This window comes from Burkholderia theae, assembly GCF_048565265.1.
Taxonomy (GTDB): domain Bacteria; phylum Pseudomonadota; class Gammaproteobacteria; order Burkholderiales; family Burkholderiaceae; genus Burkholderia; species Burkholderia theae.
Map to the genome: position 1 here is coordinate 849919 of NZ_CP183461.1, position 115343 is coordinate 965261.

The following is a 115343-nucleotide window of genomic DNA, read 5'->3' on the forward strand; positions in this document are numbered from 1 at the left end:
TGCCCGATCCCGCGCTGTTTCGCGTCAGCGCGTCGCGCGTCGGCGCGGCGCTGGCCGGCGACTGGCTGATGATTGCCGCCGCGTTCGCGGTTGCGATCGCATTCCCGCATCCACTCGTGTACGCGCTGGCCGCGATCGTGATCGCGCGCAGCCAGCTCGCGCTCGCGGTGATGATGCACGAAGGCGCGCACGGGTTGCTGGCACGGAACCGGCGCGTCAACGACGCGTTGGGCCAGTTGTTTGCGGCCGGCCCGCTGTGGCTGTCGCTGCGCACGTATCGCGCGGGCCATCTGAAGCATCATCGCGCGCCGATGCAGTCGGACGATCCCGTCGCGCTGCTGTTCGGCGTTCACGACTATCCGGTGACGCGCGGGCGGCTGGCCGGCCGCCTGCTCGCCTACGCGTGCGGGATCGGCTACGTGACGAGCGTCGTGAAGCTCGCGCGCGGCGAGTTTGCGCATGCGTTGCCGAAGGTCGGCAAGTCGCGCGCGTATGCCGCGTGGGAAGTCGCGTCGATGCTGGCCGGCAACGGCGTGCTGTTCGGCGCGCTGGCGCTGGCCGGGCATCCTCTGCTGTACGTCGCGTTGTGGATCGTGCCGTCCGTCACGCTGTTGCCGCTCGCCGGGCAGGTGCGCGCGATCTTCGAGCACGCGGGGCTGCCGGCTGGCGCGGACCAGAGCCGCAACGCGCGCACGATCGTCCGGCGTTCGTGGCAGACGTTCCTGTTCGGCCCGCACGCGATTCATTTCCATATCGAACATCACCTGTTCACGCGGATGCCGTTCCATAACCTGCCGATCGTGCACCGGCAACTCGCGCAGCGGCAGTTGCTGCCCGACGGCAATCTGTACGCGGGATACGGTGCGGTGCTGCGCGACGTGAGCGTGCGCTGAGGTGTCATCCGGCGCCGCATGCCCATCTTCCAGGAGCAAAAAAGTGAGAGTCGATTTCAAGCCGCGGATCCTGCATCGGGCGGTGCTTGCCGTGGCGCTCGCGATGCTGGCGGCCGGCGCGTGCGCCCAGACGGACCCTGCGGCGGCAACGCCCGCGAAGACCGATGCGCCGGCCGTCATCGCGGTCGGTAGCGGGCCGGCCGGCATCGCGTTCGGGCCGGACGGCAAGCGCCTGTACGTCACCAGCAACAGCGACAACACGGTCGCGGTGATCGACGTGGCGGCCGGGCAGCGCATGCGCGATCTGGGCGATCGACCGGCGAAGCCAGCCAAGGATGGGTGTCCTGACAACTTTTGTCGCGGGATGGGGGCGACGGGCATCGCGATCGCTGCCGACGAACGCCATGCGTACGTCAGCTCGATGCGTCCCGATTCGCTGGCGCAGCTCGATCTCGACAGCGGGCGTGTCGATGGCGTCGCGAAGGTGCAGCGTTTTCCGCAGGCCGTCGCGGTGTCGCCGGACGGCACGCGCGCGTATGTGCTCAACGTGGTCGCCAATTCGGTATCCGTCGTCGATCTCGCGACCTTCCGCACGCTCGGCAAGCCGATTGCGCTGAGCGGCGGGAGCGCCGGCAACCAGCCGTTCGGGCGGCCTGCCGCGCTCGCGTTGTCCGCGGACGGCCGGCGCCTGTTCGTCACGAACGGCGTGGCGGGCGGCATCGATGCCTTCGATACGCAGACGCGCGCGCAGGTCGGCACGATCGCCGATTCCGACGCATACGACGTTGCGGTCGAACCGCGTTCCGGCGATCTGGTCGCGCTGTTTCGCGACGGCATCGCAGCCTATGACGCGAACACGTTGCGGCCGCGTCAGGCCGCGCAGTATTGCCGCGCGCTGACGAGCTATCACTTGGCGTTCAGCCCGGACGGCCGCACGGTGGCTTTCACGCTGCCGCAGGAGAACACCGTGCTGGTCGCCGATCGCGCGACGGGCATGCTGCGCGCGGCATATCGCACCGGCGAATGGCCGCTCGCGCTGACGTTCAGTCCGGACGGCAGCCGGCTCGCGGTGCTCAATGCGAGCCAGGACGGCAGCGTGTCGCTGTTCGATGTGCGCGATCCGGGGCGATTGGCCGACTATGTCGCCGCCAACGGCGAGCTGTTCTGCCAACCGGCTGCGCAAGCCGCGTCGCAGTGAACGACAGGAATCGTCCGGCTGGCCCACGCGATGCGCGTACCGGCAGCCGGCGTGAATGGAACGGGTAAGGAGAACAAGATGATCCGGAATGCGAACGGGTTGGGCGTGCGCATCGCGACCTGCGCGGCCGTGGCCGTGCTGCTGAGCGCATGCGGCAATTTTCCGCTGGCGGGCGGGCCGTCGCTCGAATGGGTAGCCGGCACGCCGGGTTCGGAAGGCAATCTCGACGGCACCGGCGCGGCTGCGCGTTTCGCCGGCGCCCTGCGGCTGCATGCCGATCGTGACGGTGGCGTGCTCGTGGTGGACAAGTACGCGTCGACGGTGCGGCATATCGATGCGCAGGGCCGTGTGACGACGCTGGCCGGCCGCAGCGGAGTGCGCGCGTATCAGGACGGCGCGTCGTCCGCCGCGCGCTTCGACCAGCCCGGTGACGCCGTGCGCGCGCCGGACGGCATCGTCTACGTGGCCGACGCCGGCAATTCGCTGGTGCGCGCGATCCGGCCGGATGGCACCGTCGTGACGATCGCGGGCGTGCCGGGCAAGTCGGGCGACGTCGATGGTCCGCGCGGGGTCGGCCAGCTCGATCAACCGGACGCCGTCGCGCTCGACGGACAGGGCCGGCTCTGGACGCTCGAACAGTACTCGGGCCATTTGCGCATCGTCGGCGCCGACGGATCGGTGGCGACGTGGAAGCAGCCCGACGGCGATTGCACGCCGACGCGGATCCGCGCGATCGCGGCGAGCCCGGATGGCGCGATCTGGATCACCGACGGCAAGACGTTCGGCCGTGTGACGCCGACCGGTTATACGCCGCTGCCTTCATGCAAGGCCGCCGACGCATCGGATGTGGCGGCGGCTGCGAGCGACGCAGCGGCGGCTGCCACGCGCGTGCCGCCCGAACCCGGTCCGGTCGCTGCGCTGGCCGGCAGCGTGCCGTTCATCGGCGCGGCGCCGGCGAGCGAGACCGACAAGAACACCGAAGCAAGCGACGCACACGACGATCCCGACTACATCGCACTTGCGTTCGACGGCGCGGGGCAGATGATCGCGGCCAGCGCACGTTCGATCGTGACCGTCGGTGCCGACGGCAAGCCGGGCGCGACCGTGCGCATCGCGCAGCCGACGTTGCGCCGCGGCCGCTCGGACGATCGCGACCTGACGTCGCTGGCGATCGACGGATCGGGCCGCCGGCTGGTGACGACGGGCAGCGGCGAGGTCGTGCTGCAGGCGGCGCCGGACGGTCGCCTGCTCGCGTACGCGGGGGTGAGCAATCGCAGCGATGCGCTGCTGGTGACCGACACGGCCGACACGAAGGTCGTGCCGTTGCCGGGATCGGTCGACGACGACTTCGCGGTTGCCGCCGACGGCACGATCTACTACGTCGACCGGCTCGACGACGCGATCTACCGGATCGCGCCGGACGGCAAGGGCGAGCTGTGGGCAGGCGCGCCGGACGACAAGGGGCGCAGCGACGGGCCGCGCTTGAGCGCACGCTTCCGCTATCCGTCGGGGCTCGCGCTGGATGCGTCGGGCAACCTGTATGTCGCGGATAGCGGCAATGCGCTGATCCGGCGCATCGATCCGCAGGGCAACGTGCAGACGGTGAGCGGCAAGGTCAGCGACGAGACGCGGGTCGACGGCCCGTTCGCGCAGGCGACGTTCTGGCGGCCGCGCTACCTGCGTTTCGATCGCGATGGCCGACTGTACGTGCTCGACGACAGTCCGTATGTGGCGGGCCACGGCGCGAGCATCCGCCGGCTCGATTTCTCGACGGGAACGGTTGCGACGGTGGCGCGCGAGGCGCAGCAGTACAAGATTCCGCGCGAAGACGTCGAGCGTTTCGTCGCGAGCCGACGGCGGCCGGGCAGCTATGAAGATCTGGCGATCGGCCCGCAAGGACAGCTCTACGTGTTGAGCCGCGACGTGATCTGGCAGATCGATCCCGCGACCGGCGCCCACCGGATCCATTTCCTGCCCGGGCCGTGGCCGGCCGCCGAGCACGCGTACTACGGCGCGCTTGCGAAGGCGAAGTCGCGCGACGAGGAGGACCGGCTGACGAACAACCTGATCAGTTGCGACTGGACGTGGTGCATGCCCGACCGGATCGCGGCCGATGCAAGCGGCAACGTGTACGTGAGCGACAGCGGGAACCATACCGTGTTGCGGATCGACGCGAAGGGCGATGCGGCGGTGATCGTCGGGCAACTCGGGTCGCGCGGCAATCGTCCCGGCGCGTTGCCGGGGTCGCTGAATCGTCCGTCGGGAATGGTCGTCACGCCGCATGGCGATCTGTTCGTCGAAGTGGGGGAGGCGGGGATCGTGCGGTTGCGGGCGCCGGGAGCCGCGGTGGGGCAGGTGCCGGTTGCGACGGCGACGTCCGACGGGGCCGTGGCGGCGAATGCGCGTCAGCCGTGATGGACAGGGTGATTGTGGTTTGTTTGCAGGCGCGTCGGTCGTAGTGATTCGCCAGTGCAGGGCACGAGCCGAACGAAAAGGGGCTTGGCATGGCTGCCGAGCCTCTTTTTGCATCCTGCTAGGCGATGAGCCTTGAGTCATCAGGCGAGTCAGGAAGGATGCCGGATGCTTGCGAATTCGACGCGCAGAAAGCAGACGCAAAAAAGCCTCCGCGCGGGAGGCTTCAATTGCATCTATCAAAAAGATAGATGGTAGGGTGGGAGGGACTCGAACCCTCGACTCTCTGATTAAAAGTCAGATACTCTAACCAACTGAGTTACCACCCCACGTGCTCAAGCACTTCTCGAGATCCGCTGCGCTAACAACTAAGCCAACGACCCGAAGAGCAAAAGATTATAGCGGCGGATTGTTAGTGCGTCAACAATCCGCCACGATAATTATTTGATCGTTTCGAGCTTGCCCTGTGCCGTCTGCGCCGCGTTCGACCCCGCGTACTGCGAGACAACCTGCTCGAACGTCTTCTTTGCGGCCGCCTTCTGGCCTTGTTCGAGCTGGTTCGTACCGATCGCCACGAGGGCGTCTGCCGCACGCGGGTGCTGCGGGAACTTGCTGACGATCCCTTGCCACGTCGCGGTCGAACCACGGTAGTCGCGCAGCGCGTATTGCGCGTTGCCGAGCCAGTACTGCGCGGTCGGCTGGTAGGGGCTCTGCGGATACTTCGCGATGAAGCTGCGGAACGAAGCCGCCGCCGCCTTGAAGTTGCCGTTGCGGAACTGCTGCTGCGCCGCGCTGAGCGCATCCGTCTCACCCGGCTGCACGGTGCCTTCGACGCCGTCGATCGTCGCCTGCTGCGGCTCGAACTTCTTGAGCCGCGTGTCGAGATCCTGGTAGTACTCCTTCTGCTGCCGCTCGAGCGTCGTCAGCCGGTTCGTCAGGTCCTCGTTTTCGCCGCGCAGCGTCGCGACCTGCTGGTTCAGCTGGTCGAGACGGCTGGTTTGGTCGAGGATCGTACGCTGGGCGGCCGACAGTTGGCTTGCCAGGTTGTCGGTCTTGCTGCGCAGGTCGAGCACGGCGCGGCGCGCTTCGTTGTCGTCGAACACGCCGGCGTGCGCCGGCGCGGCCGACCACGCCGCGCCCGCGACGCAGATTGCTGCGGCGACGCGCAGCCAGGATACACGGTGCGTCATACGGCGATTCTTCCGTTACTTACTGTTGGTAGACGAGGTCGGCGCGACGGTTCTGCGCCCACGATGCTTCGTCGTGACCCGTTGCCTGCGGCTTTTCCTTGCCGAGGCTCACGGCTTCCATTTGCGAATCGGACACGCCGAGCAGGGCCATCGCACGACGGACGGCTTCCGCACGCTTCTGGCCCAGCGCGAGGTTGTACTCGCTCGTGCCGCGTTCGTCGGTGTTGCCCTGGATCAGCACATGGCGCTGCGGGTGGCTCTTCAGGTACTGAGCGTGTTGCTGCATCAGCGACTGGTAGTCGTCCTTCACCGAATAGCTGTCGAAGTCGAAGTAGATGCTGCGCTTCGCGAGCGGGCTGTTCGGATCGTTCAGCGGATCGACGTTCACTTGCGCGACGTTGTCGGCGCTCGGCTGCGTGCTTACCGCACCCGCGTTGTTTGCCTTGTCGTCGAGCTTCACGCCCGACTTGCACGCTGCGAGCGCGCTGATCATCATCACGGCCAGGGCCAGACGAGCTTTATTCGACATCATGGTTACTCTCCTTGTGGTCATTGCATGAAGGGCCCCCACGACGGCTCACGAACGGAGCCGCCCTGGACGGACAGGATTTGCGGCGGCGCGCTGCCGTCGGAGGGCACTGCTGCCAGAACGTTGCGACCACCCGACTGGGTAGCGTACAGAAGGTACTGGCCGTTTGCCGCGAAGCTCGGCGATTCGTCGTGATTCGTGTTCGTGATGGCGTTCGCCGCGCCGGTTTGCAGATCCTGCACATACAGCTTGAAGCCCCCGCCCGTGCGGGAGATGTAGGCAAGCTGCTTGCCGTCCGGGCTCACGCGCGGACTCGTGTTGTAGCTGCCGGTGAAGGTCACGCGCTGCGCGGCACCGGCGCTTTCGCCCTGTGCGGGCATCCGGTAGATTTGCGGCGCACCGCCGCGATCGCTCGTGAAGTAGATCCAGCGGCCGTCCGGCGAGTAGTACGGCTCGGTGTCGATCGAGCTGCTCTGCGTGAGACGGCGCAGGCCGCCGCCGTTCGCATTGACCGTATAGATTTGCGTATTGCCCGTGAGCGACAGCGCGACGGCGAGCGTGTTGCTGTCCGGCGACCATGCCGGCGCGCTGTTGTTGCCCTTCTGGTCGGAGACGATGTAGCGGCGGCCGGTCGGCAGGTCGTGGATGTAGACGATCGGCTTCTTGCGCTCGAACGACACGTACGCGACCTTCGTGCCGCTCGGCGACCACGCCGGCGAGATGATCGGCTCGGCGCTCGTCAATGCGCTAATCGCATTTTGTCCGTCGGAATCGGAGACCTGCAGCTTGTACTTGTTGCCGATCTTGACCACGTACGACAGGCGCGTGGCGAACACGCCACGCGTGCCAAGCAGCTTCTGGTAGATATAGTCGGCGATCTGATGGCCGACCTTGCGCAGCGATCCGTCGTTTGCGGCCGTCAGCGACAGGCCGCCGAGGCTTTGCTGCTTCACGGTGTCGTACAGGATGAAGTTGACCTTGTACTGACCGCTCGCTTCGCGGTTCACGCTGCCGGCAACGAACGCATTCGCGCCCTTGGCCTTCCATGCGCCGAGATCGACCGAGGCGGTCTCGGGCACGGGCGTGCTGCCCGCGTCGATGTTGGTGAATTTGCCGCTGCGGGCGAGGTCGGCGCGGACGATCGACGTGACCTGCTGCGGCAGGCCTGCCTCATTCGCGAAATTCGCGGTGGCAATGGGGAACTGGGTCGACCCGACGCCGGTGATCAGCACGTTGACCTGGGCGTTAGCGGCGCTGCCCGCCGTAATCAGACACGAGGCCACGAGTGCCCTGAAACCTAGCTTTGTCATCAAACTCATGCTTCTTGCTTCCCGTATGGCTTGGATCGCTGCGCAACCGCAGAGAGACAGTAAAAATACCCGATTCGTTCCCGTCTGACCGCGACGCACGGAGTGTAAGCGTATTTCCTTTCACTCCGCCGCCTTGAAGGTAATCGTAATGTCAGACGGGGTACGACCGTTAGAATCGGGCGGCAACGGGACCGACGCGTGGATCGCACTGACCACGGCTTGATCCCACCCCGAATTCCCGCTGGAGCGGGAGACCGATGCGCTCAATACGTCACCGGTCGGCGTGCACCGAATCTTGACGACGGTGGTCAGGCCTGTACGCTCGCCGGCCCAGACGATGTTCGGCTTGACGCGGCGGCGCACCTTGTCAGCATAGCCGGGCGTGGCGGCATTGCCGCCGGAGCCCGTGCCGGTGCCGCTCTTCGCGAGGCCTTCGCCGCCGCCTTCGCCGGCGCCGGACAGGCCCTGCATCTGCGCGAGGCGTGCGCTGCGTTCGCGGTCGAGCTTGGCGTTTGCCGCCGCGTTAGCCTTCGCTTCGGCCTTCGCCTTTGCCTGGGCTTCCGCCTTCGCCTTCGCGGCCGCGTCGGACTTGGCCTTCGCCGCCTGCTGCGCCTCGAGCTGTGCCTGCTTCTGCTGCTCGGCGAGCTGCTGTTGCTTGAGCTTGTCGGCCTGCTTCTGCCTGTCGCGTTCCGCGGCCTTCTGCGCGGCGAGCGTGGCAGCCTGCTGCGCCGCGAGCTGCGCGCGCCGGGCGTCGTCTTCCTGCTGCGCCTTCAGTTGCTGCGCGCGGCGCTGCTGCTCGAGTAGCGCTTCGCGCGCGGCCGCTTCCTGCTGCCGCTTCTTCTGCTGCAGCGCGATGTCGGCCTGCTCGTCGCGCACCGGGGGAGGGGGCGGCGCGACCTTCGCGGGCGGCGTCACGACGGGCCGCGGCGCGGCGACGTCGGGCACCTCGGTCCACAGCTCGGCTTCGGCGCCGGCCGGCGTGCTGTTCTGCCACTGCACGCCGTGATAGAGGAACAGCGCGAGCAGCACGTGCATCAGCGCGGCGAGCGCGAACGCGCGCCACGTGCCGCGCTCGCGGGGAGGCTGAGGCGGGTAGCCGGTGCCGCGCGTGGATTGCTGCGGGTTCATTGCGATTTGACGAGGAGACCGACGCGCTTGACGCCGCGCGCCTTCAGATCCGACATCACGGTCATCACTGCATCGTACTGCACGGTCTTGTCGGCCGCGATCACGACCGGCTGGTCCGGATGATCGGCCTGCCGGGCCGAGATGAAGCCGTCGAGCTCGGCTTTCGTCATCGTGTCTTCCTGGGTCGCGCCCGAGTCGCCCTTGTACTTGACGCTCATCGTGCGGTCGGCCTTGATGTTGACGACGACGGGCGGGGTCTGCTCCTGCGGCGCGGCATTGCCGACGGTCGGCAGATTGATGATCGACGGGGCGACGAGCGGTGCGGTGACCATGAAGATCACGAGCAGCACCAGCATCACGTCGATGTACGGCACGACGTTGATGTCGGCCATTGCACGGCGCGAGCGGCCGCCGCGCATGCTGGATCGGATGGGGCTTCCTGCCATGGCGCGCTCCTTACTGGGCCTGACGCTGCAGGATGTTCGAGAACTCTTCGATGAAGGTCTCGAAGCGGATCGCGAGGCGGTCGATGTCGTGCGCGTAGCGGTTGTACGCGACCACGGCCGGAATCGCGGCGAACAGGCCGATCGCGGTGGCGACGAGCGCCTCGGCGATGCCCGGTGCGACGTTCGCGAGCGTGGCCTGCTGCACGTTCGCGAGGCCGCGGAACGAGTTCATGATCCCCCAGACCGTGCCGAACAGACCGATGTACGGGCTGACCGAGCCGACCGATGCGAGGAACGCGAGGTTCGCTTCGAGCACGTCCATTTCACGCTGGAACGACGCGCGCATCGCGCGGCGCGCACCGTCGAGCACGAGGCCCGGATCGCTGATGCGCTTTTCCTTCCCCTTCAGGAATTCGCGCATCCCCGATTCGAAGATCCGCTCGAGCGCGCCGATCGTGTGGCGGTTGTTGGCCGCGCTCTGGTACAGCGCCTGCAGGTCGCCGCCCGACCAGAAATCCTTCTCGAAGCGTTCGGTCTGCGCGCGCGCGCGGCGGATCGCAAACCACTTGCGGAAGATGAAGGTCCACGACATCAGCGACAGCAGCAGCAGCAGCCCCATCACGGCCTGGGCCAGCACGCTCGCGTTGAGGACGAGGGAAATGATCGACAGGTCTTGAGAAGTGTTCATAGAGGTTTGAGTAACGTCCCTTCGGGGCGCCCGGTATGCGTGTGGCGCGGCGCGCCGGCCATGCCTGGCGCCGAACCTTGCTTAGTATCGAATCAGGAAGGCAAGTTCATAGGCTTTGTCTAAACGGCGCTCATGCGAGCTTCGTTGACAATACAGTCTGCCCGGCCTCGATGACGGGCCCACGGTGCAGTGCGTCGAGCACGACCGGCGGGATGGCCGCGGGCCGGATGCCGGTACGGTCGACGCAGCCGAGGCGGATGTGTCCGGCCACGAGCAGCGTATCGCCACACCAGGCTTCCTGCCTGAATTCCACCGATGCGCGGCCGATGCGTCCGGGCCGGCTCGTGATCGCCAGCGTGTCGTCGAGTCGCGCCGGCGCGCGGTAGTCGAGCGACGTGCTGCGGACGATGAAGATCGCGTCGGTATCGTCGGCGAGCCGGCGCTGGTCGATGCCGCATGCGCGCAACCACTCGGTGCGGGCACGTTCGAAGAACTTCAGGTAGTTGGCATAGAAGACGATGCCGCCTGCATCGGTATCCTCGTAGTACACGCGCACCGGCCAGGTAAAGCCGGAAGGCGCTTCCGGGGGGCGGGTAGGCTGAGTCATGGCGCGCATTCTACCGGAAGGCGGGAACCGGATTCGTAACGGTTTCGTAACGGAATGTAGTACGACGTAGCACACCGCGGGCCGGCCGGAGGCGGCCCGCGGTGTGCCCGGTGTGTCAGCCGCGATGGATCGTGAGGCCGGCCGGCGCCTGGGCGACCGGCATCATCTCGATCGTGTTGATGTTCACGTGCGCCGGGCGCGTCGCGATCCAGTAGATCGTGTCGGCGATGTCCTCGGCCGTGAGCGGCTGGACGTTCTGGTAGACGTTCGCGGCCTTCGTGTCGTCGCCGCGGAAGCGGACGTTGGAGAACTCCGTGCCGCCGCACAGGCCCGGCTCGATGTCGGTGACGCGCAACGGCGTGCCGAACAGGTCGGCGCGCAGGTTCAGGCTGAATTGTCGGACGAAAGCCTTGGTCGCGCCGTATACGTTCCCGCCCGGATACGGATAGGTACCGGCAACCGAACCGAGATTGAAGATGTGGCCGCGGCCGCGCGCGATCATGCCGGGCAGCAGCGCGTGCGTGACCGTGACGAGGCCCGTGCAGTTCGTGTCGATCATCGTGTGCCATTCGTCGAGGCTGGCCTTCTGGGCCGGCTCGACGCCGAGCGCGAGGCCGGCGTTGTTGACGAGCACGTCGAGCGCCGCGAATTCGGCGGGAAGGGCGGCCGGCACGGCTTCGACGGCCGCGCGGTCGCGCACGTCGAGCTCGAGCGGCAGAAGGGAATCGCCGAGTTCGGCGGCGAGCGCATCGAGACGATCCTTGCGACGCGCGGTGGCGACGACGCGGTGGCCTCCGTTGACGAAGGCACGGGCGATGGCGGCGCCGAAGCCGGCGGACGCGCCTGTGACGAACACGATCATTGCTGCTCCTGGTCGGTGACAAAGTAGCGGGTGGTATCCCGCAAGCCTACTGAGATTGCCGCACCGCGGCAAGGCGCCAAAGCGTTTCGGCACGGGCGCGTAGAGTCTGGCCCCAATTGCTTGGGGCGCACTGCCGTGCGGTTGCCTATTCATGACGCATCCAATACACTAACGCGCTCATCACCCCTGCGTGACTGGCGATAGAACCCTTCGGGTTCAAGGTGGAGCATCCCACCGTGAAGCGCGGGGCGCCGTTTTTGCCGTTCGCCTGGGCAGCCGTTGTGCGCCGTTGCGTGCATCGCCGGTGGCTGTCCTGCCTCGCGTCATACGGATTCTTCCGCCACGTCGAGCTGGTCCCGCCAGCAACGCACCGTACTCGGCCACTCCGGTCAACCTGTACACACTTAACGGAAACCGTATGTTTGACAGAGCCCAAAGCACCATCGCGAACGTCGATCCCGAAGTCTTCGCAGCGATCGAACAGGAAAACCGCCGCCAGGAAGATCACATCGAGCTGATCGCGTCGGAAAACTACACGAGCCCGGCCGTGATGGCCGCGCAGGGCTCGCAGCTCACGAACAAGTACGCGGAAGGTTATCCGGGCAAGCGCTATTACGGCGGTTGCGAGTATGTCGACGTGGTCGAGCAACTGGCGATCGAGCGCGTGAAGCAGCTGTTCGGCGCGGAAGCCGCGAACGTGCAGCCGAACTCGGGTTCGCAGGCGAACCAGGGCGTGTTCTTCGCGATGCTCAAGCCGGGCGACACGATCATGGGCATGAGCCTCGCGCACGGCGGTCACCTGACGCACGGCTCGCCGGTGAACATGTCGGGCAAGTGGTTCAACGTGGTGAGCTACGGCCTGAACGAGAACGAAGACATCGACTACGAAGCGGCCGAGAAGCTCGCGCAGGAACATAAGCCGAAGCTGATCGTCGCGGGCGCATCGGCGTTCTCGCTGAAGATCGATTTCGAGCGTCTGGCGAAGATCGCGAAGTCGGTGGGCGCCTACCTGATGGTCGACATGGCGCACTACGCGGGTCTGATCGCGGCGGGCGTGTATCCGAACCCGGTGCCGCACGCGGATTTCGTGACGACGACGACGCACAAGAGCCTGCGCGGCCCGCGCGGCGGCGTGATCCTGATGAAGGCCGAGTACGAGAAGCCGATCAACTCGGCGATCTTCCCGGGCATCCAGGGCGGCCCGCTGATGCACGTGATCGCGGCGAAGGCGGTGGCATTCAAGGAAGCGCTGTCGCCGGAGTTCAAGGCCTATCAGGAGAAGGTGGTCGAGAACGCGCGCGTGCTGGCTGAAACGCTGGTGAAGCGCGGGCTGCGGATCGTGTCGGGCCGCACGGAAAGCCACGTGATGCTGGTGGACCTGCGCGCGAAGAACATCACGGGCAAGGCAGCGGAAGCGGCGCTGGGCGCGGCGCACATCACGGTGAACAAGAACGCGATCCCGAACGATCCGGAAAAGCCGTTCGTGACGAGCGGCGTGCGCCTGGGTTCGCCGGCGATGACGACGCGCGGCTTCGGTCCGGCCGAAGCGGAGAAGGTGGGCAACCTGATCGCCGACGTGCTGGAGAACCCGGAAGATGCAGCGACGATCGAGCGCGTGCGCGCGCAGGTCGCCGAGCTGACCCAGCGTTTCCCGGTCTATCGCTGATCGATGCGCTGCCCGTTCTGCCGGCATGACGACACGCAGGTCGTAGACTCGCGCGTGTCCGAAGATGGCGCCGCGATTCGCCGGCGCCGTCGCTGCTCGGCTTGCGACAAGCGCTTTACGACGTACGAGCGGGTTGAGCTGTCCCTGCCGTTCGTCGTGAAGAAGGACGGCAGCCGCACGGAATTCGACCGTCGCAAGATCGTCGCCAGCATGCAACTCGCGCTGCGCAAGCGGCCGGTTGCTGCCGACGCGATCGACGCGGCGGTCGCCCGCATCGAATATCAACTGCTCGCGACAGGCGAGCGCGAAGTGCGTAGCGAGAAGCTCGGCGAACTCGTGATGAACGAGTTGCGCGGCCTCGATACGATCGCCTATGTCCGCTTCGCATCGGTATATCGCCGGTTCGAGGACGTTTCCGAATTTGCCGACGTGATCGAAGAGTTCCGTCGCGCCTCTCCCGCCAAGACCCCGCGTAAGCGCTGACGCGCTGCGTCCGTTCATCGTCTTCTCCATTGGTTCAGTTCGCGTCGATTGTGTCGGCCGCGATCGCATGTCGCCAGTCGGCCGTTCGGCAAATGGCGTGCGTCCGCACGCGTCGCTACAGTCGTCGCATCACCTTGACGGAAGACGACTGCGATGGGACTTCACTGTCACCCCTTGAAAAACGTGGTGCGACGCTCGTGCGGGTTCACGCTCGTCGAGCTGATGGTCGCCATCTCGCTGGCGGCCGGGCTCGCGCTCCATGCGGCGCCCGCGTTCGACCAGTGGCGCATGCGTGAACGCGTGGACGCGCGCTCGCGCGCGTTGCTCGGGGCGCTGTCGTTTGCGCGGTCCGAGGCGACGCGTCTCGGCGTGCGCGTCACGCTGTGCCGGGCCGGGAGCGACGGCGCCTGTCTGCGTGCCGGCGAGCGGTGCGATCCGGCCGAATGGTCGTGCGACTGGATCGTCAGCGGGCAGTTCGACGGGCAGTCGCGCGTTCTGCGGCGCTATCCGCGCGATGCCGAAGTGGCCGTCGCGGGCGCGGCGCACGATCTGGCGTTCGCGCCGCCGGTCGGTCAGGCGGTCGGCGGAATCCGGCGCTTCGAATTGCGTCCGCGACGCGGCCCGTCCGGGGTCGACGACGCGCGCGTATCGCGTTGCGTGCGGATCGCGGCAGGCGGCCGGGCGCGTGTCGCCGCCGGCCGTTGCGACGCGGCGTGATCGCCATGCGCAACGCCATGCACGGCACGTCGCTGATCGAGGCGATGCTGGCCATCGCGCTGCTCGCGACGGTGATGCTGGCGGTGGCCGGCAGCCAGCTCGCGATGGCGCGTGCGCAGCGGTCGACGATCTGGCGCGAGCGCGCGCTGTGGCTGGCCGATGCGCGCATTGAGCTATCGCACGCAGCAGCGGGAGGCGACGCCGGTCTCGCGGCGCTGGCGGCTGCGTCGTTGCCCGGCGGCGCGATGACGCTCGATGAAGGCTCCGACGGTGTCCGTTACGCGGTGGTCAGCTGGCGTGGCGGCAATACGGCGGAGTCGCTGCGATGCGAAACCGCTGGCGTGTCGGCGCAGCCGCCGTCGTGTGTCCGGATTCCGTTTCGGGAGGCCGCCGCCAATGCAGGTTGATCGCCGCATGCGTGCCCATACGCTGCTCGAAGTGCTGATCGCGATGACCGTCGGTCTCCTCGTGCTCGCTGCGGCCGGTGCGCTGTACCACGCGCAACGCGTTGCGCAGCGGCGTGCGGAAGACGGGTTCCGGATGCGCGATGCGGCCGGCACCGCGCTGATGCTGATCGGTCAGCAGATCCAGATGGCGGGATTCAGGCCGCTCGATGCCGAAGGGGCGTCGTCGTTGCCGCCGGTGTTCGGTTGCTCGATGGCGCGCGTGCGGGGCGTCGGCGAGCAGGTGCGGTGCGAGCCCGGGCGCGCTTCGTCGGACGGGGTGCTGATCCGGTATGTCGGCGATGTCGTATCGACATGGCCGACCGTGAGCGGCCAGGTGTCGGACTGCCTCGGGCAGGGTGTCGGCGAGTCCGGCGAACGGTCGCCGGTCGAGAACCGCTTCGATGCGCATGTCAGCCCGTCGACGGGCGAACCCGAACTGTATTGCGAAGGAAGCGGCCGCCCGGGGACGTCACAGCCCGTCGTGTCGGGAATCGATCAGTTGCGCGTGCGCTATTTGCGACGCGGCGGCATGCCGTTCGTCGATGCCGATGCGATGCGTGTCGACGACTGGCGCGACGTCGTGGCCGTGCATGTCTGCGTGCGTGCGCGCGGCGAGCCGATGCGCGCGCCGGTGCGCCACGTCGACTGCGACGGTCGTACTGTCGTTGCACCGGACAACCGCGCACGTTTGACGCTCGATCGCATCGTCGCGTTGAGGAATTCCGCGATTGCATTCAACGACACGTCGAGCGACGCAACGCACGCACGTGAGGTGTTGCGATGAGCGGGGCAGGACGTCACGAGCGGGAGACATCGCGATGCGTTGCGGCAGGCAACACGCATCGACGCATCGCGGCGCACGGCGACGAACTTCGGCATGCTGCCGGCGCGGGAACCCCGACTACGCGGCGGTGCGGGCCACGCATACGCTTGCGGTCAGCCGGTCGCGATTGGCGTCGCGACGCGGGACTTGCATTGCCGGCAGTGATCGCGGTCAGTGCGGCCGTCGCGGCGCTGACGGGCACGTGGTTCGAATCCGCGCTGACGGAAGCGCGCCGCACGCGTGCGTTGTCGGATCGGCTGATCGCATTCCATGCGGCCGATGCCGCACTTGCGGCGTGCACCGCGCGCTTGCTGCGCGGCTCGGCGCAGTACATGCACGAACGCGAATCGCACGCGGAGCCCGACGCGTGGCGGCGTATGCCGGCGCTGGCAACCGACGAAGCGTTCGTGCCGTTTGCCAGATGGCCGATGGCCGCGCAGCCGCCGCGATGCCTGATCGAGGCATGGCGCGGGGCAGGACCGACCGGTGGCCGCGCTTACCTCATCACCGCGCGTGGCGTCGGCGCGCATGCGTCGAGCGCCGTCTGGCTGCAGCATCAGGTCGCGATACGCGACGGGCGCATCGTCGCGCTACGCTGGCGTCGTGTCGCAGCGGGGCTTCGATGAGCGGCCGCACGTTCGTGTACCGATCGGCGGGATTCACGCTGATCGAGCTGATGATCGTGCTCGCGATCGTCGCGGTGCTGGCCGGCTGGGGCATCCCGTCGTATCGCGAGCATGTCGTGCGCGTTCATCGCGCGTCGGCGGTGTCCGCGCTGTACCGGGCGGTCCACTATCTCGAAACGCTGGATGGCGCGCCGCCTGCGGCATTGCCGGACGTGCTCGCGCAGGCGCCGCCGGACGGGCAGGCCGTCTATCGATTGACGCTCGGGCAGCCGGGCGGCGGCGACTTGCCGGTGAGCTATGAGCTGGAAGCAAGCCCGCTCGACACGGGCCCGATGCACGACGACGCCTGCGGCGCATTCACGCTGCGCTCGGACGGAACGAAGGGCAATGTACGGAGCGATGGCGCGGACGAACAGCGCGCTGCTTGCTGGGGTGTGCGTTGAATTCGCAAGAAAGGCGCGCAACGGCGCATGGTCGTGCGCGCGTGTCGCCGGGTGTCAGTCGTCGTGCGCGTCGAGTCCGCGCTCGTCGCGGGACTGCTTCCAGATCCGGTAGACCTCCCATGCGGCGAAGCCGAGCGTGCCCCACTTCAGCGCGGGGCCCGCGCTCGCGCGCAGCAGCGAGCGAACGGGTTTCGCCAGCACGAGCGACGCGAGCGAACTCAGCATCGGATACTGGTTGACGAGGTTGCCGAGGCTCGCGTTCAGGTTTTTCGCGGACTGGCCGAACTTGTTGCTGGACAGGCCGGGGACGAACACCTTGAGCCAGCTGAAGCGCGTGACGGCCTGGCGCATTTCGCCGGCAGCCTCCGCGAGTTCGAGCCGCTCGACTTCGGATCGCAGGATCAGCAATTCCTTGCGGAGCGCGCGGTGCTGCGATGCGCTCCAGTTCGATCGCGACGAATGGGAGCGGGGTGAATTGCCCGTAACGTTCTGGCTCATGGCGCGTCGGCGAAGTAGGTGGGAGGGGTGAGCGCGACTGCGTTCACGGCTTGCCGCGGAACAGTTCGCGGTCTTTGTCGAGTTCGGCGAGCGTCGCCTCGAACACGGTCGGCGCATCGCGCAGGCTCGAGCGCGCCTTCAGCGCGCACGCGATACCGCCCGCCGCATACAGCGCGGTGATCGCCGCGAGCGACTGCCAGCGATAGGTGTCCCAGAACGCGATCGCGACGAGCACGGTCAGGCTGATAAGCGCCATCGTCGCGAGCATCATCGCGGCGAGCCCGAGGAACAGCACGCCCATCAGGCGCTCCTTCTCCTCGGCGAGCTCGATGCCCACCAGTTCGAGGCGCGTCTGCAGAAGTCCGATCACGGAGCCGACGAGGCGGCGCAGCGGTCCTTGGCCGGACGGCTGCGAAGTAGTGTCTGTCGTCATGGATGAGATGCTTGCGCGTGCAGTGAGCAGCTAGGACAAAGCCGGCCGGCGGCACCCGCCGGGCGGCTTCGACGCCCGTGGCCCGCGCGACGCGGCCCACGGGACGGAACGGCGCAGAGCGCGTTACTTGCGGTTGATCAGCAGACCGACCAGCACGCCGACGCCGGCGGCGACGCCGATCGACGTCCACGGATGCTCGTGCACATAGTCGTCGGTCGCGCGAGCGGCCTTCTTGCCTTTCTCGACCACGACGACCTGGACGTCGGCTGCCTTGTCCTTGGCCTGCTTCAGGCGCGACATGGCCTTCTCGCGCAGTTCGGCTGCACGGTCGCCGGTGCTGCTGGCGGCTTGCTTGAGCAGGTCTTCGGCGTCCGCGAGAACGGTTTTGATATCCGACATCAGTTTCTCCTTGTTGATTTCCGACATTGCAACTCCCATCGTGCTGTCATGCTGCAGGTTCACATCGTAGCGAAACGACTGCCTGCTGGCGAGCCGGGAAGACGCACGGCGGCAGCGCAAGACTGCATGGTAAACGACTTGTAATCATGAACAGAGCGGCAAACGGGGTGAAAAGTTTCCTCCGCGGCCGGTCGTCGTGCAGCAGCACCGGGTAAAAATGACAAAAAAGTATGAATATCAAACGGAATAATCGTTCGCACGGCCCATTGCTTCCCGTAAGCTGACAGACTGTCCCGCGCCAACCCGGCGCGCGATTTCAACCAGCATCGTTCGAGGAGGGAACATCATGAGTCTGCGTCTTGGCGACATCGCACCGGATTTCGAGCAGGAATCGAGCCTGGGCCCCATCAAGTTTCACGAGTGGCTCGGCGACGGCTGGGGCGTCCTGTTCTCCCATCCGGCCGACTACACGCCGGTGTGCACGACTGAACTCGGCCTGACCTCGAAGCTGAAGGGCGAATTCGAGAAACGCAACGTGAAGGTGATCGCGCTGTCGGTCGACGGCGTCGAATCGCACAAGGGCTGGATCAACGACATCAACGAAACGCAGTCGACGGTCGTCGGCTTCCCGATCATCGCCGATGCGGACCGCAAGGTTTCGCAGCTGTACGACATGATCCACCCGAACGCGAACGAGACGCTGACGGTGCGCTCGCTGTTCGTGATCGACCCGAACAAGAAGGTGCGTCTCACCATCACCTATCCGGCCAGCACGGGGCGCAACTTCGACGAAGTGCTGCGCGTGATCGACTCGCTGCAACTGACCGACAACTACAAGGTCGCGACGCCCGGCAACTGGAAGGATGGCGACGACGTCGTGATCGTGCCGTCGCTGCAGGATCCGGAAGAGCTGAAGAAGCGTTTCCCGAAGGGCTTCAACGCGGTGCGTCCGTATCTGCGCCTGACGCCGCAGCCGAACAAGTAAGCATCGGCGGCGTGTGAACGCGGTACCGGGCCGACGGCCCGGATCGCGAATCGGATGGAAAAACGGCCCGCCCGGCAGTCATGCCGGGCGGGCCGTTTCCTTGTGCGCGTACGCGGCAGCGCTACTGCGCGCGCCGCATCCGGACGATCAGAAGAATGCCTGGATACCCGTCTGCGCGCGGCCGAGGATCAGCGCGTGGATGTCGTGCGTGCCTTCGTACGTGTTGACCACTTCGAGGTTCACGAGGTGGCGCGCGACGCCGAATTCGTCCGAGATGCCGTTGCCGCCGAGCATGTCGCGCGCGAGCCGCGCGATGTCGAGCGACTTGCCGCACGAATTGCGCTTCATGATCGACGTGATCTCGACCGCCGCCGTGCCCTCATCCTTCATCCGGCCGAGACGCAGCACGCCTTGCAGGCCGAGCGTGATTTCGGTCTGCATGTCGGCGAGCTTCTTCTGGATCAACTGGTTCGCGGCGAGCGGCCGGCCGAACTGCTGGCGGTCGAGCACGTACTGGCGCGCGGTGTGCCAGCAGGACTCGGCGGCACCGAGCGCGCCCCACGCGATCCCGTAGCGGGCCGAGTTCAGGCACGTGAACGGGCCGCGCAGGCCGCTCACGTGCGGCATCAGGTTCTCTTCGGGCACGAACACCTCGTCGAGGACGATCTCGCCGGTGATCGACGCGCGCAGCCCGACCTTGCCGTGGATCGCCGGCGCCGACAGGCCCTTCCAGCCCTTCTCGAGAATGAAGCCGCGGATCGCGTCCTTGCCGTTCTCTTCCAGTTTCGCCCACACGACGAACACGTCGGCGATCGGCGAGTTCGTGATCCACATCTTCGTGCCGGACAACGCGTAGCCGCCGGGCACCTTCTTCGCGCGCGTGACCATGCTGCCCGGATCGGAGCCGTGGTTCGGCTCGGTCAGCCCGAAGCAGCCGATCCATTCGCCGGTCGCGAGCTTCGGCAGGTATTTCTGCTTCTGCGCGTCCGAGCCGAATTCGTGGATCGGCACCATCACGAGCGACGACTGCACGGACATCATCGACCGATAGCCCGAATCGACGCGCTCGACTTCGCGCGCGATCAGCCCGTAGCTCACGTAATTGAGGCCGGGGCCGCCGTATTGCTCTGGAATCGTCGGGCCGAGCAGGCCGATTTCGCCCATCTCGCGGAAGATCGCTGCGTCGGTGCGTTCGTGGCGGAACGCTTCGGTGACGCGCGGCGCGAGCTTGTCCTGCGCGTAGGCCTGCGCGGCATCGCGCACCATCCGCTCTTCCTCGGTCAGCTGCTGGTCGAGCAACAGCGGATCGTCCCAATGAAAAGTTGCAGCGCTCATCGTGTCATCTCCTGTGGGCCCTGCGGGTTTGGGGGCGGGCCTCGTGCCTAAAGTTCGCTTGACTGAAGTTCCGCTGTGCGGAACAATGTTTTGCAAATCGAACCCAGTGTAGCATCAGATGACACTTTCAACCATCGACGAAACCACGATCGACGAACGCAAGTTCGTCGTCGCGCTCGCGCGCGGACTCGACCTGCTGCGCGCATTCCGGCCCGGCGAGGCGATGCTCGGCAATCGCGATTTCGCGGAGCGCACGGGGCTGCCGAAGGCGACGGTGAACCGGCTCGCCTATACGCTGACCGTGCTCGGTTACCTGCGCTACGACGAGACACTCGGAAAGTATGCGCTTGACGCCGGCGTGCTGTCGCTCGGCTACGCGCTGCTGTCGGGCTCGGGGACGATCGACCTCGCGCGGCCGCACATGCAGGCGCTCGCGCGCGAGATCGGCGCGGCGGTGTCGCTCGGCTGCCGCGACGGGCTCGACATGATCTATCTGGAGACGATCCGCAGCGAGACCGCGCTGACGCTCGGGCTCGCGCCCGGCTCGCGGCTGTCGATGCTGACGAGCTCGATGGGGCGCGCGTACCTGGCCGTGCAGCCGGAGGACGTGCGCCGCGCGCTCTATGCGGAACTGCATCGCGCGGCCGGCGGCGCGGCCGATGCCGATGCGCTCGTCGCCGCCGCGCAGCAGGCGGTGGCCGAGTTCTCGGCGGGTGGTTGCTGCTATTCGTTCCGCGCGTGGCACATGGACGTGAACGCGGCGGCCGTGCCGTTTCGCGAGCCGCGCGAGGGGCGCTGGCTGATCCTGAGCTGCAGCGGCCCCGCGTCGTCGATGGACGAAGTCGCGTTCCGCTCGCAGGTCGGGCCGAAGCTGAAGGCGCTCGCGCAGCGGCTCGGGCAGACGGTGTGAGCCCGGCGGCGCTCGGTAACCGGTCGGTTGCCGGTGTCGGCGGGAACGGGCGAGGGCGGCGCTGCCTTCAGGCCAGACCGGCTGTTCCCCGCCTCCAATAACGAACCGGCCGGCGTCGACAACCCCGTCGCGCCGGCCGGATTCTGCAAGCAATACTCTCCGATTCAGGCATCCGGCGCGCCGCTTCCCGCGCGCGCCTGTCACTTCCCTCCGTTCAGGCCGTCACGACCTTCGCGAACACGGGCCCCTGCATGAACCGCACGTCGTGCTGGCGCAGCAGCTCGCACTGCATCTCGTCGACGACGCCGTCGAAGATCAGCGGAATCCGCACGCGCTGCGCATACGCGACCAGCGCCTTGACCATCCCGTCGCGCAACGCGATGCCCGCATCCATCTTGATGTAGTCGGGTCGCGCCATGTCCGATTCGACCGCGAGGATGCGGCCCGGATCGGGCAGCTTGTCTGCGACCTTGAAGCCGTGATGCTGGTAGCTGCGCGTCAGGTAGCCGAGGAAGGTCTTGTGCGCGACCGCGACCGCCGGCAGCTCGATCACGATCCGCTCGGTCGGCAGCCCGAAACGCTGCAGCACCGACGAGAAATGCTTGCCGTGGTCGTACTTCACGCTCTTGAGCAGCCGTTCGTGCACGCGCAGGAACAGCAGCCCGTGGCGCTGCGCGCCGAAGAAGTTGATCGCGTGCAGCGAGCGCGACAGGCGGTCGATCGCGACGAGCGTCTGGTCGTCGACGGCCGAGTCGACCGGATCGTGCGGCGCACCCGTGACGAGCGTGACGGCCTGGAAGCCGAGTTCGTCGCCGTAGCGCTCGATCGTATCGGCGAACGACGTCGATTGCGGCGCGCCGGGCATCGTCACGTCGTAGATCGGTTCGTAGGCGCTGCCGAACGTGCGCTCGGGCAGATTCGCGCCCGCGGTGCCGCCTTCGGCGAGCGCGAGGTGATCCCGCAGATACGGCAGTTGCCCGGCACGGGCGACCAGCTCGGGAATGGTGGGCGGAATCATCGGCGTAAGAAGGAAAACGGCGGCCGAACGGGCCGCCTCGTATCTCGATATTAGCAGCGCGCGCCCCGCGCGGCTTGGCGTTTCGCTCATAAGGTTATCCCGTCTTGAAGCCGATACCTCGGGTTTACGTTGATTTCACTATTCGTAATTGGTTTTACTATTCGTAAATCCAGGATTTGTCGCCGATCAAGAAATGCGGCATTCGGGCGCTGCGGAACGGCGCCGTTCGCGAATCAACAGGAAGCAAGGAGCGAGACGTGGCGGTTGACAGGAAATGCGCGCCGGACGGCGGGCCGGCGCACCGGCAGATGACGGACAGGATGACGGGTGCGCCGGTGTGCGCGCGGCGGCGTTGAGGAGCGGATGGCGACCATGAGCATCGATTACCAGACGCTGAAGTTCGAGTACCGCCCGCGCGGGCATGACGCGGCCGTCCACCCGGTGATCGTCGTCGGTGCGGGCCCGGTGGGCCTGTCGGCCGCGATCGACCTCGCGCAGCAGGGCGTGCCCGTCGTGCTGCTCGACGACGACGACACGCTGTCGACCGGCTCGCGCGCGATCTGCTTCGCGAAGCGCACGCTCGAGATCTTCGACCGGCTCGGCTGCGGCGAGCGCTTCGTCGACAAGGGCGTGAGCTGGCACGTCGGCAAGGTGTTCCTGCAGGACGAACAGTTGTATGCATTCGACCTGCTGCCCGAGGAAGGGCACGCGCGCCCCGCGTTCATCAATCTGCAGCAGTACTACGTCGAAGGTTATCTGGCCGATCGTGCGTTCGAGCTGCCGAACATCGACATCCGCTGGAAGCACAAGGTGACGGGCGTCGAGCAAGCGGCCGAGCACGCGGTGCTGACGATCGAGACGCCGGAAGGCGTCGCGACGCTGCGCGCGCAGTACGTGATCGCGGCCGACGGCTCGCGCAGCCCGATGCGCACGATGATGGGCCTCGAAAGCCACGGCCGCACGTTCAAGGATCGCTTCCTGATCGCCGACGTGAAGATGAAGGCGGAGTTTCCGACCGAGCGCTGGTTCTGGTTCGATCCGCCGTTCCACCGCAACCAGTCGGTGCTGCTGCACCGCCAGCCCGACAACGTGTGGCGCATCGACTTCCAGCTCGGCTGGGACGCGGATCCGGTCGCGGAGAAGCAGCCGGAGCGCGTGATCCCGCGCGTGCGTGCGCTGCTCGGGCCGGACGTCGAGTTCGAGCTCGAATGGGTGAGCGTCTATACGTTCCGCTGCCAGCGGATGGACACGTTCCGTCACGGCCGCGTGCTGTTCGCGGGCGATTCCGCGCATGGCGTGTCGCCGTTCGGCGCGCGCGGCGCGAACAGCGGCGTGCAGGACGCGGACAACCTCGGATGGAAGCTGAAGCTCGTGCTCGACGGCCGTTCGGCCGACCGCCTGCTCGATACGTATGCCAGCGAGCGCGAGTTCGCGGCCGACGAGAACATCCGCAACTCGACGCGCTCGACCGACTTCATCACGCCGAAGAGCCCGGTGTCGCGCGTGTTCCGCGACGCGACGCTGAAGCTCGCGCGCGACTGCGAATTCGCGCGCAAGCTCGTGAACAGCGGCCGCCTGTCGGTGCCGGCGGTGCTCGCCGATTCGCCGCTGAACACGCCGGACCGTGACGGCGACGTATTCGCGGGCGCGATGCGGCCGGGCGCGGCGGCGGCCGATGCGCCGGTGCGCGCGCAGGGTGCGTCGGGCTGGTTGCTGCAGCACTTGAGCGGCGGTTTCACGGGCGTGCTGTTCGGGTTGCCGGGCGATGCGGCCGCGTTCGCGCAGGCCGTCGACGGCCTCGCGCTGCCGGTCCGGCCCGTGCTCGTCGTGCCGGCCGGGCACGCGCAGCCGGTGGCCGGCGTCGACGTCGTGGAGGACGTCGACGGTTTCGCCGCGCAACGCTATGACGCGAAGCCCGGCACGTTCTACCTGCTGCGTCCCGACCAGCATGTCTGCGCACGGACGCGCACGCTCGACCGCCAGGCGATCGCCGACGCACTGGCGCGCGCGACCTGCGCACGCTGAACACGATAACGACACCGGAGACCCCGTCATGCCCCCACTCGATACCCGTCCGCGCCTGGCCGATCCGGACGCGTTCTACGAAGCGCTGATCGACATGCATCGCGACCTGTCCGACAGCGATAGCCAGCTCGTCAACGCGAAGCTGATCCTGCTGCTCGCGAACCAGATCGGCGATGCCGACGTGCTGCGCGAAGCGATGGCGCTCGCGCGGCAGGGCGTGACGCCGCCCGCGCATCCGGCCGCCGAGGTGGCGCAATGAGCGCGGCGCCGGCCGACGCGCGCGTGCTCGAAGTCGAGCGCGTGATCGACGAGACCCATCGCCCGGGTTTTCACTGGATGCTGCTGGTGCTGTGCGGGCTGTGCCTCGTGATCGACGGTTTCGATGCGCAGGCGATGGGTTACGTCGCGCCGAGCGTGATCGCCGAATGGGGTGTGCCGAAGCAGGCGCTCGGCCCGGTGTTCAGCGCGAGCCTGTTCGGGATGCTGCTCGGCGCGCTCGGGCTGTCCGTGCTGGCCGACCGGATCGGGCGGCGCCCGGTGCTGATCGGCTCGACGCTGTTCTTCGCGGTGACGATGCTCGCGACGCCGTTCGCGGGCTCGATTCCGGTGCTGATGGCGCTGCGCTTCGTCACGGGCCTCGGCCTCGGCTGCATCATGCCGAACGCGATGGCGCTGGTCGGCGAGTTCAGCCCGGCCGCGCATCGCGTGAAGCGGATGATGATCGTGTCGTGCGGCTTCACGCTCGGCGCGGCGATCGGCGGGTTCATCAGCGCGGCGCTGATCCCGGCGCTCGGCTGGCGTGCGGTGTTCTTCGTCGGCGGCGCGGTGCCGCTCGTGCTCACGATCGCGATGGTCAAGCGCCTGCCCGAGTCGCTGCAGTTCCTGGTGCTGAAAGGGCGCGACGCGCAGGCGCGCGACTGGCTCGCGCGCTTCGCGCCGCAGGCCGGCATCGATGCAAATACGCGGCTCGTCGTGCGCGAGCGCGCCGCGACCGGCGCACCGGTCGCCGAGCTGTTCCGCCACGGCCGCCTGCCGGTCACGCTGCTGCTGTGGGCGATCAGCTTCATGAACCTGATCGATCTGTACTTCCTGTCGAACTGGCTGCCGACCGTGATGCGCGACGCAGGTTATTCGCCGGGCACCGCGGTGATCGTCGGCACGGTGCTGCAGACGGGCGGCGTGATCGGCACGCTGTCGCTCGGCTGGTTCATCGAACGCTACGGCTTCGTGCGCGTGCTGTTCGCGTGCTTTGCGTGCGCGGCCGTGTCGGTGGGGCTGATCGGCTCGGTCGCGCATGCGCTGCCGTGGCTGCTGGTCGTCGTGTTCGCGGGCGGGTTCTGCGTGGTCGGCGGGCAGCCGGCCGTGAATGCGCTCGCGGGCCAGTATTGCCCGACGTCGCTGCGCTCGACGGGCATCGGCTGGAGCCTCGGCATCGGCCGGATCGGCTCGGTGCTCGGCCCGCTCGTCGGCGGGCAACTGATTGCGCTCAACTGGACCAACGGCGCGCTGTTCCATGCGGCGGCGGTGCCCGTGCTGTGCTCGGCGCTGTTCGTCCTTGGCCTGGCGGGCGTAACGCGGCGCAACGGCGTGCAGGCGCCGAACGCCGCCATGAATTGAGGGAGAAAGGAAACGATGACGCTTGACCTGTCGAAACCGGCAACCGCCGGCTACCTGAGCGGTTTCGCGAACGAATTCGCGACCGAGGCACTGCCCGGCGCGCTGCCGCACGGCCGCAACTCGCCGCAGCGCGCGCCGTACGGGCTGTATGCGGAGCAGCTGTCGGGCACCGCGTTTACCGCGCCGCGCGGCCACAACCGCCGCTCGTGGCTGTACCGCATCCGCCCGGCGGCGGTGCACCGTCCGTTTGAACCGTTCGCGGGCCCGCAGCGGCTCGTGTCGGAATTCGGCGACTCGGCCGACGTGCCGCCGACGCCGCCGAACCAGTTGCGCTGGGATCCGTTGCCGATGCCGGTCGAGCCGACCGATTTCGTCGAGGGGCTGGTGACGATGGCCGGCAACGGCTCGGCGGCCGCGATGAACGGCTGCGCGATTCACCTGTACGCGGCGAACCGCTCGATGCAGGACCGCTTCTTCTACAGCGCGGACGGCGAACTGCTGATCGTTCCGCAGCAGGGGCGCCTGTTCATCGCGACCGAATTCGGCCGGCTCGACGTCGAGCCGTTCGAGATCGCGGTGATTCCGCGCGGCGTGCGTTTTTCCGTCGCGCTGCCGGACGGCGACGCGCGCGGCTACATCTGCGAAAACTTCGGCGCGCAGCTGCGCCTGCCGGATCTCGGCCCGATCGGCTCGAACGGTCTCGCGAACCCGCGCGACTTCCTGACGCCGCAGGCCGCATACGAAGACCGCGAAGGCGCGTTCGAGCTGATCGCGAAGCTGAACGGGCGCCTGTGGCGCGCGGACATCGGCCATTCGCCGCTCGACGTCGTTGCGTGGCACGGCAACTACGCGCCGTACAAATACGACCTGCGCCTGTTCAACACGATCGGCTCGATCAGCTTCGACCACCCCGATCCGTCGATCTTTCTGGTGCTGCAGGCGCAAAGCGACACGCCGGGCGTCGACACGATCGACTTCGTGATCTTCCCGCCGCGCTGGCTCGCGGCCGAGGATACGTTCCGCCCGCCTTGGTTCCACCGCAACGTCGCGAGCGAGTTCATGGGGCTCGTGCACGGCGCATACGACGCGAAGGCCGAAGGCTTCGTGCCGGGCGGCGCGAGCCTGCACAACTGCATGTCGGGCCACGGGCCCGACGCGGACACGTTCGAGAAGGCGTCCGCGAGCGACACGACGAAACCGCACAAGGTCGACGCGACGATGGCGTTCATGTTCGAGACCCGCACGCTGATCCGGCCGACGCGTTACGCGCTCGACACCGCGCAGTTGCAGGCGGATTACTTCGAATGCTGGCAAGGCATCAAGAAACACTTCAACCCGGAGCAACGATGAGCGATACCCAAGACTGGCGCGCGACGCTCGACCCGGCCCGCAAGAGCTGGGTCGACACGGCGAACGATCCCGCCTGCGATTTTCCGATCCAGAACCTGCCGTTCGGGATCTTCAGCGATACGAAGCAGGCGGCGCGCCGTGCGGGCGTCGCGCTTGGCGACCAGATCGTCGATCTCGCGGCGCTCGCGCGCGCGGGCCTCGTGACGTTGCCGGCCGGCGCCGACGCGTTCGCCGCGCCGACGCTCAATGCGTTTATCGCGCTCGGCCGCGATGCATGGCGCAGCGTGCGCGTGCAACTGTCGGACCTGTTCTCGCGCGATAACCCGCGGCTGCGCGACGATGCGGCGCTGCGCGCGCAAGTGCTGGTCGCGCAGCGCGACGCGACGCTGCATCTGCCGGTCGAGATTCCCGGCTACACCGATTTCTATTCGTCGAAGGAGCACGCGACCAACGTCGGTTCGATGTTCCGTGATCCGAAGAATGCGCTGCTGCCGAACTGGTCGGAGATGCCGATCGGCTACAACGGCCGCGCATCGTCGGTGGTCGTGAGCGGCACGCCGGTGCGGCGCCCGAACGGGCAACTGAAGCTGCCCGACCAGGAGCGTCCGGTGTTCGGCGCGTGCCGCAAGCTCGACATCGAACTGGAGACGGGCTTCATCGTCGGCCGGGGCAATGCGCTCGGCGAGCCGATCGCGTGCGAGGACGCGGAAGCGCATATCTTCGGGATGGTGCTGCTGAACGACTGGAGCGCGCGCGACATCCAGCAGTGGGAATACGTGCCGCTCGGCCCGTTCAACGCGAAGACCTTCGCGACGACGATCTCGCCGTGGATCGTCACGCTCGACGCGCTCGAACCGTTCCGCACCGTGCAGCCCGAGCAGGCGCCGCAGCCGCTCGCGTATCTGCAGCACGCGGGCAAGCATGCGTTCGACATCGCGCTCGAAGTGACGCTGCGCGCCGAAGGCGACGCCGAAGCCACGTCGATCTGCCGCACCAACTTCAAGCACATGTACTGGACGATGGCGCAGCAGCTTGCGCATCACACGGTCGCGGGCTGCAACACGCGGGTCGGCGACCTGATGGGTTCGGGCACGATCAGCGGGCCGACGAAGGATTCGTTCGGCAGCCTGCTCGAACTGACGTGGAACGGCAAGGAGCCGATCGCGCTGAAGGGCGGCGGCAGCCGCGCGTTCATCGAGGATGGCGATGAACTGACGCTCGCCGGATGGTGTCAGGGCGACGGTTATCGCGTCGGCTTCGGTACGTGCGCCGGCAAGATCCTGCCGGCGCGGAGCGCATAACGCGGCGGACGTCGCGCGCGATACGGAAGGTTCGGACGGCCCGCATTGCGCGGGCCGTCGTCATTTGGCGGGCCGGTATCAGACCGCGCGTTGCAACGCGGCGCGGCGTTCCCACAGCGCGGCCGCGACGAATGCCGCGACGCAGACGACCAGCACACCGACCAGCGCGTTGCTGCCCACTTGCTCCATCAACGCGCCCGCAACGAGCGGGCCGCCGAAGCTCGCGGCGCTCCACGAGGCCGACACGAGCGAGCTCGCGGTGACCAGCGCCGCGCCGCGGAAGCGTTCGCCGCACGCGACGAGCGACAGCGTGTAGATGCTGCCGGCCGCCGCGCCGAGCACGAACAGCAGCGGCCAGCACAGCCACGGATTCGCGATGACGAACGGCAGCAGCGGCAGGCCGGCCAGCACGATCCAGCCCGCGCCGAGGTGCACGTGTTCGCGGCCGAGCTTGTCCGCGAGCCAGCCGATCGGGAACTGCATCGCGGTATCGCCGAACAGCATGATCGACGCGAGCAGCACGGCGGTAGCGCTCGCGACGCCGTGATCCATCGCATAGAGCGGCAGCAGCGACAGCGCGAGCGTATCGAACAGCGCGAAGAACCCGGTGCCGATGATCAGCGCGGGCATGCGCGGCAGCACGGCGAGCCAGTGGTCGTGTTCCGCGTGACGCGCGTCGTCGCCGGCGAGCGGCGCGCGCCGGATCGTCGCGAGCGTCGGCAGCGCGAGCAGAAACAGCGCGCCGCACAGCGCGAAGCGGATGTTCGTCGCGCCCGCGATCTGGCTCACGAGCACCGGGCCCGCCATCTGGAACAGCGTGAAATTGGTTGCGTAGATCGCGACGACGCGGCCGCGCGTCGAATCGTCGGCGAGCTGGTTGACCCACGCCTCGCCGATCGTGAACAGCAGCATCAGCGCGGCGCCGCACAGCACGCGCAGCACGCCCCACAGGATCAGGTTCGACGTGAACTGCATCAGCGCGGTGGCCGCGGCGAGCAGCACGACCGACACGACGATCGCGCGGCGCGAGCCGATGCGACGCGCGAGCGCGGTGACGAACGGGACGATCGCGAGGCCGCCGAGCGCCTGCGCGGCCGTCAGCATGCCGACGACGTTGGTGCCGTGTCCGGCTTCGGTCAGCGCGAGCGCGGTGAGCGGCAGCGTGGCGCCGGTTCCGAGGCCGACGACCGCGACGCTCAGGATCAGCGCGAGGAAATCACGATTGAGAATGGCTTTCATCGGCCGGGATGCTACACCGCGGACCTTGAAAGGTCCATGAAGGCCATCAGTATCGAATGGGGTTGCGCGCGCAACGAATGCGCGCTGTCGCGTTACACGTATTCGGTCGGTACGGTCACCGGACGACGTTCGAGCGACGCCGACCACAGCGTGAGCGCGAGCGCCGCGACGGCCATCGCGACCCCGACCCACGGCAGGTTCACGAGCGACACGCCGGAACCGATCGCCATCCCGCCGAGCCACGCGCCGGTCGCATTGCCGAGGTTGAACGCGCCCTGGTTCAGCGTCGACGCGAGGTTCGGCGCGTCGCTCGCGCGATCGACGATCATGATCTGCAGCGGCGGCACGATCGCGAACGCGAGGATGCCCCACACGAAGATCGTCGCGAGCGCGGCGAACGGCAGGTGCATCGTGCCCGCGAACAGCGCGAGGACGATGCCGATCAGCGCGAGCGTCGCGATCAGCGACGGCATCCGGCGCCAGTCGGCGAGCTTGCCGCCGAGCGTGCCGCCGACCGTCAGGCCGAGGCCGAACAGCAGCAGCACGTAGGTGACCTGGCGCGGCGAGAAGCCGGTCACATCCTCGAGGATCGGCGTGATGTACGTGAACACGCTGAACAGGCTCGCGGACGCGAGCACGCTGATGCCGAGCACCATCAGCACCTGCGGGTGCTTCAGCACGCTGAATTCACGCGTGATGCTGGTGTCGGGCATCGCGAGATTTTTCGGCAGGCAGACCGCGAGCGCGGCGGCCGCGACGATGCCGATGCCGGTGACGGCCCAGAACGTCGCGCGCCAGCCGAACGCCTGGCCGAGCGCGGTGCCGAGCGGCACGCCGAGCACGTTCGCGAGCGTGAGGCCGGTGAACATCAGCGCGATGGCCTGCGCGCGGCGGTTCGGCGCGACGAGGTTGCTCGCGACCACCGAGCCGATCCCGAAGAACGCGCCGTGGCAGAACGCGGTGACGACGCGCGCGGCCATCAGCACCGCATAACCGGGGGCGATCGCGCAGAACAGGTTGCCCGCGATGAACAGCCCGATCAGCCCCATCAGCGCGCGCTTGCGCGGCATCTTCGCGGTGACGATCGCGAGGATCGGCGCGCCGATCGTCACGCCGAGCGCGTAACCCGACACGAGCATCCCGGCGGCCGGAATCGACACGCCGAGATCGCGCGCGACATTGGGCAGCAGCCCCATGATCACGAACTCAGTGGTACCGATTCCAAAAGCGGCGACGGCAAGGGCGAAAAGAGGTAAGGGCATCGCGGTAGGCTCGGGAAAAGCCGCTGCTCGGGCCAGGCGCAGGATGCGCGGGACGGGCGGGCGGTAAGGCGAACGACAGCGCGATTCTACTTCAGTGAAAACCCCTACGCTCGGGGCCAAAACGGTTGTTGCCGGCGTGCGACGGGGCAACGTGCGCGACGCTCACAGTGTGGGATCCGGCAACGGTTTGCGGCGGTGAGTGCGTCGGGGTCGGAACGAGGGCGGCGGCCGGGCCGCGCTTCACGCGATTCGTTCGGGTGATCCGTCGGTGCTGGGGTTCGATGCGTTGGCCGAGTCGGCATCCGGCGCCGGGGCTGCGGGCGACGCAGGCGAGCCGGCGGCGTCGAGCGTGGCCGGATCGTCCCAGCCGTTCTCGAACAGGCACGCTTCGATCGGCATCCGCGCGGCCCAGCGCTCTTCTTCAAGCATCGGCTTTGCGTAGAACGCGTCGACGTGCCCGACGCACAGTACGGCGATCGGCTTCGCGCCGTCGGGCATCCGGAGCAGCGTGCGCAGCGCATCGACGTCGAACAGCGACACCCAGCCCATCCCGAGCCCTTCCGCGCGGGCTGCGAGCCACATGTTCTGGATCGCGCACGCGGCAGACGCGAGATCCATCTCCGGTAGCGTGCGGCGGCCGAACACGTGGCGCTCGCGGCCGTCGGCGAGCGCGACGACCAGCAGCTCGCCGCATTCGCGCACGCCTTCGACCTTCAGCCGCATGAATTCGTCCTGGCGCTCGCCGAGCGCATCGGCGGTTGCGCGGCGTTCGGCGTCGACCAGCGCGTGGATCGCGGTGCGCAGCGCGGGATCGGTGATGCGGATGAAGCGCCACGGCTGCATGAAACCGACGCTCGGCGCATGGTGCGCCGCGCGCAGCAGCCGCGCGAGCACGGCCGGATCGACGGGCGCCGGCGTGAAATGGCGCATGTCGCGCCGTTCGAAGATGGCGCGGTAGACCGCGGCGATGGCGGAGTCGTCGAAACGCATGAGCGGGAGGAGGCGGGGTAACGTCGGCGCAACGATAGCAGACGGCGCGCGGGAATCGTTACATTAGTCGAAACAAAGCGCGAAATTGTTCATGAAAAAGGCCGGTTGCGCAGCAGTGGGCGCAAGCAAACGATTGCGGTGGCGCCGGCAACCGTCAAATGAGCCAATTTCGTCGATTTGTCAGCGAATCGCCGTCACGACGTTCTGCGGCGTGCCCGCATGCCAGGCCTCGATGTTGCGCAGCGTCGTCTGCGCGATCTCCGCCAGCGCCTCGCGCGTGAAGAACGCCTGGTGCGACGTGACGATCACGTTCGGGAACGTCAGCAGCCGTGCGAGCACGTCGTCCTGCAGCGGCTGGTCGGAGTGATCCTCGAAGAAGAGCCCGCTTTCCTCCTCGTACACATCGAGCCCGAGATGACCGAGCTGGCCGCTCTTGAGCGCGTCGATCAGCGCCTGCGCGTCGACGAGGCCGCCACGGCCGGTGTTGATCAGCATCGCGCCGTGCTTCATCCGCGCGAGCGTGCGCTCGTTGATCAGATGGTGCGTCGACGGCAGCAGCGGGCAGTGCAGGCTGACGACGTCGGCGTGGTGCAGCAGCTCGTCGAGTTCGACATAGCGCGCGCCGAACGCGATCAGCTCGTCGTTGTACGGCGGCACCGAATGCGCGAGCACGTGCATCCCGAAGCCCATCATGATCTTCGCGAACACGCTGCCGATGATGCCGGTGCCGATCACGCCGACGGTCTTGCCGTGCAGGTCGAAGCCGAGCAGCCCGTTCAGCGAGAAGTCGCCTTCGCGGGTGCGCGCGACGGCGCGCGGCAGGCGGCGATTGAGCGCGAGGATCAGCGCGACCGCGTGCTCGGCGACCGCATGCGGCGAATAGGCGGGCACGCGCACGACCGTGATGCCGAGCCGCTCGGCCGCCGCCAGGTCGACGTGGTTGAAGCCCGCCGAGCGCAGCGCGATCAGGCGCGTGCCGCCGTCGGCCAGCCGTGCGAGCACGGCCGCGTCGACGGTGTCGTTGACGAACGGGCAGACGACTTCATAACCATGCGCGAGGATCGCGGTTTCCGCGTCGAGGTGCGACGGCTGGAAGTGCAGCCGATAGCCGAACTGCCGGTTGACGGCAGTAAACGAATCGTTGTCGTACTGTCGGCTGCTGAACAGGATCACGCGCACGCTGCACCTCCGATGGCTGTCGCGCGCAGTTTACTGCAGCCCCGTGACGATGTCGGAGCGTTCGGGCCCGCGCGGCGGACGCAGGAAGCTGTAGTCCACCCGCTCGCGGGCCGTCTGCGCGCTGAAATGATCGAGCGCGTGCTCGACGAAGCTGCGCGTGCGGGCCGGTACGTACTGGCGGTTCGGATAGACGAGCGACAACTGCGTGTCGGGATCGCCGATCCGGTAGCCGGCCAGCAGCCGCACGAGCGTGCCGGTGGCGAGCGCGTCGGCGACGCACGGTTCGGGCAGCACCGCGATGCCGGCCCCGGCAACGGCGGCCGCCTGGACGAGCGCGAGCTGGTTGACCGTGCAGGCCGGGCGCACCGTGACGGAATGCGCGACGCCGTCGTGACCGATCAGTTGCCACGCGGGCGCATGCTGGTGCGGCGCGAGCGTGACCCAGTCGTGGCCCGGGAGGTCGTCGGGTACGCGCGGTTCGCCGCGTCGCTCGAGATAGGCCGGCGCCGCGCACGCGACGAACGGGTTCGGCGCGAGCGCATGGCCGATCAGCGTCGGATTGCCGTCGAGCCGGTTGCCCGTGATGATGCCGACGTCGTAGCCCGAATCGAGCACGTCGAGCGGCCCCTCGGCGACGGTCAGCTGCACGCGCAGCTCGGGGTAGCGGTGCCGGAAGCTGCTGACGAGCGGCGTCAGCGCAAGCGGCGACAGCAGGCCCGACGCGACGACGCGCAGCGTGCCGGCCGGTTCGCGCACGGCATGCGCGACGGACGATTCGAGGTGATCGAACTCCTCGAGCAGCGCACGGCAACCGTCGAGGTAGCGTACGCCGGCCTCGGTGAGCGACAGGTTGCGCGTGGTGCGGTGGATCAGCCGTGTGTTCAGGTGGCCCTCGAGCATCGCGATCGAACGCGTGACGAGCGCATTGGACACGCCGAGATGGTGCGCCGCGCGCCGGAAGCTTTGCTGCTCGGCGACGCAGACGAAGACACGCATGGTCTGAATCTGGTTCATGGCTGGCGTATTTCTGGCCCGGTTGATTGATTATGGTTGTGGATTTTCGCCGCGCAGCCTCGAAAGCGCATCGCGCGGCCCCCAGTTCTCCATCGCATCGAAAAAATCGTTTCTCGATTCTGTAGACGATTGTTAAATACAGAAGCGATATCCGTCAACCTGAGAAAATGGGCGGGTTGCGGAAAATCTAAATCGCGAGTACCGGTTAAACGTGGTAGAGCCGCAAGCGCCTGCCTGGAAAACCGGATCGGTATTTGAGTATGTGCCGAAGGTGCGAATATTTCTTATGTTAATCAATCGGTTGTGTGTGATTCGGACAGCCGGGATCGGATAAATGGGGGAATCGTTCCCCAATACATGCAACCGTAATAGATGTTTTTTCCACACGCGAATTTTGCGTATCGTATTCCGCGCGGCGGATTTTTATCCGGCATCCCGTCTATTTTGTTCGATGCGCAAGTCGTGCTGAACCGTCGGCCTCGGCCAATCGCAGCGATACTGCCCGAGAAAATCGCGTGCATGGAACCGTTTCACAGCCGGCCGGCAATCCTTTTCCAATCCGGAATCTCGTCGCGAGATAAGTGTCCTGCCGGCTGGCCCGGTCCGGCGACCGGGCCACCGGCGCGCTGTCCGGCGGCGCGTGCCTCTTGCGCGAGGCCGCGGAACGCGGAATGATCGATCAGTTCGCCATGCCGCGCGGCGAGCATCCGTGCATTTCCTTTCCTCATCCTTTACCCGCCATGTCCATCGATTATTCGCCGATTCCCTGTCCCGTCGTCGTGCCACTCGACGCGATCCTGCCCGAAGAACCGCTGCTGATGATGGGGGCCGGCCCGGTTCCGATCCCGGCCGCCGTCGCGAAGGCGAACACGATCGTGATCAACCACCTCGGCGCGACGATGGCGAAGATCATCGAGCAGGTGAAGGAGATGGCGCGTTACGTGTTCCAGACCCGCACGAAGTGGGTGCTCGGCGTCGCGGGCCCCGGCTCGGCCGCGATGGAAATGGCGATCTCGAACCTCGCATGGCGCGGCACGCGCGTGCTGTCGATCCGCAACGGCTTCTTCAGCGCGCGGATGGCCGAGATGGCCACGCGCGTCGGTGCCGACGTCGTGACGCTCGAAGTGGCCGACCGCGCGGTCGCGAGCCTCGACGAGATCGCGGACGCGATCGCGCGCGAGCGGCCCGAGATCGTCACGATCGTGCAGGGCGAGACGTCGAACACGGTGTGGAACCGCGACCTGCGCGACATCGCGGCGCTCGCGAAGGCGGCCGGCGCGCTGGTCGTCGTCGACGCGGTGTGCACGCTGTCGACGATGCCGCTCGAGATGGACGCGTGGGGCATCGACGCGGTGATCACCGGCGGTCAGAAGGGCTTGTCGTCGATCCCGGGCGTGTCGCTGATCGCGTTCTCCGATGCCGCGTGGGAGCGGATGAAGCATCGCGCCGAACCGAACACGCACTGGTGCCTCGACATGGCGCTCGCGGAGAACTTCTGGCACAACGCGGGATATCACTACACGGCGCCCGTGTCGGGCGTGCTCGCGCTGCACGAGGCGCTGCGGCTCGTCTGCGCGGAGACGCTCGAAAGCCGCTTCGCGCGCCATCTGCGCTGTTCGCTCGCGCTGCAGGCGGGCGTGGAGTCGATGGGGCTCAAGCTCTATGCGCCGAAAGACTGCCGGCTCAATTCGGTGGTCGGGATCGAGACGCCGGAAGGGCTGACGCCCGGCATGGTCTGCGGCCATATCTCGAAGCAGTACCAGGTCGAGATTTCAGGCTCGTTCGGCTTGCCGATCGTGCGGATCGGGCAGATGGGCGAGCAGTGCCGTGAACACAACCTGTTCCGCACGCTGCATGCGTTCGGCCGCACGATGGTCGACCTGAAGGTGCCGGTCGACCTGCCGGCCGGTGTCGCGGCGCTCGAGCAGGAACTGTCGCAACGCGGCGCGTAACGCCGCGGCGGGCCGCGCTCAGCGGCCCTGCATCGCGCGCCGGTACGTATTCGGCGTCGTGCCGTGCGCGTCGCGAAAGCGATGGCTGAAGTGGCCGGCGTTCGCGTAGCCGCAGTCGGCCGCGATCTGCGCGAGCGGCAGCGCCGTCGTGCGCAGCAGCTCGCGCGCCCGTGCGAGCCGCTGCTCGGCAACCCACGCATGCGGCGCGCGGCCGAACGACAGCCGGAACATCCGCGAGAAGTGGTATTCGGACAGCGCGGCGACGTCGGCGAGTTCGCCGAGCGTCAGCGGCTGCGTCAGATACGTGTCGATGTAGTCGCGCACGCGGCGGCGCACGGCCGGCGCGAGCCCGCCGCGAAACGATACGTCGGTGCGCGTCGTGCTCTGCCCGCGCAGCAGCAGGCTCAGCACCTCGTGCGCGGTTTCGTTCACACGCAGCCGCTCGTCGGCATCGTCCCAGCCGTCCAGCGCGAGCGAGCGCAGCAGCGCGGCGACGCGCGCATCCTCGAAATAAGTGCGGTCGGCGAGCTTCAGCTCGCGCGGCTCGCGGTCGAGTTCGCGGATCGCGCGCTGCGTGAAGTGCTCCGGCAGGAAATACAGGTGGATGAAGTGCATCTCGCCGCGCACCCACCAGCGCGATTCATGGTCGCCCGGCAGCGCGCACAGCAGGCTCGGCGCGCCGTAGCGCGGCACGCGCTGGCGCTCGGTCCGGTAGCCGCCGTCGAGGTAGCACGACAGCGTGTGGTGGCCGGGCTGCTCGTAGATCGTCTCGCTTTCGTCGGTGATGCGCGTCCATTCGGCGATCGCGAGATGGTCGCCGAGCCACGCGAAGCGCTCGAGCGTCGCGTTCGCGTCGGCGAGCGTGCGGCAGACCGACTGCAGGCCGAACGGCAGATCGCCGCCGGCCAGGGCGGCGGCGCGGTCGACGGGCGGGGCGGAGAGGGAGAGGCTCATGATGCGACGAGTATAAGCGGGCGCGCGGCAGCGGGTGCGGCGGCCCGCAAAAGACCGCAATTCCGGACAATCGGCGCGCGCCGCGCGGCGGCATAGTCGGGATCCCGTTTCACCCGCTTTTCGGACCGCCACCGCCATGAACCTGTCGCTTTATTTCGTCACCGTGCTGATCTGGGGCACCACCTGGATCGCGATCAAGTGGCAGCTCGGCGCCGTGCCGCCGCCCGTGTCGATCGCGTGGCGCTTCTGGCTCGCGGCCGCCGTGCTGTTCGCGCTGCTGCGCGTGATGCGCCGACCGGTCCGGCCGCCGCGCGAGGCGTGGCGCTTCCTCGTCGCGCAGGGCTTCGCGCTGTTCTGCCTGAACTTCCTGTGCTTCTACTACGCGGAGCAGGTCGTGCCGAGCGGCCTCGTCGCGGTGATCTTCTCGACCGCGCCGCTGTTGAATTCGATCAACGGCCGGCTGTTCATGGGCCGGCCGCTGCGGCCGTCGGCGATCGCCGGCGCGTTGCTCGGCCTGGTCGGCATCGCGTGCCTGTTCTGGCAGCAGATGGCCGGCCATCTCGACGATCACGCGACCTGGATGGGGCTCGCGATCGCGTTCGCCGGCACGATGTGCTTCTCGGCCGGCAACCTGCTGTCGAGCCGGATGCAGTCGATGGGGCTGCATCCGCTTGCGACCAACGGTTGGGCGATGCTGATCGGCGCGGCGATCCTGACCGTCGGCAGCGCGGTGGCCGGAATGCCGTTTACGCTCGACCTGAGCCCGCGTTATCTCGGCGCGCTTGTCTACCTGGCCGTGCCGGGTTCGGTGATCGGCTTTACCGCGTACCTGACGCTCGTCGGCCGGATCGGGCCGGAGCGCGCCGCGTATTGCACGGTGCTGTTCCCGATCGTCGCGCTGGCCGTGTCGACGGTGTTCGAGGGCTACCAGTGGTCGCCGCTCGCGGTGATCGGGCTGCTGCTTGTGGTGGCCGGCAATCTCGTCGCGTTCGACCTGACGCGCCGGTTGTTTCTCCGGACGGCCTGACGGCGGCTGGACGGGTGAGGCGCGGCATGGCGCGACTGGACGAAAGGTTGACTTGGTTGACTTGGTTTCGATTCGGGGCTAGGCTGGCATCTCCGGTTGGGTAAGGAGGCGGAGATGGTCAGGCAGGCTCGTGCACTTGAAAGCGCGGCTGAGATTCTCGATGTCGAGACGGAGGAGGCGTTGCGCAGCGCCGTTGGGGCCGCGACCATGCTCGGGCCCGATCGGGCTCGTGCGCTGCTCAAGCTGTCGGACGAACAACTCGGGCATCTGTTCAAGATCGGTATCGCCCAGGTCATCGATCTGGCGGGCACGATCACGTTCGGCATCGCGGCCGCCGCGACCCGCGACCGACAACCATCCCGCCGTGCGAAGCAACATGCGAAGTCGCTGGCGCGCGCGGATGCCGCAGTCGCCGATTTCGAGCAGCGCGCGCTGGCCGAACGGCGGGCGCTCGTTGCGCAGGGCGCGCTGCTATCGGCCGCGGAGTTCTGGGCAGCGCTCGGCATAACGCGGCAGGCGCTCAGCAAGGCGGTCGCGTCGGGGCGCATCTTCACGGTCGACGTGGGGGCGGTGCAGTATTACCCGGCCTTCTATCTGACGGGAGATATCGATCGCAAGACGCTCGGGAAGGTGACACAACGCCTGGGTGGTTTGCCGGGGTGGAGCAAATGGCAATTCTTCACGACACCCAAGGCGTCCCTTGGCAAAACCACGCCGCTGGAAGCGCTGTCGGCAGGGAAGCCTGCCGAGGTGGAGCGTGCCGCGGCGGCGTTCGCGGAACGCTAGGAGGCGCGGTTGACGTTGAGGCTGCCGAGCGAACATTTCGCGAATGCGACGCTGGTCACGCGGGAGATTGCACCGGCGTCGCTGGTGCGCGTTTCCCGATACGAGACGGGCGAGCCATACTTCGGCAAGTCGGGTGGCAATCGTTTCGACGACCCGCGCAAGCGGCGCCGGTATGGCACCAGCTATTTCGGATTCGACCTGCACTGCGCGTTCGCCGAGACTGTGCTGCACGACGAAGTCGCTGATCTCGCCGCTGGCGGCTTTCCGCTCGTGACGACCGAGCTTGAGCGCTTCGTGCTTTCGTTCACCAGTTCGCCGCTGACGGTGGCCATCTTGCACGGCGTGCCGCTGAAAATCCTCGGCGGCGATGGCGCGCTGTCGACTGTCGTACCGTACGACATCCCACAACAATGGTCGCTCGCTGTGCACGGGCATGATCGTCGGGTCGACGGTTTTCTGTATATGTCACGCCATATCAACACGTCGGAAGCGCTCGTGCTCTTCGATCGTGCAGGACCCAAAGTCAGGCTGGCACAAGCCGTTCCGTTCCGGCGCCACGCCGACGCTGCCCGCGTGCTGCGGGACTTCAACATACTGCCACGTTAAGCCGCGTATCGCCGGCCGCCCGGCGGGCGGCTTCGCGTTGGGGACATTCCGAAGGCGCGCGAGATGCGTCGCGCGCCCGGGCGCCTACGCCGCCGCGCCGCTTCCCTCAACGCGCGCCTGCCGCTGGTACAGCACCATCGACAGCGCGACGCCCGCCGCGGCGGCCGCCGCCGCGAACAGGAACACCTGCGGATAACCGAACGCGCCCGCGATATAGCCGGCGAGCGGGCCCGTGATGCCGAGCGACAGGTCGAGGAACACCGAGTACGCGGACAGCGCCGCGCCACGGCTCGCGGGCGGCACGAGCGCGACCGCCTCGACGCCGAGCGCGGGGAAGATCAGCGCGAAGCCGAAACCCGTCAGCGCGGCGCCGACGAGCGCGACGTGCGGCACGGGCGCGAGCCACAGCAGCACGAGGCCCGCGCATTCGAACGCAAACGACACGATCGCGACGCGGAAGCCGCCGTAAGTTTTGATCGTGTTCGCGAACAGCAGGCGCGCGCCGATGAACAGCGTGCCGAACACGGTCAGCGACAACGCGGCGTTCGGCCAGTGGCGCGCCGCGTAGTACAGCGTGACGAAGGTTGCGATCGAGCCGAAGCCGGCCGAGCCGAGTGCGAGGCCGAGGCCGTGCGGCAGCACGCGCGTGAACACGCTCGCATACGACATCCGTTCGCCATGCACGAGCGGCACGGCGGCGATCAGGCGCGCAAGGTAGAAGCCGGTCGCCGCCAGCGCGATCACGAGCACGCCGATCAGCGCCGGATTCAGCGTATGCGCGATCGCGACGCCGACCGGCGCGCCGAGCGCGAGCGCGCCGTAGGTCGCGATGCCGTTCCACGAGATCACCTTCGCGTTGTGCGTGACGCCGACCCGGCCGATGCCCCACAGAATCGCACCGGTGCCGCACAGGCTCTCGCCGACGCCGAGCACGAGCCGGCTCGCGACCAGCAGCACGAGGCTCGCGACCGGCCAGTGCGCGAGCAGCAGCGCGATGAGCAGCAGCACACCCGACACGCCGCAGCCGATCAACCCGCGCAGCACCGTCTGCTTCGGGCCGAGCGTATCGGCGAAGCGCCCGGCGAGCGGCCGCGATGCGAGCGTCGCGAAATACTGGACGCTGATCGCGCCACCCGCGACGATCGCGGAAAAACCGAGGTCGTCATGGACGAAACCCGGCAGCACCGCGAGCGGCAGGCCGATGGTCAGGTAGCAGATGAACGTGAAGCAGACGACGGACACGATTTGCAGCGTGACCGCGAACCCGCTGCGCGGTGGTGTGGCGGAGTCGGTAGACATGGGGTCGGAACGATTGAGCGAAACGGAGCGTGACGGAACGGAAGACGGCGAAAAGCGGAATCGGGATTTTCCCATGGAACCGGTTTTCACGCAGGTACCATTTAGTTAATCACGACCCGATTTCATCGCTCGCGAACCGGCGAGGGCATGCCGGAGAGGCGCGCGGAGCACCGTGCGAAGGGGCGCCGGGCGGCCCCGGCGCTCATATCGCGGCAGTTATATGGGCCCCATGCGTGATGGGCTATGGGTTGCGGAATTTGATGGTGATAGCGTGCAAACTGTCAGAAAAACGTCGGTCGAGCGCCCCGCGCAGGCCGCTTTGCCCCCCATTTGAAGAATCATAGAGACATGAGTGAGCCGATTCGCTTCTACCATCGTCACGCGATCCGCGAAGTCAGCGGCGCGGACGTCACCCGCACCGTGCTGCAATATCTGCGCGAGGACGCGCATTGCACCGGCACCAAGGAAGGCTGCGCGGAAGGCGACTGCGGCGCGTGCACGGTCGTCGTCGGCGAGCTGACCGACGCCGGCGCGGTCGAGTTCAAGGCCGTCAACGCGTGCATCCAGTTCCTGCCGACGCTCGACGGCAAGGCGCTGCTGACGGTCGAGGACCTGCGCCAGCCGGACGGCGCGCTGCATCCGGTGCAGCAGGCGATGGTCGACTGCCACGGTTCGCAATGCGGGTTCTGCACGCCCGGCTTCGTGATGTCGATGTGGGCGCTGTACGAGAAGCACGGCCACGAAGGCTGCGCGAGCGCCAGCACGTGCGCGAAGGCGAAGGACGTGCCGACGCGCACCGAGATCGCCGATGCGCTGACGGGCAACCTGTGCCGCTGCACCGGTTATCGCCCGATCGTCGACGCGGCGGTGCAGATGTTCGACGCGCCGGCGCCGTCGGCACCGGTCGACACGGCCGCGCTCGCCCGCACGCTCGCATCGCTCAAGCGCGACGACACGTTCGACTACGCCACGATCAACGGCGCGCGCTTCGCGGCGCCGCGCACGCTCGACGCGCTGGCCGCACTGAAGGCCGAGCGGCCCGACGCGCGGATCCTCGCGGGCAGCACTGACATCGGCCTGTGGGTCACGAAGCAGATGCGCCGGCTCGACGACCTGATCTACGTCGGCCAGATCGCCGAACTGCAGCGCCTCGTGGAGCGCGGCGACTGGATCGAGATCGGCGCGGGCGTGACGGTCGAGAAGGCGTATGCGGCGCTGGCCGGCACGTACCCGGAACTGACCGAGATGTGGAAGCGCTTCGCGTCGCTGCCGATCCGCAATGCGGGCACGATCGGCGGCAACGTCGCGAACGGCTCGCCGATCGGCGACTCGATGCCCGGCCTGATCGCGCTCGGCGCGCGGGTCGTGCTGCGCGGCGGCGACACGGTGCGCGAGCTGCCGCTCGAGGCGCTCTACACGGGCTACCAGCAGAAGGACATGGCGCCGCACGAATTCGTCGTCGGCCTGAAGGTGCCGACCCGCACCGGTGCGCGCGAGAAGCTGCAGTTCCGCACGTACAAGCTGTCGAAGCGCTTCGACTCCGACATTTCGGCCGTGTGCGCGGCGTTCGCATTCATCGCGGACGGCGATACGGTGCGCGAACCGCGCATCGCGTTCGGCGGGATGGCCGCGACGCCGAAGCGCGCGACGCACACCGAAGCCGTGCTCGACGGCGCGGTGTGGCACGAAGCCACCGCGCAGGCCGCGATGCAGGCGCTCGAGCGCGACTACCAGCCGCTGTCCGACATGCGCGCGACGAGCACGTACCGCCTCGATACCGCGAAGAACCTGATGTATCGATTCTGGCTGGAGACGCGCCCGCACGACCCGCTGCCGCCGCAAGCCCTGAATGTGCGTGAAGTGGCCGCCGAAGCCGGCGCCGACGCGGCGCGCGTCTGAAGACGGAGAACACCGAAAATGAACCAGCAAGCAGAACCGTTCCTGAGTACCCTCGACCCGCAAGCCGACGCCGCGCAGGTGCACGTATCGCGCGCTCACGAATCCGCGCACCTGCACGTGAGCGGGCGCGCCACCTACACCGACGACATTCCGGTCGTTGCCGGCACGCTGCACGCGGCGCTCGGATTGTCCGCGAAGCCGCACGCGAGGATCGTGTCGATGAACTTCGACGCGGTGCGCGCGACGCCGGGCGTGGTCGCCGTGTTCACGGCCGACGATATCCCGGGCGTCAACGATTGCGGCCCGATCATTCACGACGACCCGGTGCTCGCCAAGGGCATCGTGCAGTTCGTCGGCCAGCCGATGTTCATCGTGGTCGCGACGTCGCATGAAACCGCGCGGCTCGCCGCGCGCCGCGCGCAGGTCGACTACGAGGAGCTGCCCGCGATCCTGACCGCGCAGGAGGCACGCAAGGCCGAGACCTACGTGATCCCGCCGCTGAAGCTCGCGCGCGGCGATGCGGCCGCACGGCTCGCCGCCGCGCCGCACCGCGAGTCGGGCGAGATGCTGCTCGGCGGCCAGGAGCAGTTCTACCTGGAAGGGCAGATTGCCTACGCGGTGCCGAAGGACGACGACGGGATGCACGTGTATTGCTCGACGCAGCACCCGAGCGAAATGCAGCACCTCGTCGCGCACGTGCTCGGCGTCGCGTCGCACAACGTGCTGGTCGAGTGCCGCCGGATGGGCGGCGGGTTCGGCGGCAAGGAATCGCAGTCGGGCCTGTTCGCGTGCTGCGCGGCGCTCGCCGCGTGGAAGCTGCTGTGCCCGGTGAAGCTGCGCCCGGACCGCGACGACGACATGATGATCACCGGCAAGCGGCACGACTTCCATTACCGCTTCGACGTCGGTTACGACGACGACGGCCGTCTCGATGGCGTGGCGCTCGACATGACGTCGCGCTGCGGCTTCTCGGCCGACCTGTCGGGCCCGGTGATGACGCGCGCGGTGTGCCACTTCGACAACGCGTACTGGCTGGGCGACGTCGACATCGCCGGCTACTGCGGCAAGACCAACACGCAGTCGAACACCGCGTTCCGCGGCTTCGGCGGCCCGCAGGGCGCGTTCGCGATCGAGTACATCCTCGACGACGTCGCGCGTTCGCTCGACCTCGATCCGCTCGACGTCCGCTACGCGAACCTGTACGGCAAGACCGAACGCAACGTGACGCCGTACGGGCAGACGGTCGAGGACAACGTGCTGCAGGAGCTGCTCGGCGAACTCGAGGCGACGAGCGACTACCGCGCGCGGCGCGCGGGCGTGCGCGAATTCAACGCGCGCAACACGGTGCTGAAGAAGGGCATCGCGATCACGCCGGTGAAGTTCGGGATCGCGTTCAACGTCACGCACTTCAACCAGGCCGGCGCGCTGGTGCACATCTACACCGACGGCTCGGTGCTCGTGAACCACGGCGGCACGGAGATGGGGCAGGGGCTCAACACCAAGGTCGCGCAGGTCGTCGCGCACGAGCTCGGCATCCGCTTCGGCCGGATCCGCGTGACCGCGACCGACACGAGCAAGGTCGCCAACACGTCCGCGACGGCTGCGTCGACGGGCTCGGACCTGAACGGCAAGGCCGCGCAGGATGCGGCGCGCCAGTTGCGCGAGCGGCTCGCGGTGTTCGCGGCGAAGCAGTTCGGCGAAGGCAAGGTCGATGCGGCCGACGTGAAGTTCGGCAACGACTTCGTGTGGGTCGGCGGCAACGGCGTGCCGTTCGGCGAAGTGATCGCGAAGGCGTACCTCGCACGGGTGCAGTTGTGGTCCGACGGTTTCTACGCGACGCCGAAGCTGTACTGGGATCAGTCAAAGCTGCAGGGCCGGCCGTTCTACTACTACTCGTACGGCGCGGCCGTGTCGGAAGTCGTGATCGACACGCTGACGGGCGAGATGCGCACGCTGCGCGTCGATGCGCTGCACGACGTGGGCGCGTCGCTGAACCCGGCGCTTGACGTCGGCCAGGTCGAAGGCGCGTTCATCCAGGGGATGGGCTGGCTCACGACCGAGGAGCTGTGGTGGAACAAGGGCGGCAAGCTGATGACGCATGCGCCGTCCACGTACAAGATCCCGACCGTGAACGACACGCCGCCCGAATTCAACGTGAAGCTGTTCCAGAACCGCAACGTCGAGGACAGCATCCACCGTTCGAAGGCCGTCGGCGAACCGCCGCTGCTGCTGCCGTTCTCGGTGTTCTTCGCGGTGCGCGACGCGATCGCGGCGGTCGGCGATTACCAGGTGAACCCGCCGCTCGACGCGCCGGCCACCGGCGAGTCGATCCTGCGCGCGGTGAGTGCGGTGCGTGCCGCCCGCGCGGTTGGTTCGGTTCAGGCAGGCTGACATGAACGGGCCCGCACGCTCGCTTCGCGCCGCGCCGAACCCGACGTTCGCGCAGGGCACCGGCCAGCGCAACCGCGCGACCGGCGCGCCGGCACCGATGCACATTGTGCTGTTCGGTGCTGGGCACGTCGGTCACGCGCTCGTCACGCTGCTCGGCGCGCTGCCGTGCGTCGTGCAGTGGGTCGACACGCGCGACGAGCTGTTCCCGGACGAATGTCCGCCGAACGTGCAGCCGGAGCCGACCGACACGCCGGAGGCCGTCGTCGACGCGGCGCCGCCCGGTGCGTACTTCCTCGTGATGACGCACAACCACGCGCTCGATTTCTCGCTCGCCGCGCAGATCATGCGGCGGCGCGACTACGCGTACTTCGGGATGATCGGCTCGCGCACCAAGCGCGTGAAGTTCGAGCGCCGGCTCGCCGCGCGCGGCGTCGATCCGGCGCGGCTCGTGGAGATGGTGTGCCCGATCGGCGTTGCGGGCATCGTCGACAAGGCGCCGGGCGCGATCGCGGTGGCCGTGTGCGCGGAGCTGCTGCAGGCGCGCTCGGGCATGCCGGTGGCCGACACGAAGGCGGCCGCGTCGGGGCGCGCGCGCGACGACGTGTCCTGCGCGCGGTAACGCCGCGCGGCGAGCGCAAGGCCGTTACCGGCGGGAGCGGGCCCCAGCACACGGCCGCGCGTTTTTGCATACACTGCACGGCAACGCGCGGCACCGGGCCGCGCTTTTCCGTGCAGGTGCCATGTCCGATCACCCGATTTATCTCGACGCGCTCGAAACGAGCCTCGTCGCCATCGAGCGCTGGTTGTCCGGCGTCGATACCGCGCCGGCGGCACTCGACGCGCTGCTTGCGTCGTTCTCCGCCGAATTCACGATGATCCTGACCGACGGCCGCGTGGTCGACCGCGACGGCACGCATGCGCTGTTCGCGAAGCTCGCCGGCGCGAAGCCGGGGCTGCGCATCACGCTGTCGGAGATTCGCGTGCTCGCGGCCGACACGTCGCATGCGGTGATCACCTATCTCGAAGCGCAGCACGCGGCATCGGGCGAGCTGCCCGCGCGTCGCGCGACCGCCGTGTTCGAACGCGACGCGGCGGGCGTCGTGCGCTGGACCCATCTGCAGGAAACCTTCTGCACGGCCTGAGCGGCCGTGCTGCATCTCAGCGCTTGCGGCTGCGGGCGACCGTCAGCTCGTCGGACACGCTCTGCATCAGCGAGCACAGCCACGCGATGTCGGTCGGGCGGTCGGGCTGCGGATGCGTGAGCAGGTAGCTCTTGATACGCGGAAACGGCACGGGCGGCGTGACGACGACGAGCGGCAGCAGCTGCGCATAGTGCGTCGCGAAGCGGCGCGTCGTCGTGAAGATCAGGTCCGACTGCAGCAGCACCTGCGGCACGATCCCGAAGTAAGGCAGCGTCGTCACGATGCGCCGCGTGAGGCGCGCACGTGCCAGGCCGATCTCGATCGCGTTGCGCTTGTCGCCGGTGTACGGCGTGGGCGCGACGTGCGCGGCCGACGCATACGCTTCGCGCGTGAGCGGCACCCGTGCGAGCGGATGCGCTTCGCGCATCAGGCACACGATCGTGTCGGAGAACAAATCCTGGCGCGCGAACTGCGGGTCGGGCTTCGGCCAGTTGCCGATCACGAGATCGAGCGCGCCGGATTCGAGCGCGCCCGCGTGGTCGAGCGCGGGATTCAGCGAATCGATTTCCAGGTGCGCATGCGGCGCCGCGTCGCGAAAGCGCTCGATCAGCGTCGGCATGAAGAAATCGTTCAGGTAGTCGGGCGCGGCGACGCGAAACGTGCGCCGTGCCGACGACGGGTCGAAGTCGCCGTGCGGCGTCGCGATGAAGTCGACTTCGCGCAGCGCGCGCTGCGCGGCTTCGAGCAGCGACGCGCCGTATTCGGTCGGCACCATCCCGGATTTGCCGCGCACGAGGATCGGGTCGTTCAGCGTCTCGCGCAGCTTGCGCAGCGCCGTGCTGATCGCGGGCTGGGTCTGGTTCAGCCGCAGCGCGGCCTGCGTGACGCTGCGCTCGAGCAGCAGCGTGCGCAATACGCGCACGAGCCAGATGTCGAGCGAGGCGGTACGGTCGTCGTCTTCCATCGGTGCCGGTTATTCAGGGGAAGCGTAACCTTACCGCAGCCGCGCGTTGCCGTGCGTGATACCGGCCATCACGCACGACCCTTGGGCAGCGTGCTGATCCGCTTGACCTCGCGCGATTCGAGCCAGTTCGGCGTGCGCGCGCAGTACAGCACCATCGGCAGCGCGTCCTCGCCCCAGAACAGCTGCTGGTTCATCCAGAAGGTCGGTACGCCGAATACGCCGAGCGCGATCGCGTCCGCGTTGTTGCGGGCCAGCTGCGCATGCGTCTCCTCGAACTCGATCAACTCGTCGCCGTGGCCGACGCCGACGCGTTCGCACAGCGCCGCGAAGCCTTCCGGCGTCGACGGATCGTTGCCGTCGCGCCAGATGAAGCGGAAGATTTCCAGCACGGTCCCGATATCGGCGCGCAGCGCGATCGCGAGGCGCAGCACCTTGTCGGAATCGAACGGGTGCGCGGGCGGCATCTTGAAGCGGATGCCGAGCTGTTCCGCGCGAAACAGCGCGTGACGGTACGTGAACGTGCGCTTGGCCGGCACGTCGGCGCTCGGGCGTTGCCCCCAGTGGCGCTGCAGGTCGATGAGCGATACCGCGACGGGTTCGAACGGCACGTCCGGCCACTTGTCATGCTGTTCGAGCAGCAGATAGGAGAACGGCGACACGAAGTCGAAGAACCAGGCGGGCTGGGCGGTGTCGAGGCCGGTTGTCATGACGATCTCCAGAGGGTGGGGCGTACGGCGGTCTCCATGGTACGCGGCGGTGCGCGCTTGCAGCAATGATCGCGGATCGTCTGCTCAGGCGGAACCGGGAGTCGCCCGGGGGGGATCGCCGGCCGGCAGCGCGGCATCGGTGCTTGCGTGCGGCTGGCCGGCGGCGCCCGGCGGCCCCGTGGGCGTGTCCTGGTCGTGCGACGTGAGCCGCTCGCGCACGAAGCCGATGTGCTCGCGCAGCACGTAGAACTGCCCGGCGTACGCCAGCGGCATCTTCATCCGGTTCACGGCTTCCTCGATGTCGTCGAGTTCGTCGAGCAACTTGACGCGCTCTTCGGCCGTGTGTTCGCCGAGCGCGCTGCGTTCGAGCGCGATCAGCGCGCCGTACCAGCGGTAGATGCGCGAGCGCACGCGCCATCCGTACAGCGACGGCACGAGCCGCAGCCCGGGGATCAGCACGACGATCAGCGGCACGATCACGACGAGCAGCCGGTCGACGAGGCTCGCGACCCAGAACGGCAAGCGCCGGTACAGGAAGGTCTTGCCCGACTTGTAATAGCGCGCCGCATCGTCGGACAGCGGGAAGCCGCGCGTGACCGACGACGGGAATTCGCCCGCATGCTGCAGGATCGTCGCGTGGCCGTGCACTTCGCGCGCAGCCTCGATCAGCAGGTCGGACAGCGCCGGGTGCAGCGAGTCGCGCGCGACCAGCTCGATCGTCGGCGCGACGGTGTGGATGTCGCTGGGCGGCAGGTTCTGGCCGAGATCGTAGACGCCCATCGGCAGCGTGATCGCGGTCAGGTACGGAAAGCGCCGCGCGTACGCTTCGGCCTGCGTGAACGAATACACGTGCACGCCGGGCGCGCGGAACAGTTTCGCCATGACCGGGATCTGCGTCGAGTCGCCGGACAGGAACGCCGCATCGATCTTGCCGTCGAGCAGCGCGGTCGCGGCGTCCTCGCCGGCGGTCGGCAGCAGCTCGGTGGAGCCGCCCGGCACGATGCCGTTCATCTTCAACAGCGCGAGGCTCAGCTCGCGCGCGCCGCTGCCTTCCGCGCCGAGCGCGAGCCGCTTGCCCTTGAAGTCGGACAGGCGCGCGACCACCGGGCCGCGGTACATGATCGCGAGCGGCACGTAGCCGATGCTGCCGAGCGAGACGAGCTGCTCGTCGCGCTCCTTCGGGCCGATGCCGCTCTGCACGAAGCCGACGTCGACCGCCGCGTTCGGGTTCGACAGCCGCGCGAGGTTCTGCGCGGACCCTTCGGACGATTCGACGTCGAGCGTGACGCCGTTCTTCGCGAGGATCGTCTTGTATTTCTGCGCGGCGTTCCAGTACGTGCTGCCGGGCGGCCCGGCCGAGATCACGAGGGTGGACGGCGGCGCCGGCTGGATCAGCCTGACCGCGAGCCAGACGGCCGCGCCCGCGAGCAGCACGGTGGGGCCGATCGACAGCGCGAGGTCGCGCCATGACACCGCGACGAAGCGGGCGAGGATGCGGCGAGGCGGGCGAGGGCGGGCTGGCTTCATGGGATCGGCGAATGACGCTGGCGTGACGCATCGATGACGGTCGTCGTGGACGATGCGCATTCTCGCGGCGATGGTACCCGGTTTCGCCGCGCGTGCGCGAGTCGGGCGGCCGTGGCGCGGCTGCGCGGCGACAGCGCCGGGGGCCGCCGCGTCAAAAGCTTTGCGCTTCCGCGGGCGCTGGATTACATTGTGCGACGCAGCCGCGCCCGATTCGCGCGCGACCCGGCACGCAATGAGACCGGGCGCGTCCGGCCGGCGGCTGTCCGGCCCGGCCGGCCCGCTCTTGCGTGCGCCGGCTGCCGGCCCGTCTCGCCTCTCTCGCATCGCCGTGGAAATCACCGGCTGTCCCGCCCGTTCGCGCGCGGGCCGGCTGTCTTTGGGGGTATCCGGCCGTACTGTGCACGGCCGTTCCGGAGTTACAAGGAGATAGCATGAAGTCGATCGTGTTGAGAGCGTTGGGTGTCGCCGCCTTGGCGGCTTGTCTGTCGGGCAGCGTGTATGCGCAGTCGAGCGATGCGGCGGCCACCGAGGCGCCGGCGGCCGCGACGAGCACGCCGAAGGCCGCCGCGAAAACCGCGAAGAAGGCGAACCGCCAGCTCGGCTACGCGGTGCGCAAGGCGATTTCGAAGCAATCGGGCGTCGATGTGGCGAACCTCGTCGTGCGCTCGAAGGGCGGCGCGATCTCGCTGCAAGGCACGATGCCGTCCCAGGACCAGATCGACAAGGCTGAAGCCGCGGCCAAGGGTGTGAAGGGCGTGACGTCGGTCACGAACAAGCTGACGGTCCAGCAGCAGTAACGCCGGGCGGCGGCGCGCGAGCGCCGCATGCGCCTGCTTTCAGGCGGGCTCCGGCATGCCGGAGCCCGTTTGCGCTTCAGAGGCCGCGAACCGCGTGCGACGCGGCGGCGGACCGATAACGATATCGAGAGGGCGGCGATGACGAGGCTCGGGTGGGGCAGGCGGATGGTTTTCGGTGCGGCGCTGGCCGCTGTCGCGATGCTCGGCGCCTGCAACGGCGACGAGTCGGCCGAGCGTAACCGGTTGCCCGGCTTCGTGTCCGGCAGCGTACGCACGACCGCCTACGACGGCGCGAGCGACGACCTGTTGACGGCCGGCCTCGGCAAGACCGGCCTCGGCGCGGCAACCGCGCCCGGCTTCGCGAACGCATCCCGGCCGACGAGCGCCGAGCTGCGCCGTCTCGCGATCTGGTCGAACTACCGCGCGCTCGTCGACATGAGCGCGAACGGCGGCTACGGCCGTTTCTGGGGGCCGAACGTCGACCTGAACGGCAACGACACCCTCGGCGAAGGCAAGATTCCCGGCACCGAATATCTCGCGTACTCCGACGACGGCAGCGGCAGCAAGAACGTGACGCTGCTCGTGCAGGTGCCCGCCAGCTTCGATCCCGCGCAGCCATGCATCGTCACCGCGACGTCGTCGGGTTCGCGCGGCGTGTACGGCGCGATCTCCGCCGCCGGCGAATGGGCGCTCAAGCGCGGCTGCGCGGTGGCCTATAACGACAAGGGCGGCGGCAACGGCGCGCACGAGCTCGGTTCCGACACGGTCACGCTGATCGACGGCACGCTCGCCAACGCGGTGCTGGCCGGCACCGCGAGCCTGTTTACCGCGAACGTGACGAGCGGCGATCTCGCGGCGTTCAACAACCGTTTCCCGAACCGCTATGCGTTCAAGCACGCGCATTCGCAGCAGAATCCCGAGCAGGACTGGGGGCGCGTGACGCTGCAGTCGGTCGAGTTCGCGTACTGGGCGCTCAACGAGCAGTTCGGACCGCTGATCGACGGCTCGCATCACGGCGTGCGCTATCACGCGGGCGACATCACGACGATCGCCGCGTCCGTCAGCAACGGCGGCGGCGCGTCGCTCGCGGCGGCCGAGCAGGACAGCCGCGGCTGGATCACCGCGGTCGTGGTCGGCGAGCCGCAGATCAACGTGCGGATGGCGCCGAACGCGGTCGTGCGCACGGGCGGCCAGCCGGTGCCGTCGTTCGGCCGGCCGCTGGCCGACTACGCGACGCTCGCGAACCTGTTGCAGCCCTGTGCGGCTGCGTCGGCGTCGCTCGCCGGCGCGCCGTACCTGAGCGCGCTGCCGGCCGCGACCACGCAGTCGATCCGCACGCAGCGCTGCGCGACGCTTGCAGCAGCGGGGCTCGTGTCGGGCGGCGATACGCAGAGCCAGGCCGCCGACGCGCTCGCGCAGCTGCATGCGGCCGGCTATCTCGCCGACTCCGACCTGCTGCAGGCGCCGATGTGGGATTCGCAGGCGATTCCGGCGATCGCGGTCACCTATGCGAACGCGTACACGCGCTCGCGCGTCACCGACAACCTGTGCAATTTCAGCTTCGCGACGACGAACCCGGCGACGGGCGCGGTCGCGCCGCCCGCCACGTCGCCGATGCCGGCCGTTTTCGGCCTCGGCAACGGCGTGCCGCCGACGTCCGGCATCGACCTCGTGTTCAACACGGGGGCGGGCGTCGACCACCGGCTCGCGACACCCGACGCGAGCTTCGCGGGTGCGCTGTGCCTGCGCCAGCTGTGGACGAACGGGATGCTCGGGATGCCGGCGAACGTCGACGCGGTGCGCGTGAACGCGAACCTGCAGGGCAAGCCGGCGATCATCGTGCAGGGCCGCAGCGACGCGCTGGTGCCCGTGAACCACGCATCGCGCGCGTACGTCGCGCAGAACGGCATCAGCGAAGGCTCACGCAGCCAGCTCGTGTTCTACGAGGTGACGAACGGCCAGCACTTCGACGCGTTCCTGCCGGTCCCGGGCTTCGACACGCGCTTCGTGCCGGTCCACTACTACAACCTGCAGGCGCTCAACCTGATGTGGCGGCACCTGAAGAACGGCGCGCCGCTGCCGCCCTCGCAGGTGATCCGCACGGTGCCGCGCGGCGGCACGCCGGGCGCCGCGCCCGCATTGACGAGCGCGAACCTGCCGCCGATCTCGACCGCGCCCGGCGCGAACGCGATCACGACCGGCGCCGGCGCGATCGACGTGCCGCTCTGACGGCGCCCGCCGCGCCGCCAACGCGAAGCCGGACAGCCGTCCGGCTTTTTCTTTTGGTCGGATGGAATCGGTCCCGTGCCGCCTTTTATCCGAATGGCGAGCGCCGTAACAAATTATTACTTTACGGCGGTAAATCAGGACCCTAATATGCGCCGGTATTTTCACTTAATTTAATAAATTCCATATACGAGAATATTCCTTTCCGTTTAGTTAATAGATCCTTTCGATTTTATTAAATCGGCTCGAGCTGGGATTGGTCGCCGCTGCGCGATTAATCGGCATCTCGCCGAGGGGGATTGTTCGTCTGTCGGAAGCGAAGCGCCCTTGTCGGGCGGGCTTTGCTGGGTATGGTTTTGCTGTCGATTTTGTGCGCATGCGAATGCGTGGAATGAATTCGCATTGCTGCGGATTATTGAATTGTCGTTTGCAATGGAATTGATTCCATTGTGCAGTCGCAAAAATATGGGTGGGGTAAATCATGCCGGTCGGTATTCGCCGACTCGGTAAAAAACTCGGAGTGCGTCGCATAACGAATGCATTCCCGGTGCGGAGCGTCGGCGCAAATGATCCTTTGCGGCCGGCGGTATTTATCGTTCTGTTCGAGAGGCAATAATGACGACACGGAAGTCCTTGAAAGACGGTTTCGCGCTATTCGGAACGACACTGAGCCTGCCGCTCGCCGCAGCCGCGGCCGCGGCGCTACTCGTCACGGGGTGCGGCGGAGATGACGGGCCGAGCCCGACCGCTTCGGCCGCCGCCGCGGCCGCGACGACGTCCGGCGGCAGCACGTCGGCCAGCACCAACGCCACGGCCGCCACCCCGGCCGACCAGCCGTTCGTCGACACCGACGTGTACGGCACCGGGCCGAACGACGCGGTCACGGATTCGACGGAAGGTGCCGCGGTCGTGCACCGCCAGGTCACGATCGGCGGCAAGACGATCAAGTACACGGCCACCACGGGCCACCTGACGACGATCGACCCGACCACGTCGGCGCCGAACGCGAAGATGTTCTACGTCGCCTACACGCAGGACAATCCGGACCCGTCGAAGCCGCGCCCGGTCACGTTCTTCTACAACGGCGGCCCCGGCTCGTCGTCGGTCTACCTGCTGCTCGGCTCGTACGGGCCGAAGCGCCTGCAGTCGTCGTTCCCGAACTTCACGCCGCCCGCGCCGTACAAGCTGCTCGACAACCCGGACAGCCTGCTCGACCGCACCGACGTGGTGTTCATCAACCCGGTCGGCACCGGTTATTCGGCGGCGATCGCCCCGGCGAAGAACAAGGACTTCTGGGGCACCGACCAGGACGCGCGCTCGATCGACCGCTTCATCCAGCGCTACCTGACCAAGTACTCGCGCTGGAATTCGCCGAAGTTCCTGTACGGCGAGTCGTACGGCACCGCCCGCAGCGCGGTCGTGTCGTGGGTGCTGCATGAGGACGGCATCGACCTGAACGGGATCACGCTGCAGTCGTCGATTCTCGACTACGCGAACGCGCTGTCCGCGCCGGGCATCTTCCCGACGCTCGCGGCCGACGCGTTCTACTGGAAGAAGACGACGCTCAACCCGACGCCGACCGACCTCGACGCGTACATGGTCCAGGCCCGCAACTACGCGGACAACACGCTCGCGCCGCTGGTGCAGAAGCCGAACCCGCAGGACGGCGGCTTCGTGAACGTGCGTCTGAACCTGAACCTGCAGACCGCGCAGCAGATGGGCTCGTACATCGGCACGGATCCGACATCGCTGATCCAGACGTTCGGCAACCCGGCCGCGCTCGGCAACGTGCCGTCGTCGGACGACAACCCGCCGTACACGTTCTTCCTGACGCTCGTGCCGGGCACGCAGATCGGCCAGTACGACGGTCGCGCGAACTTCACGGGCAAGGGCATCGCGCCGTACATCCTGCCGAACTCGGGCAGCAACGATCCGTCGATCACGAACGTCGGCGGCGCGTACACGGTGCTGTGGAACAGCTACATCAACACCGACCTCAAGTACACGTCGACGTCGTCGTTCGTGGACCTGAACGACCAGGTCTTCAACAACTGGGACTTCAGCCACACGGACCCGACCGGCGCGAACAAGGGTGGCGGCAATACGCTGTACACGGCCGGCGACCTGGCGTCGACGATGAGCGTGAACCCGGACCTGAAGGTGCTGTCGGCGAACGGCTATTTCGATGCGGTCACGCCGTTCCACCAGACGGAGCTGACGCTCGCGCAGATGCCGCTCGATCCGACGATCAAGGCACAGAACCTGACGATCAAGAACTACCCGTCGGGCCACATGATCTACCTGAACGACGCGTCGCGGACCGCGCTGAAGAGCGATCTCGCCAACTTCTACGACGGCATCCTCGCGAACCGCACCGCACTGCAGCGCGTGCTGAAGCTGCAGGCGCGCACGCAGCAGCTCAAGCAGCAGAAACTGCAGCAGCAGGGGCAGTAAGCGCCGCGGGCGGCTCGCGCCGCCCCGGATGGACGACAGCCCGATCGGCGCAGGCCGGTCGGGCTGTTTTTCTTTTTACGGCGGGTGACGGGCCGGCGTGTCGTGCGCCGGCAGGGAAGGGGCGGGCTAACCGCGCAGGAAACGGCGGCCGAGCCGCTTATGCAAGCACGAGCCGCACGCCGACTGCGACGAGCGTCGCGGCGAGCAGGTTGCGCAGCAGCCGCTCGGGCGCGCGCGCCGACAGCAGGCTGCCGAGCACGATGCCGGGCAGCGAGCCGATCAGCAGCGACAGCAGCATCGACCAGTCGACCGAGCCAAGCAGCCAGTGGCCCATGCCCGCGACGAGCGTGAGCGGCACCGCGTGCGCGATGTCGGAACCGACGATGCGGGTCGTCGCGAGCGCCGGATACAGCAGCAGCAGTACGGTCACGCCGATCGCACCGGCGCCGACCGACGTCATCGACACGAGCACGCCGAGCACGGCGCCTGTCAGCACGGTCGACCACAGCGTGCGCGCGGGGCTCGGCGCGAGCGGGTTGCGCGCGGCGAACGCGGTGAGCTGCGGCCGGAAGATCAGCGCGAGCGACGTGAGCAGCAGCGCGACGCCGAGCACGAGCTGGATCATCCGCGCGGTGCCCGGCGCGTTCATCCCGTGCGTGTGCAGCCACCACAGCGTCAGCGCCGCGGCCGGCACGCTGCCCGCCGCGAGCCGGCCCGTGATACGCCAGTCGACCGAGCCTTTCAGGCCGTGGACCAGCGTGCCGGTGCCCTTGGTCGCGGCCGCGTACAGCAGGTCGGTACCGACCGCCGTCGCGGGGTGGACGCCGAACAGCAGCACGAGGATCGGCGTCATCAACGAACCGCCGCCGACGCCCGTCAGGCCGACGAGGATGCCGACGAACAGACCGGACAGGGAGTACAGCAGATCGATATGGGGGAGCGACATCGGAAGCAGGCGGTTATGCGGCGTTCGGCGGCGGCGCGTGGGTCAAAGTCCGCCATTGTCGCAAAAGTGGCGGGTTGGTGTACGACTGCGTTAAAAATCGGTCGGGAAGGCCCGTACGGCGGGCGTCCGGGCGGGTGTGAAACGGGCGTTTGGACGAGGGCGCGGCCGATGGCGGTGATCGGCCGAAAGGTATGACGAACCGGGAATGCGCGCGGCGCCCGTCATGCGCAAAAAAGGGCGCGACAGTGCGCGCCCGGGTTCGATGCCGGCGACCGGTTTCGTCTGCCGGCGGTCAATGCATCGCGGGGCCGACGCCTTCGACCGCGTCTTGCCGCCGGATGCGCAGCGCGAGGCCGATCAGCGCGGCCACGGCGGCGAACGCCGCGCCGAATGCAAAGGCCGCGTGGTAGCCGCCGTTCAGCGCGGCGAGCGGTGCGGCCTGCGCGGCCGCGAGCGTGTCGGTGCGGGCGGCCGCGAGGCTCGCGAGCACGGCGAGGCCGAGCGCGCCGCCCATCATGAACGCGGTGTTGACGATCCCGGACGCAAGCCCGGAATCGGCCGGATCGACGTCGTTCATCGCGGCCAGCAGCAGCGGGTTGAACGCGACGCCCGCGCCGATGCCGAGCAGCGTCATGCCGGGCAGCACGTGCCAGACGAAGCCGCCGTCGACCGGCGCGCGCGAGAACAGCGCGAGGCCGCAGGCCGCGATCAGCAGGCCGGCCGCGATCGGGCCGCGGATCCCGAAGCGCATCACGATGCGCGCGGACAGCCCGAGCGAGAACGCGGCCATGATCAGGTTCGCCGGCAGGAACGCGAGGCCGACCTGCAGCGGCCCGTAGCCGAGCACGCGCTGCATGTAGAGCGCGGACAGGAAGAACCACGCGAACATCGCGGCCGCCCACAGCACGGCGATCACGTTCGCGAGCGCGACGTTGCGCGCGGCGAACAGCGTGAGCGGCATCAGCGGATGCGCGGTGCGCGACTCGATCGCAATGAACAGCGCGAGCAGCGCGATGGCCGCGCCGAGCAGCGCGACGGTTTGCGTCGACAGCCAGCCGGCTTCGTTGCCGCCGACGATCCCGTAGACCGCCAGCATCAGCGATGCGGTCACGGTGATCGCGCCCGCGACGTCGAGCCGCGCGGCGGCGGCCGGCGCGCGCATGCGCGGCAGCAGCGCGACGCACATCGCATAGACCGCGATGCCGATCGGCAGGTTGACGAGGAAGATCCAGTGCCACGACAGCGAACTCGTCAGCAGCCCGCCGAGCAGCACGCCGATGCTGCCGCCGCCCGCGCAGACGAAGCCGTAGACGCCCATCGCGCGGGCGCGTTCGCCCGGCTCGGTGAAGAGATTCATGATCAGCGACAGCGAGACGGCCGACACGACCGCGCCGCCGAGCCCCTGCACGGCGCGCGCGGCGATCAGCATCGTCTGCGATTGCGCGAGGCCGCACGCGAGCGACGCGACCGTGAACACGACGAGGCCCGCGAGGAACATGCGCCGCTGGCCGTACAGGTCGCCGAGCCGGCCACCGAGCAGCAGGCAGCCGCCGAACGTCAGCAGGTACGCGTTGACGACCCACACGAGGGCCGTTTCGGTGAAATGGAGGTCGGTGCTGATCGACGGCAGCGCCACGTTCACGATCGTGCTGTCGAGCACGATCATCAGCACGCCGAGGCAGAGCACGATCAGCGCGTACCAGCGCTTCTCGCCGTGGATCCCGTGAGTCATGGGCTTGCCGCCTTCCGATAGTTATCTGAAAGGCTGCATTGTAGATGCCGACGGCGCGGGCTTCCTGCCGGTTTGTGGCAGGAGCGTCGCGTAGTCGCGCGTCCGGACATGACGGATGTTACGAGCGCGCCGGCAGTTCGCAGCCGTCGGGGCCGCACGCGGCCGCGTCGCTGCCGTCGAGTTCGACGATGCCGTCGCGCCATGCCTGGTCGAGCGCCTGTGCGAATGCGTCGGCCGGTTGCGCGCCCGACACCGCGTAGCGGCCGCCGAACACGAACAGCGGCACGCCGCGCCCGCCGATCTGCTCGGCGCGCGCGATGTCGGCTTCGACTTCGTCGCGGTACGCGTCGCTGCGCAGCACGGCTTCGACGGCCGAGCGCTCGAGCCCGGCTTCGACCGCGAATTCGGTCAGCTCCGCATGATCGAACAGCGAGCCGTGCTCGCAGAAATACGCGCGGTACAACCGCTCGGTCAGCGCATGCGCGCGGCCGGTCGCTTCCGCGAGCTTCACGAGCCGGTGGCCGTCGAGCGTGTCGCCGACGAGCGTGCCGGGCAGGTCGTAGCGCAGCCCGACGCTCGCGGCCGCGTCGGTCACCTGGCGCAGCATCTGGTCGACCTGCGGGGGCGACATCCGGTACTTGCCCCCGAGCATCGCCTCGACCGGCTCGACGGGCTGGCCGGGCATCAGCCGGTACGCGCGCAGCGCGACGTCGACGCGGTCGGCGTACGCGAACGCGGCGAGCGCCTCGTCGAAGCGGCGCTTGCCGATCCAGCACCACGGGCAGATCAGGTCGGACCAGATTTCGACGGTCAGGGTCGGGCGGGTAGTCGGGGCGGGAGCGGTCGTCATGGGCGGTTTCGGGCGGCAGAAAAAAATGTAACCGAGACTATATCATTTTATGTTTCGACGCTTCGTCGTAGCCAGGCCCGCGTGGAACGGGCCCGTGCCGGACGTATCACGAAGCATAGACACGGAAGCTGCGTCCCGGTAGCGATGGGCGATGCCGGCCGTTGCCGCGTGCCGCGACGAGACGGGGCGGGGCGGCCCGCCGGGCACGCGGCTTACGCGTCGCCTTGCGTTTCCTTCAGATGCTTGAGGTGCTTGTAGACCGTCGCGCGGCCCATCCCGAGCACGTTCGCGACGTAGTTCGCCGCGCTCTTGCCGCGAAACGCGCCTTCCGCGTAAAGCGCCTCGACGAGCTCGCGCCGGTGCTCGCGCGTGAGCCCGTTCAGCCCGACCTGTCGCTCGTGCAGCCAGCCGTGCAGGAACGTGTTGATGCGCTCCTGCCAGTCGTCGCGGAACAGTTCGTCGGGCTGCGCGACGATGCCCGCGCCCTTGATGAACAGGTCGAGCGTCGCGCGCACCTCGTCGAACACCGCGATGTTGAAGTTGATGCACATCATCCCGGCCGGGCGGCCTTCGTCGTCGAACAGCACGTTGCTGACGCAGCGCATCCGCCGTCCGTCCCAGTTCAGCTTCTCGTACGGGCCGATCACGCGCTCGCGCGCGGAATGATCGATTTCCTCCAGCGCGGAATCGTCGCCGACCTCGCGCTTCGACAGGTTGTTCGCGAGATACAGCACGGTCTGGTCGTGCAGGTCGTGGATCACGACTTCCGCGTACGGGAAGAACAGCGCGGCGATACCGTCGGCGATCGGCGCATAGCGGGTGAGCAGCAGGTCTTTGACGGGGGATTTCTTCTTGCGCATCGGTGTCGCCATCTCGGGTGGACGGGAGCCGGGCGGCGCATCGGGCCGGCGTGCCGCGGAGCCGGTGGCCGGCATGCCCGTGCGCCCGCGCGCGGCCGCCGCGGCGGTTGCGCCATTGTATCGGCCCCGCGCTCGCGTGCCGCTCATGCGCGTGTCAGGTGCGTGTACAGCGCGTGCGCGATGGCGATGTCCTCGAGCCCGAGGCCGATCGAGCGGAACAATACGTGACGCGTGCGCGACGGCGCCGCGCAGGTGCCGGCGACGAGCGCGGGCAGGTCGCCGACGATCCGCGCGGTGTCCCAGCCGTGGTCGGCCGCCGCGATCTGCATCTCGCCGGCGCTCGCGGGCGTCGTGTGCCGGTAGTCGCAGTACACGTCCATGTCGGGCAGCCACGCGGGCGGAATTTCGTGTGCGCGCGCGACGTTCGTGCTGATCGACGTGACGAGCGCGGGGCGCGTGAGCATCCCGTCGCCGAGCACGGGCGTGCCCGACGACGTGCACAGCATCACGACGTCCGCGTCGCGTACGCAGGCCTCGACGCTCGCAGCCGGCCGCACGCGCGGGTCGAGCTGCGCGAGCGTTGCCTGCAGCGCCGCGTCGCCGGCGAGTGCGGGCGAATACACGCGGATCGTCTCCCAGTCGCGCAGCGCAGCCGTGTGCCGCAGGTGCGCGAGGCCGACCGCGCCCGCGCCGACGATCGCGAGATGGCGCGCATCGCGCGGTGCGAGACAGTCGACCGCGAGCGCCGTCGTGCCGGCCGTGCGCTCGACGGTCAGCAGCCCCGCGTCGCACCACATCAGCGGCTGGCCCGTGCGCATCGACATCAGCGCGGTCCACGCTGTGACGATCGGTTTGCCGCCGGTCACGACGTATGGCGACAGCTTCGCGCCGAACACCTGTTCGTCGGCGAGCGCGCCGAGATACGTGATGAAGTCGCCGGCAATTTCGGGAAACAGCGTGAGGGTCTGCGGCGGCTGCACCGCGCGCGCCGCGGCGAGCGACGCGAACATGCGGCGCAGCGTGCCGAGCACGTCGAGCGACGGCAGGGCCGCGCGCACCGCGGCTTCGTCGACGGTCAGCGGCAGGGTCGGGACGGTTTGCGTCATGGGGACATCTCCGGTCGGGGCTGGACGGCACAGTCTCGAAAGATGGCGTCCGGCGGTGTTATTGATGGACGAAAAGTCTAATATAGACAAATGAAATCGGGAGAATTTTTCTTTTCGAGACTCTGTGCTGTCGTAGGTTTTATGGAAAACACTGGAAAATCAACGGTGTTTTCGGATGGTCGTAAAAATTCCGACGCGATGTGAAGGCGCAGGATTCTCGTATCCCCTATAGTCTAATATAGACTTTGAGTCTATATTTCGCGTGCAGGACGCGACGCGTCGCCGTGCGGCGGCCGCCTGCCTCGAGTGCCGATCCGGCGCCCGGTCGAGGGCGTCGTGCGACCGATCTTCATCGCCTCAATCCAGAACAGAAGGACCGCCATGAACTGGAAGCTTTCCCTCTGCGCCGTCACGGCGCTTGCATGCTCGGCCGTTGCGGCCCATGCGGAACAGACCACGTTGCGCTTCGGGATCGAAGCCGCCTATCCGCCGTTCGAGAGCAAGACGCCGGCCGGCCAGCTGCAGGGTTTCGACGTCGACATCGGCAACGCGGTGTGCGCGAAGCTGAACATGAAATGCGTGTGGGTCGAGAATTCGTTCGACGGCCTGATTCCGGCGCTGCAGGCGCGCAAGTTCGATGCGATCAACTCGGCGATGAACATCACCGCGAAGCGCAAGCAAAGCATCGACTTCACGCCGGCCATCTACGTGGTGCCGATCGTGATGGTCGCCAAACGCGGCTCGCCGCTGCGACCCGACGTCGCGAGCCTGCGCGGCAAGCACGTCGGCGTGCTGCAGGGCTCGTCGCAGGAGGACTTCCTGAAGGCGCACTGGGCCAATGCGGGCGTGGCCGTCGTGTCGTATCAGGACCAGGACCAGATCTACGCCGATCTCGTCGCGGGGCGTCTCGACGCGGCCGTGCAGGAAGCGCAGACCGCGCAGGACGGTTTCCTCGACAAGCCGGCCGGCCGCGACTACCAGATCGTCGGCGAGCCGCTGAAGGATCCGGCGACGCTCGGCGAAGGCACGGGCTTCGGGATGCGCAAGGGCGACAAGGTGCTGCAGGCGAAGATCGTCGGCGCGCTCGATGCGCTGAAGAAGGACGGTACGCTCGGCGCGCTGTCGCAGAAGTACTTCAAGCGCGACATCGTCGCGAAGTAAGCACGGCCGCGCGCCGGCCGCGGTGCCGGCGCGTGTCGCATCCAATCTCGACGCAGTACGGGGAACCATGGATTTCGACGTCATCGTTCTGGGGGCCGGCATCGTCGGCGTGTCGTCGGCACTGCATCTGCAGGATCGCGGGCTGCGCGTCGCGCTCGTCGACCGGCGCGCGCCGGGCGAGGAAACGAGCCACGGCAACGCCGGGCTGATCGAGCGCTCGTCGGTCGTGCCGTATGCGTTTCCGCGCCGGCTCGGCACGCTGTTGCGCTATGCGCGCAACCGCTCGGTCGATCTCTATTGGGACTACCGCGCGCTGCCCGCCTATGCGGGATGGCTCGCGCGCTTCTGGCGCGAATCGTCGCCGCAGCGGCTCGCGGCCGCCGCGCGCGACCTGCTGCCGCTCGTCGCGGCGAGCGTCGTCGAGCACGACGCGCTGCTCGCGCGCACCGACGCGCAGCCGCTCGTGCATGACGGCGGATGGATCGAGGCATTCCGGTCGCCCACGCTGTTCGATGCGGAAGCACGTGCGCAACAGCGCGTGGCCGCCGCGCACGGGCTGCGGATGACGGTGCTCGATGCGCGTGCGCTGCGCGAGCGCGAGCCCGGTGTCAGCGACGCGTTCTGCGGCGCATTCCACTGGCAGGATCCGAAGACCGTGTCGAGCCCGGGCGGGCTGACGAAGGCCTATGCGCGGCTGTTCGAACGCGACGGCGGCACGTTCGTGCGGGGCGACGCGACGACGCTCGCGCAGGTGGATGACGGCTGGCGGGTCGGTACCGAGCACGGGCCGATCTCGGCACGCTCGGCCGTGGTCGCGCTCGGGCCCTGGTCCGATCACGTGTTCGCGCCGCTCGGTTACCGGATTCCGCTGCGCGCGAAGCGCGGCTATCACATGCATTACCGGCCGACGCGCACGCCGCTGAACGTGCCCGTGTGCGATACCGAGGAAGGTTTCGTCGTCGCGCCGATGGAGGGCGGCCGCCTGCGGCTCACGACCGGCGTCGAGATCGCGTTGCGCGGCGCGCCGCCGACCGGCGTGCAACCCGCGCGCGCCGAACCGCTGGCGCGCGACGCGTTCGGCATCGGCGAGCGGCTCGATCCCGAGCCGTGGCTCGGGATGCGGCCGTGCACGCCCGACATGCGTCCGGTGATCGGGCCCGCGCCGCGCCATCGCCATCTGTGGTTCGCGTTCGGCCATTGCCATCACGGGCTGACGCTCGGCCCCGCGACCGGGCGCCTGCTTGCCGAAATGATGACTGGCGCGCCGACCTATATCGATCCCCATCCGTATCGGCCCGCGCGCTTCGGTTGAACCTGCCGCGCGGCGATGCGGCCCCGGTTGCCGTCGCCGCGCGCACCGCTTGCAATGCGGCTGTCACAGTTTTTCGTTCGGCTGTCCGTATTGTCGAATGCCACGTGATCGGAAATGATCTGCGTAATCGGCAAGAAAGAAATCGCAGAATAAAGAAAATAAGCCAATTCGCGATTTATCAATGCATTTTCATATCGCTGAAATGCGCAATGCGTAGCCGGCGCAGACGAGGTGCCGCACCGTCGCGACCGGACGTTCCGGCGTTACGCGGAATGTACCGGAACACGTTACCACGGGGCTCGCAAACGTTACGTTACATCCGCGTTCCGTCAGCCTTTTTCATCAGATGATTCGGACTCCGCAACCGTCTGCAACCCGCTTGTTTCGCCTGAAATCAATAAAAAAGGCGTTATTGGGTGGAAATGGACAGACGAATGGATCCGCTTTTTTGAATTGGCACGCTTCGTGCAATCCGTCCCCATGCTTTATCAACGTAGTGCCAACCGAGATGGGGTGAATAAGGATGGGACAAAATCTTAAATTGACGGGTGTGGCGCTGTCGGTCGCGACGGTGTTCGGGGTACTGGCTTCGGGTTCCGCGATGGCGGGGGCCCTCGATTCGCTGCCGATCCCGCAAGTGATCGTCAATCCGCCGACGAACAGCGTGTCGGTCGGGCTGGTCGCGACGGGCACGTCGCCGCTGGGCTCGGTGACCGTGGCGGCGGGCGGGGCAGGCGCGATCCAGACGTCGCTCGGCGATCCAGGCCAGGTACTGTCGGGCGCCGTGGGGGCGGTGACGGGCGCACTCGGCGGTGGCGGCGGCACGGTGACGCCGCTCGCGCCGGTACAGGGTGTGCTGAACCAGGTGACGGGTGCGCTCAGCGGCGGCAATCCGGCCGGTGCACTGACTGGCGCATTGAACACGGCGACCGGCGCGCTGAGCAACGCACTCGGTACCGCAACGGGCGCACTGGGCGGTATCGGCGGCGGCGCGAATCCTCTGGCGCCGGTCCAAGGCGTGGTGAATCAGGTGACGGGCGCGCTTGGTGGCGGCAACCCGGCAGGCGCATTGACTGGTGCACTCGGCACGGTGACTGGCGCGTTGGGCGGTATCGGTGGCGGTTCGAACCCGCTGGCGCCGGTGCAAGGTGTGGTGAATCAGGTGACGGGCGCGCTCGGTGGCGGCAACCCGGCAGGCGCGTTGACGGGTGCACTCGGCACGGTGACTGGCGCGTTGGGCGGTATCGGTGGCGGTTCGAACCCGCTGGCGCCGGTGCAAGGTGTGGTGAATCAGGTGACAGGCGCGCTCAGCGGCGGCAATCCGGCCGGTGCACTGACTGGCGCATTGAATACGGCGACCGGCGCGTTGAGCAACGCACTCGGTACCGCAACGGGCGCATTGGGCGGTATCGGTGGCGGCTCGAACCCGCTGGCGCCGGTGCAAGGTGTCGTGAATCAGGTCACGGGCGCCCTCGGCGGCGGCAACCCGGCAGGCGCACTGACTGGCGCACTCGGCACGGTAACGGGCGCACTGGGCAACATCGGCGGCGGCTCGAACCCGCTTGCTCCGGTCCAGGGTGTCGTGAACCAGGTCACGGGCGCCCTCGGCGGCGGCAATCCGGCCGGCGCACTGACCGGCGCACTCGGCACGGTAACGGGCGCACTGGGCAACATCGGCGGCGGCTCGAACCCGCTTGCTCCGGTCCAGGGTGTCGTGAACCAGGTCACGGGCGCCCTCGGCGGCGGCAACCCCGCCGGCGCACTGACCGGCGCACTCGGCACGGTAACGGGCGCACTGGGCAACATCGGCGGCGGCTCGAACCCGCTTGCTCCGATCCAGGGTGTCGTGAACCAGGTCACGGGCGCCCTCGGCGGCGGCAACCCGGCAGGCGCACTGACCGGCGCACTCGGCACGGTAACGGGCGCACTGGGCGGCATCGGCGGCGGTTCGAACCCGATCGCGCCGATCCAGAGCGTCGTCGACCAGGTCACGGGCACGCTCGGCAGCGGCAACCCGGCCGGCGCGTTGAGCAATGCGGTCAACACGATCACGGGCACGCTCGGCAATGTCGGCGGTGCAGGAAGCCCGCTCGCACCGGTGCAAGGCGTCGTCTCGCAGCTTGCGGGCACGCTCGGCGACGGCAATCCGGCAGGCGCACTGACGAACGCGCTGAACTCGGTGACGGGTGCGCTCAGCGGCGCGAACCCGCTGGCGCCGGTGCAAGGCGTCGTGAACCAGGTCGTCGGCACGCTGTCCGGCGCCGGCGGCGGCAGCCCGATCACGCCGATCACGAACCTCGTCAACGGCCTGCAGAACGCGCTGCCGACGGGCGGTAACGCGGCCGGCGCGCTGACCGGCGCCCTTGGCTCGGTGACGGGCGCACTCGGCAACCTCGGCGGGTCGAATCCGCTGGCGCCGGTGCAGGGCGTCGTGAACCAGGTCGTCGGCACGCTCGGCAGTAGCAACGCGGTCGGCACGGCCACGAACGCACTGGGTAACGCGGTCGGCTCCGTGGTGGGCGCGCTCGGCGGGCTGGGCGGCACGAACCCGCTGGCACCGGTGCAAGGCGTCGTGAACCAGGTCGTCGGTACGCTCGGCAGCGGCAATCCGGCCGGTGCACTGACGGGCGCGCTGAACTCGGTGACGGGCGCACTCGGCAACCTCGGCGGGTCGAACCCGCTGGCGCCGGTCCAAGGTGTCGTGAACCAGGTCGTCGGCACGCTGTCGGGCGCGGCGGGCAACAACCCGATCGCACCGATCACGAACCTCGTGAACGGCCTGACGGGCGGCGGCAACCCGGCCGGCGCGCTGACCGGCGCGCTCGGTTCGGTGACGGGCGCACTCGCGAACGGTCCGGCGGCCCTCGGGCAGGCGGCCGGCGCGTTGACGGGCGCGGCCGGTTCGCCGGCGGCGGCCGGCGGCAGCCTGCTCGGTTCGGGCGCGAATGCGGCCGGTGGCACGGCGGGCGCGGTTGGCTCGCTGCTGACGACGGGCGCGAACGCAACGGCGACGGTCGTCAATGCGGTCGGCACGACGGTGGGCACGGCGCTCGGCTCCGCGCCGGGCCTGTCGGTCACGCCGCATTCGGGCAGCAGCTCGCCGAGCAACCCGCTTGCACCGGTGACGTCGCTGCTCCAGTCGCTGACGGGCGCACTGCCGAAGTAACTCGCCCGATTGCCCGGCGGCGCCGTCTCGGCCGCCGGGCAACACGGGTCGTGCAACGCGGCATGACAGGAATGTCATGCCGCGTTGTCTTTTGATGTCCCGCTTTCTTTCGTCGCACGAATGGCCGCTGCCGACCCGCGCCGGGCGGCATGGAATAACCGGCCGCCTTCGTCCGTTTACATACCGAATCCCGGCACGGCCGCCCGGCGGGATAATGATCGCGACGAAGCCGATCGTCCCGTCCGGTGCCGCCGTGCCGCGAGGCCACGTCAAGGAGAACGGCAATGAAACGGATGCTCCTCGCCGCCGCGCTGACAGCGGCGATCGTGCGGCCGGCGGCCGCGGAACCGCCCCAGGTCGGCGACGGGAAACTGGTCGACGAAGCGCACATGACGCTATACGTGTTCGATCGCGACGCGCCCGGCAAGAGCGCGTGCGACAGCGCCTGCGCGGCCAACTGGCCGCCCGCGCTCGCGGACCCGTACGACAAGGCATCGGGCGCGCTGAGTCTCGTCGCGCGCGACGATGGCAAGAAGCAGTGGGCGTATCGCGGGCGCCCGCTGTATCGCTGGAAGATGGATCACAAGGCCGGCGACACGGGCGGCGACGGGATCGGCGGCATGTGGCACGTCGCGCGTCCATGATGGTGCGACGGTGTGATGGCGCGGCGACGCGCGAGGCATCCTGATGAGCTACGAATCGGATCTGCTGGTGTGGCTGCCGCATCTCACGCGCTATGCGCGTGCGCTGACGGGCGACCGGGCCTGGGCGGACGATCTCGTGCAGGACACGCTCGAGCGGGCGCTGAACCGGCCGCCGCGCGATGGCGGCAACCTGCGCGCGTGGTTGCTGACGCTGCTGCGGCATCGCTTCATCGACCAGTTGCGTGCGCGGCACGAGATCGCGGTCGACGACGCGACGGCGCCGTGGCAGACGATGGCCGCGCCGGCCGGCGAGATCGGCGGGCTGGTGCTGCGCGACGTGCAGCGCGCGCTGTACCGGCTGCCGGTCGAGCAGCGTGAGGTGCTGCTGCTGGTCGCGCTCGAAGAGTTGAGCTATCGCGACGCCGCGCAGGTGCTCGGCGTGCCGGTGGGAACCGTGATGTCGCGGCTCGCGCGGGCGCGCGGGCAGATGCGCGCACTGCTGTCGGACGAACCGTCGGCGCACGGCACGGCCGCGTTACGGGTGATCGGGAAAACATGATGGACGATTCGCACAAGCCTTCGAACGAGCGGGACGACGATGCGTCGGCACAACTGCTGTCCGCGTTGCTGGATGGCGAGCTGTCCGGGCACGAGCGCCGCGAGGTGCTCGAGCGCCTGCAATCCGATCCGGAGGAAGCCGAACGATTCGCGCATTACCGGGCGCAGCGCGACGCGCTGCAGGCGCTGTTTCCGCTGCCGGGCGCCGCGTCCGCGCTGTTCGTGCAGCGCCGCGCGCCGGCGCCGGCGCGCGTTCGCGTATGCGTTCGCGGGGCTGGCGGCCGGGCTGTTGATCGGCGTCGCGCTGCACGCGGGCTGGACGGCGTTCGGCAGCGAACCCGCGTTCGCCGCGCGCGCGGATGTCGCGTATGCGGTGTACGCAGCCGATCGCGAGCATCCGGTCGAGGTCGGCGCGGGCAATCCCGAACGTCTCGCCGCGTGGCTGTCGGCGCGTGTCGGGCGGCCCGTGCGTGCGCCATCGCTCGACGAATACGGCTACGCGCTGCTGGGCGGCCGGTTGCTCCCCGGCGAAGCGGGGCCGGCCGCGCAACTGATGTACCAGCGCGCGGACGGCGAGCGCGTGACGCTGTACGTGACCGCGTACGACACGCGGCACCTCGCGCCGCAGGCGATGTCGGCCGACGGCCGCTACACGTATTTCTGGTCGGATCGCGGCATGGGCTACGCATTGTCCGGCCGCGGCGACGAACGTCGCCTGCGCGAGCTCGCGATCGAAGCGTGCGGCGCGCTCGGCGGCTCGACCGACGCGTGGAAGGGATGACGCGCGCGGCGCCGGCAGGGAGCAGCCGATGAAGACGACGATGGCAAAGGGGCTGGTGCTGGCGGCGCTCGTGACGGGCGCCGCGCTTGCACGAGCGGACGGCGACGCGCCCGTGCGCGTGCCGGTCGACGCCGACGGCGTGCAGCGGGTGGCGATCGTCGGCGGCAGCTATTTCTTCCATCCGAACCACGTGATCGTGCGGGCGCACGTGCCGGTCGAGCTGACCGTATCGGCGGAGCGCGGCCTGGTGCCGCACAGCTTCGAAATCGATGCGCCGCAGGCCGGTATCGCGGTGCACACCGAACTGACCACGACGCCGAAGACCTTTCGCATCACGCCGACGCAAGCGGGCCGGTTCGCCTACTATTGCACGCATCGGCTGCTGTTTTTCAGTAGCCATCGCGAGCGCGGGATGGAAGGCGTGCTCCACGTCGAGGCGGCGCCGTGATCGCCGCGTTGCTGGCCGCGAGCCTGATAGGAGCGAGCATGACAGCCGATCCCGTGACCGTCGCGCAGACGCATTTCGACCACGTCCGCTCGTACCGCGCGACGATCCGCTCGTCGGCGCGGGGCGGCGAGCACACCGAATTCCGCTATGCGTACCTGAAACCGGGTTTCGTCCGGATGGATTTCGTGTCGCCGCATCACGGCGCGGTGCTCGCGTACGATCCCGGCGAAGGCAAGGTGCGGCTGCGCCCGTTCGGCGCACACGCGCCGCCCGCGCTGACGCTGTCGCCGTCCAATCCGCTCGTGCGCGACCGCAGCGGCCACCGGGTCGACCGGTCGGACGTCGGCGAGCTGCTGCGCAACGTTCATGCGCTGCAGCAGGGCGGCGCGACGGTGACCGAAGGCGAGGAGGCCGTCGGCGGCCGGACCGCGCTGCGCGTGTCGGTCACGGGCGCGCCCGCGCACGTGGTCGACGGTGTGCATCGCTACCGGTTGTGGCTGGACACCGAGGACGGCTTTCCGCTGAAGGTCGTCAGCTTCGCGGACGATGACGATGTGCCGCTCGAAACGGTGACGCTTGACGATGTCGAGATCGACGTCGCGTTTCCCGAGCGCTTCTTCGCGCCCTGAGCGGCGCCCTGATTCATGCCCGTGACGGGCACGCCGGAGGCTGCATGGCGGAATACCGGTTCTCGACGACCTGGCGCGTGGATGCGCCGCTCGCGGCGGTCTGGGACGCGATCTACCAGGTCGACCGCTGGCCCGACTGGTGGAAGGGCGCCGTGCGCACCGTGGAGATCGAGGAGGGCGACGCGCGCGGCGTCGGCGCATTGCACCGATATACGTGGAAGGGCGCGTTGCCGTACCGGCTGACCTTCGACATGCGCGTGCGGCGCGTCGAGCCGCCGCATGCGCTCGAAGGCCGCGCGAGCGGCGCGATCGAAGGCAACGGATGCTGGTCGTTTGCCGGTGACGGTGCGTGCACCGTCGTGCGCTACGACTGGCATATCCGTACGCACGTGCGCTGGATGAACTGGCTGGAGCCGCTCGCGCGGCCGCTGTTCCGCTGGAATCACGACGTCGTGATGCGCGAAGGCGCGAAGGGTCTCGCGCGGCTGCTGGGCGCGGCGGTCGAGACGGAGGGCCGGACGTTCCGGCCGCTGTCGGGCGCGGGCTGCGCCGACGCGTGACGACGCGTAACCGCGTGTGACGACGATCCGCGCCGCTCAGCGCGCGTACGCCATCACCGCGCCGTCCACTACCAGTGCGACGCGTTCGCCGACGGCCGGACACCGGTGTCCCGGCACGCGTACCCGCACGAGCACGTCGCTGTCGGCATCGAGGCGCGCGAGCACGTCGGCGTCCTGGCCTGCGAACTGCGCGGCTTCGACGCGCGCCGTATGGCCACGCGCCGCGTCGACCTGCGCGACCGGCACGATGCCGATCTGCTCGGGGCGCAGCATCGCGTCGGCCGGCCCGTCGGGTAGCGGCGCGACGAGCGGCAGGTTGCCGAGCGCGCATGCGATGCGCGCGTTATGCACGCGGCCCGCGAGCAGCACGGCCTGACCGACGAACGATGCGACGTCGCGCGTCACCGGCTGCCGGTACAGCATCTGAGGCGCGGCCGTCTGCACGAGCCGGCCTTGCCACATCACCGCCACTTCGTCGCCGAGCGTCATCGCCTCGGGCTGGTCGTGCGTGACGAGCACCGACGTCGCGCCCGCCGCGGCGAGCGCGTCCGCGACCGCGCTGCGCGTTTCGTGCCGCAGCGACGTATCGAGCGCGGAGAACGGTTCGTCGAGAATCACGAGCGACGGCTCGGGCGCCAGCGCGCGCGCGAGTGCAACGCGCTGCTGCTGCCCGCCGGACAGTTGCTGCGGCGCACGGCTCGCATACGATGCGGGCAGACCGACCATCTCGAGCAGTTCGTCGACGCGATGATGGCGCCGCCGCGCCGCGCGCGGCAGCCCGAACGCGATGTTGTCGGCCACCGACAGATGCGGAAACAGCGCGCCTTCCTGCGGCACGTAACCGATCCGGCGCTGTTCGGGCGGCAGGTGCACGTCGGGCGCGGCAACGCGGCGCCCGTCGATCTCGACGGTGCCGCGCTCGGCGCGCTCGAAGCCGCACAGCACGCGCAGCAGCGTCGTCTTGCCGCTGCCGGACGGGCCGAGCAGCGCGAGCCGCGAGCCGCGCCGCACCGTGAGGTCGATGTCGTGCAGGACGGTATGCGATCCGAACGATTTGGACAGGCCGTGAATGCGTAATTCGCTCATGAGCGGTTCCGGAGAAAAAAGGCGGCGCTCAGTCGCGCACCGACGCGCGGCCGAGCAGCAGGAACAGCAGTCCCGATGCGCCCAGCGACAGCGCGACGAGCAGCGCCGCATAAGGCGCCGCGGCCGCGAACGCGAGCGTCGCCGTATCGCTCCACACCTGCGTCGCGAGCGTGCGGGTGCCGATCGGCGACAGCAGCAGCGTCGCGTTGAGTTCCGTCACGACCGAAATGAACACCATCGTCGCGGCCGCGCCGAGACCCGGTGCCGCGAGCGGCAGCACCACGCGCGTGAGCGTTGCGCGCCAGCCGAGGCCGAGCGAGCGTGCGGTTTCCTCGAGCCGGACCTGCACGTGCGACAGCGCCGCGCGCACGCTGACGACCGCGAGCGGCAGGAACAGGATCGCGTACGCGCCGACGAGCGCCGGCGCGCTCTGGTAGAGCGGCTGCAGCAGCCGCACCGTGATCGACACGATCGCCAGCGCGACGACGATGCCCGGCACACCCTGCACGGTCATCGCCGTGCGTTCGAGGAGCGTTGCGACGCGGCCCGGATAACGGACCAGCAGGAACGCGAGCGGCAGCGCAAGCAGCGTCGTGACGGCCGCCGCCGCGAGGCCGTAGCCGCTCGACGCGAGCGTGGTCTGCCACAGCAGCTCGGGCGACACGTCGGCCGGCGTGACGGCGGCCGCGCCCTGTTGCGTGAGCCAGTAGCCGATCATCGCGAGCGGCACGCCGAGCGTCGCGGCCGCGAGCGCGGCGAACGCCACGGCGACCGGGCCGCGAAGATAACCGAGCGGATAACGCATCGCGACGCGGCGCGCGGCGCGGTGCGTATGGCCATAGCGCGCATGGCCGCGCGCTCGCGCCTCGATCGCGAGGCACAGCAGGCACAGCGCGATCAGCACGCAGCCGAGCAACGATGCGCCGCCGCCGTCGAATGCGGTGCGGTATTCCGCGTAGATCTCGGTGGTGAAGGTACGAAAGCGCAGCAGCTGGAACGCGCCGAATTCGGACAGCACGCCGAGCGCGACAAGCAGCATCCCGCCGCACAGTGCGGGGCGCAACTGCGGCAGCACGACGCGAAAGAAGGTATGCCACGGCGAGCAGCCGAGCGTGCGCGCGCTTTCTTCGAGCGCGGGATCGAGCTCGCGCAGCGCGGCGGCCACCGGCAGATAGACGAGCGGGAAGTACGCGGACGTCAGCACGATCAGCGCGCCGAGGAAATCCTGCAGGTCGAGGCTCAGCGACACCCACGCATAGCTCGTGATGAACGGCGGCACCGCGAGCGGCGCGGCGGCGAGCGCGGTCCACAGCGGCCGGGCCGGCAGGTCCGTGCGCTCGATGAACCACGCGACCGCGGTGCCGAGCAGCGTGCACGCGACGGTCGCGGCGAGCGTGATCGACAGTGTGTTGACGAGCAGTTCGCCGACGAGCGGCCGCCACAGCAGCTCGATGGCATCGTCGAAGCCGAAGGTTGCCGCGCGGTACAGCGTGAAGCCGAGCGGCAGCAGGATCAGCAGCGGCCCGCACGCGGCCGCGGCGACGAGCGCGCGCGACGGGCGCCGCCGCGTCGCGGTGCGTTCGTCGTCGTGCACGGCGCGCGCCGTGCGGGACACGGCGTCGCTCACGGTCAGAGCAGGCCGGCCTGGCGCAGCAGCTTGCCGGCCTGGCTGTCGTCGCCGAGCTGTTCGAACGTCAGCGCCGGCGGGCTCAGTTCGTTGAACGGCTTCAGGATCGGGTCGGGTGCGACGCCCGGGTGCAGCGGATACTCGAAGCTGATGTGACCGCCCGCCATCAGTTTCTGCGCTCGCTCGCTGACGAGATACTCGACGAACTTCTGCGCGTCGGCCTGGTGCTTCGACGCCTTCAGCACCGCGGCACCCGACACGTTTACGGCCGCGCCCACGTCGTGATTGCCGAAGTGGTGGATCGCGCTCTTCGTCGACTTGTCACCGAGCTCGGCGTGCAGGCGGTCCCAGTAGTAGTTGTTGATGATGCCGGTCAGCACGCCGCCGCGGTTCACGGCCGCCGTCACGCCTTCGTCGTCGTCGAAGATCTGCGCGTTGGTCTTCAGGCCCTTCAGCCATTGCAGCGTCGCGGCTTCGCCATGCAGCGCGAGCACCGCGCTCACGAGCGGCAGGAAGTCCGCATCGCTCGGCGCGACGCCGACCTTGCCTTTCCATTCCGGCTTCGCGAGATCGAGCAGCGACGCGGGCAGTTGCTGCGGCTGGAGCTTCGCGGTGTTGTAGACGAGCACGTTCTCGCGCGCGAGCACGCCGACCCAGTTGCCGTCGGCCGGGTTGAAGCGCGCGGGCACCGCTTGCAATGCGGCGCCGTCGATCTTCCCGAGCAGGCCCTTGCGGTCGAGCAGCACGAGTTCGGGCGAATTCTCGGTGAAGTATACGTCGGCCGGCGTGCGATCGCCTTCCGCGACGATCTGCGCGGCGAGCGCCGGGCCTTCGCCCGAGCGCACCTTCACGGTGATGCCGCTCTGCGCTTCGAAGTCCTTGACGAGCTGGTTGACGACTTGCTCGTGCTGCGCGTTGTACAGCGTGAGCGTCGCGGCGTGCGCGTGCGAGACGTGCAGCGCGCCGGTCAGCATGAGCGCGGCGGCGGCCGCGGAGATCAGGTGCCGCAGCGGGCGGCTAACGGGTGAAGTGTTCATGTCGTCGTCGTGAGTTGCATCCGGGCGACCCGGAAAAATGAGTGCGTCGTCGTGTCGTTACGCTTCGAACAGCGCGGCGCCGATGTACGAACCGGGTTGCGCGCCCGGCGGACACGCGAAGATCGCGCTGCCGACGTGCGTGGTGAACTGGTTCATGATGTCCAGCTTCGCGAGCTTCTCGTTGATCGGAATGAAGCCCTTGCGCGGGTCGCGCTGGTGCGCGACGAACATCAGCCCCGCGTCGTACTCGGTCTGCTGGCGCCACGGCGGCCAGCGCTCGATGTAGAAGTTCGCGCTGTCGTTGTACGAATACGCGCGACGCAGGATCTGCGCGCCGTTGTTCAGTTGCGGCGATGCGAGACGCGCGTGCGCGTTGTCGGGGATCACCGAATTGCCGTCCTTGTCGACCGCGTCGAGGTCGAGCGCTTCGAATTCCTGCTTGCCGCCGAGCGGCGCGCCGCTGTACTTCTTGCGGCCGAACACCTGCTCCTGGAAACCGAGCTCGGTGTTGTCCCAGTGTTCGAGCGTGATGCGGATGCGGCGCACGACCGTGTAGGTGCCGCCGTTCATCCACGCCGGGCCTTCGCTGCCGGCCCACACGAACTCGTTCATCGCGGCCGGGTCGTCGCGCGACGGGTTCATCGTGCCGTCCTTGAAGCCCATCAGGTTGCGCGGCGTCTCGCCCGGCTTGCCGGACGTGAAGCCGGCCTGGCCCCAGCGCATCTGCACGGCCTTGCCGCCGAGGCGCACGAGCTGGCGCACCGCGTGGAACGCGACCTGCGCGTCGTTCGCGCACGCCTGGATGAACAGGTCGCCGCCCGTCTTCTCCGGAATCAGCTGGTCGCCGTTGAAGCGCGGCAGGTCGACGAGCGCGGCCGGGCGCTGCTTCGCGAGGCCGTAGCGGTCCTTGCCCGCAACGGCGAACAGGCCGGGCCCGAAGCCGAACGTGATCGTCAGCCGCGACGGGCCGATGCCGAGCGCGTCGCCCGAGTCAGCCGGCGCGACGTCGTCGCCGCCGGTCGCCGGCAGCGGCTGCGCGGTGTCGCCGCGCGTCAGGCGCGCGGCCGCGTCGGTCCACGTCTTCAGCAGCGCGATCACGTCCGCGCGTTTGTCGGTTGCGAGGTCGAGCGCCGCGAAATACGCGTTGCGCTGCTGCGGCGTCGTGATGCCGCTCTGGTGCTTGCCGTAGAACGGCTCGAGGTCGTTGTCGTGCGCATCCGGCGCGGCCGGGGTCGCTGCATCGGCCGCGTGCGCGGCCGGCATCGCGCCCGCTGCGAGGCTCGCGGCCACCGCCGCGCCGCCGGCTTTCAGGAAGCCGCGGCGCGCGGGGCGCGACGGTGGGTTCAGATCGTCTGCCATGGTCGGCTCCGTTACTTCGCGAGCATCAGCGTGTTGACGTCGTCCTGGACGTAATAGAAACCGTCGCCGGCCGGCGTCATCGCGATCCCGAACAGGTCGCCGTTACCGGGCGGCGATTGCGCCTTGTCGGTGTCGATCCAGCGCGCATAGAGCTGCTTGCCGGCGACCGGATCGATCTCGACGACCTGGCCGTTCAGCGCGTTGGTCGCGAGCAGATGGCCGTTCGGCGCGGTCGCGAGTGCGAGCGGACGGCGCAGGAAGCCGTCGGCCGTGACCTGGCGGCCGACACCCGCGCTCGTGTCGCGCGTGAGCGGATCGTCGATCTCGACCACCCGGTTGCCGATCGCGTCCGACACGTACAGCTTCTTCTGGTCGCCCGACAGCGCGAGGCCCGTCGGGCCGACGAGGAACACGCCCTTGTCGGCCTGCGCGCCGAGGCCGCTCGCGACGACCGTTTCCTGCTTGATCGCGGGCGGCTTGCCGGCGGGCACGTCGAGGTCGAGACGCAGCACGGTCGCCTGCTTGTAGACGGGCGGGTTGCCGTCCGCGCCGCCGACGCCGAAGCCGGCCATGCTGACGAACAGCGTCGCGCTGTCGCCGCGGTCGACCACGGCCATGTTGCCCCACGGGTCGTTGATGTTCGGGCTCGACCACGTCGAGGCGACCTTGCCTTGCGGATCGAGCACGATCAGGCAGCCGGCGCCCTTCGTCGACGTCGTGCCGTCGTTGCTCGGCGTGCTGCCGACGATCACCCAGCCCGACTTCAGCATCGTCATCGCGGTCGACAGGCCGACGCCGCCCGGGCATGCCTTCAGGTCGCGCGGAATCGTCGCGAACAGGCTCATCTGCTTGGTCGACGGGCGGTAGTTGACGATCGTGCTGCCGGTGCCTTGCAGGTTCGCCGCGTTGTTGAAGTTGTCGACGAGTACGTCGCCTTCCTGGATCGTGCCGGCCGACACCGGCGCGACCGCGATCGCGTACGGGTTCTGGTCGCCGTTGTCGGGCACCGTGTTGACGAGCAGCGAGTGGCGATGGAGTGTCTCGAGGAAGCCTTGCGGCTCGGCGAACGCGCCGGCGGCAGCCGTCAGCGCGACGGCGGCCAGTGCGCCCGTCGCGAGGCGGCGAAGCGGGGCGGATTGATTCATCTGGGTCTCTCCTGGGGGACGCGCCGCCGCAGCGACGCGTGAAAAACGGGTGGCGTGGGCGCGGTGCTCAGAACGTGATGGTCGTGCGCGCGCCGAGCACGAACGTGTTGCGCAGCGGCTGGGTCGCGTCGCTCGGGTTCTGGCCGGCACCGGCATTGAACGTGTACTGCGCGTCGGCCTGGATCACCCACCACGGGTTGACCTGGTACTGGTAGGTCGCCTCGACGGTCGTCTCGCGGGTGCGCACGCCGTACGGGCCCGTCGCGAACGTCCGCGCGGTCTGGTCGAGGTCGGTCACGTGGTTGCCGACCTGGATGTACGTGACGCCGAGGCCGACGCTGTCGTTGTCGCGGCCTTCGAACGGCGCCTTCAGCACGACGCCCGCATTGGCCGAGAAGCTCACCAGGTTGCGGTCGCCGGGGGCGCCCATCACGCGTGCGAACACGCCGAGGCTGCGCGGGCCGGTCGGGTCCGGGCGCCAGATCATCTGGTCGGCCACTGCGTAGAAGCTGTAGTCGCCGTGGTGCTGCTGCGCGCTGCCGTTCGACGCGGGATCCGAGAGCGACAGCCCGTCGGTGCCGACGTTCTGGTCCGCGAAGCGGCCGTTGTGATACCAGACGCCAACCTTGTAGGTGCCCGGCAGCCCGTTCGAGCGGCCGGTATCCATTTCGCCGTCGGACGGCTGGTTCAGCGCGTACTGCAACTCGCCGATGTAGAGCGCGCCGTTGTGCAGGTTGAAGTTCGTGCCGCTCAGGTTGTTCGGGTTGTTGCCGAGCGGATCGCCGTCGAACACGCCCGCGAGCGCGGTGAGCTTCGGCGTGATCTGCGCGCGCACACGCACGCCGAGGCCGGCGAGCGGATAGGCAGGGCCGCCATTGGGCAGGTCGTACGACGGCAGCGCGGGCCAGCCGAACATCGTGTTGACGAACGTGTTCGCATACGTGCTGACCATGAATTCCTGGTCCAGGCTCTGCTGGCCGATCTTCACGTCGACGCGCTTGTCGAGGAACGACTGCTGGTACCACAGCTCCCACAGGCGCGTCGTGCCCTGCGCCTCGATGCCGCTCGCGGTGTTGAGCGTGCCGAGATTCCGCGCGCTCAGGTTGGTGCCGTGGATCTGCAGCGCGCTGACGTTGAACGTGCCGCCGGGCAGGCCGATCGCCTTCTGCGTATCGACCGTCAAAGTCGCCGTCGTCAGCCCGTCGTACGCGCCGCCGCGATTCAGGCCGCCGCGCAGGTTCGCGAGATATTCGCTGGTTTCGGTGATCTGCAGCGTCGCGCCGTACTTGCCGAGCCACGGGCGGATGCCGCCCATGTCGCCGAGCAGGCTCTGGCGGCTCCAGATGCCGGTCCACATGTTGGTCGGCTTTGCCTGGATCGCGAGGTCGGCCTCGGGCGCTTCGGGCTGCGCGTCGACCGGCGTGGCGGCGAACGCGGCGCCGCTCGCGAACGACGCGCAAGCGAGGACGGCCGCACAGGCGGCGGGGCGCATCCGGACGCGGATGCGGTCTCCGTGGAACGACACAAACTTCATATCAAACCCCTGGTTTTCTTAGTCTGGAGTCCTGCTTTTAAGGCGCTATCCGAACGCTCGGCGCCGATTGGCCAGGGCACAAAGATGAACGCAACGCGGCGCATCGTAGGAGTGTCGAATGCGAAAGTCAATGTAAACGAGAATGATTCGCATCTAAATTACTGAATGTAATCCGATGGCTTACGGGTTTTATGCGGACGCTGTTTGGTGCAGAGGTAAAACGTAAATATCTATGTAATGAAAATGAATGGTGGTGCGCGGACCGATGGATACGAGCGGAAGGGCGCAAGGGGGCGTCCGACAAGCGCGAAGGCGGTGTTGCTGCGCGTCGGATCGACGCCGGCACGGGTTTTTTGATGGGGTCCCGTTGGGCGGCCGGTCCGGCCGGGTAGCGCGCTTCACGGTTTTGCTTTGAAAGGGGGCTTTTGTTGTTTTCGCGCGTTTTTACCGCTGTCGCTGTCGTGACTCATGCAATTTCGAACCGATCATGTTGCCGATATGACGCCTTCCGGTGGGGTGCTCTTCGCTCGTTGAAGCTGTTTTTGGGGGCGGCGGTGTCCACGGCAGCGATGTTGAGGCCATGGTGCTACTCGTCATTTCGTGGGGTCAGGATATCTGATGTGATCAATATTCCTAAATGTGACAATCGTTCAGATCTCGCCGCATACCGACGAGTAGCATTGCAATTGCGCTGTCCACTAGAGCGCAAACCCTCGGATTTTCGCCAAGCTCGCGCTTGGCGTTTTTTTCTCATCGTGGGGGGGCAGGGGGCGGGATTCCCTTGGACGGTGTTCGGCCAAGACCGATCTCTGGATATTGTTTATTCGGTATTGAGGCGATAGTGGATATCCATCATCCATATCGCGATTCCGGACTGCGCTGCGGAACGTTCACTACCGTGGGTTGCTGATCGGGGTTCCTATGGAAACGAATATCGACGATATCCAGTTGTGCTATGAAAAGGCCATCGACGCTTACAACATCGGCCAGCTTGAACTCGCGCTTCAGCTCGTCGAAGAGGTTCTGAAGGCGTACCCGTCAAGCGGTGATGTCCTGCATCTGAGAGGGCTGATCGCTTTGTCGTTGAATAGGGTTGAGGAGGCCGAGAACTGGTTCGTACGGGCTATCGATGTGGCTCCTGACGCCGCTTTCTACAATAGCCTGTGCGCGGCGCAAATCCGACTGAAGGCATATCCGCAAGCGGCAGCAAGTGCGCGAAGCGGTCTGGCGTTTGCCGAAGATCGCCAGCCGGGTCTGGACACTTCGAAGCTAATGTATAACCTTTTTTCGGCCTTGGCACTAGATAACAAGCCGGAAGACGCCGTCGATGTTTGTCGGCGCACGATCGAGCGATATCCAACGCATTCGGGTGCTTATAGCAATATGGGAGTGTGTCTCGGTCAATTGGGGGAAGTTGACCTGGCGATAAATTCGTATCGTCAAGCAATCGCGTTGAATCCAAACGATCTCGTGGCTCACGCCAATCTCGGACATGCATTGCTTCGCGCCGGCGACTATAGGGAAGGCTGGCCATATTTCGAACATCGATGGGAAACCATTCGGGCGGGCGATTCGCCTGCCGGGATCAAGCCTCCTGCTTTGCCGATCCGCCGGTGGCTGGGACAAGCGCTGCCGTCAGGCGAAAACCGCCTGCTCGTTTTGGCCGAGCAGGGCTTTGGCGATACGCTGCAATTTTGCCGATATCTCGAAATGGCGCTCGGGCATTTCACTGCAGTTGGATTTTTATGCCCGAAACCGCTGCGCCGGTTGCTGACCGATTCGCTCTGTTCCCGGTGGCCCAATCTGACGCTGCTCGGAGACAAGCCATTCAACGCGCTTCGATGGGACTGGTATTGCCCGCTCCTGTCGATGCCCATGGCCTTCGGAACGCGAGTAGACAACATTCCCGCCGACTTGCCATATTTGCACGCTGATCGGCGACGGTCGCGAAAATGGTCATCGAAAGTGGCAACGTTGCAGCCAGGCACCTTGCCACGCATCGGGGTGGTCTGGGCGGGAGGGCATTCGGGCATGGCTGAAGATCGCCGGCGCAGTATTAGCCTGGAGACGATGGCGCCATTGCTCGCGTGGCCTGGTGCGCACTGGATCAGTCTGCAGAAGGCAGATGACATGTCGAAAGCGCTATCCCACGAGAAGTATCCACATGTAGTCGACTGGATGCACGAAGTGAGCGATTTTGCCGATACCGCAGCCCTCATCGACGCGCTGGATCTCGTCATTTCCGTTGACACCTCGGTCGCTCATCTGGCCGCAGCCATGGGGAAGCGCGTGTGGTTACTGAACCGGTATGCGGGCTGCTGGCGCTGGTTGCGCAACCGCGATGATAGTCCGTGGTATCCCGGCATGCGAATCTTTACTCAGACCACGCGCGGAAACTGGACCGAGGTAATCGAGCGCGTTTTGTCTGAACTGGAGTTCAACGCTACGGCTTTGTCGGCGGAGAGGGCGTATCGGCACGACTAGTCGATCAAATGGAGCAAGCGGAACCGTCTCCTGGGTCATTCCGGCCGGCGGCTTTCGGGCATTTCAGGCGACCGTGTCGGGCGACTGCCGGCCAGTTGTGGCCGGGCGACACAAGCGCGTGAACCGTCGAGAGTCCGCTCCAATCTGATGACGCTTCGGTATCTTGGGTGAAGTCGGATTCTTCACTGATTATTCTGCATTACTGATTAATTGAATGGTGAGAAATTGAAGCTGACCTCTTCCCCGAAGATCAACGACGAACCTCTTTGTGGGCAACAAGTGATATCGCCGCGGATGCGTTCAGGGATCGCCGAAAGGCTCGGTTCGCCATCGGGACTCGAGATAGTCAACGACCGATGCGCCTCGTCATGCCGATGGCAACTTCAGCGCGATCGACGGCATCAACGGCGACGCGACCGTCACCAGGACGCATTCTGTGGCCGGTCATCGGGCGATCGAATCGCGTCGAGCCTTCCGGGTGTGATTCGAGTGTCCGTGCGCGGTCGCCCGAGTGGCTCGATCGGTGCATTCGGTCAAACGATGCAGGGGGGAGCGCAGAAATGAATAAAGCAATGCTCGGGATGTGCGGTCTTCTGATCTGCGGGCTTGTCGTGACGCTGGTGGTCGTCCTCGAAACGGTACCGAAACCGCGGGCGAAAATCACGCAGGCGGCGGCCAAGCCGGTGAAGGTGAGGTGAGGATGCGTGTTCTGTTGACATTGTGGGGGAGCGCGATTGCGCTGGCCGTCTGCGTGGCCTGGCTAGCCGATCGCCCCAAACATGGCGAGCCCATGCCACTTGCGTCTCGACTGATTCAAGGCTCGACGAAGCCGATCATCAGGCCGCCGCGCGAGCAGGCTCGGTAACGGCGGCTCGTGCAGTCTCCCGTGCCGGTCACGATCGTACCGATGCCGGAGACGACGTTCCGATGTGAGGTTGAAAAATGCAACATTCCCTGTATCGAATTCTGAGCGTCACGGCGCTCGCCTGGAAATTGGCGGTACCAGCAGAGAGGGAAACCATGGTCAACGGCGCGTCGATCATCGATGCCGGCTGCCGTATCGTGCAACCAGCACATGGTTTGCGCGGCGGTCAGGGTGATGCCATTTCTTGACTGCAAGCCCTCGGTGTTCACCCGGCAGGAACGACGCGTGACAGTTCCTCGGTCACGTAGGGTTGTCTTTGGCGCGGGTGACGGTAGCCGCTATTCCGCATCGTGCGTGTGGTTGGGATCGAGCAACTCCAGCCGATAACCGTGATTGTAGACAGCGCGAAGCCGAACACCGTTTTCGGGGCCGATACGCATCTTGGATCGCACACGATAGATGTGCGTGTCGAGCGTGCGGGAAATATGGTCGCTATGGCGCCCCCAGATCGACTTGATCAGCGCGTCTCGCGGCATTGCGCGGCCACAATTCTGAAATAGCGCAACGGCAACCGTGAATTCTCGAGATGTCAGTTTGATCGGCTCGTCGCTCAAGAACGCGGTCTCGGTTACGAGATCCAGACGGTAACGACCAATATTGATCGATGCCGGCTTTGAATTCACCGGATAGGCCCGTCGCAGCAGAGCACGCACTCGTGCGATCAATTCATGACGACGGATGGGTTTGACCATGTAGTCGTCGGCACCTGCCTCGAGTGCGACGACGAGCTGGTCCTCGCGTACGCGATTCGTCAGGAACAGCACGGGGAGATCTCTGCCGATTCGTGTGCGAATCCAGGCGAGGACTTCCAGTCCGGAGATATCCGGCAAGTTCCAGTCAAGCACGACCAGATCGACGGTGTCGGTTTCGAGGAACCGGATGGCCTCTGCGCCCGCGGTGGCGCTCCGTACATCGAACCCCTCGGCGATCAGTGTGTCGCGGAGAAGCGCCGCCTGTGCTGGCTCGTCGTCAACGGCAAGAATTTTCATTGGCACCATCTTTCATCGTGTTGCTCGAATCCGCGCATGCCTGCTTGCATTGGAGCTGATTGACTTTTTCGAATGTTTTGAAAGGAAATTGCAATGATCTGATTTGATTCCTCGTGGCCGGGTAGCAGGTCTGATTTGCGTAATAGAGTGGCATTTCTCGACAGTCTTTTTGTCAACTTTTATGAACGAATTGAATCAATTGGGGATCGATTAATGTGTGACAAATGTTGTCAATCGATGCTCGTCGCGGATATACGATGCGACATATGGATTGTTGAAGCAGGTGTAGGGTCCGCTCCGGATGTTTTTGTGGCTGGAATTGTGCATGGGGCAGTGCGGAAAATAATGATTGGCTGTCGTTGACGTTGCGATTCAGCCGCGACAAGTAACGAAGAATGGAGCGAGTCGCGTGATGTTTTCTGGTTGTCGACTCGATCGACATTTTTCTTGATGACAAATGGCGGTTTGTAATTATCTCAATGAGCAAGCTGGAGTCGTATCGAGAGTATCTTGATACAAAATCGAAACTGGAATCTCGGATCGCTGAGGAGCGACGAATTGCCATGGAGGCGATTTTGCTCGAGATCAAGTATTGCGTTCGAGAGTTCGGTTTTGTTCCAGAGGATATTTTTACTGTCGATGTCCTGCGGCAGGCGACCAAACGGCGGCCGCGCTACTTCGATCCTGTCAGTGGCGCGACGTGGTCAGGGGTAGGGCGTGCGCCCGAGTGGATTCGCGACAAGGATCGCAAGCAGTTCGAGATATCCAGTTCTAATCGTGAAGATTGAGGCGCTCGATCTCGCGGTGAAGTGACGGTCGGATGTCCCGCGCCTCCAGGTGTTTGCGTCGCTTGGGGTGCTTCAGGCGGGATCGAAATATAAATGGGCTGTCATGCCAATCGACATGGCAATCCTGGTGCCGCAGTGATCATGGTTGATGTCGTGAGCTGGGGCGCTTCGTTTTATTTGCATTGATGTAATTCAAAAGGCTTCGATTATCCGAGGTGCTTCTGTCGTGGCTCACCTGATAAGGACGGTGGTGCGTCGATACGAGCGCCGGGAAACGTGTGCGCTCAACAAAAATTTATAAATCGCATGTGCAGGAGCTATTGGAATGTCGATCGATTGGCGAGATTGCTCGTCAAGTCGATTGCTCAATGCTGAATGCTATCGAAACAAATTCCGTGATTTTTGAGTAGGTGAAGTGGTGTGTCTGCGGGAAGAGACCAAGCGTCGCTAATACAAGTCATCCAGGAAACGCGAGCAGATGACGGCCGCAGCAAGCGAGGGCAACGCAATACGAATGTCGAGCCGCCGTTCAAAACGAAGGCGGTCTGGGTGCTGAGTGCGGAAGAGCGCAAGTCGTCGGGGACGGGTTTCCCCGGGCGCCAGTCTGCCGAGTTTTTTCTTTCACAAGAGCCGCTGCTGTTTTTGGGTGGATGTGCTGAACGGGTTAGCAGAAGAAGAAGAGGGTCGAAATGAACAAGGTTTACAAGAGCGTCTGGTGCGAGAAGACGGGCACCTATGTGGCCGCGTCGGAAATTGCGACAGGGCGGAAGAAGTCTGGAGGGTCGAGTGCCGCAGTTCGGGTGCTGGCTGTCGTGGTGCTGGGGGGCGGATTTTTCGCGCCAACCGTAGCGTTTGCCTCTGCATTTGCCGTTTGTTCCGGCGCAAACGCAACCGGCTACGGCGTCTCTGGCTCGGGCACCAGCGGCTACAACATGGGCTGCACCTCGACTACTGACGCGCTCTACATGGGCGGCGCGTCAGGTGCGCCCTCAACCAGTGCGGGAGCCGGCCCGACGGTCACGTACATCACTGTCAACAACGCCACGACAGCAACTCCGAGCTTGTTTGGCTCGGTGCCGGGGCAGTCGATTCAGCTGAATGCCCCGGGGAGCATCATCCTGAGTGGCAGCAACGTTAACGTGTCCGGTAATAAAATCACCAACCTTGCGAACGGTACCGTTGCCTCCGGCAGCGGGGACGCGGTCAACGGCGGCCAGCTGTTTTCGCTGTCGACGTCGACGTCGACCGGACTGTCGTCGGCCACCAGCTCGATTTCTTCGCTGTCCACGTCGACTTCGACGGGCCTGTCGTCGGCCACCAGCTCGATCACGTCGCTGTCGACGTCGACGTCGACCGGACTGTCGTCGGCCACCAGCTCGATCACGTCGCTGTCCACCTCGACGTCGACCGGTCTGTCGTCGGCCACCAGCTCGATTTCTTCGTTGTCTACGTCGACCTCGACGGGTCTGTCGTCGGCCACCAGCTCGATTTCTTCGTTGTCTACGTCGACCTCGACGGGTCTGTCGTCGGCCACTAGCTCTATTTCTTCACTGTCCACGTCGACCTCGACGGGCATCAGCTCGCTGTCGACGGGGCTGAGTTCGACCAATAGCTCGGTGTCGTCACTGTCGACTTCGACCTCGACCGGTTTGTCGTCGGCCAATAGCTCGATCTCTTCGTTGTCCACGTCGACCTCGACGGGTCTTTCGTCGGCGAATAGCTCGATTACCTCGCTGTCGACCTCGACGTCGACCGGCCTCTCGTCGGCCAATAGCTCGATTTCTTCGCTGTCCACGTCGACCTCGACGGGCATCAGCTCGCTGTCCACTGGCCTGAGCTCGACCAACAGCACGGTGTCGTCGCTGTCGACTTCGACCTCGACCGGTTTGTCGTCGGCCAATAGCTCGATCTCTTCGTTGTCCACGTCGACTTCGACGGGTCTGTCGTCGGCGAATAGCTCGATTACCTCGCTGTCGACCTCGACGTCGACCGGCCTCTCGTCGGCCAATAGCTCGATTTCTTCGCTGTCCACGTCGACCTCGACGGGCATCAGCTCACTGTCCACTGGCCTGAGCTCGACCAACAGCACGGTGTCGTCGCTGTCGACTTCGACGTCGACCGGGTTGTCGTCGGCGAACAGTTCTATTTCTTCGTTGTCTACGTCGACTTCGACGGGCCTGTCGTCCTCGAACAGCTCGATCACGTCGTTGTCGACCTCGACCTCGACCGGCCTCTCGTCGGCCAACAGCTCAATTTCGTCGCTGTCCACGTCGACCTCGACGGGCATCAGCTCGCTGTCCACTGGCCTGAGTTCGACGGATAGCACGGTGTCGTCGCTGTCGACTTCGACGTCGACCGGGTTGTCGTCCGCGAACAGTTCTATTTCTTCGTTGTCTACGTCGACTTCGACGGGCCTGTCGTCCGCGAACAGCTCGATCACGTCGTTGTCGACCTCGACCTCGACCGGCCTCTCGTCGGCCAACAGCTCGATTTCGTCGCTGTCCACGTCGACTTCGACGGGTATCAGCTCACTGTCGACGGGGCTGAGCTCGACCGACAGCTCGGTGTCGTCGCTGTCGACTTCGACGTCGACCGGGTTGTCGTCGGCTAACAGTTCGATTTCTTCTTTGTCGACGTCGACCTCGACGGGCCTGTCGTCCGCGAATAGCTCGATCACGTCGCTGTCGACCTCGACGTCGACCGGTCTGTCGTCGGCCAACAGCTCGATTTCTTCGTTGTCTACGTCGACTTCGACGGGCATCAGCTCGCTGTCAACTGGTCTGAGCTCGGCTAACAGCACAGTGTCGTCGCTGTCGACTTCGACGTCGACCGGGTTGTCGTCGGCCAACAGCTCAATTTCGTCGCTGTCGACGTCGACCTCGACAGGCCTGTCGTCCGCGAATAGCTCGATCACGTCGCTGTCGACCTCGACGTCGACCGGCTTGTCGTCGGCTAACAGCTCGATCTCTTCGCTGTCCACGTCGACCTCGACAGGCATCAGCTCACTGTCCACTGGCCTGAGTTCGACGGATAGCACGGTGTCGTCGCTGTCGACTTCGACCTCGACGGGCCTGTCGTCGGCGAACAGTTCGATCACGTCGCTGTCGACTTCGACGTCGACCGGCCTTTCGTCGGCCAACAGCTCGATTTCTTCGCTGTCCACGTCGACGTCGACGGGCATCAGCTCGTTGTCGACGGGGCTGAGCTCGACCAATAGCTCGGTGTCGTCGCTGTCGACTTCCACGTCGACCGGTTTGTCGTCGGCCAATAGCTCGATCTCTTCGCTGTCTACGTCGACCTCGACGGGCCTCTCGTCGGCCAACAGCTCGATTTCTTCGCTGTCCACGTCGACTTCAACGGGTCTGTCGTCCGCGAACAGCTCGATCTCCTCGCTGTCCACGTCAACTTCGACGGGCATCAGCTCGTTGTCGACCGGTCTGAGCTCGACGGATAGCACGGTGTCGTCGCTGTCGACTTCGACCTCGACCGGTTTGTCGTCGGCCAACAGTTCGATTTCCTCGTTGTCCACGTCGACCTCGACGGGCCTGTCGTCCGCGAACAGCTCGATCACGTCGCTGTCCACCTCGACGTCGACCGGTCTGTCGTCGGCCAACAGCTCGATTTCTTCGTTGTCGACTTCGACCTCGACGGGCCTGTCGTCCGCGAACAGCTCGATCACGTCGCTGTCGACTTCGACTTCGACCGGCTTGTCGTCGGCTAACAGCTCGATTTCTTCGCTGTCCACGTCGACCTCGACGGGCATCAGCTCGTTGTCGACGGGCCTGAGCTCGACGGATAGCACGGTGTCGTCGCTGTCGACTTCGACGTCGACTGGTCTGTCGTCGGCCAACAGCTCGATTTCTTCGCTGTCGACTTCGACCTCGACGGGCCTGTCGTCCGCGAACAGCTCGATCACGTCGCTGTCGACTTCGACGTCGACGGGCTTGTCGTCGGCCAACAGCTCGATCTCCTCGTTGTCCACGTCGACTTCGACGGGCATCAGTTCGCTGTCGACCGGCCTGAGTTCGACGGATAGCACGGTGTCGTCGCTGTCGACTTCGACGTCGACCGGCCTTTCGTCGGCCAACAGCTCAATCTCTTCGTTGTCCACGTCGACTTCAACGGGCATCAGCTCGCTGTCCACCGGCCTGAGCTCGACCAACAGCTCGGTGTCGTCCCTGTCGACCTCGACCTCGACAGGCTTGTCATCGGCCAACAGCTCGATCTCCTCGTTGTCCACGTCGACTTCGACGGGCATCAGTTCGCTGTCGACCGGCCTGAGTTCGACGGATAGCACGGTGTCGTCGCTGTCGACTTCGACGTCGACCGGCTTGTCATCGGCCAACAGCTCGATTTCCTCGCTGTCCACGTCGACTTCGACGGGCATCAGCTCGCTGTCGACCGGTCTGAGTTCGACTAATAGCTCGGTGTCGTCGCTATCGACTTCGACGTCGACCGGTTTGTCGTCGGCCAACAGCTCGATCTCCTCGTTGTCCACGTCGACTTCAACGGGCATCAGCTCGCTGTCGACCGGCCTGAGTTCGACTAATAGCTCGGTGTCGTCGCTGTCGACTTCGACGTCGACTGGCCTGTCGTCGGCCAACAGCTCGATTTCTTCGTTGTCCACGTCGACTTCGACGGGCATCAGCTCGCTGTCGACCGGTCTGAGTTCGACTAATAGCTCGGTGTCGTCGCTGTCGACTTCGACGTCGACCGGTTTGTCGTCGGCCAACAGCTCGATTTCTTCGTTGTCCACGTCGACCTCGACGGGCATCAGCTCGCTGTCGACCGGCTTGAGCTCGACTGACAGCACGGTGTCGTCGCTGTCGACTTCCACGTCGACCGGCTTGTCATCGGCCAACAGCTCGATTTCCTCGCTGTCCACGTCGACTTCGACGGGGCTCTCGTCCGCGAACAGCTCGATCTCGTCGCTGTCAACGTCAACGTCGACGGGCATCAGCTCGCTGTCCACCGGCCTCAGCTCGACCAACAGCACGATCCTGTCGCTGTCCACCTCGACGTCGACCGGCATCGGTTCCTTGTCCACGGGCCTCAGTTCGACCAACAGTTCGATGACGTCGCTGTCCACGTCGACCTCGACCGCGATCGAAGCCGCGAAAACGCATTACTACAGCGTCAACGACGGTGGTACGCAATCGGCGAACTACGCCAACAGCGCTGCGACCGGCCTCTACTCGCTGGCCGCCGGCGTCGGCGCCACCGCGGCGGGCGCAAGCAGTGTCGCGGTCGGCAACGGCTCGAACGCGCAATCGAACGGCGCGGTCGCAATCGGTCAAAGCGCTTCGGCAACAGGCGGCAAGGCTGTGTCGATCGGCTCGGGCAACACCGCGAGTGGCGACGGCGCGGTTGCGATCGGCGACCCGAGCGTCGCGACGGGCACCGGCGCAGTCGCGATGGGGGCGAACGACACGGCGACCGGCACCGGCGCAGTGGCGCTCGGCAACGCGAGCACGGCAACCGGCAACAGCGCGCTTGCATTCGGCAACTCGAGCCAGGCCACCGCGGACAACACGATCGCACTCGGCAACCAGGCCACGGCCAGCGCCATCGGCGCGCAGGCCTACGGCTCGGGCGCCACGGCCAGCGCCACCAACGCACTCGCGTTCGGTTCGAACGCCACCGCGAACGTCGCCAATTCGATCGCGCTCGGCGCGAACTCGGTTACCGGCAACGCGGTCGCGGTGTCGAGCGTCACGGTCGGCGGCGTCACGTATCCGGTCTTCGGCACCAGTCCGGTGGGCGTTTTGAGCGTCGGTGCGCCGGGCGCGGAACGCCAGATCACGAACGTCGCTGCCGGCCAGGTCTCGGCCACCAGCACGGACGCGATCAACGGCAGCCAGTTGAACGCGACGAACCAGGCGGTCAACACCCTGTCGACGTCGACCGCAACGAACGTCGCATCGCTGTCGACGGGTATCAACTCGCTGTCGACGGGCCTGAGTTCGACCAACAGCAACGTGTCCTCGCTGTCCACCTCGACCTCGACCGCGATCAACGCGCTGTCGACGTCGACGGCGGCCGGCATCGGCTCGCTGTCCACCGGCCTGAGCACGACGAACAACAACGTGGCGTCGCTGTCGACCGGCGTGACGAACATCAACAACCAGTTGAGTCAGCTGTCCACGTTGATGACGACGAATACGACGAACGCTGCCGGCGTCGCGGCCGACATGAACGGTACCGGCTCCGACAAGCCGACCGTCACAGCGGGCTCGAACTCGGTGGCGATCGGTGCGAATTCGACGGACGGCGGCCGCTCGAACGTGGTGTCGGTCGGCAGCGATACGCAGCAGCGCCAGATCATCAACGTGGCGCCCGGTACGCAGGGCACCGACGCGGTCAACGTGAACCAGCTCAATGCGGTGCAGTCGACGCTGTCGACGGCGCTGTCAGGCCAGCAGGCGCAGATCAACTCGCTGGGTTCGCAATTGCAGCAGACCGACCAGATGGCGAAGCAGGGTATCGCGGCCGTTGGCGCGATGGCGTCGATCCCGCAGCTCGATCGCGACGCCAACTTCGGCATGGGCGTCGGTACGTCAACCTTCCTCGGCCAGAAGGCGATGGCGGTCAACATGCAGGCACGTATCACCGACAACCTGAAGGCGTCGATCAACGGCGGTTTCAGCGGTGGCCAGCGGGTGATCGGTGCCGGCATGCTGTATCAGTGGAAGTAGTCGCGTGTTCATGCACTGACTGACGGAAAGCCCGGGCAGCGGCAAGCCCGGGCGACCCTAAGGCTGTGTCAGCAGGCACTGGAAAATCTGATGTGCGTGCATTGGAGATCGCTTTGGACAGTACGACAGTGCATCGCAATTATGATGATCTTGTCGACGACGCGGAACTTGGGCTGACCCGGAAAGAATTCTTTTTCGTGTATCAGCCAAAGCTCCGCCTTGAGGCCGGATTGCTGTCCGGGTTCGAGTCGTTGATACGCTGGCATCATCCGGAACATGGTGTGTTGATGCCATCGGCATTCATTGATCTTGTCGAAGATTCCTATCTGACGAGCCAGTTCACCGATTACGTCATGACGGAATCCGCGCGGGTGCTCGCCAGTTGGGCTGCTCTCGGATATGGTGGCTTGTCGCTGTCTGTCAATTTGCCTGCCCGTGAAATTACGCGGCCGGGAGCGGAAAAAAGACTGTCCTCGATTCTCGATTCCCATGCGGTTCGTGCCGGGAATCTTCAAATCGAACTCACGGAATCCATCGACCCGGGCCCAATCGAGACGCTCGCAACTGCCATCGCTTCGATCCGGAACATGGGGGTGAGTGTTGCGATCGATGACTTCGGTTCAGGGTGTTGGTCGCTGACCAAATTGCATCGCCTGGCAGTCGATACGCTCAAGCTGGATCGATCCTTCATGTGCGATATCCATGAAAATATCGAATCGCGGGCCATGGTGGAAACGCTCGTCGAGCTCGGGCGCCGCTTGAAGAAGCGTGTTGTGATCGAAGGCGTCGAAACCGAGGCTCAGTTCGAGTGGCTGAGCGAAATGACGCAAATTGATTGCCAAGGATATTACATATCCGAGCCCGTCCGGGAGGAGCAGGTCGACGGGTTGATTGAACGGCGCGGAATTCTGTGTTGAATGACGAGTGGTTGTCGACGTCTTGCTCGGTGCGGCTGTTCGACGTCGACGGTAATTCCACCATGTCTGTTCGAGATCGACGGTGTTTCGCCGACATCGCCATGTGCGCGATTGAGCCTGCGCGGTATATCTCCGACTGGGGCGCCCTCAGTTCGTCGAGAGCATGTCAGACTGCAATGCGTGAATGATTGGGTTCGAAGTCGAGGGTAAAGCAGTCCCGCGTAAACGCTTCGATATAGTCCAGCATCATATCCGACGCGAGCTCGGCTTCCTGTTCGTTACCGTCAGCTATTGCACGCGCGACTCTCGTGTGCTGCAGGCTTGCTGACGGCAGATCATTCAACCGTTTGTGATACATAAAGTAAAAACGTCGGGACAACGCATACAACGGTGCAATCGCCTCGGAAGCGAACCGATTTCGTGAGCACTGTGCGATCAGTTGATTGGCGGTGTACACGCTTCTCAAGTAGGCAACGATGTCTTGTGATTCGCCTGCCGCTTCGAGTTTGTCCGCGATTTTACGGAGCGCCTCGCGCTCCTCGGGGGATGCGCGCCGTGCAGCGCGCCGTGCGATAAGGCGCTCGAGTTCGCGGCGTGTTTCGAGCACGAGCAACTGATCATGAATGTTCGGGACCGTGATCATGATGCCGTGACGCGGCACGATCTGAAGCAGATGCGAAGCAGCCAGTCGTTGTGCGGCCTCGCGAACAGGCGTTCTCCCCGTATTGAGTTTCTCCGCGAGGGATGCCTCCGACCAGACACTGCCGGGCGCAAGCTCGAGCGTCACGATCAGTTCTTCAAGTTTCTGATGAGCCTGTTCGGCAAGGGTGCTACCCGTCAGTCCGTTCATGGGTCCGGTGATCCAGCAAAAAAATATTACTAACATATTAGCGTGGTCACCCCCCGTTTTCAACTCGCTGCTAAAGGGGTCAATGTTGGCGAACGGGTTTACCCGCTTTGACCTTTGGCACGCGTCTCGATATCCTACTGATATGTCAGTAACATCTGAGTGACATACTTGTTGGACGAATTGGGCGAAGACAATGCGGCGTCGTGCCGGACGCCGATGGATCTGCCCAATTCGCCGATCGCTACCGAGGTCGACATGAGCGTCCCTGATATCGGTGCCAGAGTGCCTGGCGTTCTCGTGATGATTGGCTGGCCCGGTGAGTGCGGCTTCATCGGAATCGCATTCGACATTCGCGAACGGGTGTTCACCTGCGTGATTGCAGCCGCAGGGCTCCGGGTGAATGGTCGGCAAGCAAAGTCGGCGTCACGCGCGAAATGGGGGCGAAAAGACCCGCTATCTGCCCATGGAGAACTTCGATGGGTGCAGCAAGACTTCCACGCTCGTCGCCGAGCACGTACTGTTTGAAATAAAGGGCGCCGAATTTACTTTTATCGATATGGGAATGCACGAAAAAATGTGCAGGTGTCCGCTCGGGTTGTGTTGTATCGGATCGAATGGGTCCGTTATGAGTTGATTTGAAGTTGAAGTTGAAGTTTGAGTGAGGAAGATTTCAATCGCTCGGTAGTGGTTAAAAATATTAAATTTGTGTTTGCATGTTCGGGCGATCGATTGGAGTGGTCTGAAAATTAATCGTGTCGATGAAGGCTGGGGGTGTTATGAGTATCCTGTTAGTGGAAGGAGATCCGGGTCAGGCGTCAGCATTTGAAAAGGCGCTGCGAGGGTCAAACCGGGAAATTTCGGTGGCATGCGATAGTGCGCGAGCCGTTCAGTTTCTGAGAAAGAAAGCCGTGGAGCTCGTGGTGCTTGACTGGAGAATCCCGGACGCCAGCGGTCTGAATTTGTTGCACTGGATTCGAGCCAATCTTGGAGACGCGCCCGTCGTTTTATTTCTGGCGGCGAGAACGCTGGAGGCGGATATCGCCGCTGCGCTGGATGCCGGAGCCGACGAGTACATTGGCAAGCCCTTTCGTGAGATCGAGTTGATGGCTCGAATCAATGCGCTGCTGCGTCGAAGCGGTCGAAATAAAAAAGCCGATAATAGAGTGGAGGTTGGGGCGTATGTCGTGAATCCGCTTATGCGCACGATTACCCTGCACGGCAAAAACATCGATTTGACCGCGAAGGAATTTTCCTTGGCGAGTTGCCTGTTCAATAATCTTGGAAACGTAGTCTCCCGGGATTCCTTGTCGACGTTGGCATGGGGGCGGGCACTGGATGGCACGTCGCGAAGCCTTGACACGCACATCTATCGACTTCGTCAGAAATTGGCGCTTCGTCCGGAAAACGGCTTTCAATTGAGCGCTGTGTATACGCACGGCTATCGGCTCGATATGGTCGACGATTTGTCGATGGCGGAGAATTTCATGGTCCCTGGTCAGGTCGCGCGGGGAGGAATGACTGAGGGCGCCGCTTCCGTGCGCTGCTTTAAAAATGCCGCGTGATTCGTCCGGTGAATGAGGGGTGTGCAGTGAAAGTGATCCGCGGGGTTCCTCGTGATGATTTGGCGAGCGAGATCCCCGCGACCTGACCCTGCGACAAGACGAATGCGATGGGTGACCGGTCGACGAACAGATCGTCCGGATCTCGCACGGCAGTGCATGTTGACCATTCCGCCAACAGGCGGCTTCGGGGCCGGTTGCTTTCTCACAGGCAACCGGCCGACCTCGCTCGGGAGATGACATTCGTCCTTCCGGCCGATGCATGGTCGATCAGGCAGTTCACGACTGCCCGTCAAGCGTCGACTGCGACGCGGTGAAGCGACAAACTGCTCCGATCCTGAGAGGAGGGCGTCGTGACGCGCTGCCTGCGCGTTGATCGCGAATATACGTTTGCACCCTATTTGTTTCGACAGTGCTCGCTCGGGATGTACGGGAATCCCCGAGGTGTCGCAACCGCTGCTGCATGGCCATGGAGATGAACCGAACAGGCGACTCCTGCTATCCTCGCGGATACCGCCGCCGTCGCTCATGGTTTTTGCTAGGCTATTGTTTTTGCTCGATATATTTCCGTTGATCCGGCCTCTTCCACGTCGCCTCACGCCCAATCTCACGCGAACGAAGCTCGGCGCCGAGCGCCCCCCGCCTGCCCGGAAAAATCCTCCGGGTCCCCTTCTTGAATTTGTCAAAACCCGTCCATATAATTAGCACTCGCTGCACGAGAGTGCTAACAATTCTCTGCCGGGCGATTTGCCGGGCAGATTCCCTAAGCGTTCTTCAATCTCAGTCAAGAGAGGAGTGAATATGAACCTTCGTCCTTTGCACGATCGCGTGATCGTCAAGCGCCTGGATCAGGAAACCAAGACCGCCTCGGGCATCGTGATCCCCGAAGCCGCTGCTGAAAAGCCGGATCAAGGCGAGATCCTCGCGGTCGGCCCGGGCAAGCGTGACGACAAGGGTGCACAGATCGCGCTCGACGTGAAGGTCGGCGATCGCGTCCTGTTCGGCAAGTACGCAGGCCAGACCGTGAAGGTCGACGGCCAGGAACTGCTGGTCATGCGCGAAGAAGACATCATGGCCGTGGTCAACGCTAACTAAGCGTCCTCCGACGGTACATATTCCCAAGAATTCAAGGAGTTAGAAGATGGCAGCTAAAGACGTCGTATTCGGCGATTCCGCCCGTTCGAAGATGGTCGAAGGCGTGAACATTCTCGCCAACGCAGTCAAGGTCACGCTGGGTCCGAAGGGCCGCAACGTGGTGCTCGAGCGCAGCTTCGGCGGCCCGACGGTCACCAAGGACGGTGTGTCGGTCGCGAAGGAAATCGAGCTGAAGGACAAGCTCCAGAACATGGGCGCGCAAATGGTCAAGGAAGTCGCTTCCAAGACCAGCGACAACGCAGGCGACGGCACGACGACGGCAACCGTCCTCGCGCAATCGATCGTTCGCGAAGGCATGAAGTACGTCGCATCGGGCATGAACCCGATGGACCTGAAGCGCGGCATCGACAAGGCAGTCGCAGCGGCTGTCGAAGAGCTGAAGAAGATCAGCAAGCCGTGCACGACGAACAAGGAAATCGCGCAGGTCGGCTCGATCTCGGCGAACAGCGATTCGTCGATCGGCGATCGCATCGCTGAAGCGATGGACAAGGTCGGCAAGGAAGGCGTGATCACCGTCGAAGACGGCAAGTCGCTGGCCGACGAACTCGACGTCGTCGAAGGCATGCAATTCGACCGCGGCTACCTGTCGCCGTACTTCATCAACAACCCGGACAAGCAAGTCGCCGTCCTCGACAACCCGTTCGTGCTGCTGCACGACAAGAAGGTGTCGAACATCCGTGATCTGCTGCCGGTACTCGAGCAAGTCGCGAAGGCTGGCCGTCCGCTGCTGATCATCGCTGAAGACGTCGAAGGCGAAGCGCTCGCAACGCTGGTCGTCAACAACATCCGCGGCATCCTGAAGACCGTTGCGGTCAAGGCACCGGGCTTCGGCGATCGTCGCAAGGCGATGCTGGAAGACATCGCGATCCTGACCGGCGGTCAAGTCGTCGCGGAAGAAACCGGCCTGACGCTCGAGAAGGCAACGCTGGCAGAACTGGGCCAGGCGAAGCGTATCGAAGTGGGCAAGGAAAACACGACGATCATCGACGGCGCAGGCGAAGCCGTGAACATCGAAGCACGCGTGAAGCAAGTGCGCGCGCAAATCGAAGAAGCGACGTCGGACTACGACCGTGAAAAGCTGCAAGAGCGCGTGGCCAAGCTGGCCGGCGGCGTGGCAGTGATCAAGGTCGGTGCTGCGACCGAAGTCGAAATGAAGGAAAAGAAGGCACGTGTCGAAGACGCACTGCACGCAACGCGCGCAGCTGTGGAAGAAGGCATCGTGGCAGGCGGCGGCGTTGCGCTGATCCGCGCTCGCACCGCGATCGCAGGCCTGACCGGCCTGAACGCCGACCAGAACGCCGGCATCAAGATCGTGCTGCGCGCCATGGAAGAGCCGCTGCGCCAGATCGTCACGAACGGCGGCGAAGAAGCCAGCGTCGTGGTGGCGGCAGTTGCTGCAGGCAATGGCAACTACGGCTACAACGCAGCGACGGGCGAGTACGTCGACATGGTCGAAGCCGGCGTCGTCGACCCGACCAAGGTCACGCGTACCGCACTGCAGAACGCAGCTTCGGTTGCAGGCCTGCTGCTGACGACGGACGCAGCTGTTGCAGAATTGCCGAAGGAAGATGCACCGATGGCTGGCGGCATGCCGGGCGGCATGGGCGGCATGGGCATGGACATGTAATCGACTTCGGTCGATGGTGTCCGGAGCGCGCAGCGATGCGCGTTCCAGCCAAAAGAAAAGACCCGCAGCGATGCGGGTCTTTTTTTATTTGCGCACGGGATTCGCTGCACGCGCGGGCCGGCGTTCAGGCCCGCCGCGCGCGCTTCAATGCCGGTGCGACGTCCTCGGCACCGGGTCGACCTTCGTGGCCGGCGGCGTGTCCGAGTCTTCGTTGCTGCGCGCCCAGAAGAACCGGTCGGGCATATGCGCACCCATGCCGGGCCGGAACGCGTCGCGCACGGCCTGGTACAGGTACTCCTGCGCCTCGCGGACCGCTTCGGGCGGCTCCTGGCCGTTCGCGAGCAGCGCCGCGATCGCAGCGCCGAGCGTGTCGGTGATGCCCATCAGCCGGTGCGGCGAGCGATCCCACATGTCCTCGCGGAGCTGGCCTTCCTCGCCGTACAGCGTGTTGACGAGCCGGTGCGAGCCCATTTCGGACGACAGGATGTACTCGCAACCCTGCGACAGCAGGTGCGACACGGCCGCGTCGAGATTCGGCGCCTCGGCATCGCCGTCCGGCTGCGCGAGCGCGATCAGCGTCGCGTAGTCGGCGACCAGCAGCGTCGTCTGGGGGGCCAGCAGGTCGGCGATCGATTCGCGCAGGTCGTCGGCGGCCAGCACGTGTTCGTCGTCGAGCGTGAAGTCCGGCGCAAGCACGAGCGGCACGCCGTCGTAGTCGGCGACGACCTCGGCGATCGCGCTCACGACTTCCGCGCGCGTCGCCGCGCCGATTTTGAACGCGGCGACCGGCATGTCCTCGAGCAGCATGCGCGCCTGGGCGGCGACGACGTCGGGATCGAGGCCGGTCACTTCGTCGCAGGCGGCCGAGTCGCGCACGGTGTAGCCCGTCAGGACGGACACGCCGTGACAGCCCATGCTCGCCAGGGTCATCAGATCGGCTTGGAGGCCGGAGCCGCCGGTGGGATCGGACAGGCCGAAGGTGAGGACGATCGGAGGGGCGTTGCTGGACATGTAAAAATGGGGCAAGAGAAAAACGGGAAAGCGACGGGTATGCGGACGGCGAGGCGAAATGGGCTTTTTCGGCCCTGTGTTGCCCGGCAGGCCGCACTTTTCAGCCATTATGCGGCGTAATCCGGCCTGCACGACGGATTTTTTAGCGCAGCGCAACGTAGTTGCCGTACTCCAGCGTGATCGCTAGGCAGTCCGGCCCCGACACGGTACCATCATGGCTCCCGAATTTACCGACTTTCCCGACGCGGCTTAAGATGGAATACAAGAGCTGGATGTGCCTGATTTGTGGCTGGATTTACGACGAAGAAGCCGGGCTGCCGGAAGAGGGCATTGCCCCGGGCACGCGCTGGGAAGACGTCCCGATCAACTGGACGTGTCCCGAATGCGGCGCCCGCAAGGAAGACTTCGAGATGGTCCAGATCTGACCGGACCCTTGGCCCACGGACACACCGCTCAGGCCTCGCATCGGCCCGGCGCTCGCGCGCCGAGGTTCGCGCGAGCGACTCGACGATGACAGGCGCGCGTGTCCATGACGGCCGATCCGGCGAACGTTCCCCAACCTGACGCACTGCCCAACCCGCGTGGTGGGGCGGTGCGCGCGGCCGACGCGTGGCTTGCGGCGGCCGCCGACGCATTCGAGCGTCGCGACGACGCAACCGCGCCGCTGTCCGCTGCCGCGGCCGTGCTGGCGGAAGCCGGCTGGCTGCCGGCCGCGCGTTTCGCGGGGCAACTGTCGGCCGCCGCGGCGCTCGTCGCCACCGAGCCGACTTCGGCCGGCTGGCGTGCCGCGTTGCGCGATTTCCGCGCGGCCGTCGGGCGCCACAACCTGCGCGAGCTCGCCTGCTCGCCCGTTCTCTTCGAGCATTTCCGTGCGTTGCGTGCGCAAAGCGCCGCCGACCTGCGCGCGAGCGTGCCGCTCGACGCGCTCGCGCTCGTCGGCCGCGCGGTGCCGCCAGCCACGCTGCGCGCGCTGCCCGATGCGTTCGCGACCCGGATACGCGCCCGCTACGAGCAGGCGCTGCTCGGCGTGCTGCGGGCACAGCACGGCGCGCCCGATGCGGCGCTCGACGAACTCGACGCGATGCTGGCGGCGCTCACCGACGACGGGCCGTACGATTTCTGGCGGCTCGCGACCGCGTGCCTGCGTGCGCTGCGCGCAAGCGGCGCGCCCGAGCTGAAGCGTTTTCTCGCGCGAACGAACCTGCTGCTCGGCGAGCATGCGCAGGGTCGGCGCAGTGCGCCGCCCGAAATCGTGTGCGAGGCGGTTGCGCTGTTGTGGCGCGATTTCGCGCTGTTCGGCGCCGCGGCCGAGGATGTCGCGCTCGTCGACGTGCTGCACGACTACGGGCTGACGGTCGACTGGCACGTCGCCGGCACGCCCGCGTCCGAAGCGCTGTGGGAGGCCGATGCCGCGCGGGCCGAGCACGATGCGGTGGTCGCCGCGCCGACCCGCACGCTTGGCGTCGTGACCGTCAATGCGCATGCCTATGAGGATTTCCTGCAGACGGCCGATGCGTCGATGGCCGATCTCGCGGTCGATCCGGCCGCCGCCGACGCGGGTGCCGCGTGGCACGCGTCCGGCGCCGCCTATCGGGTCGGCACGGCCGCGTGCGCGCTCGGGCTCGGCCACGCGGCGCTGCTGGCCGATACGCTCGGGCTCGCGTGGCGCCGTGCGGCGCACGGCGTGCCGCTCGCCGACGGCGGTCTCGATGCACACCGCCACGCGTCCGACATGTTGCGCGCGGCGCTGCTGAAGATCGCGGCCGGCGTCGCGCCGCCCGACCTCACCGCGGCGTCCGCGGCGCTTGGCGCGGCGCTCGGCCGGACCTGACGAACAAGGGGACGGACACATGGCGGCGGCCCTTGCCGCGCGGGCCTGCAACACGCTGCCGACAGCGCCCGCGCGCGTGTTAGAGTGCCGTGTGATCCGCGCGCGCCGTTGCCAGCGTGGCGCGGCGTTGCTTGTTGATCGCGGCCCGGTCAGGTCGCGGCGTCTTTGCTAAAATTCAAACCATGTCAAAGCCTTCCGATCGCATCAATCTCACCAACCAGTTCCTGATCGCCATGCCGAACATGGCGGATCCGACGTTTTCGGGAACGGTGGTCTATCTTTGCGATCACAGCGAGCGCGGTGCGCTCGGCCTCGTCATCAATCGTCCCACCGACATCGACCTCGAATCGCTGTTCAACCGCATCGACCTGAAGCTCGACATCGAGCCGTTGCTGCACATTCCCGTGTACTTCGGCGGCCCGGTCCAGACCGAGCGCGGTTTCGTGCTGCACGAGCCGGTGGAGGGCGCGAGCTACAACTCGTCGATGTCCGTCGAAGGCGGGCTGGAGATGACGACGTCGAAGGACGTGCTCGAGGCGGTCGCGACGGGCACCGGCCCGAAGCGCTTCCTGCTGACGCTCGGCCATGCGGGCTGGGGCGCAGGGCAGCTCGAGGAAGAAATTTCCCGCAACGGCTGGCTGACGGTCGCCGCCGATCCGCGCATCGTGTTCGACACGCCGGCCGAAGAGCGCTTCGAAGCCGCACTCGGCCTGCTCGGCGTCAGCTCGTCGATGCTGTCCGGCGAAGCAGGGCACGCATGAGTGGCGCGAGCGCGCGCGATGCGACGCTCATGGCGTTCGACTACGGCGAAAAGCGTATCGGCGTCGCGATCGGCAATGCGCTGACGCGCTCGGCCCGCGCGCTTCTCGTGATCCAGAACCTGAACCGCGAACACCGCTTCAAGGCGGTCGGCGACCTGCTGGCCGAATGGCGGCCGGACGCGCTCGTCGTCGGCCTGCCGATGCATCCGGACGGCACGCCGCACGACATGACGCAGCAGGCGAAGCGTTTCGGCAACCAGCTGAACGGCCGCTTCGGGCTGCCCGTCACATGGGTCGACGAACGCTATTCGTCGGTCGAGGCCGAGGCCGGGCTGCGCGAGCGCAACGTGCGCGGCCGCGCACGGGCCGAGATGCTCGATGCCGAGGCCGCCCGCGTCATCCTTCAACAGTATCTCGATCAATTGTCCGACCATGAGCACCATTGATGCCGAGGCGCTTTACCGCGTCCTGCTCGACCAGATCCGCGCCGCGTACGGTACGGCTTTCGCCGAACCGGGCGGCCCGCGCCTCGCCGGCATTTACAGCGGCGGCGCGTGGCTCGCCGAACGCCTCGCGCGCGATCTCGGCGCACCGGCGTTCGGCGTCGTGAACGTCGCGCTGCATCGCGACGACTACGCGAAGAAGGGCCTGCACAGCCAGGCCAGCCCGACGTCGCTGCCGTTCGAGATCGACGGCGCGCGCATCGTGCTCGTCGACGACGTGCTGTACACCGGGCGTACCGTGCGCGCGGCGCTCAACGAGCTGTTCGACTATGGCCGTCCGGCCGCGGTCGAGCTCGCGGTGCTCGCCGATCGCGGCGGCCGCGAACTGCCGGTCGCCGCGCGTTTCGCGGGCGGCGCGCTCGACGTGCCGGCCGGCGCGACGCTCGTGCTCGCGCGCGACGATGCCGCGCAGTTCACGCTGCGCGTCGAGGCGCACGGCGCCTGAACGGCACGCGAAACCGTATCCCGGGCCGCTGGTTCGCACCGCGGCCCGTTTGCATAGTTGGAATCACGCACACCATGACCACCGACACCACTGGCCGCACCGGCAATCCCGCCGCGGCCGCGAGCCCCGACCGATTCCGCTACGGTTTCCTGAAAGGCAACCCGCAGCTCACGAAAAACGGCGAGCTGAAGCATCTGCTGTCGATCGAGGGCCTGCCGCGCTCGATCGTCAATCACATCCTCGATACGGCCGAGCAGTTCGTCAGCGTGACGGACCGTGAAGTGAAGAAGGTGCCGCTGCTGCGCGGCAAGTCCGTCTTCAACCTGTTCTTCGAGAATTCCACGCGCACGCGCACGACCTTCGAGATCGCCGCGACGCGCCTGTCGGCCGACGTGCTGAACCTGAACATCAATGCGTCGTCGACGAGCAAGGGCGAATCGCTGCTCGACACGATCAACAACCTGTCGGCGATGCACGCCGACCTGTTCGTCGTGCGCCACGCGTCGAGCGGCGCGCCGTACCTGATCGCCGAGCACTGCGCGCCGCACGTGCACGTGATCAACGCGGGCGACGGCCGTCATGCGCACCCGACGCAGGGCCTGCTCGACATGTACACGATCCGTCACTACAAGCGCGACTTCACGAAGCTGCGCGTGGCGATCGTCGGCGACATCCTTCATTCGCGCGTCGCGCGCTCCGACATCCATGCACTCACCACGCTCGGCGTGCCGGAAGTGCGCGCGATCGGACCGCGCACGCTGCTGCCGGGCGGTCTCGAGCAGATGGGCGTGAAGGTGTTCCACAACCTCGACGAAGGGTTGAAGGGCGTCGACGTGATCATCATGCTGCGCCTGCAGAACGAGCGGATGAGCGGCGCGCTGCTGCCGTCCGCGCAGGAATACTTCAAGACCTGGGGCCTGACGCCCGAGCGCCTCGCGCTCGCCGCACCCGATGCGATCGTGATGCACCCGGGCCCGATGAACCGCGGCGTCGAGATCGATTCGCAGGTCGCTGACGGTCCGCAATCGGTGATCCTCAACCAGGTCACGTTCGGCATCGCCGTGCGGATGGCGGTGATGGGCATCGTCGCCGGCAACAACGACTGAGCCCGCTTTCGCGCATCCTTTTCACGCAATCAACGCATTCACAGACAGCGCATGAAGATTCATATCAAAGGCGGCACGCTGATCGACCCGGTCGCCGGCACCGAGCGGCAGGCCGACGTATTCGTCGCGGCGGGCAAGATCGCCGCGATCGCCGAGGCCGGCACGGCGGCGCCGGCCGATTTCAACGCCGCGAAGACCATCGACGCATCGGGCCTGATCGTCGCGCCCGGCCTCGTCGACCTGTGCGCGCGGCTGCGCGAGCCCGGCTACGAGCACAAGGCGACGCTCGCGTCCGAGATGGCCGCGGCCGTCGCGGGCGGCGTCACGACCCTCGTGTGCCCGCCGGATACCGATCCCGTGCTCGACGAGCCGGGCCTCGTCGAGATGCTCAAGTACCGCGCGCGCAACCTGCACCAGGCGAACGTGCATCCGCTCGGCGCGCTGACGGTCGGTCTCAAGGGTGAGGTGATCACCGAGATGGTCGCGCTGACCGAGTCCGGCTGCGTCGGTTTCACGCATGCCAACGTGCCGGTGCGCGACACGCAGGTGCTGCTGCGCGCGCTGCAGTACGCGAGCACCTATGACTACACCACGTGGCTGCGCCCGCTCGACGCGTTCATCGGCCGCGGCGGCGTCGCCGCGAGCGGTGCGCTTGCGTCGCGGCTCGGGCTGTCCGGCGTGCCGGTCGCGGCCGAGACGATCGCGCTGCACACGATCTTCGAACTGATGCGCGTGACCGGCGCGCGCGTGCACCTCGCGCGGCTGTCGTCGGCGGCCGGCCTCGCGCTCGTGCGTGAGGCGAAGGCCGAAGGGCTGCCCGTCACCTGCGACGTCGGCGTGAACCATCTGCACCTGATCGACGTCGACATCGGCTACTTCGATTCGCAGTTCCGGCTCGACCCGCCGCTGCGCAGCGAGCGCGACCGCGAAGCGATCCGCGTGGCGCTTGCCGATGGCACGATCGACGCGATCTGCTCCGACCATACGCCTGTCGACGACGACGAGAAGCTGCTGCCGTTCGGCGAAGCGACACCGGGCGCGACGGGGCTCGAGCTGCTGCTGTCGCTGACGCTGAAGTGGGCGGAAGAAACGCGCACGCCGCTCGCGCAGGCGCTGCGCCGCATCACGTCCGCGCCGGCCGACGTGCTGAAGCTGCCGGCCGGCCGCCTGGTCGAAGGCGGCGCGGCCGACCTGTGCGTGTTCGACCCGCGCGCGCACTGGCGCGTCGAGCCGCGTGCGCTGAAGAGCCAGGGCCACAACTCGCCGTTCCTCGGTTACGAACTGCCTGCCTGCGTGCGCACGACGCTCGTCGCCGGGCAGGTCGCGTTCGAGCGCCACTGACCCACGCCGGACCCTCGCCATGACCGCCCTTCGCAAGCTGCGTCTCGTCTTTCACCTGTTGCGCGGCATGGCGATCGTCGCGCTGCGTTTTTCGCACGTCACGCCCGCGCGCCGCGCCGAGATGACGCGCCGCTGGTCGCTCAAGATGCTGCGGATCTGCGGGATGCGCGTCGTCGTCCATAACGACGGTGCGCGGCTCGACGCGAGCGCGCTCGTGGTCGGCAATCACGTGTCGTGGCTCGACATCTACGCGATCAACGCGTGGCGGCCGACGCCGTTCGTGTCGAAGGCCGAGGTGCGGCAGTGGCCGGTCGTCGGCTGGCTCGCCGAGAAGCTCGACACCGTGTTCCTGCAGCGCGAGAAGCGCACCGAGGCGATGCGGATCATGCACGAGATGGCCGAGCGCCTGCGCAACGGCGGGCTGATGTGCGTGTTTCCAGAGGGGACGACGACCGACGGACAGGAACTGCTGCCGTTCCATGCGAACCTGTTCCAGGCCGCGGTATCCGCCGGCTGCGCGGTGCAGCCGATCTGCCTGATGTACGAGGACGCGCAGCGGCGGCAGTCGGTCGCGCCGGCGTACACGGGCGAGCTGTCGCTCGGCAAGTCGCTCGACATGGTGTTGCGCGGCGGCCCGCTCGTCGCGCACCTGTACGTGTGCGAACCGATCGCGCCGGGCGGTGATCGGCGCACGACGTCCGCGGCGGCGCGTGAAGCGATCGCGGCCGCGTTGGCGACGCTGCAGGCGAACGTCGGCAAGCCGACGGCCGAGTCGCTCGCGGAGCTGGCCAGGCATGCGTATCCGGCGACCGAACTCGGCGCCGGTGCGGCGGGCGACGGGGCGGCCGACCAGCCCGTGCCGGGGCGCGAGGGCTGACGCGCTTTCCGGCCGGACGAATCAGCGCGTCATTACTCGCCGCCCGGCGCGCCGCACGCTTCGCATTGCACCTGCGTGACCGTGCGCTGCGCCGGATCGGCCGTCAGCCGCACGGCCGACAGCTGGTTCCCCCACACGCATCCCGAATCGAGCGCGACGACGTTGTCGCGCAGCATCAGGCCGAGCGCGGCCCAGTGCCCGAACACGACCGTCACGTCCTTCGTGCGGCGCCCCGGTACGTCGAACCACGGCAGGTAGCCGGGCGGCGCGCTGGCGGGGCCGCCGTTCGCCTTGAATTCCATCTCGCCGGCGGGCGTGCAGAAGCGCAGGCGCGTGAATGCGTTGAACGCGACGCGCATCCGGTCGCGTTTCTTCAGGTCCGCGCGCCACTGGTTCGGCTCGTTGCCGTACAGCTTCTGCAGCGTATCGCGCCAGTCGGGCGCGCGCAGCGCGCGCTGGAGTTCGTCGGCGAGTTCGAGCGCGAGCGTCGCGTCCCATTGCGGCAGCACGCCCGCATGCACGAGCAGCATCCCGTTCTCGACGTGCACGAACGGGCGGTGGCGGACCCAGTCGAGCAGCGCGTCGGCGTCGGGGGCGTCGAGGATCTCGCCGATGGTGTCGCCCGGCCGTTCGGTGCGCAGGCCGGCGGAGACCGCGAGCAGGTGGAGGTCGTGATTGCCGAGCACGACGGTCGCGCGCGGGCCGAGGTCCACGAGCGCACGCAGCGCGGCGAGGGAGCCGGACCCGCGGTTGACGACGTCGCCGGCGATCCACAGTGGTGTGTCGGCGGGGGCTGAAAGCTTGTCGGTGAGCGCCTGGAAAGCGGAATGACAGCCCTGGATGTCGCCGATGGCGATGGGGGTGCGGTTCATGGAGCGACGGGCATGGCAAGTTTCGGTGGCACGGGAAAAATAATCCATTCAATCATGCATTGTGCAATTTTCGTTCCGCAATAGTGCAGTGAATTGACGCGAATTTTCATTTTCTGCAAGGGTTCGGAGCGCTGTATCAAGTTGTTAGCGGCGTGGCATTTGCAGGAAGGCGCTACCTATAATTGTCGTTTCTCCCAAGAAAATTAGCATTTGATGACTTTGGAGGCCATGCCGACCGGTTAAAATTCCCGGTCTGACGCAATGGTCACAAGTTGCTGGCACTTGCGAATCTGATGCGGCGCTCGCCTGACGGCGACCGCCGCGCATTACTAGAGGGAGCCTCATGATCCTGGTTACGGGCGGCGCGGGTTTTATCGGTGCCAATTTTGTACTCGACTGGCTGCGCGAATCCGACGAAGCCGTGCTCAACGTCGACAAGCTGACGTATGCAGGGAACCTGCGCACGCTGCAGTCGCTGGACGGGAACCCGAAGCACGTGTTTGCACGCGTCGATATCTGCGACCGTGACGCTCTCGATGCGCTGCTCGCCGAGCACAAGCCGCGCGCAGTATTGCATTTTGCTGCGGAAAGCCACGTCGATCGCTCGATCCACGGCCCTGCGGATTTCGTGCAGACCAACGTCGTCGGCACCTTCACGCTGCTCGAGGCAACCCGTCAATACTGGAACGGCCTGAGCGACACCGACAAAGCGGCGTTCCGTTTCCTGCACGTGTCGACCGACGAGGTGTTCGGTTCGTTGTCCGCGACCGATCCGCAATTCTCCGAAACGACGCCGTACGCGCCGAACAGCCCGTATTCCGCGACGAAGGCAGGCTCCGACCATCTGGTGCGCGCGTACCATCACACGTATGGCCTGCCGACGCTGACGACGAATTGTTCGAACAACTACGGTCCGTACCAGTTCCCCGAGAAGCTGATTCCGCTGATGATTGCGAATGCGCTTGCGGGCAAGCCGCTGCCGGTTTATGGCGATGGCCAGAACGTGCGCGACTGGCTGTACGTCGGCGATCACTGCAGCGCGATCCGCGAAGTCCTCGCACGCGGCGTGCCCGGCGAGACCTACAACGTCGGCGGCTGGAACGAGAAGAAGAACCTCGAAGTCGTGCATACGCTGTGCGACTTGCTCGACAAGGCCCGCCCGAAGGCGGCCGGCTCGTACCGCGACCAGATCACCTATGTGACGGATCGCCCCGGCCACGATCGTCGTTATGCGATCGATGCACGCAAGCTCGAGCGCGAGCTCGGTTGGAAGCCTGCTGAAACGTTCGAGACCGGCCTGGCGAAGACGGTCGACTGGTATCTCGACAATCAGGTCTGGGCCGACGAAGTCGCATCGGGCGAGTACCGCAAGTGGGTCGAGACGAACTACGCGAAACGCGATTGAGGAGAGAAGCGATGGCACGCAAAGGCATCATTCTCGCCGGCGGTTCCGGCACGCGGCTGTACCCGATCACGCACGTCGTATCGAAGCAGCTGCTGCCGGTGTACGACAAGCCGATGATCTACTACCCGCTGTCGACGCTGATGATCTCGGGCATTCGCGACGTGTTGATCATCTCGACGCCGCAGGACACGCCGCGCTTCGAAGCGATGCTCGGCGACGGCAGCCAGTGGGGGATGAACATCCAGTACGCGGTGCAGCCGTCGCCCGATGGCCTCGCGCAGGCCTTCATCATCGGCAAGGCGTTCGTCGGCAACGATCCGTCGGCACTGATCCTCGGCGACAACATCTTCTACGGTCACGACCTGGCGAAGCAGCTCGATCGCGCGCATGCGCAGGAAACCGGCGCGACCGTGTTCGCGTATCACGTGCACGACCCGGAGCGTTATGGCGTCGTCGAGTTCGACAAGTCGTTCCGCGCGCTGTCGATCGAGGAGAAGCCGGCGAAACCGCGTTCGAACTACGCGGTGACGGGCCTGTACTTCTACGACAACCGCGTCTGCGACATCGCGGCCGACATCAAGCCGTCGCCGCGCGGCGAACTGGAAATCACCGACGTCAACTCGCGTTATCTCGCCAGTGGCGCGCTCAACGTCGAGATCATGGGGCGCGGTTACGCGTGGCTCGATACCGGTACGCACGATTCGCTGATCGAGGCGGCCAGCTTCATCGCGACGCTGCAGAAGCGGCAGGGGCTCGTGGTCGCGTGCCCGGAGGAAATAGCGTATCGCCGCAACTGGATCGATGCGGAGCAGGTGCTGAAGCTCGCGCAGCCGCTCGCGAAGAACGCGTACGGTCAGTACCTCAAGAACATTCTTACGGATCAAGTCGCATGGCCATCCAAGTAACGGCGACGGCGCTGCCCGAAGTCAAGATCATCGAGCCGAAAGTGTTCGGCGATGCACGCGGGTTCTTCTACGAAAGCTTCAACGGGAAGGAATTCGCCGACCAGGTCGAACCCGGCGTCGAATTCGTGCAGGACAACCATTCGCGCTCGTCGAAGGGTGTGCTGCGCGGGCTGCACTATCAGGTCCAGCATGCGCAGGGCAAGCTCGTTCGCGTGGTCGAGGGTGAAGTGTTCGACGTCGCCGTCGACATTCGCAAGGGTTCGCCGAACTTCGGCAAGTGGGTGGGGGTCGTCCTGTCGAACGACAACCATCGGCAGTTGTGGGTGCCGCCCGGCTTCGCGCACGGTTTCGTCGTGCTGTCGGAGGCCGCGCAGTTTCTTTACAAGACGACCGACTACTGGTTCCCGGAGCACGAGCGCAGCATCGTGTGGAACGATCCCGAGATCGGGATCGAGTGGCCGATCGACTTCGAACCGTTACTGGCGGCGAAGGATGCCGCGGGCAAGCGTCTGAGCGAAGCCGAAGTCTATGCGTGAGGTGGATGTGGGTACTGAACCGACGATTCTTGTAACTGGCGTGAACGGTCAGGTCGGTTACGAACTGCTTCGTTCGCTACAGGGGCTGGGGCGCGTGGTTGCGTGTGATCGCTCGATGCTCGACCTTTCCGATCTCGAACGCGTGCGCAGTGTCGTGCGTGAACTGAAGCCGACCATCATCGTGAACCCGGCCGCCTATACAGCGGTGGACAAGGCTGAAACCGACATCGACGCCGCGCGTCGCATGAATGCCGATGTACCGCGTGTGTTCGCGGAAGAGGCGGCACGTAGCGGAGCCACGCTGATTCACTATTCGACCGACTACGTGTTCGATGGCACGAAAGACGGTGCGTATGCCGAGACGGATCCGACCAATCCGCAGAACGTGTACGGGCTCACGAAGCTTGAAGGGGAGCAGGCGATTGCTGCGACAGGATGCGCGCATCTCATTCTCCGGACGAGCTGGGTTTACGGTCGCCGCGGGAAGAATTTCCTGTTGACGATGTTGAAGCTGGCCGAGGAGCGATCGGAGTTGCGAGTTGTTGCCGACCAGGTTGGCGCGCCTACCTGGGCCAATACCATCGCCGCCAGTACCGCGCATATCGTTGCGCAAGGGCTGGCCTCTCGCGACGACGATTGGTGGCGCAGCCGCTCGGGCATCTACCACCTCGCCTCTGGCGGAGAAACGTCGTGGTGCGGTTTCGCCCAAGCGATATTCAGCATCGCGAAGAATGGCGCGGGGCCCGCGGTCATCCCGATTCCCGCAAGCGATTACCCGGTTCCTGCCGCCCGTCCTGGCAACTCGCGATTGTCGACGCGGAAGGTGAGTGAGGCGTTCGGATTGCACCTTCCGACTTGGGACGAGGCGTTGCGCCTTTGTCTTGCCGCGTAGCAACGGTGATGCCGCACTTCGTTGAATTTGAACGAGGGGCGTACGCTGTTTTGCCAGAGGATTTTCTTTTTTTACAGGGACTTACGTTTGGCTGGTGCGATAGAATAGCGCTCGCCAATGGCCTACACGCCATCGTGACCCCAATTACTTATTCAATTTTTCGATGAACGTAAACAGAGTTGCAGTAGTGGTCGGTACCCGGCCCGAAGCGATCAAGATGGCGCCGCTGGTGCACGCTCTCCGCCACTCTTCGCATCTTGAACCCGTTGTCATTGCGACGGCTCAACATCGGGAAATGCTCGACCAGGTTCTTGAGATATTCGACATCAAGTCGGATTACGATCTGGACCTGATGCGCCCGAACCAGTCGCTCGCCAGCCTCACGTCTCGTCTGATTACGTCGCTTGATGAGGTGGTGCGGGAGATTGCGCCGCGCGCAATGCTGGTTCAGGGCGATACGACCAGCGTACTTGCGGCGTCACTGGTGTCGTTCTATAACAACGTTCCGGTTGGGCATGTCGAGGCAGGCCTGCGCACCAACGACATGCGCAATCCGTTTCCCGAGGAAATGAATCGTGTGGTCACGGGGCGTCTTGCGCGCTGGCATTTCGCGCCGACTCTGTCGGCGGCGCAGAATCTGTTGAAGGAGCATGTCCCGGCCGATACCGTGTTCGTGACCGGCAATACCGTGATCGACGCGTTGTTCGAAGCCCGCGAACACGCGGCGAAGGTGCCGAGGCAAGTGGCGGCGGGACGGAAGCTGATGTTGGTCACGACCCATCGGCGCGAGAATTTCGGCGAGCCGCTCAAGCGTGTTTGCGGCGCGATTCTGGAACTGCTGGAGCGCGACGAGACGCTCGACGTCTTGTTCCCCGTGCATCCCAATCCGAATGTGTCGGCCATTGTGCGCGAGATGCTCGGCGGCCATCCGAGAGTCGAGCTTTGTGCACCGCTGGATTACCTGTCGTTCATTGCGGCGATGGAAGCCGCTCATATCGTCCTGAGTGACTCGGGCGGCGTTCAGGAGGAGGCTCCTGCGCTCGGCAAACCCGTCCTGGTGCTGCGCGACGAGACGGAACGTCCGGAGGCTGTCTCGTTCGGTGTGGCAGCGCTCGTCGGGACCGAGGCGTCATCCATCGTCTCCAAGGCACAGCGCCTGCTGACGGATCCGGCCGCATACAGCGAAATGGCGCGCGGTGCGTCGCCCTATGGTGATGGTCTGGCGTCACGCCGGATCGTTGCGTTGCTTGAACACACATTGTGTGGAGTCGAGTTGAACGTCGAAGAGTTTTCGGGGTTTGCATCGAACGATCAGTGAGCATGATTGAAGACAAAGGGATGGATGGCGGCGGCGATCAGCCGCGCGATTGCCGTCTGATCTATTTTTCGTCGGTGCCCTATGCCAGCTATGCGCAGCGTCCCCACTTCATGGTGGAGGCGTTCGCGGACAGCGGGTTCGACTCGGTGCTCTGGATCGATCCGTACCCCACGCGTTTTCCGTCCCTTGGAGATTTGAAGCGGATCGCGAGTCGTGGCAATACAGGGGCGGCGGCAAGCCCTCGCCATGCGCGGATAACGGTCTTGAGGCCTGCGGCCCTGCCCATCGAACCCCTTCCGCTGAGCGGTCTGATCAACGGGTTCGTCGCGTGGCGACCGATTCGCGCTCAACTATCGGCATACGCACGAGACGCCCGGCATTGCGTGTTGGCCATCGGTCGGCCCAGCAAGCTGGCCGAATGGGCGCTGGACCATGTGCGGCATGACTCCTCATTCGTCGACGTTCTGGACAACTTTCCCGCGTTTTATCGGGGCTTGTCCAAAATATCGATGATGGCGCGTCTACGTGCCGTATGCCGCCGGGTGACGGATGTTTATTGCTCGTCGTCGCAGCTCGCCGCGGAAATTGGAGAGATCAGGAGCGATGCGCGGGTCGTGCTCAACGGCTATTCGACTGACCATCTTCCCGCGCCGTCGCGTGCCGATATGCGCCGATACATCGGCTATGTCGGCTCGATTGCCGAATGGTTCGACTGGCCATTGGTGCGATCGCTTGCGATTGCGTTGCCCGACGTAACCGTCAGATTGGTTGGGCCGGAGTTTGTCGAACGCCCGGCAGACCTGCCGTCCAACATCGAATTTCTCGGTGAGCGGCCGCAAGCCGAGATTGCCGGTCTTGTGCGCGAATTTGCGGTGGGCCTGATTCCTTTCAAGGTCAATGATCTGACCGAAGGGGTCGATCCGATCAAGTTCTACGAATATCGGAGCATGGGCGTACCGATTTGGTCGACCGAGTTTGGCGAAATGCGGCTTCGTGGTGACGGCGATGGCGTGGCGCATGTCACGCGAGGAGCCGATTGGCGCAACTTGTGGGCAGACGTGCAAACCAGTGCGGTGCCCGATAGCGAGACGATCGAGTCGTTTCGGGGGGCGGTCGCCTGGACAAGGCGCTTCGAACCGATCGTGGCGCGTTCACGCGTGACCGACGGCTCGTCCGCGGGTCTTCCTGGAAGCGCGCATGCCGTCGCCTCCGTGCCGCCTCGGTCCTAGAAACTCTTTTAGTTACGGAAATTTATGAGCCAAACCAGTCTTATCAGGGACGGCGCGGAATTCAAGCACCGAGCGGCGCTGAGCAGGGTGCTGCTCGATGTATTCACCCACCGCCAGTTGCTGCGACAACTTGTGCTGCGCGATATCGCGGGGCGCTATCGTGGCTCGATGTTCGGCACGATCTGGGCGTTTCTCAATCCGCTGCTGATGCTGTCGGTCTATACGGTGGTGTTTGGCGTGTTCTTGCGCTCGCGCTGGGCTGGCACCTCCAACAGCCTCGAGTTTTCCGTGGTGCTGTTTTCCGGCCTGATTTTCTTCAACCTCTTTGCCGAGTGCTTCAACCGCTCTCCAATGCTGATCGCCAGCCACGTGAATTACGTCAAGAAAGTGGCGTTTCCGTTGGAGTTGCTGCCCTGGATGATTGTCGGGACCGCGCTGTTTCACATGAGCATCAGCTTTCTTGTGTGGATTATCTTTTCGGCATTCGTTTACGGCGTGATCCATTGGACGCTCATTTTCGTGCCGTTGATCATGGTGCCGCTGGTCTTCATGCTGATCGGGTTGAGCTGGATCCTGAGTTCCCTTGGCGTGTACATCCGCGATATCGGTCAGGTCGTTGGCGTACTGACCTCGGTCGTGATGTTTTTGTCGCCGGTGTTCTATGCAATCGAGTCGTTGCCGAAACCGTTCCAGGCCCTGCTGCGAATCAATCCGCTGACCTTCGTCATTCAACAGGCGCGTGGCGTCATGATCGATGGGGTGCTGCCCGACTTCGGGATGCTGGCGGTATATACGGTGGCGAGCGTGGCTTTCGCCTGGCTGTCGCTGGCGTGGTTCCAACGAGCAAGGGATGGGTTTGCGGATGTACTCTGATTCGAACATCGAAGGCGCGGTGAGCGCATCGGCCGACGATGTGGCGATCCGCATCGAAGGATTGTCCAAGCGCTTTGCCGTTTATCACACGCCTCTGGAGCGGTTGAAGCATGTGATCGCGCCAAAACGGACGCAGGGGTTCAGCGAGTTCTGGGCGCTTTCCGATGTCGATCTGACGATCCGGCGCGGGGAGACCTGTGCGATCGTCGGCCGCAACGGCTCCGGCAAGTCGACGCTTCTGCAGATTCTGTGCGGCACATTGCGCGGGACAGCGGGCCGCGTCGAGGTGAATGGGCGGGTCGCCGCGTTGCTCGAACTGGGCGCCGGCTTCAACGTCGACTTCACGGGCCGCGAGAACGTCTACATGAACGGCGCGGTGATGGGGCTCTCGCGCGAGGAGATTGACGCGCGCTTCGAGCAGATCGAGGTATTCGCGGAGATCGGCGATTTCATCGATCAACCGGTCAAGACCTACTCGAGCGGCATGTATGTGCGCCTGGCCTTTGCCGTCGCGATTCACGTCGATCCGCAGATCCTGATCGTCGACGAAGCGCTTGCGGTGGGCGACTCGCGATTTCAGGCGAAGTGCCTGAATCGGATCAAGCAAATGCAGGGCAGGGGCGTGACGATCCTGTTCGTGTCCCATGACGTTGGTGCCGTGCGCTCGCTTTGCGAGCGCGCGCTGTGGCTCGACAAAGGGCGTGTGCGCATGATGGGCGACGCCTTCTCCGTGACGGCACAGTACAGCCAGTTCCTGTTCGCGGACGAGCCGAGCAACGAAGACGCGAATGCCGGCTCGACGCAGACCGATTCGACCGATGACGGCGAGCAGACGGATGCTGCCGAGCACGGTGTCGACGATGCGGTTGAACTCATGGCGAAGCATCGTCCGATCAACCACTGGGGTAGCCATGTTGGTTCGATTCTGGAGGCGGGCATCTACAACGCCGCGGGCGAGCGAATCTCGACGATCGCGGCGCTCGAGGACATCGAAGTGCGGGTCAAGGTCCGCCCCCCCGCGAATGCCGACCGGACGACGCTTAGCGTAGCCTGCTCGCTGAAGGATCTGCGCGGAACGGACTTGATCGTATCGACGACCTGGGATCAGGCAAAGATCGACTTCCGGCAGGCCGACGAGACCGCGGTCGTACGATTCAAGATGAAGAACCGACTCAACGAAGGCGATTATCTGCTTACCGTCGCGCTGGAGGATCGGGCTGGTGCCATGCCGCAGTACTACGAGTACATCGAAGGCGCCCATTATTTCAAGTCACTCGTCCAGGAAAAACTGTACGGCGTGTTCCTGCCGGATGTCGAGCAAAGCATCGAATCAGTGAACGGCAGTGCGCGATCAGCAACGAGAACTATCGCATGAACGATCAAGATAAGATCAACAGCAATCCCTATTGGGATCATCGATTCGAGACCAATTGGGAAGACGCGGGCGGGCGGGAGCAAAGCCGCTTCTTCGCGCGCGTGGCGATCGAGGCGATGCCGCAATGGCTCGTGCACGAGGTGCGCCGCAGCAAGTTGAGCGTCTGCGACTGGGGCTGCGCTCAGGGTGACGGCACCGCGGCCCTCGAGCAGATGTTGTCGTGGGACGTGACGGGCGTCGATTTCTCGGGGCCGGCAATCGAACGGGCCCGGCAGCAATACGGCAACGTCAAGTTCTCGCACGAGAATTTTCTTGAGCTGCCGGACCGGCCGAAGTTCGACGTGCTGTTCTCGTCGAACACGCTCGAGCATTTCGAGAGTCCGTGGAGCGTGTTCGACAAGATCGCGAACTATGCATCCAAGTTCGTCGTGTTGCTGCTTCCGTACCGCGAGTTCGAACGGCATCCCGAGCACGATGTGACGTTCGATACCGTCAATATTCCGCTTGTCCCCCATGGCGACTGGGTCCTGGCGCATCATGCCGTTATCAACACCTCGGTAATGGAGCCGACCTATTGGCGTGGGTATCAGGTACTCCTGATTTACGCACGTCCCCCGCAACTTGCTGCTCAATCCATCATGCTGGTGGATGTCGCACACGTTGGTGCCGACGCTTCAAACGTGAAGCCTCAGGATCAGCTGGCAACCGCGGACACGGTGGGTGCAGAAGGGGCGACTGCCCTCAAGCAGGAATTGGCGCAGGCGCGATCCGATCTGGAAAGTCAAAAGGCCCATATCGCCGACATCGAAGGGGCGGTGCAGCAGAATTCCGAGCGCCTCGATTCTCTTGATTCCGCCCAGGCTATTGTCGAGACTTCGAACGAAGTCGCGAAGTTGCGGGATCAGCTGGCGACTGCGCGCGCTGCTTCTGAACAGATGGCTGCCCTGCAGCAGGAGCTGACGCAGGCGCGCTCCGATCTGGAAAGTCAGAAGTCCCACGTCGCAGAGGTGGAAAGCACGTCACGCCGGCATGCGGAGCGCGTCCATTTCCTTGAGTACCGCGAACGCACGCTCATGGAAGAAGTCGATACGCTGCTCGGCTCGCGGAGCTGGCGCCTGACGGCGCCGCTGCGAGCATTTCGCCGCGTTCCCGGCTGGCTGCGGCGTCGCCAGCAGGATGTCAAATACGCGTACGCGCACGGCGGTTTGTCCAACGTGGCGACTCGCTCGCTCGCCTATATTCCGAGGCATATGAAGCGCGCGGCGTCAGTGTCCGCACCGGTGGTTTCCGCGAGCAAGCCGTTGCCGCTGCGTGGGCCGCGGGAACAACGGTTGTTGCCGGACGTTTTCGTGTTCGGCATCATCGATTGGCATTTCAGAATTCAGCGGCCCCAGCATCTCGCACGCGAATTCGCGCGAGCCGGGCATCGTGTTTATTATTTCACGAACCATTTCGAAGATTCGAAAGAGCCCGGCTTTACCGTTGAGCGACTGGATGAAAGCCTGCCGCTCTATCAGGTCAAGCTCAAGGTGGAGGGAGCACCGGCGATTTATTTCGCTGCCCCGACGGATCGCGCCATCGCGCAGATCATGAACGGGATGATGCAATTCCGTGACTGGAGCGGTACGGACCGCTGCCTGACGCTCGTTCAGCATGCCTACTGGTTCGAGATTGCCAAGCGCATGCAGTCGCAATGCCTGTCCTACGACTGCATGGATCATCACGAAGGGTTTGGCAACGTACCGCAGGAATTGCTGGACCTTGAAGAGCGCACCATGAAGCGTGCCGACTTGCTGGTCGCGACGTCGGGATGGCTCGAGGAACACGCCCACAAATACAATCGCAACGTCGCGGTGGTCCGAAATGCCGGTCAATACTCGCATTTTTGCGACGCACCCGAAGAGCGCTTCACCGATCCGCGCGGTCGAAAGATCATTGGCTATTATGGCGCTATCGCCGAGTGGTTCGATGCCGACCTGGTTGCGCGCGTCGCCCAGGCTTTCCCGGACGCACTGGTGCTTCTCGTTGGTTCCGATACGGCAAATGTCGGTGCCCGACTGCGGGAATTCTCCAATGTGGAGATGACGGGCGAGGTTCCGTATGCGCGATTGCCGTATTACCTGTATGCGTTCGATGTTTGCATCATGCCTTTCAAGGTCATACCGCTGACGCTTGCGACCAACCCGGTCAAGGTCTACGAGTATCTGGCGGCAGGCCGTCCGGTGGTCTCGGTCGACTTGCCGGAAATGGCCCAGTTTCTCGATCTGGTCAAGGTGGCCGACACGCATGAAGGCTTTGTCGAGGAAGTGCGTCAGACGCTGTCGGCGCTGCCCGACAGTGCCGATACGGTCGACCGTCGCAAGAGCTTTGCCGCCAGTCAGACCTGGGCCCACCGCGTGCACGATTTCCGGGATGCCATTCAGGCACTGCCACGCCCGCGCGTCAGCGCGATCGTGCTGACCTACAACAATCTCGGATTGACGAAAAATTGTCTCGATAGCCTGGAGAAGCACAGCGACGACGTCGATCTGGAAATCGTCGTCGTCGACAATGCGTCAAGCGATGGTTCGCAGGAGTTCCTGTCGTCGTGGGCCGCATCTCGCTCGAACGTCAAGCTGCTCTTGAACAGCGAGAATCTCGGCTTCGCCGGGGGCAATAACCAGGGGCTCGCGGCAGCGAGCGGCGACTATCTCGTCATTCTGAACAACGACACGGTGGTGACGCGTGGCTGGGCGTGGCGCATGGTCAATCACTTGCGAGATTCGCCGGAGATCGGCCTG

The 115343-nt window shown here is 66.1% G+C and carries 102 protein-coding genes, 1 tRNA gene, 1 pseudogene and 1 riboswitch (2 of these 105 only partly in view); of the genes and pseudogenes, 64 read left to right on the forward strand and 40 right to left on the reverse strand.

Annotated elements, in window-relative coordinates; all coding sequences use genetic code 11:
• The 3 genes from ACN22W_RS03955 to ACN22W_RS03965 all read left to right on the forward strand — a co-directional run.
• Positions 1-893: the 3' portion of a fatty acid desaturase family protein gene (locus ACN22W_RS03955; protein ID WP_419686330.1), read on the forward strand. It extends 55 nt beyond the left edge of the window; 893 of the gene's 948 nt are visible here — the last part of the coding sequence; its start codon lies off the left edge, out of view; the stop codon is at positions 891-893.
• A gap of 43 nt (positions 894-936) precedes the next feature.
• Complete coding sequence (locus ACN22W_RS03960; RefSeq protein WP_419686331.1) at positions 937-2091, forward strand: beta-propeller fold lactonase family protein; 1155 nt, start codon at positions 937-939, stop codon at positions 2089-2091.
• A gap of 78 nt (positions 2092-2169) precedes the next feature.
• A complete protein-coding gene (locus tag ACN22W_RS03965) occupies positions 2170-4506 on the forward strand; it encodes a hypothetical protein (RefSeq protein ID WP_419686332.1) in 2337 nt (778 codons plus the stop codon).
• A gap of 249 nt (positions 4507-4755) precedes the next feature.
• Here ACN22W_RS03965 and ACN22W_RS03970 read toward each other — a convergent pair.
• From ACN22W_RS03970 to ACN22W_RS04010, 9 genes are all read right to left on the reverse strand, one after another.
• Positions 4756-4832 (reverse strand) — tRNA-Lys (locus ACN22W_RS03970).
• Between the two features lie 111 nt (positions 4833-4943).
• Complete coding sequence (ybgF, locus tag ACN22W_RS03975) at positions 4944-5693, reverse strand: tol-pal system protein YbgF (RefSeq protein ID WP_048242890.1); 750 nt, start codon at positions 5691-5693, stop codon at positions 4944-4946.
• 19 nt (positions 5694-5712) lie between these two features.
• Entirely contained in the window at positions 5713-6225 is a 513-nt protein-coding gene (pal, locus tag ACN22W_RS03980; RefSeq protein WP_048242889.1) for a peptidoglycan-associated lipoprotein Pal, read from the reverse strand.
• 17 nt (positions 6226-6242) lie between these two features.
• On the reverse strand, positions 6243-7541 hold the full coding sequence (tolB, locus tag ACN22W_RS03985) for a Tol-Pal system beta propeller repeat protein TolB (RefSeq protein WP_419686334.1): 1299 nt from the start codon (positions 7539-7541) through the stop codon (positions 6243-6245).
• Positions 7542-7652: 111 nt separating this feature from the next.
• Positions 7653-8660 (reverse strand): cell envelope integrity protein TolA, encoded by a 1008-nt coding sequence (tolA, locus tag ACN22W_RS03990; RefSeq protein WP_419686336.1) that lies wholly within the window; start codon positions 8658-8660, stop codon positions 7653-7655.
• Entirely contained in the window at positions 8657-9106 is a 450-nt protein-coding gene (tolR, locus tag ACN22W_RS03995) for a protein TolR (protein WP_034182823.1), read from the reverse strand. Before tolR ends, tolA begins: the two co-directional genes overlap by 4 nt.
• Positions 9107-9116: 10 nt before the next feature.
• A complete protein-coding gene (gene tolQ, locus ACN22W_RS04000) occupies positions 9117-9794 on the reverse strand; it encodes a protein TolQ (protein WP_129513815.1) in 678 nt (225 codons plus the stop codon).
• 130 nt (positions 9795-9924) lie between these two features.
• Positions 9925-10410: a tol-pal system-associated acyl-CoA thioesterase gene (gene ybgC, locus ACN22W_RS04005; RefSeq protein ID WP_129513816.1), complete on the reverse strand. Its 486-nt coding sequence runs from the start codon at positions 10408-10410 to the stop codon at positions 9925-9927.
• 106 nt (positions 10411-10516) lie between these two features.
• Positions 10517-11263 (reverse strand): SDR family NAD(P)-dependent oxidoreductase, encoded by a 747-nt coding sequence (locus ACN22W_RS04010; protein WP_419686337.1) that lies wholly within the window; start codon positions 11261-11263, stop codon positions 10517-10519.
• 180 nt (positions 11264-11443) lie between these two features.
• Positions 11444-11544, forward strand: a riboswitch (ZMP/ZTP riboswitch).
• Positions 11545-11681: 137 nt separating this feature from the next.
• On the opposite strand from ACN22W_RS04010, the gene glyA reads away from it, so the two are divergent.
• From glyA to ACN22W_RS04045, 7 genes are all read left to right on the forward strand, one after another.
• Positions 11682-12929 (forward strand): serine hydroxymethyltransferase, encoded by a 1248-nt coding sequence (glyA, locus tag ACN22W_RS04015; protein WP_048242883.1) that lies wholly within the window; start codon positions 11682-11684, stop codon positions 12927-12929.
• A gap of 3 nt (positions 12930-12932) precedes the next feature.
• Positions 12933-13412 carry a transcriptional regulator NrdR gene (gene nrdR / locus ACN22W_RS04020; protein WP_006476792.1) on the forward strand — a complete coding sequence of 160 codons (480 nt, stop codon included), beginning with the start codon at positions 12933-12935 and terminating at the stop codon, positions 13410-13412.
• Between the two features lie 153 nt (positions 13413-13565).
• Positions 13566-14129 (forward strand): GspH/FimT family pseudopilin, encoded by a 564-nt coding sequence (locus tag ACN22W_RS04025; RefSeq protein ID WP_419686341.1) that lies wholly within the window; start codon positions 13566-13568, stop codon positions 14127-14129.
• Between the two features lie 5 nt (positions 14130-14134).
• On the forward strand, positions 14135-14536 hold the full coding sequence (locus ACN22W_RS04030; protein WP_419686343.1) for a type IV pilus modification PilV family protein: 402 nt from the start codon (positions 14135-14137) through the stop codon (positions 14534-14536).
• Positions 14526-15359 carry a PilW family protein gene (locus ACN22W_RS04035; protein WP_419686344.1) on the forward strand — a complete coding sequence of 278 codons (834 nt, stop codon included), beginning with the start codon at positions 14526-14528 and terminating at the stop codon, positions 15357-15359. The genes ACN22W_RS04030 and ACN22W_RS04035 overlap by 11 nt, the downstream gene beginning before the upstream one ends.
• Before the next feature lie 191 nt (positions 15360-15550).
• A complete protein-coding gene (locus ACN22W_RS04040) occupies positions 15551-16024 on the forward strand; it encodes a hypothetical protein (protein WP_419686346.1) in 474 nt (157 codons plus the stop codon).
• Positions 16021-16467, forward strand: a complete 447-nt coding sequence (locus ACN22W_RS04045) for a type IV pilin protein (RefSeq protein WP_419686348.1) — start codon at positions 16021-16023, stop codon at positions 16465-16467. Before ACN22W_RS04040 ends, ACN22W_RS04045 begins: the two co-directional genes overlap by 4 nt.
• A gap of 54 nt (positions 16468-16521) precedes the next feature.
• Here ACN22W_RS04045 and ACN22W_RS04050 read toward each other — a convergent pair whose 3' ends face one another.
• The 3 genes from ACN22W_RS04050 to ACN22W_RS04060 all read right to left on the reverse strand — a co-directional run bounded on the left by ACN22W_RS04050 (position 16522) and on the right by ACN22W_RS04060 (position 17824).
• A complete protein-coding gene (locus tag ACN22W_RS04050) occupies positions 16522-16965 on the reverse strand; it encodes a DUF3318 domain-containing protein (RefSeq protein ID WP_048242879.1) in 444 nt (147 codons plus the stop codon).
• Positions 16966-17008: 43 nt separating this feature from the next.
• Complete coding sequence (locus ACN22W_RS04055; RefSeq protein ID WP_048242878.1) at positions 17009-17398, reverse strand: phage holin family protein; 390 nt, start codon at positions 17396-17398, stop codon at positions 17009-17011.
• A gap of 123 nt (positions 17399-17521) precedes the next feature.
• Complete coding sequence (locus ACN22W_RS04060) at positions 17522-17824, reverse strand: DUF883 family protein (protein WP_048242877.1); 303 nt, start codon at positions 17822-17824, stop codon at positions 17522-17524.
• Between the two features lie 319 nt (positions 17825-18143).
• Here ACN22W_RS04060 and ACN22W_RS04065 point away from each other — a divergent pair, with 319 nt between their 5' ends.
• Entirely contained in the window at positions 18144-18782 is a 639-nt protein-coding gene (locus ACN22W_RS04065; protein WP_011351087.1) for a peroxiredoxin, read from the forward strand.
• A gap of 147 nt (positions 18783-18929) precedes the next feature.
• Here the strand turns inward: ACN22W_RS04065 and ACN22W_RS04070 are convergent, their stop codons facing one another.
• Entirely contained in the window at positions 18930-20117 is a 1188-nt protein-coding gene (locus tag ACN22W_RS04070) for an acyl-CoA dehydrogenase (RefSeq protein ID WP_419686350.1), read from the reverse strand.
• A 118-nt stretch (positions 20118-20235) separates the two neighbouring features.
• On the opposite strand from ACN22W_RS04070, the gene ACN22W_RS04075 reads away from it, so the two are divergent.
• Positions 20236-21027 carry an IclR family transcriptional regulator gene (locus ACN22W_RS04075; RefSeq protein WP_419686351.1) on the forward strand — a complete coding sequence of 264 codons (792 nt, stop codon included), beginning with the start codon at positions 20236-20238 and terminating at the stop codon, positions 21025-21027.
• 214 nt (positions 21028-21241) lie between these two features.
• Here the strand turns inward: ACN22W_RS04075 and ACN22W_RS04080 are convergent, their stop codons facing one another.
• A complete protein-coding gene (locus tag ACN22W_RS04080; RefSeq protein WP_419686353.1) occupies positions 21242-22045 on the reverse strand; it encodes an EAL domain-containing protein in 804 nt (267 codons plus the stop codon).
• Between the two features lie 363 nt (positions 22046-22408).
• Between ACN22W_RS04080 and ACN22W_RS04085 the strand changes: the two genes are divergently transcribed.
• Genes ACN22W_RS04085 through fahA form a run of 5 tightly spaced genes read left to right on the forward strand, consistent with a single transcriptional unit; the run spans position 22409 to position 28338 of the window.
• On the forward strand, positions 22409-24070 hold the full coding sequence (locus tag ACN22W_RS04085; RefSeq protein WP_419686354.1) for an FAD-dependent oxidoreductase: 1662 nt from the start codon (positions 22409-22411) through the stop codon (positions 24068-24070).
• Between the two features lie 28 nt (positions 24071-24098).
• Complete coding sequence (locus ACN22W_RS04090; protein ID WP_048242872.1) at positions 24099-24329, forward strand: DUF2783 domain-containing protein; 231 nt, start codon at positions 24099-24101, stop codon at positions 24327-24329.
• Positions 24326-25687 (forward strand): MFS transporter, encoded by a 1362-nt coding sequence (locus ACN22W_RS04095; RefSeq protein WP_419686355.1) that lies wholly within the window; start codon positions 24326-24328, stop codon positions 25685-25687. The genes ACN22W_RS04090 and ACN22W_RS04095 overlap by 4 nt, the downstream gene beginning before the upstream one ends.
• A gap of 15 nt (positions 25688-25702) precedes the next feature.
• Positions 25703-27037 carry a homogentisate 1,2-dioxygenase gene (hmgA, locus tag ACN22W_RS04100; RefSeq protein WP_419686356.1) on the forward strand — a complete coding sequence of 445 codons (1335 nt, stop codon included), beginning with the start codon at positions 25703-25705 and terminating at the stop codon, positions 27035-27037.
• Positions 27034-28338 carry a fumarylacetoacetase gene (fahA, locus tag ACN22W_RS04105; protein ID WP_419686357.1) on the forward strand — a complete coding sequence of 435 codons (1305 nt, stop codon included), beginning with the start codon at positions 27034-27036 and terminating at the stop codon, positions 28336-28338. The genes hmgA and fahA overlap by 4 nt, the downstream gene beginning before the upstream one ends.
• A gap of 78 nt (positions 28339-28416) precedes the next feature.
• On the opposite strand, the gene ACN22W_RS04110 is transcribed toward fahA, so the two are convergent.
• The 6 genes from ACN22W_RS04110 to ACN22W_RS04135 all read right to left on the reverse strand — a co-directional run bounded on the left by ACN22W_RS04110 (position 28417) and on the right by ACN22W_RS04135 (position 34729).
• Positions 28417-29577, reverse strand: a complete 1161-nt coding sequence (locus tag ACN22W_RS04110; protein WP_419686358.1) for an MFS transporter — start codon at positions 29575-29577, stop codon at positions 28417-28419.
• A 92-nt stretch (positions 29578-29669) separates the two neighbouring features.
• A complete protein-coding gene (locus ACN22W_RS04115) occupies positions 29670-30839 on the reverse strand; it encodes an MFS transporter (RefSeq protein WP_419686360.1) in 1170 nt (389 codons plus the stop codon).
• Positions 30840-31079: 240 nt separating this feature from the next.
• A complete protein-coding gene (gene bluB, locus ACN22W_RS04120; RefSeq protein WP_419686362.1) occupies positions 31080-31829 on the reverse strand; it encodes a 5,6-dimethylbenzimidazole synthase in 750 nt (249 codons plus the stop codon).
• Positions 31830-32009: 180 nt separating this feature from the next.
• Positions 32010-33008: a 2-hydroxyacid dehydrogenase gene (locus tag ACN22W_RS04125; RefSeq protein WP_343493018.1), complete on the reverse strand. Its 999-nt coding sequence runs from the start codon at positions 33006-33008 to the stop codon at positions 32010-32012.
• A 30-nt stretch (positions 33009-33038) separates the two neighbouring features.
• Positions 33039-34022 carry a LysR family transcriptional regulator gene (locus ACN22W_RS04130; RefSeq protein ID WP_419686364.1) on the reverse strand — a complete coding sequence of 328 codons (984 nt, stop codon included), beginning with the start codon at positions 34020-34022 and terminating at the stop codon, positions 33039-33041.
• A gap of 530 nt (positions 34023-34552) precedes the next feature.
• Positions 34553-34729: a hypothetical protein gene (locus tag ACN22W_RS04135; protein WP_419686365.1), complete on the reverse strand. Its 177-nt coding sequence runs from the start codon at positions 34727-34729 to the stop codon at positions 34553-34555.
• 33 nt (positions 34730-34762) lie between these two features.
• Here ACN22W_RS04135 and ACN22W_RS04140 point away from each other — a divergent pair, with 33 nt between their 5' ends.
• Positions 34763-35974 carry a pyridoxal-phosphate-dependent aminotransferase family protein gene (locus ACN22W_RS04140; RefSeq protein WP_048242859.1) on the forward strand — a complete coding sequence of 404 codons (1212 nt, stop codon included), beginning with the start codon at positions 34763-34765 and terminating at the stop codon, positions 35972-35974.
• 18 nt (positions 35975-35992) lie between these two features.
• Here the strand turns inward: ACN22W_RS04140 and ACN22W_RS04145 are convergent, their stop codons facing one another.
• On the reverse strand, positions 35993-36928 hold the full coding sequence (locus tag ACN22W_RS04145) for a helix-turn-helix domain-containing protein (protein WP_419686367.1): 936 nt from the start codon (positions 36926-36928) through the stop codon (positions 35993-35995).
• Between the two features lie 136 nt (positions 36929-37064).
• Between ACN22W_RS04145 and ACN22W_RS04150 the strand changes: the two genes are divergently transcribed.
• The 3 genes from ACN22W_RS04150 to ACN22W_RS04160 all read left to right on the forward strand — a co-directional run bounded on the left by ACN22W_RS04150 (position 37065) and on the right by ACN22W_RS04160 (position 39347).
• On the forward strand, positions 37065-37955 hold the full coding sequence (locus tag ACN22W_RS04150) for a DMT family transporter (protein WP_048242855.1): 891 nt from the start codon (positions 37065-37067) through the stop codon (positions 37953-37955).
• A 114-nt stretch (positions 37956-38069) separates the two neighbouring features.
• A complete protein-coding gene (locus ACN22W_RS04155) occupies positions 38070-38741 on the forward strand; it encodes a hypothetical protein (RefSeq protein ID WP_419686369.1) in 672 nt (223 codons plus the stop codon).
• Positions 38742-38750: 9 nt separating this feature from the next.
• Positions 38751-39347 carry an RES family NAD+ phosphorylase gene (locus tag ACN22W_RS04160; protein WP_419686370.1) on the forward strand — a complete coding sequence of 199 codons (597 nt, stop codon included), beginning with the start codon at positions 38751-38753 and terminating at the stop codon, positions 39345-39347.
• Between the two features lie 84 nt (positions 39348-39431).
• Here ACN22W_RS04160 and ACN22W_RS04165 read toward each other — a convergent pair whose 3' ends face one another.
• Positions 39432-40646, reverse strand: coding sequence for an MFS transporter (locus ACN22W_RS04165; RefSeq protein ID WP_419686371.1), 1215 nt, complete (start codon positions 40644-40646; stop codon positions 39432-39434).
• A gap of 348 nt (positions 40647-40994) precedes the next feature.
• Between ACN22W_RS04165 and xdhA the strand changes: the two genes are divergently transcribed.
• From xdhA to ACN22W_RS04185, 4 genes are all read left to right on the forward strand, one after another.
• Entirely contained in the window at positions 40995-42545 is a 1551-nt protein-coding gene (gene xdhA, locus ACN22W_RS04170; protein WP_129513838.1) for a xanthine dehydrogenase small subunit, read from the forward strand.
• 18 nt (positions 42546-42563) lie between these two features.
• Positions 42564-44936 carry a xanthine dehydrogenase molybdopterin binding subunit gene (gene xdhB / locus ACN22W_RS04175; RefSeq protein WP_412022391.1) on the forward strand — a complete coding sequence of 791 codons (2373 nt, stop codon included), beginning with the start codon at positions 42564-42566 and terminating at the stop codon, positions 44934-44936.
• Between the two features lies 1 nt (position 44937).
• Positions 44938-45555, forward strand: coding sequence for a xanthine dehydrogenase accessory protein XdhC (xdhC, locus tag ACN22W_RS04180; RefSeq protein WP_419686374.1), 618 nt, complete (start codon positions 44938-44940; stop codon positions 45553-45555).
• A gap of 121 nt (positions 45556-45676) precedes the next feature.
• Complete coding sequence (locus ACN22W_RS04185) at positions 45677-46078, forward strand: polyketide cyclase (protein WP_419686376.1); 402 nt, start codon at positions 45677-45679, stop codon at positions 46076-46078.
• Positions 46079-46094: 16 nt separating this feature from the next.
• On the opposite strand, the gene ACN22W_RS04190 is transcribed toward ACN22W_RS04185, so the two are convergent.
• From ACN22W_RS04190 to ACN22W_RS04200, 3 genes are all read right to left on the reverse strand, one after another.
• On the reverse strand, positions 46095-47042 hold the full coding sequence (locus ACN22W_RS04190; protein WP_048242847.1) for a LysR family transcriptional regulator: 948 nt from the start codon (positions 47040-47042) through the stop codon (positions 46095-46097).
• 68 nt (positions 47043-47110) lie between these two features.
• Positions 47111-47749 carry a DsbA family protein gene (locus tag ACN22W_RS04195; protein ID WP_412022387.1) on the reverse strand — a complete coding sequence of 213 codons (639 nt, stop codon included), beginning with the start codon at positions 47747-47749 and terminating at the stop codon, positions 47111-47113.
• Positions 47750-47833: 84 nt separating this feature from the next.
• A complete protein-coding gene (locus tag ACN22W_RS04200; protein ID WP_419686378.1) occupies positions 47834-49276 on the reverse strand; it encodes a TAXI family TRAP transporter solute-binding subunit in 1443 nt (480 codons plus the stop codon).
• A gap of 431 nt (positions 49277-49707) precedes the next feature.
• Between ACN22W_RS04200 and ACN22W_RS04205 the strand changes: the two genes are divergently transcribed.
• The 3 genes from ACN22W_RS04205 (at position 49708) to ACN22W_RS04215 (ending at position 54753) form a co-directional block, all read left to right on the forward strand.
• Positions 49708-50073 (forward strand): BON domain-containing protein, encoded by a 366-nt coding sequence (locus tag ACN22W_RS04205; RefSeq protein ID WP_419686380.1) that lies wholly within the window; start codon positions 49708-49710, stop codon positions 50071-50073.
• Positions 50074-50211: 138 nt separating this feature from the next.
• Positions 50212-52302: a D-(-)-3-hydroxybutyrate oligomer hydrolase gene (locus tag ACN22W_RS04210; protein ID WP_419686381.1), complete on the forward strand. Its 2091-nt coding sequence runs from the start codon at positions 50212-50214 to the stop codon at positions 52300-52302.
• A gap of 612 nt (positions 52303-52914) precedes the next feature.
• A complete protein-coding gene (locus ACN22W_RS04215) occupies positions 52915-54753 on the forward strand; it encodes a S10 family peptidase (RefSeq protein ID WP_129513846.1) in 1839 nt (612 codons plus the stop codon).
• 157 nt (positions 54754-54910) lie between these two features.
• On the opposite strand, the gene ACN22W_RS04220 is transcribed toward ACN22W_RS04215, so the two are convergent.
• The 5 genes from ACN22W_RS04220 to ACN22W_RS04240 all read right to left on the reverse strand — a co-directional run bounded on the left by ACN22W_RS04220 (position 54911) and on the right by ACN22W_RS04240 (position 60247).
• A complete protein-coding gene (locus ACN22W_RS04220; RefSeq protein WP_412022383.1) occupies positions 54911-55699 on the reverse strand; it encodes a sulfite exporter TauE/SafE family protein in 789 nt (262 codons plus the stop codon).
• Positions 55700-55991: 292 nt separating this feature from the next.
• Positions 55992-57431, reverse strand: coding sequence for an MFS transporter (locus ACN22W_RS04225; RefSeq protein WP_419686383.1), 1440 nt, complete (start codon positions 57429-57431; stop codon positions 55992-55994).
• Positions 57432-57549: 118 nt separating this feature from the next.
• Positions 57550-58281 carry a DsbA family oxidoreductase gene (locus ACN22W_RS04230; RefSeq protein ID WP_419686384.1) on the reverse strand — a complete coding sequence of 244 codons (732 nt, stop codon included), beginning with the start codon at positions 58279-58281 and terminating at the stop codon, positions 57550-57552.
• A gap of 212 nt (positions 58282-58493) precedes the next feature.
• On the reverse strand, positions 58494-59288 hold the full coding sequence (locus tag ACN22W_RS04235; protein ID WP_412022380.1) for a helix-turn-helix transcriptional regulator: 795 nt from the start codon (positions 59286-59288) through the stop codon (positions 58494-58496).
• Positions 59285-60247, reverse strand: coding sequence for an ornithine cyclodeaminase family protein (locus ACN22W_RS04240; RefSeq protein ID WP_419686386.1), 963 nt, complete (start codon positions 60245-60247; stop codon positions 59285-59287). The genes ACN22W_RS04235 and ACN22W_RS04240 overlap by 4 nt, the downstream gene beginning before the upstream one ends.
• Positions 60248-60628: 381 nt before the next feature.
• Here ACN22W_RS04240 and ACN22W_RS04245 point away from each other — a divergent pair, with 381 nt between their 5' ends.
• From ACN22W_RS04245 to ACN22W_RS04285, 9 genes and pseudogenes are all read left to right on the forward strand, one after another.
• Positions 60629-61408, forward strand: coding sequence for an ABC transporter substrate-binding protein (locus ACN22W_RS04245; RefSeq protein ID WP_419686388.1), 780 nt, complete (start codon positions 60629-60631; stop codon positions 61406-61408).
• Between the two features lie 67 nt (positions 61409-61475).
• Positions 61476-62720 (forward strand): NAD(P)/FAD-dependent oxidoreductase, encoded by a 1245-nt coding sequence (locus tag ACN22W_RS04250; protein WP_419686389.1) that lies wholly within the window; start codon positions 61476-61478, stop codon positions 62718-62720.
• A gap of 523 nt (positions 62721-63243) precedes the next feature.
• Positions 63244-65886, forward strand: coding sequence for a beta strand repeat-containing protein (locus ACN22W_RS04255; protein ID WP_419686390.1), 2643 nt, complete (start codon positions 63244-63246; stop codon positions 65884-65886).
• Between the two features lie 284 nt (positions 65887-66170).
• Positions 66171-66530 (forward strand): hypothetical protein, encoded by a 360-nt coding sequence (locus tag ACN22W_RS04260; protein ID WP_048242825.1) that lies wholly within the window; start codon positions 66171-66173, stop codon positions 66528-66530.
• Positions 66531-66573: 43 nt separating this feature from the next.
• Complete coding sequence (locus tag ACN22W_RS04265) at positions 66574-67089, forward strand: sigma-70 family RNA polymerase sigma factor (protein ID WP_048242823.1); 516 nt, start codon at positions 66574-66576, stop codon at positions 67087-67089.
• A pseudogene (locus ACN22W_RS04270) lies at positions 67086-67869 on the forward strand (anti-sigma factor). The gene ACN22W_RS04265 and the pseudogene ACN22W_RS04270 overlap by 4 nt, the downstream one beginning before the upstream one ends.
• 28 nt (positions 67870-67897) lie before the next feature.
• On the forward strand, positions 67898-68317 hold the full coding sequence (locus ACN22W_RS04275) for a quinol oxidase (RefSeq protein ID WP_419686392.1): 420 nt from the start codon (positions 67898-67900) through the stop codon (positions 68315-68317).
• Complete coding sequence (locus ACN22W_RS04280) at positions 68314-68946, forward strand: LolA family protein (protein WP_129513858.1); 633 nt, start codon at positions 68314-68316, stop codon at positions 68944-68946. The genes ACN22W_RS04275 and ACN22W_RS04280 overlap by 4 nt, the downstream gene beginning before the upstream one ends.
• Positions 68947-68990: 44 nt before the next feature.
• Complete coding sequence (locus ACN22W_RS04285) at positions 68991-69506, forward strand: SRPBCC family protein (RefSeq protein ID WP_419686394.1); 516 nt, start codon at positions 68991-68993, stop codon at positions 69504-69506.
• Positions 69507-69542: 36 nt separating this feature from the next.
• Here ACN22W_RS04285 and ACN22W_RS04290 read toward each other — a convergent pair whose 3' ends face one another.
• The 6 genes from ACN22W_RS04290 to ACN22W_RS04315 all read right to left on the reverse strand — a co-directional run bounded on the left by ACN22W_RS04290 (position 69543) and on the right by ACN22W_RS04315 (position 77294).
• On the reverse strand, positions 69543-70592 hold the full coding sequence (locus tag ACN22W_RS04290; protein WP_419686396.1) for an ABC transporter ATP-binding protein: 1050 nt from the start codon (positions 70590-70592) through the stop codon (positions 69543-69545).
• A 28-nt stretch (positions 70593-70620) separates the two neighbouring features.
• Positions 70621-72219, reverse strand: a complete 1599-nt coding sequence (locus ACN22W_RS04295; RefSeq protein WP_419686398.1) for an ABC transporter permease — start codon at positions 72217-72219, stop codon at positions 70621-70623.
• Between the two features lie 2 nt (positions 72220-72221).
• Positions 72222-73256 (reverse strand): iron ABC transporter substrate-binding protein, encoded by a 1035-nt coding sequence (locus ACN22W_RS04300; protein WP_129513862.1) that lies wholly within the window; start codon positions 73254-73256, stop codon positions 72222-72224.
• 57 nt (positions 73257-73313) lie between these two features.
• Positions 73314-74615 carry an iron uptake transporter deferrochelatase/peroxidase subunit gene (gene efeB / locus ACN22W_RS04305; RefSeq protein ID WP_419686401.1) on the reverse strand — a complete coding sequence of 434 codons (1302 nt, stop codon included), beginning with the start codon at positions 74613-74615 and terminating at the stop codon, positions 73314-73316.
• Positions 74616-74626: 11 nt separating this feature from the next.
• Positions 74627-75760, reverse strand: a complete 1134-nt coding sequence (locus ACN22W_RS04310) for a hypothetical protein (protein WP_129513864.1) — start codon at positions 75758-75760, stop codon at positions 74627-74629.
• 67 nt (positions 75761-75827) lie between these two features.
• Entirely contained in the window at positions 75828-77294 is a 1467-nt protein-coding gene (locus ACN22W_RS04315) for a carbohydrate porin (RefSeq protein ID WP_193097751.1), read from the reverse strand.
• A gap of 921 nt (positions 77295-78215) precedes the next feature.
• On the opposite strand from ACN22W_RS04315, the gene ACN22W_RS04320 reads away from it, so the two are divergent.
• The 3 genes from ACN22W_RS04320 to ACN22W_RS04330 all read left to right on the forward strand — a co-directional run bounded on the left by ACN22W_RS04320 (position 78216) and on the right by ACN22W_RS04330 (position 80891).
• Positions 78216-79778: a tetratricopeptide repeat protein gene (locus ACN22W_RS04320; protein ID WP_419686403.1), complete on the forward strand. Its 1563-nt coding sequence runs from the start codon at positions 78216-78218 to the stop codon at positions 79776-79778.
• 560 nt (positions 79779-80338) lie between these two features.
• The gene (locus ACN22W_RS04325) at positions 80339-80476 is read left to right on the forward strand and encodes a hypothetical protein (protein ID WP_165843599.1); all 138 of its coding nucleotides are present in this window, start codon (positions 80339-80341) and stop codon (positions 80474-80476) included.
• Positions 80477-80720: 244 nt separating this feature from the next.
• Positions 80721-80891 (forward strand): hypothetical protein, encoded by a 171-nt coding sequence (locus ACN22W_RS04330; RefSeq protein WP_419686405.1) that lies wholly within the window; start codon positions 80721-80723, stop codon positions 80889-80891.
• A 90-nt stretch (positions 80892-80981) separates the two neighbouring features.
• Here the strand turns inward: ACN22W_RS04330 and ACN22W_RS04335 are convergent, their stop codons facing one another.
• Positions 80982-81692, reverse strand: coding sequence for a response regulator transcription factor (locus ACN22W_RS04335; protein WP_343493045.1), 711 nt, complete (start codon positions 81690-81692; stop codon positions 80982-80984).
• Between the two features lie 479 nt (positions 81693-82171).
• Between ACN22W_RS04335 and ACN22W_RS04340 the strand changes: the two genes are divergently transcribed.
• The 3 genes from ACN22W_RS04340 to ACN22W_RS04350 all read left to right on the forward strand — a co-directional run bounded on the left by ACN22W_RS04340 (position 82172) and on the right by ACN22W_RS04350 (position 90092).
• Complete coding sequence (locus ACN22W_RS04340) at positions 82172-82480, forward strand: H-NS family nucleoid-associated regulatory protein (RefSeq protein ID WP_419686408.1); 309 nt, start codon at positions 82172-82174, stop codon at positions 82478-82480.
• 689 nt (positions 82481-83169) lie between these two features.
• A complete protein-coding gene (locus ACN22W_RS04345) occupies positions 83170-89175 on the forward strand; it encodes an ESPR-type extended signal peptide-containing protein (RefSeq protein ID WP_419687366.1) in 6006 nt (2001 codons plus the stop codon).
• Positions 89176-89267: 92 nt separating this feature from the next.
• On the forward strand, positions 89268-90092 hold the full coding sequence (locus tag ACN22W_RS04350) for an EAL domain-containing protein (protein WP_419686410.1): 825 nt from the start codon (positions 89268-89270) through the stop codon (positions 90090-90092).
• Positions 90093-90258: 166 nt separating this feature from the next.
• Here the strand turns inward: ACN22W_RS04350 and ACN22W_RS04355 are convergent, their stop codons facing one another.
• Entirely contained in the window at positions 90259-90942 is a 684-nt protein-coding gene (locus ACN22W_RS04355) for a GntR family transcriptional regulator (protein WP_412022363.1), read from the reverse strand.
• 168 nt (positions 90943-91110) lie between these two features.
• On the opposite strand from ACN22W_RS04355, the gene ACN22W_RS04360 reads away from it, so the two are divergent.
• The 4 genes from ACN22W_RS04360 to groL all read left to right on the forward strand — a co-directional run bounded on the left by ACN22W_RS04360 (position 91111) and on the right by groL (position 95283).
• Positions 91111-91467 carry a hypothetical protein gene (locus ACN22W_RS04360; RefSeq protein WP_419686412.1) on the forward strand — a complete coding sequence of 119 codons (357 nt, stop codon included), beginning with the start codon at positions 91111-91113 and terminating at the stop codon, positions 91465-91467.
• Between the two features lie 233 nt (positions 91468-91700).
• Positions 91701-92504: a response regulator transcription factor gene (locus ACN22W_RS04365; protein WP_419687368.1), complete on the forward strand. Its 804-nt coding sequence runs from the start codon at positions 91701-91703 to the stop codon at positions 92502-92504.
• A gap of 798 nt (positions 92505-93302) precedes the next feature.
• Positions 93303-93596, forward strand: coding sequence for a co-chaperone GroES (gene groES / locus ACN22W_RS04370; protein ID WP_048251535.1), 294 nt, complete (start codon positions 93303-93305; stop codon positions 93594-93596).
• Between the two features lie 46 nt (positions 93597-93642).
• Positions 93643-95283, forward strand: a complete 1641-nt coding sequence (gene groL / locus ACN22W_RS04375) for a chaperonin GroEL (RefSeq protein WP_047899968.1) — start codon at positions 93643-93645, stop codon at positions 95281-95283.
• Positions 95284-95427: 144 nt separating this feature from the next.
• Here groL and ACN22W_RS04380 read toward each other — a convergent pair whose 3' ends face one another.
• Positions 95428-96294 carry a hydroxymethylpyrimidine/phosphomethylpyrimidine kinase gene (locus ACN22W_RS04380; protein ID WP_048251533.1) on the reverse strand — a complete coding sequence of 289 codons (867 nt, stop codon included), beginning with the start codon at positions 96292-96294 and terminating at the stop codon, positions 95428-95430.
• 254 nt (positions 96295-96548) lie between these two features.
• Between ACN22W_RS04380 and ACN22W_RS04385 the strand changes: the two genes are divergently transcribed.
• The 8 genes from ACN22W_RS04385 to ACN22W_RS04420 all read left to right on the forward strand — a co-directional run bounded on the left by ACN22W_RS04385 (position 96549) and on the right by ACN22W_RS04420 (position 103158).
• Entirely contained in the window at positions 96549-96719 is a 171-nt protein-coding gene (locus tag ACN22W_RS04385; RefSeq protein WP_004186709.1) for a rubredoxin, read from the forward strand.
• A gap of 104 nt (positions 96720-96823) precedes the next feature.
• The gene (locus tag ACN22W_RS04390) at positions 96824-98125 is read left to right on the forward strand and encodes a hypothetical protein (RefSeq protein WP_419686463.1); all 1302 of its coding nucleotides are present in this window, start codon (positions 96824-96826) and stop codon (positions 98123-98125) included.
• 182 nt (positions 98126-98307) lie between these two features.
• Entirely contained in the window at positions 98308-98886 is a 579-nt protein-coding gene (locus ACN22W_RS04395) for a YqgE/AlgH family protein (protein ID WP_011351143.1), read from the forward strand.
• Positions 98883-99332 carry a Holliday junction resolvase RuvX gene (gene ruvX, locus ACN22W_RS04400; protein WP_048251531.1) on the forward strand — a complete coding sequence of 150 codons (450 nt, stop codon included), beginning with the start codon at positions 98883-98885 and terminating at the stop codon, positions 99330-99332. Before ACN22W_RS04395 ends, ruvX begins: the two co-directional genes overlap by 4 nt.
• Positions 99319-99834 carry a bifunctional pyr operon transcriptional regulator/uracil phosphoribosyltransferase PyrR gene (pyrR, locus tag ACN22W_RS04405; protein ID WP_048251530.1) on the forward strand — a complete coding sequence of 172 codons (516 nt, stop codon included), beginning with the start codon at positions 99319-99321 and terminating at the stop codon, positions 99832-99834. Before ruvX ends, pyrR begins: the two co-directional genes overlap by 14 nt.
• A 74-nt stretch (positions 99835-99908) precedes the next feature.
• Complete coding sequence (locus ACN22W_RS04410; RefSeq protein ID WP_027807413.1) at positions 99909-100940, forward strand: aspartate carbamoyltransferase catalytic subunit; 1032 nt, start codon at positions 99909-99911, stop codon at positions 100938-100940.
• A gap of 51 nt (positions 100941-100991) precedes the next feature.
• Positions 100992-102281 carry a dihydroorotase gene (locus ACN22W_RS04415; protein ID WP_419686466.1) on the forward strand — a complete coding sequence of 430 codons (1290 nt, stop codon included), beginning with the start codon at positions 100992-100994 and terminating at the stop codon, positions 102279-102281.
• A gap of 19 nt (positions 102282-102300) precedes the next feature.
• The gene (locus tag ACN22W_RS04420) at positions 102301-103158 is read left to right on the forward strand and encodes a lysophospholipid acyltransferase family protein (RefSeq protein WP_129513873.1); all 858 of its coding nucleotides are present in this window, start codon (positions 102301-102303) and stop codon (positions 103156-103158) included.
• 32 nt (positions 103159-103190) lie between these two features.
• Here the strand turns inward: ACN22W_RS04420 and ACN22W_RS04425 are convergent, their stop codons facing one another.
• Entirely contained in the window at positions 103191-104030 is an 840-nt protein-coding gene (locus tag ACN22W_RS04425) for a symmetrical bis(5'-nucleosyl)-tetraphosphatase (protein ID WP_419686468.1), read from the reverse strand.
• A gap of 343 nt (positions 104031-104373) precedes the next feature.
• Between ACN22W_RS04425 and rfbB the strand changes: the two genes are divergently transcribed.
• From rfbB to ACN22W_RS04470, 9 genes are all read left to right on the forward strand, one after another.
• Positions 104374-105435 (forward strand): dTDP-glucose 4,6-dehydratase, encoded by a 1062-nt coding sequence (gene rfbB / locus ACN22W_RS04430; RefSeq protein ID WP_129513875.1) that lies wholly within the window; start codon positions 104374-104376, stop codon positions 105433-105435.
• Positions 105436-105446: 11 nt separating this feature from the next.
• A complete protein-coding gene (rfbA, locus tag ACN22W_RS04435) occupies positions 105447-106340 on the forward strand; it encodes a glucose-1-phosphate thymidylyltransferase RfbA (RefSeq protein ID WP_129513876.1) in 894 nt (297 codons plus the stop codon).
• Entirely contained in the window at positions 106325-106876 is a 552-nt protein-coding gene (gene rfbC / locus ACN22W_RS04440) for a dTDP-4-dehydrorhamnose 3,5-epimerase (protein WP_419686470.1), read from the forward strand. The genes rfbA and rfbC overlap by 16 nt, the downstream gene beginning before the upstream one ends.
• Positions 106869-107768 carry a dTDP-4-dehydrorhamnose reductase gene (gene rfbD, locus ACN22W_RS04445; protein ID WP_419686471.1) on the forward strand — a complete coding sequence of 300 codons (900 nt, stop codon included), beginning with the start codon at positions 106869-106871 and terminating at the stop codon, positions 107766-107768. The genes rfbC and rfbD overlap by 8 nt, the downstream gene beginning before the upstream one ends.
• Before the next feature lie 163 nt (positions 107769-107931).
• Positions 107932-109086 carry a non-hydrolyzing UDP-N-acetylglucosamine 2-epimerase gene (gene wecB / locus ACN22W_RS04450; RefSeq protein WP_419686472.1) on the forward strand — a complete coding sequence of 385 codons (1155 nt, stop codon included), beginning with the start codon at positions 107932-107934 and terminating at the stop codon, positions 109084-109086.
• Positions 109087-109088: 2 nt separating this feature from the next.
• A complete protein-coding gene (locus ACN22W_RS04455; RefSeq protein ID WP_419686473.1) occupies positions 109089-110315 on the forward strand; it encodes a glycosyltransferase in 1227 nt (408 codons plus the stop codon).
• A 24-nt stretch (positions 110316-110339) separates the two neighbouring features.
• Positions 110340-111188, forward strand: coding sequence for an ABC transporter permease (locus ACN22W_RS04460; protein ID WP_129513881.1), 849 nt, complete (start codon positions 110340-110342; stop codon positions 111186-111188).
• A complete protein-coding gene (locus tag ACN22W_RS04465) occupies positions 111166-112563 on the forward strand; it encodes an ABC transporter ATP-binding protein (protein WP_419686475.1) in 1398 nt (465 codons plus the stop codon). Before ACN22W_RS04460 ends, ACN22W_RS04465 begins: the two co-directional genes overlap by 23 nt.
• Positions 112560-115343: the 5' portion of a glycosyltransferase gene (locus tag ACN22W_RS04470; protein ID WP_419686476.1), read on the forward strand. It continues 438 nt past the right edge of the window; the window shows 2784 of its 3222 coding nt (coding positions 1-2784); the start codon lies at positions 112560-112562; the stop codon falls past the right edge of the window. The genes ACN22W_RS04465 and ACN22W_RS04470 overlap by 4 nt, the downstream gene beginning before the upstream one ends.

Coding starts and splice junctions, on each gene's coding strand:
- ACN22W_RS04210 (WP_419686381.1), top strand. CDS start 50,212: ATGACGAGGCTCGGGTGGGGCAGGCGGATGGTTTTCGGTGCGGCGCTG.
- tolQ (WP_129513815.1), bottom strand. CDS start 9,794: ATGAACACTTCTCAAGACCTGTCGATCATTTCCCTCGTCCTCAACGCG.
- rfbB (WP_129513875.1), top strand. CDS start 104,374: ATGATCCTGGTTACGGGCGGCGCGGGTTTTATCGGTGCCAATTTTGTA.
- ACN22W_RS04460 (WP_129513881.1), top strand. CDS start 110,340: ATGAGCCAAACCAGTCTTATCAGGGACGGCGCGGAATTCAAGCACCGA.
- efeB (WP_419686401.1), bottom strand. CDS start 74,615: ATGGCAGACGATCTGAACCCACCGTCGCGCCCCGCGCGCCGCGGCTTC.
- ACN22W_RS04060 (WP_048242877.1), bottom strand. CDS start 17,824: ATGTCGGAAATCAACAAGGAGAAACTGATGTCGGATATCAAAACCGTT.
- ACN22W_RS04320 (WP_419686403.1), top strand. CDS start 78,216: ATGGAAACGAATATCGACGATATCCAGTTGTGCTATGAAAAGGCCATC.
- xdhA (WP_129513838.1), top strand. CDS start 40,995: ATGAGTGAGCCGATTCGCTTCTACCATCGTCACGCGATCCGCGAAGTC.
- ACN22W_RS04075 (WP_419686351.1), top strand. CDS start 20,236: ATGACACTTTCAACCATCGACGAAACCACGATCGACGAACGCAAGTTC.
- ACN22W_RS04315 (WP_193097751.1), bottom strand. CDS start 77,294: ATGAAGTTTGTGTCGTTCCACGGAGACCGCATCCGCGTCCGGATGCGC.
- ACN22W_RS04070 (WP_419686350.1), bottom strand. CDS start 20,117: ATGAGCGCTGCAACTTTTCATTGGGACGATCCGCTGTTGCTCGACCAG.
- ACN22W_RS04230 (WP_419686384.1), bottom strand. CDS start 58,281: ATGACGACCGCTCCCGCCCCGACTACCCGCCCGACCCTGACCGTCGAA.
- ACN22W_RS04110 (WP_419686358.1), bottom strand. CDS start 29,577: ATGAAAGCCATTCTCAATCGTGATTTCCTCGCGCTGATCCTGAGCGTC.
- ACN22W_RS04310 (WP_129513864.1), bottom strand. CDS start 75,760: ATGAATCAATCCGCCCCGCTTCGCCGCCTCGCGACGGGCGCACTGGCC.
- tolR (WP_034182823.1), bottom strand. CDS start 9,106: ATGGCAGGAAGCCCCATCCGATCCAGCATGCGCGGCGGCCGCTCGCGC.
- fahA (WP_419686357.1), top strand. CDS start 27,034: ATGAGCGATACCCAAGACTGGCGCGCGACGCTCGACCCGGCCCGCAAG.
- glyA (WP_048242883.1), top strand. CDS start 11,682: ATGTTTGACAGAGCCCAAAGCACCATCGCGAACGTCGATCCCGAAGTC.
- ACN22W_RS04025 (WP_419686341.1), top strand. CDS start 13,566: ATGGGACTTCACTGTCACCCCTTGAAAAACGTGGTGCGACGCTCGTGC.
- ACN22W_RS04055 (WP_048242878.1), bottom strand. CDS start 17,398: ATGACGACAGACACTACTTCGCAGCCGTCCGGCCAAGGACCGCTGCGC.
- ACN22W_RS04285 (WP_419686394.1), top strand. CDS start 68,991: ATGGCGGAATACCGGTTCTCGACGACCTGGCGCGTGGATGCGCCGCTC.
- ACN22W_RS04240 (WP_419686386.1), bottom strand. CDS start 60,247: ATGACGCAAACCGTCCCGACCCTGCCGCTGACCGTCGACGAAGCCGCG.
- ACN22W_RS04035 (WP_419686344.1), top strand. CDS start 14,526: ATGCAGGTTGATCGCCGCATGCGTGCCCATACGCTGCTCGAAGTGCTG.
- ACN22W_RS04275 (WP_419686392.1), top strand. CDS start 67,898: ATGAAGACGACGATGGCAAAGGGGCTGGTGCTGGCGGCGCTCGTGACG.
- nrdR (WP_006476792.1), top strand. CDS start 12,933: ATGCGCTGCCCGTTCTGCCGGCATGACGACACGCAGGTCGTAGACTCG.
- ACN22W_RS04290 (WP_419686396.1), bottom strand. CDS start 70,592: ATGAGCGAATTACGCATTCACGGCCTGTCCAAATCGTTCGGATCGCAT.
- ruvX (WP_048251531.1), top strand. CDS start 98,883: ATGAGTGGCGCGAGCGCGCGCGATGCGACGCTCATGGCGTTCGACTAC.
- ACN22W_RS04155 (WP_419686369.1), top strand. CDS start 38,070: ATGGTCAGGCAGGCTCGTGCACTTGAAAGCGCGGCTGAGATTCTCGAT.
- ACN22W_RS04225 (WP_419686383.1), bottom strand. CDS start 57,431: ATGACTCACGGGATCCACGGCGAGAAGCGCTGGTACGCGCTGATCGTG.
- hmgA (WP_419686356.1), top strand. CDS start 25,703: ATGACGCTTGACCTGTCGAAACCGGCAACCGCCGGCTACCTGAGCGGT.
- ACN22W_RS04165 (WP_419686371.1), bottom strand. CDS start 40,646: ATGTCTACCGACTCCGCCACACCACCGCGCAGCGGGTTCGCGGTCACG.
- ACN22W_RS04150 (WP_048242855.1), top strand. CDS start 37,065: ATGAACCTGTCGCTTTATTTCGTCACCGTGCTGATCTGGGGCACCACC.
- rfbD (WP_419686471.1), top strand. CDS start 106,869: ATGCGTGAGGTGGATGTGGGTACTGAACCGACGATTCTTGTAACTGGC.
- xdhB (WP_412022391.1), top strand. CDS start 42,564: ATGAACCAGCAAGCAGAACCGTTCCTGAGTACCCTCGACCCGCAAGCC.
- pyrR (WP_048251530.1), top strand. CDS start 99,319: ATGAGCACCATTGATGCCGAGGCGCTTTACCGCGTCCTGCTCGACCAG.
- ACN22W_RS04190 (WP_048242847.1), bottom strand. CDS start 47,042: ATGGAAGACGACGACCGTACCGCCTCGCTCGACATCTGGCTCGTGCGC.
- ACN22W_RS04425 (WP_419686468.1), bottom strand. CDS start 104,030: ATGAACCGCACCCCCATCGCCATCGGCGACATCCAGGGCTGTCATTCC.
- ACN22W_RS04080 (WP_419686353.1), bottom strand. CDS start 22,045: ATGATTCCGCCCACCATTCCCGAGCTGGTCGCCCGTGCCGGGCAACTG.
- rfbC (WP_419686470.1), top strand. CDS start 106,325: ATGGCCATCCAAGTAACGGCGACGGCGCTGCCCGAAGTCAAGATCATC.
- ACN22W_RS04385 (WP_004186709.1), top strand. CDS start 96,549: ATGGAATACAAGAGCTGGATGTGCCTGATTTGTGGCTGGATTTACGAC.
- ACN22W_RS04330 (WP_419686405.1), top strand. CDS start 80,721: ATGCAACATTCCCTGTATCGAATTCTGAGCGTCACGGCGCTCGCCTGG.
- ACN22W_RS04260 (WP_048242825.1), top strand. CDS start 66,171: ATGAAACGGATGCTCCTCGCCGCCGCGCTGACAGCGGCGATCGTGCGG.
- ACN22W_RS04345 (WP_419687366.1), top strand. CDS start 83,170: ATGAACAAGGTTTACAAGAGCGTCTGGTGCGAGAAGACGGGCACCTAT.
- ACN22W_RS04220 (WP_412022383.1), bottom strand. CDS start 55,699: ATGTCGCTCCCCCATATCGATCTGCTGTACTCCCTGTCCGGTCTGTTC.
- bluB (WP_419686362.1), bottom strand. CDS start 31,829: ATGCGTTTCGACGACTCCGCCATCGCCGCGGTCTACCGCGCCATCTTC.
- ACN22W_RS04380 (WP_048251533.1), bottom strand. CDS start 96,294: ATGTCCAGCAACGCCCCTCCGATCGTCCTCACCTTCGGCCTGTCCGAT.
- ACN22W_RS04215 (WP_129513846.1), top strand. CDS start 52,915: ATGACGACACGGAAGTCCTTGAAAGACGGTTTCGCGCTATTCGGAACG.
- ACN22W_RS04465 (WP_419686475.1), top strand. CDS start 111,166: ATGGGTTTGCGGATGTACTCTGATTCGAACATCGAAGGCGCGGTGAGC.
- ACN22W_RS04090 (WP_048242872.1), top strand. CDS start 24,099: ATGCCCCCACTCGATACCCGTCCGCGCCTGGCCGATCCGGACGCGTTC.
- ACN22W_RS04140 (WP_048242859.1), top strand. CDS start 34,763: ATGTCCATCGATTATTCGCCGATTCCCTGTCCCGTCGTCGTGCCACTC.
- tolA (WP_419686336.1), bottom strand. CDS start 8,660: ATGAACCCGCAGCAATCCACGCGCGGCACCGGCTACCCGCCTCAGCCT.
- ACN22W_RS04340 (WP_419686408.1), top strand. CDS start 82,172: ATGAGCAAGCTGGAGTCGTATCGAGAGTATCTTGATACAAAATCGAAA.
- ACN22W_RS04235 (WP_412022380.1), bottom strand. CDS start 59,288: ATGAGCGGCACGCGAGCGCGGGGCCGATACAATGGCGCAACCGCCGCG.
- ACN22W_RS04010 (WP_419686337.1), bottom strand. CDS start 11,263: ATGATCGTGTTCGTCACAGGCGCGTCCGCCGGCTTCGGCGCCGCCATC.
- ACN22W_RS04130 (WP_419686364.1), bottom strand. CDS start 34,022: ATGAACCAGATTCAGACCATGCGTGTCTTCGTCTGCGTCGCCGAGCAG.
- ACN22W_RS04390 (WP_419686463.1), top strand. CDS start 96,824: ATGACGGCCGATCCGGCGAACGTTCCCCAACCTGACGCACTGCCCAAC.
- ACN22W_RS04200 (WP_419686378.1), bottom strand. CDS start 49,276: ATGAAGCCAGCCCGCCCTCGCCCGCCTCGCCGCATCCTCGCCCGCTTC.
- pal (WP_048242889.1), bottom strand. CDS start 6,225: ATGATGTCGAATAAAGCTCGTCTGGCCCTGGCCGTGATGATGATCAGC.
- ybgC (WP_129513816.1), bottom strand. CDS start 10,410: ATGCGCGCCATGACTCAGCCTACCCGCCCCCCGGAAGCGCCTTCCGGC.
- groES (WP_048251535.1), top strand. CDS start 93,303: ATGAACCTTCGTCCTTTGCACGATCGCGTGATCGTCAAGCGCCTGGAT.
- ACN22W_RS04085 (WP_419686354.1), top strand. CDS start 22,409: ATGGCGACCATGAGCATCGATTACCAGACGCTGAAGTTCGAGTACCGC.
- ACN22W_RS04050 (WP_048242879.1), bottom strand. CDS start 16,965: ATGAGCCAGAACGTTACGGGCAATTCACCCCGCTCCCATTCGTCGCGA.
- ACN22W_RS04250 (WP_419686389.1), top strand. CDS start 61,476: ATGGATTTCGACGTCATCGTTCTGGGGGCCGGCATCGTCGGCGTGTCG.
- ACN22W_RS04335 (WP_343493045.1), bottom strand. CDS start 81,692: ATGAAAATTCTTGCCGTTGACGACGAGCCAGCACAGGCGGCGCTTCTC.
- ACN22W_RS04065 (WP_011351087.1), top strand. CDS start 18,144: ATGAGTCTGCGTCTTGGCGACATCGCACCGGATTTCGAGCAGGAATCG.
- tolB (WP_419686334.1), bottom strand. CDS start 7,541: ATGAGTTTGATGACAAAGCTAGGTTTCAGGGCACTCGTGGCCTCGTGT.
- ACN22W_RS04410 (WP_027807413.1), top strand. CDS start 99,909: ATGACCACCGACACCACTGGCCGCACCGGCAATCCCGCCGCGGCCGCG.
- ACN22W_RS04115 (WP_419686360.1), bottom strand. CDS start 30,839: ATGCCCTTACCTCTTTTCGCCCTTGCCGTCGCCGCTTTTGGAATCGGT.
- groL (WP_047899968.1), top strand. CDS start 93,643: ATGGCAGCTAAAGACGTCGTATTCGGCGATTCCGCCCGTTCGAAGATG.
- ACN22W_RS04300 (WP_129513862.1), bottom strand. CDS start 73,256: ATGAACACTTCACCCGTTAGCCGCCCGCTGCGGCACCTGATCTCCGCG.
- ACN22W_RS04455 (WP_419686473.1), top strand. CDS start 109,089: ATGATTGAAGACAAAGGGATGGATGGCGGCGGCGATCAGCCGCGCGAT.
- ACN22W_RS04325 (WP_165843599.1), top strand. CDS start 80,339: ATGAATAAAGCAATGCTCGGGATGTGCGGTCTTCTGATCTGCGGGCTT.
- ACN22W_RS04145 (WP_419686367.1), bottom strand. CDS start 36,928: ATGAGCCTCTCCCTCTCCGCCCCGCCCGTCGACCGCGCCGCCGCCCTG.
- ACN22W_RS04135 (WP_419686365.1), bottom strand. CDS start 34,729: ATGCTCGCCGCGCGGCATGGCGAACTGATCGATCATTCCGCGTTCCGC.
- ACN22W_RS04265 (WP_048242823.1), top strand. CDS start 66,574: ATGAGCTACGAATCGGATCTGCTGGTGTGGCTGCCGCATCTCACGCGC.
- ACN22W_RS04185 (WP_419686376.1), top strand. CDS start 45,677: ATGTCCGATCACCCGATTTATCTCGACGCGCTCGAAACGAGCCTCGTC.
- ACN22W_RS04365 (WP_419687368.1), top strand. CDS start 91,701: ATGAAGGCTGGGGGTGTTATGAGTATCCTGTTAGTGGAAGGAGATCCG.
- ACN22W_RS04395 (WP_011351143.1), top strand. CDS start 98,308: ATGTCAAAGCCTTCCGATCGCATCAATCTCACCAACCAGTTCCTGATC.
- wecB (WP_419686472.1), top strand. CDS start 107,932: ATGAACGTAAACAGAGTTGCAGTAGTGGTCGGTACCCGGCCCGAAGCG.
- ACN22W_RS04095 (WP_419686355.1), top strand. CDS start 24,326: ATGAGCGCGGCGCCGGCCGACGCGCGCGTGCTCGAAGTCGAGCGCGTG.
- ACN22W_RS04030 (WP_419686343.1), top strand. CDS start 14,135: ATGCGCAACGCCATGCACGGCACGTCGCTGATCGAGGCGATGCTGGCC.
- ACN22W_RS04205 (WP_419686380.1), top strand. CDS start 49,708: ATGAAGTCGATCGTGTTGAGAGCGTTGGGTGTCGCCGCCTTGGCGGCT.
- rfbA (WP_129513876.1), top strand. CDS start 105,447: ATGGCACGCAAAGGCATCATTCTCGCCGGCGGTTCCGGCACGCGGCTG.
- ACN22W_RS04255 (WP_419686390.1), top strand. CDS start 63,244: ATGGGACAAAATCTTAAATTGACGGGTGTGGCGCTGTCGGTCGCGACG.
- ACN22W_RS04420 (WP_129513873.1), top strand. CDS start 102,301: ATGACCGCCCTTCGCAAGCTGCGTCTCGTCTTTCACCTGTTGCGCGGC.
- ACN22W_RS04355 (WP_412022363.1), bottom strand. CDS start 90,942: ATGAACGGACTGACGGGTAGCACCCTTGCCGAACAGGCTCATCAGAAA.
- ACN22W_RS04245 (WP_419686388.1), top strand. CDS start 60,629: ATGAACTGGAAGCTTTCCCTCTGCGCCGTCACGGCGCTTGCATGCTCG.
- ACN22W_RS03965 (WP_419686332.1), top strand. CDS start 2,170: ATGATCCGGAATGCGAACGGGTTGGGCGTGCGCATCGCGACCTGCGCG.
- ybgF (WP_048242890.1), bottom strand. CDS start 5,693: ATGACGCACCGTGTATCCTGGCTGCGCGTCGCCGCAGCAATCTGCGTC.
- xdhC (WP_419686374.1), top strand. CDS start 44,938: ATGAACGGGCCCGCACGCTCGCTTCGCGCCGCGCCGAACCCGACGTTC.
- ACN22W_RS04045 (WP_419686348.1), top strand. CDS start 16,021: ATGAGCGGCCGCACGTTCGTGTACCGATCGGCGGGATTCACGCTGATC.
- ACN22W_RS04195 (WP_412022387.1), bottom strand. CDS start 47,749: ATGACAACCGGCCTCGACACCGCCCAGCCCGCCTGGTTCTTCGACTTC.
- ACN22W_RS04415 (WP_419686466.1), top strand. CDS start 100,992: ATGAAGATTCATATCAAAGGCGGCACGCTGATCGACCCGGTCGCCGGC.